At 68.0% G+C, this 112717-nt stretch carries 109 protein-coding genes, 1 pseudogene and 1 riboswitch; of the genes and pseudogenes, 56 read left to right on the top strand and 54 right to left on the bottom strand.

Features of this window, described 5'->3' with window-relative positions; all coding sequences use genetic code 11:
• On the top strand, nt 1-328 hold a 328-nt coding region (locus C447_RS10045), incomplete at its 5' end, for an NUDIX hydrolase (RefSeq protein ID WP_007693497.1).
• Between the two features lie 230 nt (nt 329-558).
• Here the strand turns inward: C447_RS10045 and C447_RS10050 are convergent.
• From C447_RS10050 to C447_RS10080, 7 genes are all read right to left on the bottom strand, one after another.
• Nucleotides 559-1386 (bottom strand): hypothetical protein, encoded by an 828-nt coding sequence (locus tag C447_RS10050; protein WP_007693500.1) that lies wholly within the window; start codon nt 1384-1386, stop codon nt 559-561.
• Between the two features lie 41 nt (nt 1387-1427).
• On the bottom strand, nt 1428-1634 hold the full coding sequence (locus C447_RS10055; protein ID WP_007693503.1) for a hypothetical protein: 207 nt from the start codon (nt 1632-1634) through the stop codon (nt 1428-1430).
• A gap of 58 nt (nt 1635-1692) precedes the next feature.
• Nucleotides 1693-2223, bottom strand: a complete 531-nt coding sequence (pyrI, locus tag C447_RS10060) for an aspartate carbamoyltransferase regulatory subunit (RefSeq protein ID WP_007693505.1) — start codon at nt 2221-2223, stop codon at nt 1693-1695.
• Nucleotides 2220-3152, bottom strand: coding sequence for an aspartate carbamoyltransferase (gene pyrB, locus C447_RS10065; protein WP_007693507.1), 933 nt, complete (start codon nt 3150-3152; stop codon nt 2220-2222). Before pyrB ends, pyrI begins: the two co-directional genes overlap by 4 nt.
• Before the next feature lie 108 nt (nt 3153-3260).
• Nucleotides 3261-3752, bottom strand: coding sequence for a hypothetical protein (locus tag C447_RS10070; RefSeq protein ID WP_007693509.1), 492 nt, complete (start codon nt 3750-3752; stop codon nt 3261-3263).
• Nucleotides 3753-3819: 67 nt separating this feature from the next.
• Nucleotides 3820-4221 (bottom strand): YlbF family regulator, encoded by a 402-nt coding sequence (locus tag C447_RS10075; RefSeq protein ID WP_007693511.1) that lies wholly within the window; start codon nt 4219-4221, stop codon nt 3820-3822.
• 50 nt (nt 4222-4271) lie between these two features.
• Nucleotides 4272-4928: an alpha/beta hydrolase gene (locus C447_RS10080; RefSeq protein ID WP_007693513.1), complete on the bottom strand. Its 657-nt coding sequence runs from the start codon at nt 4926-4928 to the stop codon at nt 4272-4274.
• A 114-nt stretch (nt 4929-5042) separates the two neighbouring features.
• On the opposite strand from C447_RS10080, the gene dph2 reads away from it, so the two are divergent.
• On the top strand, nt 5043-6077 hold the full coding sequence (dph2, locus tag C447_RS10085; RefSeq protein ID WP_007693516.1) for a diphthamide biosynthesis enzyme Dph2: 1035 nt from the start codon (nt 5043-5045) through the stop codon (nt 6075-6077).
• A 30-nt stretch (nt 6078-6107) separates the two neighbouring features.
• Here dph2 and C447_RS10090 read toward each other — a convergent pair whose 3' ends face one another.
• On the bottom strand, nt 6108-6860 hold the full coding sequence (locus tag C447_RS10090; protein WP_007693518.1) for a zinc ribbon domain-containing protein: 753 nt from the start codon (nt 6858-6860) through the stop codon (nt 6108-6110).
• 163 nt (nt 6861-7023) lie between these two features.
• Between C447_RS10090 and C447_RS10095 the strand changes: the two genes are divergently transcribed.
• Nucleotides 7024-7572 (top strand): GNAT family N-acetyltransferase, encoded by a 549-nt coding sequence (locus tag C447_RS10095; protein WP_007693519.1) that lies wholly within the window; start codon nt 7024-7026, stop codon nt 7570-7572.
• Nucleotides 7573-7880: 308 nt separating this feature from the next.
• On the opposite strand, the gene C447_RS10100 is transcribed toward C447_RS10095, so the two are convergent.
• On the bottom strand, nt 7881-8717 hold the full coding sequence (locus C447_RS10100; protein ID WP_007693521.1) for an aldo/keto reductase: 837 nt from the start codon (nt 8715-8717) through the stop codon (nt 7881-7883).
• 60 nt (nt 8718-8777) lie between these two features.
• Nucleotides 8778-9878 carry an NADH:flavin oxidoreductase/NADH oxidase gene (locus C447_RS10105; protein WP_007693523.1) on the bottom strand — a complete coding sequence of 367 codons (1101 nt, stop codon included), beginning with the start codon at nt 9876-9878 and terminating at the stop codon, nt 8778-8780.
• Nucleotides 9879-10053: 175 nt separating this feature from the next.
• Between C447_RS10105 and ggt the strand changes: the two genes are divergently transcribed.
• A complete protein-coding gene (gene ggt / locus C447_RS10110; protein ID WP_152416145.1) occupies nt 10054-11934 on the top strand; it encodes a gamma-glutamyltransferase in 1881 nt (626 codons plus the stop codon).
• A 14-nt stretch (nt 11935-11948) separates the two neighbouring features.
• Here the strand turns inward: ggt and C447_RS10115 are convergent, their stop codons facing one another.
• Complete coding sequence (locus tag C447_RS10115) at nt 11949-12893, bottom strand: alpha/beta hydrolase (RefSeq protein ID WP_007693527.1); 945 nt, start codon at nt 12891-12893, stop codon at nt 11949-11951.
• A 97-nt stretch (nt 12894-12990) separates the two neighbouring features.
• On the opposite strand from C447_RS10115, the gene C447_RS10120 reads away from it, so the two are divergent.
• Nucleotides 12991-13614 carry an METTL5 family protein gene (locus C447_RS10120; RefSeq protein ID WP_007693529.1) on the top strand — a complete coding sequence of 208 codons (624 nt, stop codon included), beginning with the start codon at nt 12991-12993 and terminating at the stop codon, nt 13612-13614.
• 36 nt (nt 13615-13650) lie between these two features.
• Here the strand turns inward: C447_RS10120 and C447_RS10125 are convergent, their stop codons facing one another.
• On the bottom strand, nt 13651-13935 hold the full coding sequence (locus tag C447_RS10125; protein ID WP_007693531.1) for a hypothetical protein: 285 nt from the start codon (nt 13933-13935) through the stop codon (nt 13651-13653).
• Between the two features lie 90 nt (nt 13936-14025).
• Nucleotides 14026-15726 (bottom strand): rhomboid family intramembrane serine protease, encoded by a 1701-nt coding sequence (locus C447_RS10130; protein WP_007693534.1) that lies wholly within the window; start codon nt 15724-15726, stop codon nt 14026-14028.
• Between the two features lie 81 nt (nt 15727-15807).
• Between C447_RS10130 and C447_RS10135 the strand changes: the two genes are divergently transcribed.
• Nucleotides 15808-16101, top strand: a complete 294-nt coding sequence (locus C447_RS10135; RefSeq protein WP_007693536.1) for a DNA-directed RNA polymerase subunit L — start codon at nt 15808-15810, stop codon at nt 16099-16101.
• A 384-nt stretch (nt 16102-16485) separates the two neighbouring features.
• On the opposite strand, the gene C447_RS10140 is transcribed toward C447_RS10135, so the two are convergent.
• Nucleotides 16486-17631: a cobalamin-independent methionine synthase II family protein gene (locus C447_RS10140; protein WP_007693538.1), complete on the bottom strand. Its 1146-nt coding sequence runs from the start codon at nt 17629-17631 to the stop codon at nt 16486-16488.
• A gap of 86 nt (nt 17632-17717) precedes the next feature.
• Nucleotides 17718-18302, bottom strand: a complete 585-nt coding sequence (locus tag C447_RS10145; protein WP_007693540.1) for an LOG family protein — start codon at nt 18300-18302, stop codon at nt 17718-17720.
• A gap of 96 nt (nt 18303-18398) precedes the next feature.
• On the opposite strand from C447_RS10145, the gene C447_RS18195 reads away from it, so the two are divergent.
• Both C447_RS18195 and C447_RS10150 read left to right on the top strand, forming a co-directional pair.
• A complete protein-coding gene (locus C447_RS18195) occupies nt 18399-18569 on the top strand; it encodes a hypothetical protein (RefSeq protein ID WP_007693541.1) in 171 nt (56 codons plus the stop codon).
• 67 nt (nt 18570-18636) lie between these two features.
• Complete coding sequence (locus C447_RS10150; protein ID WP_007693543.1) at nt 18637-19407, top strand: SDR family oxidoreductase; 771 nt, start codon at nt 18637-18639, stop codon at nt 19405-19407.
• 56 nt (nt 19408-19463) lie between these two features.
• Here C447_RS10150 and C447_RS10155 read toward each other — a convergent pair whose 3' ends face one another.
• On the bottom strand, nt 19464-21113 hold the full coding sequence (locus C447_RS10155) for a BCCT family transporter (protein WP_007693545.1): 1650 nt from the start codon (nt 21111-21113) through the stop codon (nt 19464-19466).
• 277 nt (nt 21114-21390) lie between these two features.
• On the opposite strand from C447_RS10155, the gene C447_RS10160 reads away from it, so the two are divergent.
• The 5 genes from C447_RS10160 to C447_RS10180 all read left to right on the top strand — a co-directional run bounded on the left by C447_RS10160 (nt 21391) and on the right by C447_RS10180 (nt 27745).
• Complete coding sequence (locus C447_RS10160; RefSeq protein ID WP_007693547.1) at nt 21391-22566, top strand: M24 family metallopeptidase; 1176 nt, start codon at nt 21391-21393, stop codon at nt 22564-22566.
• A gap of 220 nt (nt 22567-22786) precedes the next feature.
• Nucleotides 22787-23947, top strand: a complete 1161-nt coding sequence (locus C447_RS10165; protein ID WP_029601754.1) for a trans-sulfuration enzyme family protein — start codon at nt 22787-22789, stop codon at nt 23945-23947.
• A gap of 205 nt (nt 23948-24152) precedes the next feature.
• A complete protein-coding gene (locus C447_RS10170) occupies nt 24153-25184 on the top strand; it encodes a zinc-dependent alcohol dehydrogenase family protein (RefSeq protein ID WP_029601753.1) in 1032 nt (343 codons plus the stop codon).
• Nucleotides 25185-25290: 106 nt separating this feature from the next.
• Entirely contained in the window at nt 25291-26061 is a 771-nt protein-coding gene (locus C447_RS10175) for a sulfite exporter TauE/SafE family protein (protein WP_010612086.1), read from the top strand.
• 415 nt (nt 26062-26476) lie between these two features.
• On the top strand, nt 26477-27745 hold the full coding sequence (locus C447_RS10180) for an Nramp family divalent metal transporter (protein WP_007693553.1): 1269 nt from the start codon (nt 26477-26479) through the stop codon (nt 27743-27745).
• Nucleotides 27746-27798: 53 nt separating this feature from the next.
• On the opposite strand, the gene C447_RS10185 is transcribed toward C447_RS10180, so the two are convergent.
• Both C447_RS10185 and C447_RS10190 read right to left on the bottom strand, forming a co-directional pair.
• Nucleotides 27799-28191 (bottom strand): SWIM zinc finger family protein, encoded by a 393-nt coding sequence (locus tag C447_RS10185; RefSeq protein WP_007693554.1) that lies wholly within the window; start codon nt 28189-28191, stop codon nt 27799-27801.
• Between the two features lie 584 nt (nt 28192-28775).
• Entirely contained in the window at nt 28776-29012 is a 237-nt protein-coding gene (locus tag C447_RS10190; protein ID WP_007693555.1) for a hypothetical protein, read from the bottom strand.
• 86 nt (nt 29013-29098) lie between these two features.
• On the opposite strand from C447_RS10190, the gene C447_RS10195 reads away from it, so the two are divergent.
• Nucleotides 29099-29326: a DUF7860 family protein gene (locus C447_RS10195; protein ID WP_007693556.1), complete on the top strand. Its 228-nt coding sequence runs from the start codon at nt 29099-29101 to the stop codon at nt 29324-29326.
• Nucleotides 29327-29371: 45 nt separating this feature from the next.
• Here the strand turns inward: C447_RS10195 and hisF are convergent, their stop codons facing one another.
• On the bottom strand, nt 29372-30184 hold the full coding sequence (gene hisF, locus C447_RS10200) for an imidazole glycerol phosphate synthase subunit HisF (protein WP_007693558.1): 813 nt from the start codon (nt 30182-30184) through the stop codon (nt 29372-29374).
• Nucleotides 30185-30267: 83 nt separating this feature from the next.
• Between hisF and C447_RS18200 the strand changes: the two genes are divergently transcribed.
• Entirely contained in the window at nt 30268-30438 is a 171-nt protein-coding gene (locus tag C447_RS18200) for a DUF7550 family protein (RefSeq protein ID WP_007693559.1), read from the top strand.
• Nucleotides 30439-30455: 17 nt separating this feature from the next.
• On the opposite strand, the gene tbsP (C447_RS10205) is transcribed toward C447_RS18200, so the two are convergent.
• From tbsP (C447_RS10205) to C447_RS10215, 3 genes are all read right to left on the bottom strand, one after another.
• Nucleotides 30456-31292 carry a transcriptional regulator TbsP gene (tbsP, locus tag C447_RS10205; RefSeq protein ID WP_007693560.1) on the bottom strand — a complete coding sequence of 279 codons (837 nt, stop codon included), beginning with the start codon at nt 31290-31292 and terminating at the stop codon, nt 30456-30458.
• A gap of 304 nt (nt 31293-31596) precedes the next feature.
• A complete protein-coding gene (locus C447_RS18565) occupies nt 31597-32667 on the bottom strand; it encodes a hypothetical protein (RefSeq protein WP_239639168.1) in 1071 nt (356 codons plus the stop codon).
• Between the two features lie 1554 nt (nt 32668-34221).
• The gene (locus tag C447_RS10215) at nt 34222-34587 is read right to left on the bottom strand and encodes a hypothetical protein (protein WP_007693562.1); all 366 of its coding nucleotides are present in this window, start codon (nt 34585-34587) and stop codon (nt 34222-34224) included.
• Between the two features lie 115 nt (nt 34588-34702).
• Here C447_RS10215 and C447_RS10220 point away from each other — a divergent pair, with 115 nt between their 5' ends.
• Both C447_RS10220 and C447_RS10225 read left to right on the top strand, forming a co-directional pair.
• Nucleotides 34703-35437: an alanyl-tRNA editing protein gene (locus C447_RS10220; RefSeq protein ID WP_007693563.1), complete on the top strand. Its 735-nt coding sequence runs from the start codon at nt 34703-34705 to the stop codon at nt 35435-35437.
• Nucleotides 35438-35515: 78 nt separating this feature from the next.
• A complete protein-coding gene (locus C447_RS10225) occupies nt 35516-35728 on the top strand; it encodes a hypothetical protein (protein WP_007693564.1) in 213 nt (70 codons plus the stop codon).
• A gap of 24 nt (nt 35729-35752) precedes the next feature.
• Here C447_RS10225 and nikR read toward each other — a convergent pair whose 3' ends face one another.
• Nucleotides 35753-36169, bottom strand: a complete 417-nt coding sequence (gene nikR, locus C447_RS10230; RefSeq protein WP_007693565.1) for a nickel-responsive transcriptional regulator NikR — start codon at nt 36167-36169, stop codon at nt 35753-35755.
• Between the two features lie 127 nt (nt 36170-36296).
• On the opposite strand from nikR, the pseudogene C447_RS18950 reads away from it, so the two are divergent.
• The 5 genes and pseudogenes from C447_RS18950 to C447_RS10255 all read left to right on the top strand — a co-directional run bounded on the left by C447_RS18950 (nt 36297) and on the right by C447_RS10255 (nt 40458).
• Nucleotides 36297-36957 (top strand): annotated as a pseudogene (locus tag C447_RS18950) (energy-coupling factor ABC transporter permease).
• A complete protein-coding gene (locus C447_RS18955) occupies nt 36954-37253 on the top strand; it encodes a PDGLE domain-containing protein (RefSeq protein WP_007693575.1) in 300 nt (99 codons plus the stop codon). Before C447_RS18950 ends, C447_RS18955 begins: the two are co-directional and overlap by 4 nt.
• The gene (cbiQ, locus tag C447_RS10245; RefSeq protein ID WP_007693577.1) at nt 37250-38062 is read left to right on the top strand and encodes a cobalt ECF transporter T component CbiQ; all 813 of its coding nucleotides are present in this window, start codon (nt 37250-37252) and stop codon (nt 38060-38062) included. Before C447_RS18955 ends, cbiQ begins: the two co-directional genes overlap by 4 nt.
• A complete protein-coding gene (locus C447_RS10250) occupies nt 38050-38850 on the top strand; it encodes an energy-coupling factor ABC transporter ATP-binding protein (RefSeq protein WP_007693579.1) in 801 nt (266 codons plus the stop codon). Before cbiQ ends, C447_RS10250 begins: the two co-directional genes overlap by 13 nt.
• Nucleotides 38851-39054: 204 nt before the next feature.
• Nucleotides 39055-40458, top strand: a complete 1404-nt coding sequence (locus C447_RS10255; RefSeq protein ID WP_007693581.1) for a GntP family permease — start codon at nt 39055-39057, stop codon at nt 40456-40458.
• 35 nt (nt 40459-40493) lie between these two features.
• Here C447_RS10255 and C447_RS10260 read toward each other — a convergent pair whose 3' ends face one another.
• Entirely contained in the window at nt 40494-40826 is a 333-nt protein-coding gene (locus tag C447_RS10260) for a hypothetical protein (protein ID WP_007693582.1), read from the bottom strand.
• Nucleotides 40823-41851, bottom strand: a complete 1029-nt coding sequence (locus C447_RS10265; RefSeq protein WP_007693583.1) for an SDR family oxidoreductase — start codon at nt 41849-41851, stop codon at nt 40823-40825. Before C447_RS10265 ends, C447_RS10260 begins: the two co-directional genes overlap by 4 nt.
• Before the next feature lie 229 nt (nt 41852-42080).
• Between C447_RS10265 and C447_RS10270 the strand changes: the two genes are divergently transcribed.
• The 4 genes from C447_RS10270 to C447_RS10285 all read left to right on the top strand — a co-directional run bounded on the left by C447_RS10270 (nt 42081) and on the right by C447_RS10285 (nt 47026).
• Nucleotides 42081-43910 carry a glycoside hydrolase family 15 protein gene (locus C447_RS10270; protein ID WP_007693584.1) on the top strand — a complete coding sequence of 610 codons (1830 nt, stop codon included), beginning with the start codon at nt 42081-42083 and terminating at the stop codon, nt 43908-43910.
• Nucleotides 43911-44125: 215 nt separating this feature from the next.
• The gene (locus C447_RS10275; protein WP_007693585.1) at nt 44126-45934 is read left to right on the top strand and encodes a cytochrome c oxidase subunit I; all 1809 of its coding nucleotides are present in this window, start codon (nt 44126-44128) and stop codon (nt 45932-45934) included.
• Nucleotides 45931-46500: a hypothetical protein gene (locus C447_RS10280; RefSeq protein WP_007693586.1), complete on the top strand. Its 570-nt coding sequence runs from the start codon at nt 45931-45933 to the stop codon at nt 46498-46500. The genes C447_RS10275 and C447_RS10280 overlap by 4 nt, the downstream gene beginning before the upstream one ends.
• Nucleotides 46501-46504: 4 nt before the next feature.
• Complete coding sequence (locus C447_RS10285; protein WP_007693591.1) at nt 46505-47026, top strand: hypothetical protein; 522 nt, start codon at nt 46505-46507, stop codon at nt 47024-47026.
• A gap of 16 nt (nt 47027-47042) precedes the next feature.
• On the opposite strand, the gene C447_RS10290 is transcribed toward C447_RS10285, so the two are convergent.
• Nucleotides 47043-47576, bottom strand: coding sequence for a DUF6789 family protein (locus C447_RS10290; protein ID WP_007693593.1), 534 nt, complete (start codon nt 47574-47576; stop codon nt 47043-47045).
• A 110-nt stretch (nt 47577-47686) separates the two neighbouring features.
• On the opposite strand from C447_RS10290, the gene coxB reads away from it, so the two are divergent.
• Complete coding sequence (gene coxB, locus C447_RS10295; RefSeq protein WP_007693595.1) at nt 47687-48502, top strand: cytochrome c oxidase subunit II; 816 nt, start codon at nt 47687-47689, stop codon at nt 48500-48502.
• A 701-nt stretch (nt 48503-49203) separates the two neighbouring features.
• Here the strand turns inward: coxB and C447_RS10300 are convergent.
• Nucleotides 49204-50061: a cytochrome c oxidase subunit 3 gene (locus tag C447_RS10300; protein ID WP_007693597.1), complete on the bottom strand. Its 858-nt coding sequence runs from the start codon at nt 50059-50061 to the stop codon at nt 49204-49206.
• Nucleotides 50062-50171: 110 nt separating this feature from the next.
• Here C447_RS10300 and C447_RS10305 point away from each other — a divergent pair, with 110 nt between their 5' ends.
• Entirely contained in the window at nt 50172-50393 is a 222-nt protein-coding gene (locus tag C447_RS10305; protein WP_007693598.1) for a hypothetical protein, read from the top strand.
• Here C447_RS10305 and C447_RS10310 read toward each other — a convergent pair whose 3' ends face one another.
• Nucleotides 50394-50693, bottom strand: coding sequence for a DUF6684 family protein (locus C447_RS10310; RefSeq protein ID WP_007693599.1), 300 nt, complete (start codon nt 50691-50693; stop codon nt 50394-50396).
• Nucleotides 50694-50963: 270 nt separating this feature from the next.
• Here C447_RS10310 and C447_RS10315 point away from each other — a divergent pair, with 270 nt between their 5' ends.
• From C447_RS10315 to C447_RS10330, 4 genes are read left to right on the top strand one after another with little or no spacing between them, the layout of a single operon-like run.
• Nucleotides 50964-52733 (top strand): nitrite/sulfite reductase, encoded by a 1770-nt coding sequence (locus C447_RS10315; protein ID WP_007693600.1) that lies wholly within the window; start codon nt 50964-50966, stop codon nt 52731-52733.
• 1 nt (nt 52734) lies between these two features.
• Complete coding sequence (locus C447_RS10320; protein WP_007693616.1) at nt 52735-53028, top strand: DUF6360 family protein; 294 nt, start codon at nt 52735-52737, stop codon at nt 53026-53028.
• A gap of 1 nt (nt 53029) precedes the next feature.
• The gene (gene nasA / locus C447_RS10325) at nt 53030-55171 is read left to right on the top strand and encodes an assimilatory nitrate reductase NasA (protein ID WP_237713333.1); all 2142 of its coding nucleotides are present in this window, start codon (nt 53030-53032) and stop codon (nt 55169-55171) included.
• 11 nt (nt 55172-55182) lie between these two features.
• Nucleotides 55183-56487, top strand: coding sequence for an MFS transporter (locus C447_RS10330; RefSeq protein ID WP_029601752.1), 1305 nt, complete (start codon nt 55183-55185; stop codon nt 56485-56487).
• A 187-nt stretch (nt 56488-56674) separates the two neighbouring features.
• Here the strand turns inward: C447_RS10330 and nasA (C447_RS10335) are convergent, their stop codons facing one another.
• Together nasA (C447_RS10335) and C447_RS10340 are read right to left on the bottom strand one after the other, a co-directional pair.
• Nucleotides 56675-58753, bottom strand: a complete 2079-nt coding sequence (nasA, locus tag C447_RS10335; protein WP_007693622.1) for an assimilatory nitrate reductase NasA — start codon at nt 58751-58753, stop codon at nt 56675-56677.
• 230 nt (nt 58754-58983) lie between these two features.
• On the bottom strand, nt 58984-59949 hold the full coding sequence (locus C447_RS10340; protein WP_007693624.1) for a nucleoside hydrolase: 966 nt from the start codon (nt 59947-59949) through the stop codon (nt 58984-58986).
• A 131-nt stretch (nt 59950-60080) separates the two neighbouring features.
• Between C447_RS10340 and gfo6 the strand changes: the two genes are divergently transcribed.
• The 8 genes from gfo6 (at nt 60081) to C447_RS10380 (ending at nt 68302) form a co-directional block, all read left to right on the top strand.
• Complete coding sequence (gfo6, locus tag C447_RS10345) at nt 60081-61169, top strand: D-xylose 1-dehydrogenase Gfo6 (RefSeq protein WP_007693626.1); 1089 nt, start codon at nt 60081-60083, stop codon at nt 61167-61169.
• 65 nt (nt 61170-61234) lie between these two features.
• Nucleotides 61235-62347 carry a Gfo/Idh/MocA family protein gene (locus C447_RS10350; RefSeq protein WP_007693628.1) on the top strand — a complete coding sequence of 371 codons (1113 nt, stop codon included), beginning with the start codon at nt 61235-61237 and terminating at the stop codon, nt 62345-62347.
• Nucleotides 62348-62433: 86 nt separating this feature from the next.
• Nucleotides 62434-63891 (top strand): substrate-binding domain-containing protein, encoded by a 1458-nt coding sequence (locus tag C447_RS10355; protein ID WP_010612079.1) that lies wholly within the window; start codon nt 62434-62436, stop codon nt 63889-63891.
• Between the two features lie 3 nt (nt 63892-63894).
• Nucleotides 63895-64878, top strand: a complete 984-nt coding sequence (locus C447_RS10360; RefSeq protein ID WP_007693632.1) for a carbohydrate ABC transporter permease — start codon at nt 63895-63897, stop codon at nt 64876-64878.
• A 1-nt stretch (nt 64879) separates the two neighbouring features.
• Complete coding sequence (locus tag C447_RS10365) at nt 64880-65815, top strand: carbohydrate ABC transporter permease (protein WP_007693634.1); 936 nt, start codon at nt 64880-64882, stop codon at nt 65813-65815.
• A 4-nt stretch (nt 65816-65819) separates the two neighbouring features.
• Nucleotides 65820-67007, top strand: a complete 1188-nt coding sequence (locus C447_RS10370) for an ABC transporter ATP-binding protein (protein ID WP_007693636.1) — start codon at nt 65820-65822, stop codon at nt 67005-67007.
• Between the two features lie 2 nt (nt 67008-67009).
• A complete protein-coding gene (locus tag C447_RS10375; protein ID WP_007693638.1) occupies nt 67010-67213 on the top strand; it encodes a hypothetical protein in 204 nt (67 codons plus the stop codon).
• 81 nt (nt 67214-67294) lie between these two features.
• Entirely contained in the window at nt 67295-68302 is a 1008-nt protein-coding gene (locus tag C447_RS10380; RefSeq protein WP_029601749.1) for a Gfo/Idh/MocA family protein, read from the top strand.
• A 38-nt stretch (nt 68303-68340) separates the two neighbouring features.
• On the opposite strand, the gene C447_RS10385 is transcribed toward C447_RS10380, so the two are convergent.
• On the bottom strand, nt 68341-68658 hold the full coding sequence (locus tag C447_RS10385; RefSeq protein WP_007693641.1) for a hypothetical protein: 318 nt from the start codon (nt 68656-68658) through the stop codon (nt 68341-68343).
• Nucleotides 68659-68763: 105 nt separating this feature from the next.
• Between C447_RS10385 and tmcA the strand changes: the two genes are divergently transcribed.
• The gene (gene tmcA, locus C447_RS10390) at nt 68764-71007 is read left to right on the top strand and encodes a tRNA(Met) cytidine acetyltransferase TmcA (protein ID WP_007693643.1); all 2244 of its coding nucleotides are present in this window, start codon (nt 68764-68766) and stop codon (nt 71005-71007) included.
• Nucleotides 71008-71017: 10 nt separating this feature from the next.
• Here the strand turns inward: tmcA and crcB (C447_RS10395) are convergent, their stop codons facing one another.
• Nucleotides 71018-71377, bottom strand: coding sequence for a fluoride efflux transporter CrcB (crcB, locus tag C447_RS10395; protein ID WP_007693645.1), 360 nt, complete (start codon nt 71375-71377; stop codon nt 71018-71020).
• Nucleotides 71374-71775, bottom strand: a complete 402-nt coding sequence (gene crcB / locus C447_RS10400; protein ID WP_007693647.1) for a fluoride efflux transporter CrcB — start codon at nt 71773-71775, stop codon at nt 71374-71376. The genes crcB (C447_RS10395) and crcB (C447_RS10400) overlap by 4 nt, the downstream gene beginning before the upstream one ends.
• A gap of 5 nt (nt 71776-71780) precedes the next feature.
• Nucleotides 71781-71848: riboswitch (Fluoride riboswitch) on the bottom strand.
• An 83-nt stretch (nt 71849-71931) separates the two neighbouring features.
• Between crcB (C447_RS10400) and C447_RS10405 the strand changes: the two genes are divergently transcribed.
• Nucleotides 71932-72414 carry a DUF456 domain-containing protein gene (locus C447_RS10405; protein ID WP_007693649.1) on the top strand — a complete coding sequence of 161 codons (483 nt, stop codon included), beginning with the start codon at nt 71932-71934 and terminating at the stop codon, nt 72412-72414.
• A gap of 38 nt (nt 72415-72452) precedes the next feature.
• On the opposite strand, the gene C447_RS10410 is transcribed toward C447_RS10405, so the two are convergent.
• Both C447_RS10410 and C447_RS10415 read right to left on the bottom strand, forming a co-directional pair.
• The gene (locus C447_RS10410; protein ID WP_007693652.1) at nt 72453-73700 is read right to left on the bottom strand and encodes a Zn-dependent hydrolase; all 1248 of its coding nucleotides are present in this window, start codon (nt 73698-73700) and stop codon (nt 72453-72455) included.
• 128 nt (nt 73701-73828) lie between these two features.
• On the bottom strand, nt 73829-75091 hold the full coding sequence (locus C447_RS10415; protein WP_007693654.1) for an amidohydrolase: 1263 nt from the start codon (nt 75089-75091) through the stop codon (nt 73829-73831).
• Between the two features lie 107 nt (nt 75092-75198).
• On the opposite strand from C447_RS10415, the gene C447_RS10420 reads away from it, so the two are divergent.
• Nucleotides 75199-76014 carry a creatininase family protein gene (locus tag C447_RS10420; protein ID WP_007693655.1) on the top strand — a complete coding sequence of 272 codons (816 nt, stop codon included), beginning with the start codon at nt 75199-75201 and terminating at the stop codon, nt 76012-76014.
• Nucleotides 76015-76083: 69 nt separating this feature from the next.
• On the opposite strand, the gene C447_RS10425 is transcribed toward C447_RS10420, so the two are convergent.
• Nucleotides 76084-77253 (bottom strand): mandelate racemase/muconate lactonizing enzyme family protein, encoded by a 1170-nt coding sequence (locus tag C447_RS10425; RefSeq protein ID WP_007693657.1) that lies wholly within the window; start codon nt 77251-77253, stop codon nt 76084-76086.
• Nucleotides 77254-77399: 146 nt separating this feature from the next.
• On the opposite strand from C447_RS10425, the gene C447_RS10430 reads away from it, so the two are divergent.
• Both C447_RS10430 and C447_RS10435 read left to right on the top strand, forming a co-directional pair.
• Nucleotides 77400-78776: a CapA family protein gene (locus tag C447_RS10430; RefSeq protein ID WP_007693659.1), complete on the top strand. Its 1377-nt coding sequence runs from the start codon at nt 77400-77402 to the stop codon at nt 78774-78776.
• A gap of 247 nt (nt 78777-79023) precedes the next feature.
• Complete coding sequence (locus C447_RS10435; protein ID WP_007693661.1) at nt 79024-80532, top strand: sodium:solute symporter family protein; 1509 nt, start codon at nt 79024-79026, stop codon at nt 80530-80532.
• Between the two features lie 51 nt (nt 80533-80583).
• Here the strand turns inward: C447_RS10435 and C447_RS10440 are convergent, their stop codons facing one another.
• From C447_RS10440 to C447_RS10460, 5 genes are all read right to left on the bottom strand, one after another.
• On the bottom strand, nt 80584-81486 hold the full coding sequence (locus C447_RS10440; protein ID WP_007693663.1) for an energy-coupling factor ABC transporter ATP-binding protein: 903 nt from the start codon (nt 81484-81486) through the stop codon (nt 80584-80586).
• Nucleotides 81483-82298, bottom strand: a complete 816-nt coding sequence (locus C447_RS10445) for an energy-coupling factor transporter transmembrane component T family protein (protein WP_007693665.1) — start codon at nt 82296-82298, stop codon at nt 81483-81485. Before C447_RS10445 ends, C447_RS10440 begins: the two co-directional genes overlap by 4 nt.
• 4 nt (nt 82299-82302) lie before the next feature.
• The gene (locus C447_RS10450; RefSeq protein WP_007693667.1) at nt 82303-82638 is read right to left on the bottom strand and encodes a hypothetical protein; all 336 of its coding nucleotides are present in this window, start codon (nt 82636-82638) and stop codon (nt 82303-82305) included.
• Nucleotides 82638-83318 (bottom strand): energy-coupling factor ABC transporter permease, encoded by a 681-nt coding sequence (locus tag C447_RS10455; RefSeq protein WP_007693668.1) that lies wholly within the window; start codon nt 83316-83318, stop codon nt 82638-82640. The genes C447_RS10450 and C447_RS10455 overlap by 1 nt, the downstream gene beginning before the upstream one ends.
• A 207-nt stretch (nt 83319-83525) precedes the next feature.
• On the bottom strand, nt 83526-83720 hold the full coding sequence (locus C447_RS10460; protein WP_007693669.1) for a hypothetical protein: 195 nt from the start codon (nt 83718-83720) through the stop codon (nt 83526-83528).
• 200 nt (nt 83721-83920) lie between these two features.
• On the opposite strand from C447_RS10460, the gene C447_RS10465 reads away from it, so the two are divergent.
• Nucleotides 83921-84223, top strand: coding sequence for a hypothetical protein (locus C447_RS10465; RefSeq protein ID WP_007693670.1), 303 nt, complete (start codon nt 83921-83923; stop codon nt 84221-84223).
• Between the two features lie 61 nt (nt 84224-84284).
• Here C447_RS10465 and C447_RS10470 read toward each other — a convergent pair whose 3' ends face one another.
• Both C447_RS10470 and C447_RS10475 read right to left on the bottom strand, forming a co-directional pair.
• Complete coding sequence (locus C447_RS10470) at nt 84285-85049, bottom strand: hypothetical protein (protein ID WP_007693671.1); 765 nt, start codon at nt 85047-85049, stop codon at nt 84285-84287.
• 208 nt (nt 85050-85257) lie between these two features.
• Nucleotides 85258-85686, bottom strand: a complete 429-nt coding sequence (locus tag C447_RS10475; protein WP_007693672.1) for a DoxX family protein — start codon at nt 85684-85686, stop codon at nt 85258-85260.
• 146 nt (nt 85687-85832) lie between these two features.
• Here C447_RS10475 and C447_RS10480 point away from each other — a divergent pair, with 146 nt between their 5' ends.
• The 4 genes from C447_RS10480 (at nt 85833) to C447_RS10495 (ending at nt 91512) form a co-directional block, all read left to right on the top strand.
• Nucleotides 85833-87284: an amidase gene (locus tag C447_RS10480; RefSeq protein ID WP_007693673.1), complete on the top strand. Its 1452-nt coding sequence runs from the start codon at nt 85833-85835 to the stop codon at nt 87282-87284.
• 120 nt (nt 87285-87404) lie between these two features.
• Nucleotides 87405-89075, top strand: coding sequence for an ATP-dependent DNA ligase (locus tag C447_RS10485; RefSeq protein WP_007693674.1), 1671 nt, complete (start codon nt 87405-87407; stop codon nt 89073-89075).
• A 61-nt stretch (nt 89076-89136) separates the two neighbouring features.
• Complete coding sequence (locus C447_RS10490; RefSeq protein ID WP_007693675.1) at nt 89137-90144, top strand: hypothetical protein; 1008 nt, start codon at nt 89137-89139, stop codon at nt 90142-90144.
• Between the two features lie 192 nt (nt 90145-90336).
• Nucleotides 90337-91512 (top strand): ferritin-like domain-containing protein, encoded by a 1176-nt coding sequence (locus C447_RS10495; protein WP_007693676.1) that lies wholly within the window; start codon nt 90337-90339, stop codon nt 91510-91512.
• A 79-nt stretch (nt 91513-91591) separates the two neighbouring features.
• On the opposite strand, the gene C447_RS10500 is transcribed toward C447_RS10495, so the two are convergent.
• Entirely contained in the window at nt 91592-92530 is a 939-nt protein-coding gene (locus C447_RS10500) for a nucleoside hydrolase (RefSeq protein WP_007693677.1), read from the bottom strand.
• 145 nt (nt 92531-92675) lie between these two features.
• On the opposite strand from C447_RS10500, the gene C447_RS10505 reads away from it, so the two are divergent.
• Nucleotides 92676-93533 (top strand): aldo/keto reductase, encoded by an 858-nt coding sequence (locus C447_RS10505; protein ID WP_007693678.1) that lies wholly within the window; start codon nt 92676-92678, stop codon nt 93531-93533.
• 28 nt (nt 93534-93561) lie between these two features.
• On the opposite strand, the gene C447_RS10510 is transcribed toward C447_RS10505, so the two are convergent.
• Nucleotides 93562-93741 (bottom strand): hypothetical protein, encoded by a 180-nt coding sequence (locus C447_RS10510; RefSeq protein WP_007693679.1) that lies wholly within the window; start codon nt 93739-93741, stop codon nt 93562-93564.
• A 335-nt stretch (nt 93742-94076) separates the two neighbouring features.
• Between C447_RS10510 and tbsP (C447_RS10515) the strand changes: the two genes are divergently transcribed.
• Together tbsP (C447_RS10515) and C447_RS10520 are read left to right on the top strand one after the other, a co-directional pair.
• The gene (gene tbsP / locus C447_RS10515) at nt 94077-94892 is read left to right on the top strand and encodes a transcriptional regulator TbsP (RefSeq protein ID WP_007693680.1); all 816 of its coding nucleotides are present in this window, start codon (nt 94077-94079) and stop codon (nt 94890-94892) included.
• Nucleotides 94893-95009: 117 nt separating this feature from the next.
• The gene (locus C447_RS10520) at nt 95010-97121 is read left to right on the top strand and encodes a PQQ-dependent sugar dehydrogenase (RefSeq protein ID WP_007693682.1); all 2112 of its coding nucleotides are present in this window, start codon (nt 95010-95012) and stop codon (nt 97119-97121) included.
• A gap of 10 nt (nt 97122-97131) precedes the next feature.
• Here C447_RS10520 and C447_RS10525 read toward each other — a convergent pair whose 3' ends face one another.
• On the bottom strand, nt 97132-98880 hold the full coding sequence (locus C447_RS10525; protein ID WP_007693683.1) for an acyl-CoA dehydrogenase family protein: 1749 nt from the start codon (nt 98878-98880) through the stop codon (nt 97132-97134).
• Between the two features lie 156 nt (nt 98881-99036).
• Here C447_RS10525 and C447_RS10530 point away from each other — a divergent pair, with 156 nt between their 5' ends.
• Nucleotides 99037-101193, top strand: coding sequence for a hypothetical protein (locus C447_RS10530; RefSeq protein ID WP_010612239.1), 2157 nt, complete (start codon nt 99037-99039; stop codon nt 101191-101193).
• Nucleotides 101194-101325: 132 nt separating this feature from the next.
• A complete protein-coding gene (locus C447_RS10535; protein ID WP_007693685.1) occupies nt 101326-102762 on the top strand; it encodes a DUF58 domain-containing protein in 1437 nt (478 codons plus the stop codon).
• A gap of 135 nt (nt 102763-102897) precedes the next feature.
• On the opposite strand, the gene C447_RS10540 is transcribed toward C447_RS10535, so the two are convergent.
• Nucleotides 102898-103536 carry a TetR/AcrR family transcriptional regulator gene (locus C447_RS10540; protein ID WP_007693686.1) on the bottom strand — a complete coding sequence of 213 codons (639 nt, stop codon included), beginning with the start codon at nt 103534-103536 and terminating at the stop codon, nt 102898-102900.
• Between the two features lie 172 nt (nt 103537-103708).
• Between C447_RS10540 and C447_RS10545 the strand changes: the two genes are divergently transcribed.
• Complete coding sequence (locus tag C447_RS10545) at nt 103709-104440, top strand: CPBP family intramembrane glutamic endopeptidase (protein ID WP_007693687.1); 732 nt, start codon at nt 103709-103711, stop codon at nt 104438-104440.
• 154 nt (nt 104441-104594) lie between these two features.
• Here the strand turns inward: C447_RS10545 and C447_RS10550 are convergent, their stop codons facing one another.
• The 7 genes from C447_RS10550 to C447_RS10580 all read right to left on the bottom strand — a co-directional run bounded on the left by C447_RS10550 (nt 104595) and on the right by C447_RS10580 (nt 112571).
• Nucleotides 104595-105731, bottom strand: a complete 1137-nt coding sequence (locus C447_RS10550) for an XdhC family protein (protein WP_007693688.1) — start codon at nt 105729-105731, stop codon at nt 104595-104597.
• On the bottom strand, nt 105728-107053 hold the full coding sequence (locus C447_RS10555; RefSeq protein WP_007693689.1) for a VWA domain-containing protein: 1326 nt from the start codon (nt 107051-107053) through the stop codon (nt 105728-105730). Before C447_RS10555 ends, C447_RS10550 begins: the two co-directional genes overlap by 4 nt.
• Entirely contained in the window at nt 107050-108003 is a 954-nt protein-coding gene (locus C447_RS10560) for an AAA family ATPase (protein ID WP_007693690.1), read from the bottom strand. The genes C447_RS10555 and C447_RS10560 overlap by 4 nt, the downstream gene beginning before the upstream one ends.
• Before the next feature lie 72 nt (nt 108004-108075).
• Nucleotides 108076-108963: an FAD binding domain-containing protein gene (locus tag C447_RS10565; protein WP_007693691.1), complete on the bottom strand. Its 888-nt coding sequence runs from the start codon at nt 108961-108963 to the stop codon at nt 108076-108078.
• Nucleotides 108963-111398: a xanthine dehydrogenase family protein molybdopterin-binding subunit gene (locus tag C447_RS10570; RefSeq protein WP_007693693.1), complete on the bottom strand. Its 2436-nt coding sequence runs from the start codon at nt 111396-111398 to the stop codon at nt 108963-108965. The genes C447_RS10565 and C447_RS10570 overlap by 1 nt, the downstream gene beginning before the upstream one ends.
• A 1-nt stretch (nt 111399) precedes the next feature.
• The gene (locus tag C447_RS10575) at nt 111400-111915 is read right to left on the bottom strand and encodes a (2Fe-2S)-binding protein (protein ID WP_007693695.1); all 516 of its coding nucleotides are present in this window, start codon (nt 111913-111915) and stop codon (nt 111400-111402) included.
• A 2-nt stretch (nt 111916-111917) separates the two neighbouring features.
• Complete coding sequence (locus C447_RS10580) at nt 111918-112571, bottom strand: CoxG family protein (RefSeq protein WP_007693696.1); 654 nt, start codon at nt 112569-112571, stop codon at nt 111918-111920.
• Nucleotides 112572-112717 lie beyond the last annotated feature (146 nt).

Here is a 112717-nt window from a genome sequence, read left to right on the forward strand (position 1 = left end):
GCACGAGGGCGTCGGGCTCTGGGTACTTCCCGGCGGCGGGGTCGACCCTGGCGAGAGCTTCCGCGAGACCGCCGAGCGCGAACTCGCCGAGGAGGCTGGCGTCGAGGCGCGGTACGAGGGGCTCGCGCTCACCACCCGGGTCGAGGTCCGGTGTGACGACCACGCGACCTGGGGCGTGCTCCCCATCTTCGCGGCCGCCGCCGAGACCACCGACCCCACCGTCTCGGACCCCGACGAGGAGATCTCGGCCGCCGAGTGGTTCGCCGACCTCCCCGCCGACACCCGCGACCGCCAGGACCTGCTCGCCTGGCGCGAGCACGCGCTGTGAGTTCTGAAAGCCCTCTATTCCACCCCGAAACCGACGTCAGCCGACCGGTTCGATCGAATGGGTACCGCTCGACAGTGTGAGACCCCACTCCCTCGAACCACGAATCCCCGGTCGACCTCGGTGGACCGCTCTCGGACGAAGTCACGGACTCCATCAGAACGGCGTGTAGACCTCCCGTACCGCCGACGCATCGTCCTCGGTCGCGAGCCTGGTCGTCCGGGCTTCACCGGTCATTCCGGACCGTAGACGTCGCCCTCGTTTCGTTCGGCGTTCATCCGTCGGACCGCCGCGCGGGCGTTGCTCGAATCGTAGCCGAAGAGGACGTCCTTCGCGTAGGCGTCGGCCACGTCGGCGGCGTGGATCAGGTCGTCGATCTCGATGTCGGGCGCGTAGAGTTCGACCGAGAAGGGGGTCGCGAGCGCGTCGAGGAAGCCGCTGGCGATGACCTCGACCCAGTAGGTCGTCGAGTAGGCCATGTCGTAGAGCGGCACGACGAACTCGTCGACGTACTCGGCGAGCGCGTCGAGGTCGATCCCCGAGCGCTCGACGAGGTGGCCGGGGTAGGGGTCGGGATGGACCGTGAGGTAGGTCCGCCCGGGGATCCGCTCGGTGGCCTCCGCGACGAACTCGGTGATCACGCTCTCACGCCACGCGAACCGGTCGTCGAACCCGCTCTCCTCGAACAGTCGGTTGCAGCGCTCGCAGAAACAGTACTCGGGTCGGGGAAAGCCCACGTCGTCGAGGCGGACGTCGCCGCTCACCGCGCCGGCATCCGCGATGGTTTCGAGCAGCCCCTCGCGGTAGCCGGGATGGGTGGGGCAGACGTACGACCAATCGAAGTAGCGCCGGTCGCGGGTGGCGGGTTCGCCCGCGTCGCTGACCGGCACCACGTCGGGGTTCGCGTTCGCGATGGCGTTGTCGGCGTGACACGAGACCATGCTCACCGCCTCGGCGACGGGTTCGTTGGTCCGGCCGCTCACCGACTTGACTTCGAGGAACTGGCGGTCGAACTCCGGCCACTCGACCTCCTCCGGGTTGCGTGTGACGACCCCGAACATAGGTGTCGTGGGTGGTCGAGGCTGGTAAGCGGTTCGTTCGACTACTTCAGGCCGGCGGCGACGACGACCAACCCGAGGAGGAGCCCGCCGACGAGCAGGACGCCGCCCCCGATCGCGTAGAGCTGGGTGGCGGTCCACTGGAGTTGCTCTCCGTAGCGCATGATCCCCGCCGAGACCAGAAGCGTGAGGCCGGACCCAACGAGCGTCGTCACGAAGTCGAAGCCGAACCGGTTGCCTGAGTTGGCCATGGACGACCCAACCTCGGGGCGGCCTTCGGGGTTGAGCAGGCTGACGCAGGCAGCCGTCTCAGACGGAGATGTGATCGGCGAGCTGTTCGCGGACGATGGTCTCACAGTAGGCACACCGCACGCCGTCGTCGAGCACCGCAAAGCGCGAGGCGACGGGTTCGCCCTCGGTGGAGATGCAGTTGCGGTTCGGACACGACAGCACGCCCTCGACGAACTCGGGCCGTTCGACCCGGTTCTTCTCGGCGACCGCGAACCCGCGGATGATGTTGATGCTCGCCGCGGGCGCGATCAGCGAGATCACGTCGACCTCGTCCTGGCTGAGTTCGCGCCCCTCGATCTTCACGACGTCCTTGCGACCCAGCCGGTCGGAGGGGACGTTCATCCCGACGCTCACGACCTCGTCGGTCGAGCTACCGATGCCGAGGATCGCGAGCACGTCGGGCGCGTGGCCGCCCGCGATGTGGTCGATCACGGTGCCGCTCTCGATCTTGCTGATCCGGAGTTCGTGGGGCGGGTGGCTACTGCCACCGTTTTCCGGCCGGTCGGCCTCGTGGTCGTCGCCCCGACCGCCGTCCGTGGGGTCGCTCACGACCGCCCTCCATCGAGGAGGAGGTCGAGCAGCGCCATCCGAACGGGCACCCCGTTGTGGGCCTGCTCGAAGTAGTGGGCGTGCTGGCTCCCGTCGACGTCCGGGGCGATCTCGTCGACCCGCGGCAGCGGGTGCATCAGGGTGAGGTCGTCGCGCGCGGCGTCGAGACCCGCGGCGTCGATCCGGTACTCGCCCGCGACCTGGCGGTACTCGTTCTCGTCGGGGAAGCGCTCGCGCTGGATCCGGGTGACGTAGAGCACGTCGAGTTCCGGGAGAACGGCATCGAGGTCGGTGTGTTCCTTGACGTTCGCACCCGCCTCGTGGAGGTCGTAGCGCACCGAGCGGGGAAGGCGAAGACTCTCCGGGCTGATGAAGTGCTGGCGGGCGTCGAACTTCGTGAGCGCGTAGGCCAGCGAGTGGACGGTCCGCCCGTACTTCAGGTCGCCCATGATCCCCACCGTGAGGTCCGAGAGGCCGTCGGTGTTCTCGCGCATCGTATAGAGGTCGAGGAGGGTCTGGGTGGGATGCTGGCCCGCGCCGTCGCCCGCGTTGATGAGCGGGACGTCGACGAACTCCGCGGCCATCGTCGCCGCACCCTCGCTCGGGTGCCGGAGCACCAGCGCGTCGGCATAGCCCTCGGTCACGCGCACCGTGTCGGCGAGGCTCTCGCCCTTGGCCGCGCTGGAGGACTCGACCGACCCCATCCCGAGCGCGTCGCCGCCGAGGCGCTTGATCGCGGACTCGAAGCTCATCCGCGTGCGCGTGCTCGGCTCGAAGAAGAGGAGGCCGAGCAGGGTCCCGGCGTGGCGCGCGGGGTCCGGCGGCGAGCGCTCGATCTCGGCCGCACGGTCACAGACCGTCTCGATGTCCGCGCGCGAGAGGTCCTTCGCGCTGACGACCTGGTCGGTGTCGCCGTCCGCGAGGCTCACGACCGACCACCGTCGCGCCGCTCGGGCTCTTCCATCGTTACCAGCAGTCGGTGGGCCGGACGACTTGTATCTATTGGGCTGACCCGCTCGGTGCCACTACGACCACTGCTAGGACGGTTCGACCGGAAGGTCGTGCCCTCGAAAGAGGGATTTGGCCTCCCCGAACTCCTCGCCTGTATAAGAGAGATATCGCGACGGTAACATCACGTACCGTCTTTTCACTGTACCTGCCTCGGAGTAGGAGACGACGAATCGCGGCCGTGTCACCGGCGAACCCTCGATCGGCTCGATGGCGACGACCGAATCGAGCGGAATTCGGTGGGCACTCGTGAACCCGCGGACGTAGTTGGAAAGTCGGCCGCCAACGAGCAGGACCAACAGCAAACCCAGCCCCACGAGCAGTGTCCGGCGCTCCAACGAAATGAGTACTACCGGGAGGTATCCCAAGACCAGTACCATCCCTACGAAGACGAGCGTGTTTCCTTCGTAGTACCGCCTGAACTGTCCGCGCCAACTCGACGTCAATCGTAGCTCGCCGGCCTCGTTATCGAGCACGCATCGGCCGCGCTTCGTTCGGAAGCTCGTCACCTCCTCGTCCATTCACAGTACCCGCACGCGGGTCCGATTTGTATCCTTCGGCGTCCAAAGACGCCTTGTGCTTTAAAAATCAGTCCTGACAGCAGCTCCCGATGCGGTCGCCGAAGTCCACGTCGAGGTCGGTCCCGATGGCGGTGTCGAGGCGTTCGAGCCTCGCGTCGAGTTCCTGCTGGGCCGCGAGATAATCGGCCATCTCGGGGAGGGCGTGGAGTTCCCGCTGGGCGTTCTTGAGGGTGTCGCGATCTTCTTCGGTGGCCTCGCCGACCTCTCGGGCCTGGACGAACGCGTCGCGGAGGCGCTCGAACTCCCGGACTTTCTCCTGGGCCTCCCGGCTCTCCTCGACGGCGGTCTTCGTCTCGACGTATCGTTCGTACTCGTCGGTCGCCGCGATCGCCGCGCCGAGCTCCTCGGCGACGGCTTCCGGGGTCCGCGCGGGGTCGACGCCGGTCTCGACGTCGGGTTCGGTGCTCATCGTTCGATCACGGGCCGTCCGTCGCTTCAATCTGGCGGTGGCGGGGGTGACTAGCTCATCCTGGTCTCGACCCACGCCACGATATCGGCCAGTTCGTCCCGCCCGATCCCGTGGGCGGACTCGTACTGGTTGGATTCGACGTCGGCCCCCAGCTCCCGGAGGCGCTCGGCGGCGGCCTCGGCGCGCTCGGTGGGGATCACCTGGTCCATCGTCCCCGACCCGACGAACACGGGTTTACCCTCGATGGCCTCCGGCTCCATGTCGGCGTGTGAATCCGCGAGGTAGCCGTGGAGCGCCACCACCCACGCGAACCGCTCGGGCTGTTCACAGAGGAGCGCCAGGCTCGTGATCGAGCCCTGACTGAAACCGAGTAATCCGATTCGGTCGGGGTCGAGGCCGTAGGTCTCGACCGCGGCATCGATGCTTTCGGAGACCAAATCGAGGCTCCGCCGGAACTCCTCCCGGTTCGGCTGGCTTCGATGGAGGTCGCCGTCGGGCATCTCGAGTTCGTACCAGGTGTACCCACCCATCAGTCGGTCGGGCGCGCGGAGGCTGACGACGGCGAGTTCGTCGGGGAGGTGCTGGGCGACGGGCAGCAGGTCCTGTTCGTCGGCCCCGCGGCCGTGGAGGACGAACACCGCGGGTGCGGGACCGTTGGTGGGGTGGTCGGGTTCGGCGTGGACGTGTTCGAGCGGGAGGTCTGCCATAGCGGGTGTAGACGGGCAGGCGGTTTCAATCCCCGAGTGACGTCGACGTCACGGCCCGACGGATCTGCCCGTCGAAACACCGAGATTAAACGTCACGACGACCAATCCAGTCCAATGAGTCACACCGAGCCATCGGAGGGCGACCTCACCCGAACCGGGATGTCGCTCAAACACGACCGTGAGTGGGACTACGAACTCGATCGGATCGTCGAGGCCGTCGCGGAGCGTGACGCGAAGAAGGTCGGCCTCCAGTTCCCCGAGGGACTGAAGCGCCGCGGCCCCGCCGTCACCGACGACCTCCGGGACCTCCTCCCGGACGACGTGCGCGTGATGCTCTCGGGCCAGCCGTGCTATGGAGCCTGCGACCTCGACACCTTCCTGATGCGCCGGACCGACGTCTTCGTCCACTTCGGCCACTCCCCGATGAAGGAGTCGGACAAGATCATCTACGTCCCGCTCTTCTCGAACGTCGACGTCGAGCCGATCATGACGGACGCGCTCGACGAACTTCCCGACGAGGACGTCGGCCTCGTCACCACCGCCCAGCACATGAACAAGTTCGAGGAGATGCGCGAGTGGCTCGAAGCCCGCGACTTCACCGTGCACACCCGCCGCGGCGACGACCGCCTGACCCACGAGGGCCAGGTGCTCGGCTGTAACTACGCCTCGGCGGACATCGACGCCGACCAGATCCTCTACGTCGGCGGCGGGAAGTTCCACCCGCTGGGGCTGGCGATGGAACATCCCGAGAAGAAGGTCGTCATCGCCGACCCGGTGAACAACGCCGTCTCGGTCGCGGATACAGAGAAGTTCCTGAAACAGCGCTACGGCGCGGTCCACCGTGCGATGGACGCCGAGAAGTGGGGCGTGATCTTCTGTACCAAGATCGGGCAGGGCCGCTGGGACCAGGCCGAACAGATCGTCGAGGAGAACGAGAACGCCTACCTCATCACGATGGACGAGGTCACGCCCGATAGGCTGCGCAACTTCGACATGGACGCGTTCGTCAACACCGGCTGTCCGCGGATCACCACCGACGACGGCCCGCGCTTCCACAAGCCGATGCTCACGCCCGGCGAGTACGAGATCGCCGTCGGCAACGAACCGCTCGAAAACCTCGAATTCGATACGTTCCACGGCACCTGGTAGCGCTCGAATCGACCGACGGACGACCGCCGGTCAGTGCTCGATCGCCGGCTCCCGTGATGCCCGTCGGTCGGGTTCGGTCGTCCGTTCGACTTTCAGCGGTCGTTCACACGACGGACAGGTCCGGTCGTTCGGTGAGACCTGCGACTCGCATCGTTCACAGAACACCACCCCGTTCCGTATCTCGTAGTGATACTCGGTCTCGGTCTCGGTCTCGTTTTCGTCCTCGGGGCTGTCGACAGTTACGTGAATTCCACGTGTTCGGAGGGCCGTCCGCGCCGCCCGAACGTCGTCGTCAGTGAGGAGCGTGAGGGTGGTTTCGGTTGCCGTACCGTCCGTCGCCGAGAATCCCCTGGCGGAGAGCCACCGTCGGACCCGGACATCCAGTCGAGCGAGACGACCGGCCCTGTCGTGTGTGACCCGTAGCTCTCGGCCGGTTTCGTCGAGCGCGACACGCTCGATGGTCGAGAGTTCGATCCGCGTACTCCGGGTCCGCTTCCACAATCGGTGGAGCGGATCGAGCGCGACGAGGGCGAGCGAGAGCGCCGCCACCGTCCCGATCGTCGTATCGAGCATCGCCGAAGCCTGATAGATCGCGAACAGGAGTGGTAACAGGAACCCGAGCAGTTTCCCGACCGCGACGAGCTGCCGCTTGCGCCCACCGTCGTGCCATCGCGTCCGCTGGCCGCGGAGGAACTTCCGTGGCGAGCGCTCGATCCGGAGCGCGTCGTCGCCGACCGATGCGCTCCCATCGATGGTTCGAAACGATCCCCAGCCGCCGTCCATAGATCCATTAGTATCCAGTAACAATTAAATTTAGCGCTCGGTTGTATGATTCGTTCGTTCGTTCGCTGGTCGACGTGATCGCCAGGTTCCCGCCCACTCAGCACACCGGACCCCGGCTCCCTTCGGGCGAAAACGTATTGCGGCGGTCGTGCTCGGTATCTCAATGCCCGGCGCACGCGTCGCGAGCGGCGACCGAGTCACGCTGCGAACCCAGGAATCCGAGGACGTCCCGTTCCTCCAGCGTGCGGCCGCGAACCCCGAACTCCGATACCCGCTCGGTAACTCGCCCAGGAATCGCGAGCAGTTCGAGATCCCCGACGAAGACGACGGCACGAACCGGTTCCTCGTCTGCCTCAACGGCGACGACGCGGGGCCGGGGTCACCGGACGAGGACGACGTCCAGCGGATCGGCGGGATGACGGTCAGGGACGCCGACTGGCGACGTCCCGAACTCGGTTACTGGTTGATTCCCGAGGTACACGGCGAGGGCTACGCGACGGAGATGCTCTCCCTGGCGATCGACTACGTGTTTCGGACCTACGACCATCCCGCGGTGGGTGCGGGCGTCTACGCGTTCAACGAGTCCTCCCGGGGGCTGTTGGAGTCGCTCGGTTTCGAGCAGGAAGGACGGATCCGCCGCGACCGATTCATCGACGGCGAGTACGTCGACAACGTTCGCTACGGGCTGCTTCGAGAGGACTGGCGCGAGTGAACCGAATGATCTGTTTTCTTACTGAGCTACGAAATTCACGGGGTGATGACCACCGATCTGCCTACGGCGAATCGCGACGCAACTGAGAGACCGCACAGCACCGCCCCGCAACCGCCACATGCCTCCCCAGCCGACTGCGCTCCTCGCTCGCGTCGCTCCGCTCGCTCTCTGCGGTGCTCATCCCTCGCACGCCGATTCGCGGTCGCGGGTTCACCTTCGTTCACCCACGACCGCGAGCGCGCGCCACCGCACTCGGGTCATGGGTGAGTTCGGGAAAAAGTCGATGAGGTCGGGGTCCGTCGGTCGTCTCAGTTCTCGATCGTCTCGATCTCCTCGTCGGTGAGGTCGATATCCGCGGCGGCGACGTTCTCTTCGAGGTGGTCGATGCTGCTCGTTCCCGGGATCGGGAGCATCACGGGCGAGTGCTGGAGCAGCCACGCCAGTCCCACCTGATACTCCGTCGCGTCGTGGTCGTCGGCCACCTCGTCGAGGCCGTCGAGGTCACCCGAACCGAGCGGGGCCCACGGGATGAAGCCGATGTCGTTCTCCTCGCAGTATTCGAGCACCTCCTCGTCCTCACGGTCGCCGATGTTGTACTGGTTCTGGACGGTGGCGATCTCGACCACGTCGCGGGCCTCCTCGATCTGCTCGACGGAGGCGTTCGAGACGCCGACGTGTTTGACCTTGCCCTCGTCCTTGAAGTCCGCGAACGTCCCGATGGCGTCGGCGTAGTCCACGTCGGGGTCCGGACGGTGGTACTGATAGAGGTCGATCTGGTCGACCTTGAGTCGGTCGAGGCTCCCGAGGATGGCGTTCCGGAGGTAGCCCGGCTGCCCGCACTTCGGCCACGAGCCGTCGCGGTCGTCACGCCAGAGGCCACCCTTGGTCGCCACGAAGACGTCCTCGTAGGGCGCGAGCGCCTCGCCGATCAGGCGTTCGGAGACCGCGGGTCCGTACGAATCGGCGGTGTCGATGAAGTCCACCCCGAGGTCGGTCGCGCGGTGGAGGACGTCCCTCGCCTCCTCCTCGTCCTCCGGCGGCCCGATGATGTCCTCGCCGGTGAGTCGCATCGCGCCGAAGCCGAGCCGGTGGACGGTGTCCTCGCCGCCGATGTCGAACGTATCGCTCTGGTTGTTCGTTGCCACGTCCCTTTCGATGGCCGTAACACAATAGCGTCTTTCGGCACCGGCAGTCGAGACGCGAGGTCAGAACCCGCGGAGGTACTGGTCCGGCACCGGGGCCTCCTCGGACTGGTCGAGCGCGTCGGCGGCGTGGAGCGAGAAGTAGGGGTCCCGGAGGTGTTCACGCGCGAGGATCGCGAGGTCCGCGCGGTCGTTTCGGACCACCGCGTCGGCCTGCTCGGCGGTCTCGATCCCGCCGACCGCCCCGATCGCGATGGCGCTCTCCTTCCGCTCGGTGATGTGCTCGGCGTAGGGAACCTGATAGTTCGGGCCCGAGTGCGGGACTTCCTGGGCCGGGTCGGCCCCGCCGGCGCTCACGTCGAGCAGGTCCGCGCCGGCCTCGAAGAGCACGTCCGCGAGCCGCGCCGACTGGTCGGGGTCCCACGACTCCTGCCCCTCGATCCAGTCGGTCGCCGAGATCCGAACGAAGACGGGTTTGTCCTCGGGCCAGACCTCCCGCACTGCCTCGGTGACCTCCCGAACCAGGCGCGCGCGGTTCTCGAAGCTCCCCCCGTAGTCGTCCTCGCGGTGGTTCGTCACGGGCGAGAGGAACTCGTGGAGGAGGTAGCCGTGGGCCGCGTGGACCTCCGCGACCTCGAAGCCGGCGTCGAGCGCGCGCTCGGCGCTCTCGCGGAAGGACTCGATCACGCCCTCGATGTCGTCCTGGTCGGCCTTTTTGAGCGGCGGGGAGTCCTGGTCGCCGTAGTCCCACGCGTAGTCGCTCGGCGCGAGCACCTCCCAGCCGCCCTCGTCGGGCTGGAGCGGGTCGTGACCCTCCCACGGTCGGCTCGTCGCGGCCTTCCGACCGGCGTGGGCGAGCTGGATCGCCGGGACCGACCCCTGGTCGGCGATGAACTCGGCGGTCGGGGCGAGCGCCTCCCCGTGTTCGTCGCTCCAGATGCCGAGGTCCTCGGGCGAGATCCGTCCGCGAGGCTCGACGGCGGTGGCTTCGGTCATCACGATGCCGGCCCCGCCGACCGCGCGACTCCCGAGGTGGACGAGATGCCAGTTCGAGGCCATCCCGTCACGGTCCTCACACGAGTACTGACACATCGGCGAGACCATCACCCGATTCCGGGCTTCGGTTTCGCGCAACGAGAGCGGCGTAAACAGGTCCTCTGTCATCGCCGTGAGTACTCGCCGACCGCGAAAAACGGTGACGAAACCGGTGGAAATCCAGGCTGTTCTGGGGTACCGGTAATCCAGCCGCGAGAACCGTTGGCCCGCCGTCGTCACGACGGTTCGAGGAGACCGATCGCACGGTGGGATTTAAGACGACAGCCCGAGACGTTCGTACGGTATGTCACAACACAGCGATGACGAAACATGGACGGCGGCGGATTCACCCGTGAACGAACCGGAGGAGGGCGGGGAAGATCGGGAACTGGAGACCAGAGCGGGAAGCGACCGCCGAACGTTTCTGAAGGGATCCGCCGTCGCGCTCGGGGCGGGGGCGCTGTCGGTGAGCGCCGGTCGCGCGTCCGCGTGGGACGACGAACGCGAGCGGATCGACCGGGTCGATACGGCCACCAGCAGCGACGGGATGGTCGCCGCGAGCGACCCGCGAGCGGTCACGGCCGGCACCGACGTGCTCGACGCGGGCGGCAACGCGGTCGACGCGGCGGTCGCGGTCCAGTTCGCGCTCAACGCCGTCCAGCCACACACCTCGGGCCTCGGCGGTGGCGGTTTCATGGTGGTCTACGACGCCGAGGAGGACGAGCTCTACGCGATCGACAACCGCGAACGCGCGCCCTTCGGCGCGACACCCGACATGTTCCTCGACGATGGCGAACCCATCCCGTTCGAGACGCGCATCACGCTCGGCCAGGCGGTCGGGGTTCCCGGGACGTTCAAGGCGTGCGACGTCGCGCTGAAGCGCTTCGGCACCCACGAGGTCGAGGAGCTGATCCAGCCCGCCATCGACCTCGCCAACGGAGCCCGGGTCGACGACTACCTCGCTCGCACGATCGAGGAGGAACACGGGAAGTTCAACGACGCCGCCCGCGCGGTGTTCGCACCCGGCGGCGAACCGCTCGGCGTCGGCGACGAACTCGTCCAGCCCGACCTCGCGTCGACGTTCGAGACGGTCGCCGAGGAGGGCGTCGGGGCCGTCTACAAGGGGGAGGTCGGCGAGGCGCTCGCCGAGACCGTCCAGGAGAACGGCGGGAGCATGACCCCCGCCGACCTCGGGGCGTACAACGTCACGATCGACATCCCGGAGTACGTCGAGTACGGCGACGTCACGGTGCGAACCCAGCCGCTGCCGAGCTCCGGCGGGCTGACGATCGCGGGGATCCTCGCGCTGCTCGAACCGCTGGACCTCGGCCAGTACGACCGCCAGTCGATCGAGGTCTACCAGCGGCTCGCCGAAGTCTTCAAACTCGCCTACGCCGACCGCGGCGAGTACATGGGCGACAAGCAGTTCGTGGACGCCCCGTGGCAGGGGCTGCTGGACCCGGACTACCTCGACGAACGCCGCGGGATGATCAGCTACGAGCGGGCGACGACCGGGACACAGGAGCCCGGCGACCCGTGGAGCTATCAGCCCGGGTCGCCCTACGCGATCGACCCGCTCACTCCCGACGACGTGGGCGCGATTCAGGACGCACCGCGCCCGTCGATAGCGAACCCGCTCGGCAGCACGACCCACTTCACCACCGCCGACGCGGAGGGAAACTTGGTCTCGTGGACGAGCACCATCGAACAGCTGTTCGGGAGCGGGCTGATGGTACCCGACTACGGGTTCATGCTCAACAACGAGCTCACCGACTTCGACGCCCAGCCCGGCGGGCCGAACGAGGTCCAGCCGTTGAAACGCCCGCTCAGTTCGACGAGCCCCACCATCGTCTTCCGCGACGGCGAGCCGTTCCTCACCGTCGGGTCGCCCGGCGGCACGACCATCATCACGACCGTCGCGGAAGTGATCTTGAACCTCGTGGAGTTCGACATGGACCTCGCAGAGGCGGTCGCCGAACCGCGCTTCTACGGCAACTCCGGTCCGACGGTCTACCCCGAAGCCTCCGTTCCCGAAGGGATACAGAGCGGGCTTCGCGAGCGGGGATACGACGTCTCACCCTTCACGACGCTCGGCAACGTCATGGCGATCCAGATCGATCAGCAGACGGGCGAGTACACCGGGGCGGCGGACTTCCGGAACGGCGGGGTTGCGTACGGTCCCTGAAGCCACACGTCGAGTTACGCCTCGAATGAGTCCCGGAGCCCGTCGGCGACCACCTCGATCGCGTCGCGGCTCCGGTCGACGACGTCGGTCATGCTGATGAAGCCGTGGATCATCCCCTCGAAGTGCTCGTGGTCGACCGCCACACCCGCTTCGCGGAGGCGGTCGGCGTAGGCATAGCCCTCGTCGCGGAGCGGGTCGAACCCGCCGGTGATGAGCGTCGCCGGCGGGAGACCCGAGAGGTCGCGGGCGAGCAGCGGTGCGGCGTACTCGTTGCGGGCGTCGGTCGCGCGCGGGATGTAGCGCTCGTAGAACCACGCCATGTCGTCGCGTTCGAGGAAGTAGCCCTCGCCGTTCTCCGCGTAGGAGTCGAACTCGTGGAGCGGGGGCGAAGCGACCGCCGGGTAGACCAGTGATTGATGACACAGGTCGGGGCCGTCTCGGTCGCGCGCCATGAGGGTGACGGCGGCGGTGAGGTTGCCGCCGGCGCTGTCGCCGCCGACCGCGATCCGGTCGGGGTCGCCGCCGATCTCGGGCGCGAACTCGGCGGCCCACTCGGTGGTGGCATAGCAGTCCTCGACCGCCGCCGGGAACGGGTGTTCGGGCGCGAGCCGGTAGTCCACCGAGAGCACGAGGCAGTCGGCCTCGTTGGCGATCCCGCGACACACCGCGTCGTGAGTGTCGAGACTTCCGATGACCCAGCCGCCGCCGTGGAAAGTCACGAACACCGGGAGCGGGCCGTCGGCAGCCTCGGGGGCGTAGAGCCGCACCGGGAGCGAGCCCGCCGGACCCTGGATATTGAAGTTTCGAACCTCGCCGACGGGTTCGGGGTCCGCCGCGGAGAACAGCTCTTCGAGCTGGGCGCGTGCGGTGCCGACCGAGACGCCGTAGGTCGGCGGCGCGCGCTGTTCGTCCAGGGTATCGAGCAGGGCACGGACTTGTGGGTCGAGTTCCGAGGACATCGTTCGTTTCGAACGGCGACCAGCGACTTAATCCCCGGCGACGGCCCACGGCGGATCTCCAAACGCTTTCCTCGTCGCGGTCGGTAGGTCGTACTCGATGAGCTCCGTGAGCGCGCTGGCCCAGCAACTCGCCGTGGTCGCCGGCTTCGAGAACCCGCGGGTCTCGCTCGAACAGTACCGGACCCCGCCGGAGCTGGCCGCCCGCCTCGTCCACGACGCCGACCTCCAAGGCGACATCGAGGACCGGCTGGTGGTCGACCTCGGTACGGGAACGGGAATGCTCGCGCTCGCGGCCGCGCTCCGGGGCCCGACGGGCGTCGTCGGGCTCGACATCGACCGCGACCCGCTCCGGACCGCGGTCGAGAACCGCCGTCGGGTCGGCACCGCGGCGGACGTCTCGTGGGTCCGGGCCGACGCCACCGACGCGCCGCTCGCCCCGTCCGACCGTACGACCGTCGTGATGAACCCGCCGTTCGGCGCACAGGACGACAACGCCCACGCCGACCGCGCGTTCCTCGCGGCCGCCGCCCGCCTCGGCGAGGTGTCCTACTCGGTCCACAACGCCGGCAGTCAGGAGTTCGTCGAGTCGTTCGCCGCCGACAACGGCGGGAGGGTCACCCGGAAGTTCCGCGCCGAGCTCGACCTCCCGAACCGGTTCGCGTTCCACGACGAGGAGACGCGCACCATCGACGCCGAGCTGTTCCGTATCGAGTGGGACTGAACGGACGTTTCGGTTCGCCGCTCTCGCGTCGAGGGGTCAGCGGTCGTACAGCAGGTCGAGCGCACACCGGAGCTGATCGCCCCGGTCGGCGTCGGTTTCGAGGACCTCGCTCGACCAGTCGCCACCGTCGTACTCGAGCGCGGAGACCGTCCGCCCGGTCAGGAGGACCAGCCGTTTCGTCGCGTCCGGTTCTCGGGACGAGCGCCCGTCGAGCGGAGCCGTCCCGAGCGAGATAACCGACTCGACGTCGGGCCGGGCGCGTATCCGGTCGACGTCCGGCCGTTCGAGCGGTCTGGCGGGGATCGAGGTGCGGTCGTACACGGTCGTTCCTCTCAATAGAGTCAGACCGTTCTATCCCTTTGGGTTGCCTGCGCAACGAGTACAGGTCGGTAACGGGTTCGAGACGATATCTCACCGATACGTTTCGCGGCTGGCCACCCGCACCCTCGTTCCGTCGGCGGCGACGAACAGGTCGCCGCCGGTCCGGTTGAAGCGCAGGCCGCCCGCGCTGGCCGTCGTCCCGTTCGCGGGAAGTTTCACGCGGTCGACGGTCTCGTTCGCACGGGAGACCACGACTCCGAAACCCGCGCGGCGCGGGACGACGGAGACGTTCCGATTCTCGACCGTGGCGTCGGCGGTGGCTGGACCCGAGAGATAGGCGAATCGGCTCCCGTTACCCTGCCCGAATCGGACTTTGTAGGCGTGGCCACCGCCGATGGCCTTCCAGCCGGTTCGGGAGACGTGGACCGACTCCCGCCAGCCGAGGCCGCCGACGCCGACCGTTGCACAGCCGGCGAAGGCGAGCCGCGATTCCTCGACCCCGGTGGTCCAGAGGCTCCGCTGCCCGCTCTCGACTATCACCCCGCTCGCGTTCACCGTCGTCGACTCGCCGAACGCCGACACGTCGACCACCGAGACCACCCGGTTCGTGACGTTCTCGGCGTAGTATATCGTGTAATCCCGGACGTGGATCCGGTCCATCGTGCCGACGGCGGACCCGTCGTCCTGGGCGAGCGCCGTCCCGGTCGCGGCGGTCGTCGTGAGGTTCACGGGGACCGCGGGTGCGGCGAGCACCGCGAGCGCGAGCAGGAGCACCATCGTCGCCCCCGCACGGCGTTCGATGCCGACGACTCGACGAACGCGCCGGACACCCCGGACCCGACCGGGGGTCGCGACGCTCGCCGCGACGAGGAAGGCGAGCGCGAACACCAGCGCCACCCCGAGCGCTCGAAAGAGGACGAACTGGCCGTTCCCCCGGAACCAGTAGACCGCCCAGAGCGACTGCCCGATGGCGAACACCAGCGTGCCGAGCCAGAGCCGCCCCGCCGACGGCAGCCGTTCGCGCCGGTAGAACACCGCGATCCCGACGACGACCCCCGTCAGCAACCCGAGGGCGTGGGCCTGTATCGCGACCGTCGCCCACCACGGGAGGCCGTAGCCGCCACCGCTCGCGCCCGCCTCGACCACCGGGTTCCGGAGCGCGACGTAGACCTGCTGGATCACCCCGCTCGCCGCGAACGCCACCACGGTGGCGAGCGGGTACCGAACCAGCGTGAACCCCGCGAACGCGAACACCACCCCCGAGAAGCCGATGATCGGGCCGACCGAGAAGACCGCCGTGAACAGCCCCACCGCGACCACGGCGGCGGGCACCGCGAGGATTCGAGCGAGGGGACGTTCTAGCCGCGAGTCGTGGGAATGGGCGCTCGCCACGGCCGAGCCTCGACCACGGTCGCGCGTCGGCGGGTAGTGGCCCCACGCGTACTCCGCGAGCGGCGCGAGCGCGAGCGTGCCGACGAGGTTGCCCACGAGGTGGCTCGGCCCGACGTGGGCGAACGGCGCGACGACCATCCCCAGCGGGTAGCGATACGACCACGCACGGAACGGGAGCGAGACGGGGTTCCCCCACGACGTGAGGCCACCCTGAACGACCAGATAGACCGCGAGGACGAATCCAACAGTCAAAAACGACCCCCACGGCAGACCGTAGACGAACCGGGCGCGGAGGTGCTCGCCCCAGCGCTCGTCGTCGAGACGCGCGATAGCGACCACCGACCCCACGACCGCGAGCACCAGGACGACCCGTGCGAGCACCGCCCACGGCGAGGTCATACCGACGAGTCGACAGCGAGGGGTTTCACTCTGTCGCGCCGGGAGTCGTCAGGTTGAAGCGCGCGACGACGAAGAGTCCCTATGGATCTCCGTGTCATCGAAAACGACGACACCGAACTCTCGATCGAGATCGCGGGCGAGGACCACACGTTCATGAACGTCCTCAAGGGCGCGCTCCTCGAAGTCGAGGGCGTCTCCGCCGCGACCTACGACATGAACCCCGAGCAGTCGGGTGGCCAGACCGACCCGATCCTCGTGATCCGAACCGAGGGCGGGACCCGCCCGCTCGACGCGCTCGAAGCCGGCACCGAGCGGGTCAACGATATGACGACGGCCTTCCACGAGGCCTTCGAGTCCGCAGCCCCCGCGGCCTGAACACGGCACTGGTCTCTCGTCCCACCGTTCCGAGAGCGATCGCCATGTCCCAGCCCGATTTTCGGACCCGTCAGCCGCCGAGCGGTGCGGTCGGCGGGAGGTAGGGTGCGGTTAGGGTGGATGGGGTTGCGGTCGGTGGCGGTTGCGGTGGCGGACGGTTGGCGCGCGCTCGCGGTCGTGCGTGAGTGAAGCGAACGCCGACCGCGAACATTGTGCGAGGGATGAGCACCACAGCGACCAACGGGAGCGAGGAGCGCAGTCGGCTGGGGAGGCTCGTGGCTGATACGGGGCGGTAGCGGTGCGGTCCCTCATTTGCAACGGGTTACTCGTGATGTTCTCGATCACACTCACCGCCGCTCAGAGGACGAAAGTTCCCCAAAGCCGTCAGTAGAGTCGTTCGGTCGCGATCCCCGCACCCTCGACCAACGCACCGAGTTTCGCCCACGCGATCTCGGGGTTGACCATCCCCAATCCCGCTTGCGTCCCGAAGCCACAGTCGGGGGCGGCGACGAGCGGGGTGTCGTCGTCGACCGCGTTCGCGACGCGCTCTAAGCGGTCGGCGATCGTCTCCGGGTGGTCGATGATGTTCGTCTTCACGTCCACCACGCCGGGCAGCAGCGTCCAGCCGTCCGGGACCGGGTGTTCGGCGAACGCGCGGTACTCGTGCTGGTGGCGGGGGTTGGCCTGCTCGATACTCAGCCCCGTGATGTCGGCCTCGTAGATGACCGGCAGCATCTCGGCGAGGTCGGCGTCGAGGTGGCCGGGACCCTCGTAGCTTCCCCAGCAGGTGTGGAGTCGGACCTGCTCGGCGGGAACGTTTTCGAGCGCGCCGTTGAGCGCCTCGACGTTCCGGCGCGTGACCTGTTTGACGTCCTCGATCGGCGCGTCCGCGAGGGCCTCGGTCTGTCCGGCGGTGAGGAGTTCGGGCGCGTCGATCTGGAGGGTGAGCCCGGCGTCGGCGACGGTCTCGTACTCCTCGGCCATCGCGTCGGCGGCGGCAGTGAGATACGCCTCGTGGGAGTCGTAGTAGTCGTTGACGTGGGTCGCGGTGACGACGCTCGGCGAGGCCGAGGTCATGAACGTGTCCTCGAAGTCGGTGTCGTCGAGGGCGGCCCGGAAGCCCTCGATCTCGGCTTCGGCCTCCTCGTGACCGGTGTACTCGATCGCGTCGGCGACGACCGGCTGCATCGCGAGGTCGATCACGTCGGTCCGGAAGGTCTGGTCGGCGTAGTCGGGGTAGTCCTGGAGGTCCGCCCAGAGCTCCTGCTCGCGCGTCCCCTCGATACCGCTGAGGCGGTCCTTGACGTACCAGTTGAACGAGACCCGGGACTGCTCGCCGTTGTTGGCGATGTCGAGACCCGTTTCGGCCTGGCGCTCGACGACGTCGCGCGTGGCGTCCGCGACGGTCGTCTCCCACTCCGTCTCGTCCACCGCGTCGCCGTCCTGGCGCTTGGTGAGGAGGTCGAGCAGCTCCGGGGGCCGCGGCAGGCTCCCGACGTGCGTCGTCCGGATCCGGCGTTCGTCTCCCATGTATTCACTCGGGTTATCGGAACCCGCGTTGATATAACCAGCGGTACTTGTCGAGGGCGGGTCACCGTTCCGTTTCCGCGTCGATGCTACGTTTCGTCGGCGCTCTCGAGGACGTCCTTCAGCGGCGGGGCCTCGTACGCGGCGAACCGGTCGAGGAGCGCCTCGGGGTCGTCCTCGACGATGACCATCGCCCGGTGGTCCTGGCTCACGAACTCCTCGGTCACCTGATGGTCGAAGAACGCCGCGAGATCGGCGTAGTAGTCCTCGACGTTCAACAGTCCACACGGGTGGTCGTGGAGCCCGAGCTGGGTCCAAGTGAGGACCTCGGTGAGCTCTTCGAGGGTCCCGAAACCGCCGGGAAGCGCGACGAATCCGTCGGCGAGGTCGACCATCCGTTGTTTGCGCGCGTGCATCGAATCGACGACGTCGAGCGCCGTGAGCCCGTCGTGGGCGACCTCGGCGTCGACGAGCGACTCCGGGATCACGCCGTGGACCTCGCCGCCCGTGTCGAGCGTCGCGTCCGCGACCGCGCCCATCAGCCCGACGTCGCCGCCGCCGTAGACGAGCCCGATCCCCCGGTCGGCGAGCGTTCGGCCGAGCCGCTCGGCGGCCCGTCGATACGCCGGTCGCGCTCCCGGACTCGACCCGCAGTAGACACAGAGACGGTCCATGGCCGGTGTTTTCGCTGGCAGACGAAGTGCTGTCCGGTCCGTCGCTCCCCGTTCCGAGCGGGAAGGTTTACCCCGCCGGAGCGAATTGGGTTCCCCATGGCAGGACTCATTCAGCGAACCGCGGAAGCGATCGACGACATGTGGCAATCGATCTGGGGCGGTTCGAGCCGTCTCGAGAAGGTGGTCATCGCGGTCTTCCTCGTCGTGACCGGGCTCGCGATCCCGGTGGTCCCGATCGTCTGGCTGGCACGCATCGTCGCGAACTGAGCCCCGAGGAGCCGCGGCCGGCACGGGCAACCCGGTATCTTTTCGAGGGAACGGACTGCAGTGTAGTATGACCGAACTCCTAGCGGACCGAACGGCCGTCGTGACCGGCGCTGCGAGCGGGATCGGTCGCGGGATCGCGCTCTCGCTCGCCCGTCACGGCGCGGCCGTCGTCGTCGCCGACATTCGGGACACACCCCGTGGAGGCGGCGCGCCGACCCACGAGCGGATCGAGGACGAAACCGAGGCTCGTGCGACGTCCGTCCACTGTGACGTGACCGAACGAGAGGGGATAGTCGACGCCATCGAGGCCGCCGGGACCTTCGGCGGGATCGACGTCATGGTCAACAACGCCGGCTACAGCCGGAACGAGGCGTTCACCGAGGTCGATACGGCGGCGTACGACGACATGATGGACGTGAACGCGAAGGGGACGTTCATGGGGGCCCAGGTCGCCGCGGAGCGAATGGGCGAGACCGACGGTGGAAGCATCATCAACGTCTCCAGCGCCGAGGGGCTCCAGGGGATCGGCGAGCATCCGACCTACGGGACGTCGAAGGGTGCCGTCCGGACGCTCACGTACTCGCTCGCCGACGCGCTCGCGCCCGAGATCCGCGTCAACGCGATCCATCCGGGACTGATCGAGACGAAGATGACGACCGAGGACACCCCGATGATCGGCACCGACGACGAGGACGAGTTCCGGGAGAAGATCGCGCTCGACCGCGTCGGCCAACCCGACGACATCGGCCGGGCAGCGGTGTTCCTCGCGAGCGACCTCGCGGGCTACGTCACCGGCGAATCGCTCGTCGTCGACGGCGGAATGACGAGCACCATCTGACCGGTCACGGACTCGGTTCGTAGAACGAGGGCGATCGGCGACCGCGGGCGACGCGCTCAGTCGTCGTCCTCCGTGGTCCCCTGGTCGCCCGTCGTTCCGTCCGCGGACCGGTCGCGACCGAAGATGACCGTCTCCTCCTGGAAGAGGAGGTTGCCGTACTGCTCGCGGAACGACTTCGCGAGCCCGAGGACCGCGAGGAGGCAGACGATGGCGAACGGGCCGCCCGTGATGATCGCGGCGGACTGGAGCGCGTCGACGCCGCCGATGACCATCAGCACCGACGCGACGGCACCCAACATCAGTCCCCAGAACACCCGGATCACCGTCGAGGGGTGCTCCTCGCCGCCGGTGGTCATCATCGAGACGGCGAGCGTCGAGGAGTCGGCCGACGTGATGAAGAAGGTCGTCACGAGCACGAGAAAGCCCGCCAGCAGGAACATCCCGCCGGGCAGCGCGCCGTAGAGCACGTAGCCCGAGACCGACTCGCCGAGCCGGTTGATCGGTCCGAGGAGGTTCGCGCCACCCGAGTGCTGGAGCCAGACGCCGGTGCCGCCGAGCACGATGAACCACGGGGTGGTCGCGATCCCGGTCGCGCCGATGCCGGTGAAGGCGACCTCGCGGACGGAGCGCCCCCGCGATATCCGCGCGATGAACAGCCCCGCGAACGGCGACCACGCGAGCGGCCAGGCCCAGTAGAAGACCGTCCAGGCGTTCGCCCACTGGCCGTTGTTGGCGGTGTCGATGAAGAGGCTCATCGCGACGAAATCGGTGACGAACCCGCCGAGGGCGTCGGTTCCGAGCTGGAGGACGAACCAGGTCGGCCCGACGACGAGCGTGGCGACAAGCAACACGGCGAACAGCCCCATATTGAAGTTCGAGAGCCGGCGGATGCCCTTGTCGACGCCGAGCACCACCGATATCGTGAAGACGAGGGTCATCCCGGTGATCACGAGGAACGTGCCGACGTCGCCGAACTGGATCCCCCACTGGAACCGGAGACCGGTGAGGAACTGGCTCCCGATGAACCCGAGCGAGGTCGAGACGCCGCCGAGCGTCGCGAACACCGCGACGATGTCGATGAGCTTCGCCCAGTAGCTGTCGGCGACGTTCTCCGCTCCGATGAACGGCGTCAGAACCGAGGAGACGCGCAACGGCGCGCCGTGGTTGTAGACGTAGTAGCCGATGCCGAGCCCCATCACCGTGAAACACGACCACTGGGTGAGCGCCCAGTGAAACATCGAGTACTGGACCGCGATCGGCATCGCGGCGGCCGAGCTATCCGCCACACCGCCGTAGAGCGGCGGGACGGTCGCGTAGTGGAGCAACGCCTCGGCGGGGCCCCAGAAGACGATGCCCGCGGCGAGCCCCGCCGAGTACATCATCGTGAAGTAGGAGACGAAACTGTACTCCGGCGGGTCGTCGCCGAACCGGAGGTTCCCCCACGGGCCGAGGATGAGGAAGAAGAGGAACGCGACGAAGAACAGCATTACGATGAGGAAGGCCCAGTTGAAGTGCGCGAGCACGAACCCGTTCGCGCCCGAAACGAGGTCGGCGGCGGTCTGAGGAGCGAGCGCGAACACCACGACGAACAGCAGGGTGAGCCCCGCCCCGAAGGCGAAGACGATCGGGTCGATCTCGTCGACGAACGCCGCAAGCGGCCCGGAGCCGTCGGCCCGACTCATCGCGACCGTCCCTCCGTCCTCCATCCCGTTCGTCCACGGTGCGGCGATGGGCCATCGAGAGAACGGGTACGGTGAGGAGAGAGGTGAGAGATACGTGTCATCTGTTGACTACCACCGTACGAACCGGAGCGATCAGGTTAACTGTTGTGGAGATCGGGGTTTCGGTCGGTGGATCGTGTGAATTCGAACCAAAGCGTCGCACGGGCCGTAGACCGGACGGAAGGAAGCGGGTGGACGGAGCGGTCGGGTGAGGGGACACGAGATACTATGTACCCGCTGACCGAAACGGGAGGGAGACAGCATGCCAGGGGACGTCTTCGAGGCTGCCGAGTACGACCGACGGATCGCACGGACGAGGGAACGTCTGGCCGAGGCGGGGCTGGACGCGGTGTTCGTCACCGACCCGTCGAACATGAACTACCTCACCGGCTACGACGGCTGGTCGTTCTACGTCCACCAGGGCGTGGTCGTCACGCGGGACCACGACCCGGTCTGGGTGGGGCGGCAGATGGACGCCATCGGCGCGCGAGCGACGACGTCCCTCCCCGAGGCGGACATCCGCGCGTACAGTGACGACCACGTCCACTCGCCCCACGACCGCCACCCGATGGACGTCGTCGCCGACGTTCTCGCAGATCTCGGGGTCGACGACGGTCGGATCGGGCTCGAGATGGACGCCTACTACTTCACCGCGAAGTCCTACACCCGTCTCCAGGAACGACTCCCCGAAACCGAGTTCGCCGACGCCACGCTGCTGGTCAACTGGGTTCGGGTGAAGAAATCCGAACAGGAGTTGGAGTACATGCGCCAGGCCGCCCGGATCTCCGAGAACGCGATGGCAGCGGGCCTCGACGCCATCGAGGAGGGCGTGCCGGAGTACGAGGCGGTCGAAGCCATCTACTCGGCGCTCATCGAGGGCACCGAGGACTACGGCGGCGACTATCCCTCGATCGTGCCGCTGTTGCCCTCCGGTGACTACACCGGCGCACCCCACCTGACCTGGACCGACGAGCCGTTTTCCGCAGGTGATCCCGTGGTCATCGAACTCGCGGGCTGTCGCCACCGCTATCACTCGCCGCTCGCCCGAACGACGTTCGTCGGCGATCCACCCGACGAGATCGCCGAAACCGCGTCGGTCGTCGTCGACGGTCTGGAGGCCGCGCTCGATACGGTCAAGCCGGGCGTCACCTGCGAGACCGTCGAGGAGGCCTGGCGCGAGGAGGTCGCGAAACACGGTATCGAGAAGGCCGACCGCATCGGCTACTCGGTGGGCCTCGGCTACCCGCCGGACTGGGGCGAACACACCGCCAGCCTCCGACCGGGCGACGAGACGGTGCTGGAGGAGGACATGACCTTCCACACGATCCCCGCCCTCTGGTTCGACGAGTTCGGCGTCGAACTCAGCGAGACGTTCCGGGTGACCGCGACGGGCGTCGAGACCTTAGCGGAGTTCCCCCGTCGGCTGTTCACCACGTAAACGGCCCGAAGAGGGCCGACCGGACGACGACACGACCGGTCCGCCGGGTTCGAGTGTCGAGCCCGCGCCGAACACAACGATTTTAGCGGATGCCGAATACGTCGCCGTGTATGGGCAGGAAAACGATGCAACGACCGACGACCGTCCGATCCGCGACCGCCCGGCGAGCGAGGGTGGGGACGGGGAAGGAACGAACCGGGCCGGAGGCCGAGTCGGACGAATGACGTCGAACGACGACGACCGACTCGATACGGTCTCGATCCACGCGGGCGAGCGCGAGACGAACGACGCGCTGGTGACGCCGATCTACGCCAACGCGACCTACCGGTACGACTCGCCAAGCGAGCGCGGCGAGTACCGCTACTCCCGGATGGCCGCTCCGACGCGGGCCGACCTCGAAGCGGTAGTGGCGGACCTCGAAGGCGCGGCCCACGCGAAGGTGTTCGCGAGCGGTATGGCGGCGATCGACGCGGTCTTTTCCCTGCTCTCGGCGGGCGACCACGTCGTCGCGGGCGACAGCCTCTACGCCGAGACCTACGACCTGCTCGCCGAGTTCTACCCGCGATACGGGATCGAGGTGAGCTACGTCGACGTCACGGACCCCGAGGCGGTTCGCGAGGCGGTCGGGGAGGACACCGCGCTCGTCTACGCCGAGAGTCCGACGAACCCGCTCCTCCGGATCACCGACCTGGAGACGACGGCGGCTATCGCCCACGAGGCCGACGCCCTCCTCGCCGTGGACAACACGTTCGCGTCGCCCGCGCTCCAGCGCCCGGTCGAACGCGGCGCGGACCTCGTCGTCGAGTCGCTCACGAAGTATCTCGGTGGCCACTCCGACGCCATCGCCGGATCCGTGGCGACCGACGACGACGCCCTCGCCGAGCGGATCTGGCGTATCCAGTACACTCGCGGGGCGGTCGTCGGCCCGTTCGAGGCGTTCCTCGTTCGGCGGGGGATCAAGACGCTGGGCGCGCGGATGGACCGCCACTGTCACAACGCGGCGCTCCTCGCCGACCTGCTCGACGGCCACGACGCCGTCGAGCGGGTTCACTATCCGGGGCTCGCCTCCCACCCCGGCCACGAGGTCGCCGCCGAACAGATGGCCGACTTCGGCGGGATGCTGTCGTTCGAGCTCGCGGGCGGGGTCGAGGACGCGGTCGCGTTCGTCGCGGCGCTGGAGACGATCACGATCGCCGAGAGCCTCGGCGGGGTCGAGAGCCTCATCGAGGTCCCCGCCGCGATGACCCACCAGAACCTCGCACCGACCGAACTCGACGCCGCCGGGATCGACCCCGGACTCGTCCGCCTCAGCGTCGGCATCGAACGGAGCGAGGACCTGGTGGCGGACGTCGAACGGGGGCTGGACGCCGTTACGCGATGATGCGGCACTCACGTCACCGGTAGAGCGCCCGGTCACGACCGTCGCGCCGTCGGATCGCTCGGTCGGCCACGGGCGACGAACACGGATGGCCACTGCCGCCACGTCGTTCGATGATGACGGGTAGCGAAAGTCCGAAGTCGCTCGTGGCTGTGATGGTCGCATGAACGACGTCGACACCGATTCGGACGACGGAGGATCGGAGCGGATGCGTGCCTCGGTACTCACGGCGGTCGGCGAGGTCGAGGTCCAGGACCGCCCGCGCCCGACCGTCGCCGACGACGACGTGCTGATCCGGGTCGGCGCGTGCGGCGTCTGTATGACCGACTACCACATGTACCACGGGTCGTTCGAGGCCCCGACGCCGCTCGTGCTCGGCCACGAGACCGCGGGCGAGGTCGTCGAGGTGGGCGAGAACGTCACGAACGTGACCGTCGGGGACCGCGTCACGCTCAACCCGACGGTCCCCTGCAACGCCTGTCCGGCCTGCAAGCGCGGCGAGACGAACCTCTGTGCGGACAACACCTCGATCGGCGGGGCCGGGAACACCATCCGGGACGGCTCGTTCGCCGAGTACGTCGCCGCCCCGGCGTCGGTCGTCGTCGACTGCGGCGACCTCCCGGTCCGGACGGCCGCGCTCGCCGAACCGCTCGCCTGCTGTGTCCACGCCGTCGACCGGGCCGACGTGACGACCGGCGACACGGTGGCCGTCATCGGTGCGGGCCCGATCGGACTCCTCATGGTCCAGAGCTTCCGGGTCGCCGGTGCCGGGGAGGTCATCGTCTCGGAACTCGACGCCGACCGCCGCGAACTCGCGCTCGAACTCGGGGCCGACCACGCGGTCGACCCCGCCGACGGCGACGCGGTCGAACAGGTCACGGCGGTCGACGGGCCGGTCGACGTCGCGGCGGAGGTGGTGGGGCAGACGGCCACGATCGAACAGGCCCGCGCGATGACCGGCAAGGGCGGGCGCACGCTGGTCGCTGGCGTCCCGCCCCAGGACGCCACGATGGAGTTCTCGCCGTTCGACCTCTACTTCGACGAGGTCAGCATGGTCGGCACGTTCGCGCTGACCCAGGAGTCCTTCGAGCGGGCGGTGACGCTCCTCCGGAACGACCGGATCGACGTCGACCCGCTCGTCACCGAGGAGATCGGGCTCGACGGGCTGGAGGGCGCGTTCGAGCGGATGGGCAACACCGAGGGGCTCAAGAAACTCGTCGTTCCCGGCGGGACGGCCTGATGGGTGTCGAGCGCCGACCGACCGGCGGTCACGGCGGGCCTGCGTCACCGGATCCGGCCCTTCATCCGCGTCGAGACCGGTCCTCGAACCGACCGTGATTAGTTCGGTGGTGTCGCTCGGGCTCGGGCTGACCGTCGCGCTCGTCGTCGTCTCGTTCGCCTCGGGCGTCGGTATCACGGCGATCGGGCCCGGCGGGATCTTCCTGACGATCGCGCTCTATACGCTCACCGACATCGGTTCGGACGTCATCGCCGGCACCGTTCAGGTCGCGTTCATCGCCACCGGGGTGGTCGGGACCGCCGCCTACGTTCGCTCCGGCGAGCTCTCTAGGGAGCGCCTCTCGCTGACCGGACTGCTCTGTGGCGGGAGCATCGGCGGGGCCGTGGTCGGCGCATGGCTGAACGGGTCGGTCTCCCGCGACCTGTTCGGCGTGCTGCTCGGGTTGCTCACCGGGATCGCGGGGCTCGTCATCGTCTACCGGGAGCTCCGGGGGCTGAGCGCGGTCTACTCGTTGGACCTCGAAACGACCGCCGGCCGGACGGGCTACTTCGTGGTCGGCGCGGTTCTCGGTGGGTTCAGCGGCCTCCTCGGCGTCGGTGGCCCGGTGATCGCCGTCCCGGCGCTCGTGTTGCTCGGCGTGCCGATGCTGAGCGCCGTCGCGGTCGCCCAGGCCCAGGGCGTGTTCATCGCGATGTTCGCCGCGCTCGGCTACCTCGCCCAGGGGGCCGTCTCGAGCTCGCTCGCCCTTCTGGTCGGTGTTCCGCTACTCGCGGGCGTGCTCGTCGGGTGGAAGGTCGCCCACTTCGTCGACCCCGCCCGGTTGAAGGTGGTCCTCGGCGGCGTTCTGATCCTCGTCGCACCCACGCTCGTGCTGTAGACCCGGCGGCGATCCGAACCGTCGTCCGGGAGTCGCCAAAACATCCAAGTACCAGGACGAACTCGCATCGTGCGCGGAAACTGAACCCATGACCCGGCTCCGAAACCACCTGGCCGAACTGAACAGCGACACGAAACATCGGATCGTCGACCGCCTCCGCGAACGCTACCGAGAGCCCATGGTAGCCACACCGTATCGGCTCGCGAAGACCGGGGTTCGTCCGCGAAAGTAGCCGTTCGTTCGCCGAAAATCGGCATACGCCGTCTCCGTACCGCTGAGCGCCCTCGTCCGCAAACCGTGCGCTTATCAGTACTCTCCTACTTCATCGGATATCCGTTGTCCATATCTCGTCGAGGACCGATCACCAGCAGTATCGCTCGCCAGGAAATGACAGGGAAAAATCAATATACGTAGAATGAGTGAAAGCACAGGGGCCGGGCTCGATGGGGTTCCCGGCGAGGATTTCTTCGACAAATACGGTCTCGCGTTCGTCATGGTCGCGAGCTACTTCGGCTCGGGCTCGGTCTTCATCGCGAGTTCGGCCGGGGTCCAGTACGGCTACGCACTGCTCTGGGCGGTCGTGGGAGCGGTGGTCCTCGGCTTCATCGCCCAGTACATCAGCGCGCGCCTCGGGATCTTCGGCAAGCCGCTGATGACGTTCATCCACGACCGGGTCGGCGCGCCGATAGCGACGACGCTCGCGCTCGTGCTCTCGGTCGGCTGTATCGCGTGGGGGCTCGCGCTCACGGCCGCCGTCGGCGAGGGGATCTCCGTACTGCTCGGCGGGGCCATCCAGTGGCAGCCGATCGCGGTCGCCTGCGGGCTCCTCGCGGTCGTCGTCGGGATTCTCGGCTACGACTTCGTCGAGAAGGTCATGATCACGCTGATGTTCGGTCTCCTGATCGCCTACGTCGTCGTCGCGGTCGGGAGCGGTCCCTCCATCAGCGGCGTCGCCGGCGGGTTCGTCCCGGGGATCCCCGATATCGGCGCGCTCACGCTCGTCGCGAGCATCCTCGGGACGACCGCGCTCTGGCCCAACTTCTTCCTCGAATCCATCCTCGTTCGGGAGAAGGGCTGGACCGACGAGTCCGCGATCCCGACGATGCGTCTCGACCTCGGCGTCGGCTACGCCATCGGCGGGATCGTCACCATCGCGATCGTCGTCGCGACGGCGGCGGTGCTCCGGCCGGCGGGGATCACGGAGATAGCGACGTTCATCACACCCGGGCGGGCGCTGGCCGACGTCCTCGGCGACTGGGCGCTGGTCCTCTTCCTCGTCGGAGCGATCGTCGCGGCCTTCAACAGCATCGTTCCCATCATGTGGACGCCCGCGTACATCATCCCGCAGGCCACCGGGCGGGACGTGGACAGCGACGACCGACTCTTCCGGATCGTCTACGTCGTCGGTATCGGGATCAGCGCGCTCTCGCCACTGGTGGCGGCCTTCTTCGGGCTGGGCGTCGTGGACATGATCGTGTTGTTCCCGGCGCTCAACGGGGTGATCGGGCTCCCGATCACCGCGGTCTGCCTCGTCTGGGCGGCGAACAACACGGGCTTGCTAGGCGAGCACACGAACGGGCCGGCGCTGAACGCCGTCGGTGCCGTGCTCGTGGTTCTCTCGGTCGTGCTCGGTGTCTCCTCGGCCCAGAGCGTGATCGGGGCGATCACCGGCGGCGGTCTGTAACCGGACACCGGCTATCGCCGTCGAACCGGTGGTGAAAGTCCAGGAGAAGGGTTTCAGGCGTCGTCGCCGAATCGATCGATGTCGCGCTGGAGGCGCACGAGCTCGGCACGCTGTGCGGCGAGGTTCGCGATGTGGTCGTCGAGCTTCTCGATGGTTCCGTCGACCGTCGCGGCGAGCGAATCGAGGTCGTGCTCGCCGGCCTCGATGCGGGCGCGGCGGATGTGTTTGCAGTCCGCATCCCGATACATGAAGTCCGGGCAGGTGCACGACGGGGTTCGGATGTCCACGAGGTACTCGGTGCCGTCCTCGCTGTAGACCCGGTAGACGTCCGGCCCGTGTTCGAGGACGACCAGCCGCTCGGAGAGCGCTCGCCGGTCGCGCCTGTCGATCGCGTGCTTGAACGGCCGCGTCGCGAGCGCGTCGTCGTACGATGTGGTCGTGCTCATTGTATCACGAAACGGGATTCGGCGGGATAAGCCGGCGGCAACGCCGGAGTGAAAGTGAACATCGTCTCGCTGAGAGTAGCGATATCGGAACGGAGAGCGGCTGTCAGGGTGATCGGGATCACATTCGCGCCGCCTCTACGCGGCGAACGGCACCGCTCGCGGGACGACCGCTGCCGTCGTTTCGGGCGTGACGGTCATCCGGCAGGCTCGTTCGTGTCGTCCCCGTCCCCTCCGACACTTCCACTTTCGGGACGGGGATGGCTCGTCCCCTTAGTACCGAACCGCGTGTATCGGGTATGAGACGAGACCTGATGCAGTGTTTCGACTGTGGTGAGTTCTGTATCACCGCGCTCGACGACAGTGGGAACCGGTATCGAGTCGGCGCGAGCGGCTGTCCGAGCTGCGGCGAATCGAGGCTTCGCTCCGTCATGGACACCCGAACGGGGCCGCCACCCGCATGAACGAACTCGTCTTCTTCGCCGGTGTCGTCGCCGGTCTCGGGTTGGGTGCGGTCGTCTACGCACGGCTCCGGCGATTCCCGGACGTATCGCTGTGAGCCGACCACCGACCCCGGGACGGCTGTTTTAGCTCGCCGAGCCGCCGACGCCACGAACCAGGTCGCGCGCGAGAACGGCACAGACCACGAGCAACAGACAGCCGACGGCCGCCATCCAGACCCCGGCGACCTGGTCGCCGGTGCCGAGGGTCCGGAGGCCGTTCAGCTCGACGACCACGCCCGCGAGCGCCGCGACGACGGCGACGACCGCCCGCACCGCGACGGTCCCCGCGTCGGCGGCGGTGCCGATGAGGGCTTCGAACATGACCACTCCCTATCCAACCCCGTGGCAAAGCCGTTGTGTTTCGGGACGAAACGACTATAGTCGACTGCGGTCGTGATTCCCCCACGATGGCGCGCTACGGCGACCTCGACTACGCACGGCTCACGAAACGCGGGTTCGGCCTCGGCGTCGGGCTGTTCGCGCTCGGCGTTCTCGGGCTGGTCCTCTTCCAACCGCTCGTCGGTCCGTTCCCCGGCTGGGAGGAACAGCTACTGGTCGACAGCGAGGCGCTCGGGATCGTCGTCGCCTTCCTCTCGGTGCTGCTGTTCGGGGTCGTCCTCCCGTTGACCGAGTGACTCCGGCTCGATCCGACTCAATCCTCGACGGAACGGGACGGGATCTCAGCGCCGGACCGGAACGTCGTGGTCGGCGAGGTACTCCTTGACCTCCCCGATGGAGTACTCGCCGAAGTGGAAGATCGAGGCCGCGAGCGCGGCGTCCGCGCCCGCCTCGGTGAACACCTCGTCCATGTCGGCGGGGCCGCCACAGCCCGAGGAGGCGATCACCGGTGTCGAGACGGTCTCACAGACCGCGCCCGTGAGCGGGATGTCGTAGCCGTCCTTCGTGCCGTCGGCGTCGATCGAGTTGACGAACAGCTCGCCGGCCCCTCGGTCCTCGGCCTCGCGCGCCCACGCCACGACGTCGACGCCCGTTCCCTCGCGTCCGCCTTTGACCGTGCACTCGAACCAACACGATTCGCCGTCGACGGTGGTGTAATACTCGCCTTCGCCGTCGAACCGCCGGCGGGCGTCGACCGAGATCACGATACACTGGTTCCCGAAGGCCGCCGCGCTCTCCGTGATGAGTTCGGGTCTGTCGAGCGCCGCCGTGTTGATCGAGACCTTGTCCGCCCCCGCCCGGAGGGTTTCCTTTACGTCCTCGCGGGTGCGGATGCCGCCGCCCACGGTCAGGGGGATGAACACCTCGTCGGCCACCCGTGACACGACGTCGAGCATCGTCGTGCGGCCGTCGGCCGAGGCGGTGATGTCGAGGAAGACGAACTCGTCCGCGCCGGCGGCGTTGTACTCCCGAGCCATCTCGACCGGGTCGCCGGAGTAGGTCAGGTCCTCGAAGTTCACGCCGGTGTAGACCGCGGGCTCGCCGTCGTCGTCGAGGTCGACGTCGATACAGGGAATGATGCGCTTTGTCAGCATTCGATATCGGATGGTCGGCGACCGGCGGTAAAAGCCCTGCCGTCACCGCGAAACACTTACTCCCCCCGTTCGTTCGCCCCCGCATGGACGACAACTTGACGACGACGACCGGCGGCGGACTGGCCTCGAACGCGGCGGACGACCGGGAGACCGCCCCGATGAGCCCGTTCTCGGCGCGGGCGGCGGGGATCGGGTTCGCCGTGCTGGTGGTCGGGCTGGTGGTCGTCTTCGGGATCCCGGTCGTCCTCGGGTAACGGGTCGAAGACGGTGTTCAGGCGGCCGTGCCGTTCGCCGAGAGGAGTCCCCCGGCGACCGACGCGAGCTCGTCGGCATCGGCGTCGGCGAGGCGCTCGTCGCCGAGCAGAAGCCGGAGGCGTGGTCGACCGACGTCGATCGGGACCTTCGTGGTGTGGATCAGGTCCATCTCTTCGAGTCGGGTCTTGGTACGCGAGAACGTCGCCTTGCTCGCCACGCCGGTGTCCTCGCCCCACTTCGAGATGTCGTAGAGGAGTTCCTCGTTCTTCGCCGCGACGAGCAGGCTGATCGTGACCTCGTCGAGCCCGTCGTCGCCGCCGCGTGCGGTGTCGAGCGAGGCCAGCACCCCGTCGAAGTCGGTCACCATCTCGGGGCCGAACGACTCCTCCATCGTCGCTCGCACGCGCGAGAGCGGCGGGGTCCGGAGCGTGTAGGGTGCGGCGTCCGCCCACGCGTCCGCGTACTCCTCGCGGGCGGTCTCGCCGAACGTCTCGTCGTCGGTGGCGAGCCCGGCGACCCGCCCACCCGCGGTGACGACCGAGAACACCGTCCCCTCGGTGATGACCAGCGGGCTCATGCCGTCGCCGTCGGCGATACGGAGCGAGAGGGTCTCGTCCTCGATGAGGTCGGCGGCGGTGCTGGCCACGATGAAGTCGTCCATCACCGTCTTCAGCGTGTCCTCGCGTGCGAACAGCCGGACCGCCGGCGGGTCGTCGAGGTCGTCGAGCACCGCCACCAGGCGTTCGACCGACGTCGCCGACGCCGCGACCACGAACGACTCGCCGGCCGCGTCGGCGAGCGCGGCCCGATAGACGTTCGCGACGTCCGTCTCGATCAGATTCTGGGAACTCATGCGACTGGCTACTAGGTGTTCGCGGTATTTAATTTCACTGGCCACCACGGCCTGAAATGCCCGAATTTCCCGGAACCGTAACCCGAAACGTGCATAAATTTCAGGTAAATACCGCCCGTTCCTCCTTCGGGAACCACGGGGGATCCTGTCCGAAAGGATCGACAACGCTTATGCATCCGTTGGTCGTCGCTCCGCCCATCATGTCGGACGAACGAGGATCGAGTTCGGGGACACACCGCTGGCACGTCGCTGAACTCGACCCGGTGCTCGCACGACGATACCCCTCGGCGACCAACAGCTGTACCTACTCGGGGCCGTAGTCGGCCGCCACGAACCGGCCGTCCCAGTGGAGGTCGCCGTCGACCTTCGCCGGGACCCCCTCGGCCGCCAGCAGCCGTTCGAGGTCGGCGACCGAGCACTCGAACGTCCTGACCGTCCCCGACGAGAGGTGGTACTCGCTCTCGCCGTCGACGCAGGGGACGAAGAGGCTCCCCATCCCGCGTTCGGCCGTCGGGTAGGTCCGGTGTTCGACCCGAAGTCCGTCGTCCGTCCGCTCGGCCACGTAGAGGTTCGGCGTCCCGCTCTCGGCGTGAGCGATGGTGAACCCGCCGTCGCCGACGACGAGATACTGGCCGCCGACGATGATCTCGTCGCGGGCGATCTCGAGGGCGGCCCGCAGCGGGAAGCCGGCGTTGAGCAAGCCCGCGAACGCCCGGCCCATCGCCACCGCGTTCCGGTTCAGTACGTCCGAGAGGGTGACGATGCCGCCGATGGAACCCTTCCGGATCAGGCTCATGCCCTGCTCGTAGGATTGACAGGCGTTGAGTAGGAAGGCGTTGACCCCGACCGAGTCCAGCGTCGCGGCGTCGAGCGTCCCGTCGAGACACTCGAAGCCGGCACCGTCGATGTGGCCGATGTAGTGGAGGAGGTCGGTCCGCTTTTCGAGGGTCGCACGGAGTTCGTCGACGGTGAGGTCGCGCTCGACGGCGACGTCGAACGGGAGGTCCTGGTCGCCGTAGATCGTATCGACCAGCCCCTCTTCCTCGCCCATCTCGGCATCGTTGCAGACCACCCGAACGGTGATGTCGCCCTCCGTCGGCGTGCGGTCGAGGCGGTTCCGATGTGCTTCGGTCGTGGCCTTGCTCGCCCCCAGCGGCGTCCCGTCCCCGACCCACGCCTGTTCGAGCGAGTCCGCCGCCGCGAGCCGGACGAACTGCGGGGGCTCGCTGGAACGGGCGGCGACGCCCCGGCTGGTCTCGGGACCGCTTCCCCGGAGGAACTCGTCGAGCGTGGCGGCCCAGACGTTCGAGACCGCGACCTCGTGAGTGTGCGGCGACCGGACGACGGCGAGGTCGTCGACGAGGAAGGGGAGCATCTCGACGCTGTCGGGGGTGGGCTCGACGTGGGCGGTGAGCTTCCACTGGGNAGGTCGTCGACGAGGAAGGGGAGCATCTCGACGCTGTCGGGGGTGGGCTCGACGTGGGCGGTGAGCTTCCACTGGGGGAGGTGCGGTTCGATCGTCCCGAAGGGAACGTCGAGGGCGGCTTCGAGCCGGGCCGCCAGCGAGCGGTCGTAGAGTTCGGCGAGATCCAGTCCCAACCTCGATTCCAGTGCCGAGTGCTCGTGGAGGTCGACCGGCGAGCGGCCCTCGGACCGACAGAGACAGTCGAGGAAGAAGGCGCGCTTGAGGGTGCGCTCGACGGTGGCCTCGAAGCCGGCAGGGCCGTCCAGGGAGTATTCGAGTCCCGNGAGACAGTCGAGGAAGAAGGCGCGCTTGAGGGTGCGCTCGACGGTGGCCTCGAAGCCGGCAGGGCCGTCCAGGGAGTATTCGAGTCCCGTCTCGGTCCGGATCCGTGGGGTTTCGCCGGGAACCACCCGCGCACCGAGGTAGTACGCCAGCGGCGCGACCACGAACACCGACCGGAAGTCCGTGGGAACCTCGATCGTTACGCCGGTGTCGGGCGGTTCGAGCCCCCCGAGGTCGAGTTCCTCGCCGAGTTCGACCGTCGGCGGGTGCCCTCGAAGGGTCGGATACGAGCGCTCGGGNGTGTCGGGCGGTTCGAGCCCCCCGAGGTCGAGTTCCTCGCCGAGTTCGACCGTCGGCGGGTGCCCTCGAAGGGTCGGATACGAGCGCTCGGGACTGGTGGTCTTGAGCGCCGAGCCGAACGTCGAAATCGCCTGCATCATCTTCTCCGGGTCGGCCGGCGTCCGCACCGTCGCCGCCGGCCGGTCGTGGTGCGAGCGCGCGCCCACCAGTACGTCGACCTCCTCGCCGAACTCGATCGACATNGCCGGTCGTGGTGCGAGCGCGCGCCCACCAGTACGTCGACCTCCTCGCCGAACTCGATCGACATCCGTTCGGCGTCGGCGGCGAGGTTGACCGAACTCTCGACCGCGAGGTAGAGCTTCACGGGCGTGCTCAGTTCGATGCTGTAGGTTCCCTCCGGAAGACGTTCGTCCGCGAAGTGTTCGGCGTGAGCGACCACGTCGTTCCCGTCGCGGACGGTGGCGAGCACGATGTTCGGTAGCGAGAACGAACTGGTGCGAACCGAGACGGCGGCCTCGACCGGGAACCGGAACGAGTCCGTTCCGGCGGGTTCGGGCGTGACCGGATCCGGCGTCGAGAGCACGTATCGATGGCGCTCTATCGGGTCTACGATCGCGATTCCGGTGTCGACGGGTTCGAAGGAGACGTTTCCCATCGTTTACCAGCACATCGTCGTGTCGTCAGTCGTCGGTCCCGCCGGCTTCACTGGCGTCGAGATACGCCGCACCGTTAAAAATCCACGGGTTTCGATGGCGGGTCCGACGGCTGGGACTACGACCGTCGCGAGCGTAGGTGACGACTGCGAACGGGAGCATCCCGAACGGGAGTCGTCGAGCGAACGAACCGACGACCGGACGGGACCGGAGAACGGAGCGTGAGCGTCTAGAGGACGGTGCCGAGCACGACGCCGGTGAGCAGCGAGAGCAACAGCACGCCGCCGGCGGTCGTGAGCGGGATCCGTTCGACGGGCGACCGACCGGGCCCCACCCGGTCGCCGGTTCGTTCGCTCGACGCCAGCACCACGACGCCGGCGGTGGCGAACCCGAGGCCGATGACCAGCCCCCAGAGGAACGTCAGCCCCGACCCGCCGGCGACGACCATGGCGACCGCACGGCTCAGCACGAATCCCGTGCCGGCGATCACCGGTGCGCTGCCGACGACGCTGGCTCGATCGACCGAATCAGTGCGTCCGAGGGCCCCGACGACGGGGACCCGCGACGACCCCGTACCCGGGTAACGACGCGACATACTCCCGTGTGGAAAGATGGGTATATAAAACCCCGTCAGACGGTCGTCAGACCCCCTGACCCGAGCGCCTCGTTCGATGGCGAACACCCATACTTATCCGGTACGGATCGGGGTCATGACCGAGGAGCTCTACCTCCCGGCCGGGGAGTACCAGCGCACGTTCGACGCCGAGGTCGTCGCCGCCGACGAAGCTGGCCCGAGCGTGGTGCTCGACCGAACGCTGTTCTACAAGGAGGGCGGCGGCCAGCCGCCCGACCACGGCACGCTCTCGTGGGACGACGGCGAGGCGCGCGTCGTCGACGTCCGCAAGGACCACGGCGAGATCCGACACGAGCTGGACGGGGACGTCCCCGAGGCGGGAACCACGGTTCGCGGCGACCTCGACTGGGAGCGCCGCCACGCTCACATGCGATACCACACCGCCCAGCACGTCGTCTCGAAGGTCGTGCTCGACGAGTACGGCGCGAGCACGGCGGGCAATCAGGTCTACCCCGACCACGCCCGTATCGACTTCGAACCCGCGGACTTCGACGAGGCGGACCTCCGGGCGATCGAGGAGCACGCGAACGACCTCATCGTGCGCGACCTCCCAGTTCGAAAGGAGAACCGATCCCGGTCGGCGCTCGAAGACGAGACCCCCGAGGGCCGGACCAACCTCGACCTGATCCCCGAGAGCGTCGACCCACTGCGGGCGGTCTCGATCGGCGACATCGACGTCTGTCCCTGCGGCGGCACCCACGTCGACTCGCTGGCCGAACTCGGCGAACTCGAGGTCACCGATCGGACCTCGAAGGGCGCGAACGTCGACCGGATCGAGTTCGTCCTCCACGACCCCGCGACGGCCGACTGACCGAACGGCGCGTCGAACACGGCGAGCGGGGTCTCGGGACCAGTATGTTAAAGACCCTGACACCGATAGAGGGTTCCAATGCAACCCTTCGACAGCGAGAATACCGAACTCGTGGACACGGTAGAGACGCTCGAAACCCTCGAACCGGGCAAATTCAAGGCCTACGACGCCGGCGGGGAGTACACCATCGACCTCACCGACGACCACTACTTCCTCAGACCCGGGTCGCGGACGCCCGTCGGGAAACGGAGCGGGATCAGGATCTACCGTATCATCGACGACGACGAGTAGTCGTTCGTCCCCGACGCCCCGCCCCTATCGGTCCGCCTCGACGACGGTGAGCTTGACCTGGTGGACGCCCTTCAGGGGACGGATGCGGGAGAGTAACGCCTCGATCCGCTCCCCGGTTCCGTCGACGGCGATCGACTCCAGACAGAGGTGGTCGCTGAGGTGGACGTGGTGGACCGCGATGATCGTCTCGGTGAAGTCGTGCTGGAGTTCGGTCATCGCGTCGCTCACGCCGCTGTGGTCGTGTTCGTAGAGCACGACCACCGTCCCGCTGAGGGCCCCGGCGAGGTCGGTCTGCTGGTTGAACTCCGTGACGAACGCGCGGATGGCGTCCCTCGTCGCCTCGGACCGGCTGTCGTACTCGCCGACGTCGACGACGGCGTCGAACTCGTCGAGGAGGCCTGGCGGGAGCGTGACGCTCATCCGTTCGATCTCCCGGCTCATGACCTGCCGTCCCCCGAGCAGCCGTTCAGTCGCCGGTCGCTGCGATGTCGAAGCGGTGTCACACCATCCAGTATTACGACACGGACCAAAAGTATTATCGACGTGCTGCGGGTGGGTGCGGGTACGAATGCACATTCCGGATGGGTTTCTCGACCCCTGGGTTGCGGGCCTGCTCTGGCTCGGCTCGGGGCTGGCGATCGGTGTCGCGGTCGCCCGTGCTCGCGGCGAACTGGGTGACGAGCGGACCCCGCTGCTCGGGGTCGTGGCGGCCGGCATCTTCGCCGCACAGATGTTGAACTGGCCGATCCCCGGCGGGACCAGCGCCCACTTCGTCGGCGGCGCGTTCGCCGGCATCCTCCTGGGGCCGTATCTCGGTGTCCTCGCCATGACCGCCGTCGTCACGATCCAGGCGCTCGTCTTCGGCGACGGTGGCATCATCGCGCTCGGCGCGAACCTCTTCACGATGGCCGTGGTCGACGTGCTCGTTGGTTACGCGCTCTTCCGGCTCCTGCGAGGGATTCACGAGAGCGGCGCGGCGTTCGTGGCGGGNGGGCTGGGCGGCGATCACGGTCTCGGCGCTCGTGGTCGGGGTCGCCGTCGGTGCCTCGTCGGCGTTCGCCTACGAACTCGGGGTGACCGTTCCGGTCATGGTCGTCGGCCACGCGTTACTGGGGCTGGTCGAGGGGGCGATCACGGCCGCCGTCTACGGCTCCGTCGTGAACGCCCGACCGGACCTCGTCCTCGGGCGGTTCGCGGACGACCCGGTCTCGCCGGAGGTGGACCTGTGAGCACTGTCCGGACGAACCCGTGGGTCCGCCGGGCGTGTCTCGGCGTGCTGGTCCTCGTCGTCCTGGCTCCCGTGTTCGGCTGGGCGTCGGGGGCCGTCGGCTACGCCGAACCGCTCGAGAACGCCGCCGAGATGACGGGGGCTGCCGATGCCGCCGTCACGGTCCACGCCGGGGTCCTCCCCGACTACGCGGTCCCCGGTCTTGGCGCGCCGCTCGGCACGCTGGTCTCGGCGCTCGTCGGTGCGGCGCTGACGCTCGGTGTCGCCGTCGGGGTCGGCCGGCTCCTCGAACGGTGACCGGGGTCATCGCGGCGTCCGTCGAAACGATCACGACCGCGCTTCGAGCCGTCTTCGCCGCCGAACGGGTCGCGACCAGTGACGGTTTCTTACAACGGCGTGACCCTCGCGCCTCGCTCCTCTCGATCTCGGGGCTCGCGCTGGCCACGATGCTCACACGGACGCTCGCGGTCGTGGTCGCGCTCGGTCTCGTGACGGTCGCGCTCGCGTGGCTGTCCGCCGTCCCGCTGCGCCGACTCCTCGCGCGCTCGGCGGTCGTCCCGCTCGCGTCCGCGTTCGTCGTCCTCCCGCAGGTCGTACTGTTCCCGGGCGATCCGCTCGTGGAGGTGGTCGGCGTGACCGTCACCGAGGCGGGCGTCGCGTACGTCGTCCTGTTCACGTTGCGTGTCGGCGTCGGTGTCGCCTTCCTCTCGCTGATCGTGATGACGACGCCGTTCTCGGCCGTGGTCGCGGCGATGCGGGAACTCCGGATCCCGGTCGCGCTCGTCTGGACCATCGCCGTGACCTATCGGTACCTGTTCCTGTTCTTCGACGAGCTACAGCGGCTGATCCTGGCGCGGAACAGCCGAACGACCGGGGACTCGGGTATCCGTGGCGGCTGGCGCGACGCGAAGGGGATCGCGGGCACGTTTCTGTTGCGAACCCTCGACCGTGGCGAACGCGTCGGCCGCGGGATGCGGGCCCGTGGCGGTGCGCGGCCGCCATCACCGTACGGCCGCTCGCGAACCCTCGACGCCACCGACTACGCGCTGGTCGCGCTGGCCGTCGTCGCCGTCGTCGGGTCGGGGGTGGTCCGATGGGGCCCGTGATCGAGGCACGGGAGCTGACACACGAGTATCCGGACGGAACGACGGCGGTCCGGGACGTGACCCTCGCCATCGAGGCGGGCGAACGGGTCGCGGTCGTCGGCGCGAACGGGTCGGGCAAGAGCACGCTCCAGCTCGTCCTCGGGGGGCTCGTCGAGCCGTCGGCCGGGACGGTGGAGTACTTCGGCGAGACGACCGACGCCGAAGCGGTCAGGGACCGGCTCGGCGTGCTGCTCCAGGACCCGAACGACTACCTCTTCAACACCACCGTCCGCGAGGACCTCGAATACGGCCCGGCACAGCTCGGGATGTCACGGGAGACGGCGGACCGACGGGTGGCGGCGCTCGCCGACGAACTCGGGCTTCGTGGGCTGCTGGAACGACCGCCGTTTCGGCTTTCGGGCGGCGAGAAGCAGCGGGCGGCGCTCGCGAGCGTTCTCGCGTTCGACCCCGACGTCCTCCTGCTCGACGAACCGTTCGGTGCCGTCGATGCCCACTATCGAGAGCGGATTCGAAAGCTGGTGACCGACCACGAGGGGACCGTGGTGCTGTTCACGCCGTCGCTCGACGCCGTCCCCGAGGTCGCCGAGCGCGTCGTCGTCGTCGGGCAGGACGGCACCGTCGTCGCGGACGGCTCCGTTCGGGACGTCCTGACGGACGGCTCGCTGTTGACCGAAAACGGGCTCCGACCGCCGGCGACGGTGCGGCTCTTCGAGGGGATCCTCGACGCGGCCGAGCTTCCCCTGACCGTCGCGGCGGCACGACGGCGTCTCCTCCGTGAGGAGCGGTAGCGGACGCCCCGGGGTTCGGCGGCGGATCCGGTTGCACGCGCTCGATTACCGCCCTCCACGGAGCGGTCGCGACGGAAGCTCTCTCGTTCCGTCACAGTGGTTCGACGAATCGGGTGTTGTATTCGACACGAAAATCACATGGATTTTATGGTATCCCGGACGTCGATCACAGATTTAAATAGGGGTTGTGTAGAATCGTCGTTGATGGGTATTAACGAGGTAGGATCCGGACTGCTCCAAACGGGTATCGTTCCAGCGCCGCTCCTGGCGCTGGTCGTCGGCACGGTCATCGTCATCCTCCTATTGGCGTGGCTAGACGTTCCGGCGTTTCTCGGGCTGATAATCGCCGCGTTCGCCGTCGGGTTGGTCGCGCCACAGGTCGCGCTCGGGAACGTGCCGACGCGGATCGCGGAGGCGTTCGGTGAGAACATGGTCGGTATCGGGATCCCGATCCTGATGGCGGCGATAATCGGGAAATCGATGACCGACAGCGGTGCCGCCCAGCGGATCGTCCGAGGATTCGAGTCGCTCACCGGGCGGGACCGCGCCGAATACTCGCTGTTCGGGAGCAGTTTCGTGATCGCGATCCCGGTCTTCTTCGACAACGTCCTCTACTTGCTGACGCCGCTCGCGCGTACCGCGGCGGCGCGGATGGAGGACAACTACACGCTCTATCTCATCGCCGTCGCCGGCGCGGGGGTCGTCACCCACGGGTTCGTGCCGCCGACGCCCGGCCCGCTCGCGGCCGCGGACCAGCTCAGCGCGAACCTCGGCACGACCATCGTGGTCGGGCTGATGGTGGGGCTCCCGACCGCCGCGCTCGTCAGCATCGGCTTCGGGAAGTGGATCAACAGCCGCATGGACATCCCGCTCCGGGACTCGATGGGGATGACGACCGACGAGCTCGAGACGATGAGCACGATGTCGACCGACCGGCTGCCGGGGATCGTCGAGTCCCTCCTGCCGATCGTCATCGCCGTCGGCTTCATCGGCGCGAACACCACCGCGAGCAACATCTTCGGCGTCGGTGGCCAGCTCGGCGCGGTCATGAGCTTCGTCGGCGACGTGAACTTCTCGCTGACGCTCGCGGCGGTCGTGGCGGCGATCACCTTCTACCGCGAGAGTTCCCTCGACCGGACCGACTGGGGTGAGGAGCTCACGCAGGCGCTCCAGAGCGGTGGGAACATCGCGGCGATCACCGCCGCGGGTGGCGCGTTCGGGGCGATGCTCGCCGCCGCGGGCATCGGCGAGTACATCGCGGGCATCCTCAGCGGCTTCGGGCTCGGGATCCTCGTCACGGCGTGGGTGATCGCGACCGCGGTCCGCATCGTCCAGGGGTCGGCGACCGTCGCGATCCTCACGACCGCCGGGATCGTCGCTCCGCTCGCCGGCGGGTTCGAGCCGAACGCCGCCTACCTCGTGATGGCGATCGGCGCGGGTGCGACGACCTTCTCGTGGTACAACGACAGCGGCTTCTGGATCATCAAGGAGCTCGGCGGGCTCACCCAGGTCGAGACCCTCAAGACCTGGAGCGTCGCCACGACGCTCGTCTCGGTGTTCGGGTTCGCCTTCACCGTCCTGTTCTCGACGTTCCTCCCCCTGAGCTGAGGCGGGAGTCGGGTATTTCTGGAGTGGGACTGGCGCTACGAGCGTCGCTGTGAGAGCCAGCCGCTCGCCGCCCACGCGCTCGCCATGACCGCATCGAACGTCGCGAGGCGACGAGAGGTCGCGCTGTAGCCGGCGAGAAACACCATGCTGAGGGCGTGGAGCGCGTCGATACACGTCCCCGCCGTCCGCCATCCGTCGGTGTGCGTTCGACCCACCGTGAGCGCCTGGAGAACGTGTCTCGCGCCCAGGAGACGGCCGACGGCCACGGCTCGCGACGACCGCTCGCCGGTGACGCGTTCGACGATGGGTCCCGACGCGACGACCAGCAACGCGCCGTAGACGCAGCGGGCGACGGCGAGCCGTCTCATTCGGTCTCGGTCGGCTCGGCCCCGTCGTCGCTCCCGCCGACCCAGAGACGTGCGAACAACGTGACGAGCAGCGCCGCGACGACGCCGATCGACCGGCGGTGCTTCGCGAGCTGGAGCTGGCGGCTGGTCGGGATCGCGCGCTCGTCGAACGGCCCGTGCGCGCCCGCGTCGCCCTCGACGGGGTCGAAGAGGTTGTCGGGGCGGTCGGGGTCGTAGTCGAGGTCCGAGAACTGGCCGCCGTAGGCGGTCCGTGCGAGGTAGCGGTCGACGAACCACGGCACGAGCTTGTTCCCCCAGATGGTCTTCAGCGACGCGCGGCCGACGTAGAGCTCCCGACGGCGGTTGTAGGAGACCCAGTGGATCGCGTCGGCGGCGACCTCGGGCTGGTAGATCGGAGGAACGGGTTGGGGATACTCGTCGACGTGGCCCCGGCAGTGCTCGAACTGGGGGGTGTTGAGCCCCGGGAGCTGGACCATCGAGATATCGACGTCGGAGTCGTCGTGGATGAGTTCGGTCCTGAGGGACTCGGTCATCCCGCGGATCGCGAACTTCGAGCCGCTGTAGGCCGACTGGAGCGGGATCCCGCGATACGACATCGCCGACCCGACCTGGACGAGCTTCCCCTCGTCGCGCGGTACCATCCGTGAGAGCGCGGCCCGCGAACCGTTGACGGCCCCGAGGTACGTGACCGCCGTGACGCGGTTGTACTCCTCGGGGTCGACGTCGAGGAACTCCGCGAAGACGGTCGTCATCGCGTCGTTGATCCAGACGTCGATCGGGCCGAACTCCTCCTCGACCGCGTCGGCGGCGTTCTCGACCTCCTCGTGTTCGGTGACGTCGGTCTGCACCGCGAGCGCCTCGCCGCCCGCCTCCTCGACGTCCTCCTTCGTGGCGTCGAGGCCGTCCTCGCCCCGCGCGAGCAGGCCGACGTGCGCGCCGTCCTCGCCGAACTTCCGGGCGGTCGCCCGTCCGATACCCGAGGTCGCGCCGGTGATGACGACCACGTCGGCGTCGTCCGACGTCACGGTTCGACCCTCGCAGTTCGTGGTGTGGGTTCGGCCATACGACTGTCCGACCGTCCGCCCGTCGCGAGTTTATCCGGACGGCTTGCGAATACACATCGGCTAAGACCCTGCGAAAACGGGGATAGAAGGTTATACCCGTCGCACGGTCGATGGATCGACCAATGAGTTCGACTGTCCGCTCGGTCGACGTATCGCCCGACGAACGACGGATGCCGGTGCCGCGAGACCGATGAGCGGGTACAAACCGCTCGCCGACTACGGGCTGATCGGCAACCTCGAGACCTGCGCGCTCGTCGGTCGCGACGGCGCGATCGACTGGTGTTGTCTCCCGCGGCTCAACTCCTCGTCGGTCTTCGCCGCGGTCCTCGACGCCGAGCGCGGCGGCCGGTTCACCATCCAGCCGACGAACGAGTTCGAGGCCGAACAGCAGTACATGGAGCGCACCAACGTGCTCCAGACCACCTTCCACACCGACTCCGGGACCGCGACGGTGACGGACTTCATGCCGCTCTCGGCGGGCAACGACGGCAACCAGCCCAAGGTCCGGGGGCTCTACCGCGAGGTGGCCTGCACCGACGGCAGCGTGGACCTCGAGGTCGCGTTCGAGCCGCGATTCGACTACGCCCGCTCCGAGACCGAAGTCGAGTCGATCGACGGCGGCGTGGTGGCGACCGGCGAAGCTCGACGGATCGCGCTGTCGAGCCCGGTCGACCTCGACGCCGACGGCGACTCCGCCTCCGCGTCGTACTCGCTCGACGCCCACGATTCGGGCTGGTTCGTGCTCGAATACGGTACCCGGGCTCCACGGGAGCCCGAGGCGTGTGAACGGCTGCTCGACGATACCGTCGAGTTCTGGCGCGATTGGACCCACTCCTGTGACGGCGAGGACTGTCCGTTCGCGGGCTACAACCACGACGCCGTGGTGCGTTCGGAGCTCGCGCTCAAACTCCTCACGTACCAGGGAACCAGCGGCATCACCGCCGCCCCCACGACGTCGCTCCCCGAGGTGGTCGGCGGGGTCAGGAACTGGGACTACCGCTACAACTGGATCCGTGACGGCGCGTTCACCGTGCGAGCGTTCGCCAACCTCGGCGACATCCAGGAGGCCGTCGACTACCTCGACGACTTCCTCCGGCTGAGCCGCGAGGTCGACCCGAGCGAGATGCAGCCGCTCTACGGCCTCCAGCACGACTCGACCTACGAGGAGACCGAACTCGACCACCTCGAAGGCTATCGGGAGTCGTCCCCCGTCCGGATCGGTAACGGCGCGGCCGACCAGCTCCAGCTCGGGATGTACGGCGAGCTCGTGCTCGCGATCCACCAGCTCTCGTGGTCCGACCGGGAGATCGCGGGCGACGACTGGACCGCGATCCGGGAGATCGTGGAGTTCGTTCGCGAGGCGTGGGAGCGCCCCGACGCGGGCATCTGGGAGATGCGGAGCGGACCGAAACAGTTCGTCCACTCGAAGGCGATGTGCTGGGTCGCGATCGACCGCGCGATCGAGATGGCCGACGAACACGGCTTCGACGCGCCGCTCGACGACTGGCGCGCCGACAGGGAGGAGATAAAGGAGACGGTCATCGAACGCGGCTTCGACGAGGAGCGCAACACCTTCACCCAGGCGTTCGACGACGACCAGCTCGACGGCTCCCTCCTCCTGCTCCCGCTCTCGGGCTTTCTCGACTTCGACGACCCGCGGATCCAGGGCACCATCGAGTCGGTCCGCGAGGAGCTCACGACCGACGACGGGCTGGTCTATCGCTACGAGGACGACGACCTGCCGGGACAGGAGGGAACCTTCGTGCTCTGTTCGTTCTGGCTCGTCGACTGCCTCGCGCTGATGGGCGAGGTCGAGCGCGCACACGAGGTCTACGACACCCTCTGTGGGTACACCAGCCCGCTCGGGCTCGTCTCCGAGGAGATCGATCCCGACTCGGGCGAACTGCTCGGGAACTACCCGCAGGCGTTCAGCCACATCGGCCTCGTCAACAGCGCGCTCTACCTCCACGAGGCCGAAACCGGCGGGGCCGTCGAGCCGTTCCAGACGCAGTCGCCGTGACTCGAGGGTGGGTGCGGCGCGTGGATACGTCCTCAGGATCCGGCTCGGGTCGGTCGGTTACCGGAAACGAGGTCGGGACTCCGCTGGGTATTTACCCCCACCGCTCCAGTTCCGGGTATGCATCGTTCCGCGTTCGCACCGAGACGGCAGACGCGATCGCTTGAACCGGCAAGCGAAACGATCGAGCGGGCGGCCGTTCTCGATACGACCGTGCCATGCTGAACGCGACGATCCTCGTCGCCGCCGTGCTCGGCCTCGCGCTCGCGGGCTTCGTCTGGCGTTCGTACACCGCCCAGACCACGGCCGGTACGCCGGCGACCGACGGGGGATTCCTGCCCGAGAGCGCCGGCACCGAGACGGGGGCCGAAACCGAGGCGAAGGTCGGCGGCATCACGCGCTGGCTCACCACCACCGACCACCGCGACATCGGGATCATGTACATCGTCTTCGGGACGATCGCCGCGATCTGGGGCGGCGTCGACGCGATGATGATCCGGACCGAACTCCTCACCCCGCAGGCCGACGTCTGGACCGCGGGCACCTACGACGCCCTCTTCACCACCCACGGGCTGACGATGTTGATCCTGTTCGTCACCCCCGTCTTCTTCGGGATCGCGAACTACTTCCTCCCCCTCCTCATCGGGGCCGACGACCTCGCCTTCCCCCGGATCAACCTGCTCGGCTTCTGGATGCTGCCGCCCGCGCTCGTGTTGATCCGCGGCGGGCTCATCGTCAGCATGACGGCGAAGTTCCTCGGGCTGTTCGTCCCGCTCGACGCGATCGACTTCCTGTTCGCGATCCAGCCGCCCGAGATCGGCTGGTACATGTACGCGCCGCTGTCGCTCCAATCGGCCAACCCGCAGGTCGACTTCATGCTGCTCGGCCTCCACCTCTCGGGGATCGCGACGGTGCTCGCGTCGGTCAACTTCATCATCACGGTGTTCACCGAGAAGAGCGACGAGGTGTCGTGGGCCGACCTCGACCTGTTCACCTGGACGCTCGTCACCACCGCCGGGATCGCCCTGCTCGCGTTCTCGGTGCTCGGGAGCGCGCTCATCATGCTCCTCCTCGACCGGAACTTCGGGACGACCTTCTTCGCGCTCGAACAGGGCGGCGCGATCCTCTGGCAACACATCTTCTGGTTCTGGGGCCATCCGGAGGTCTACATCATCGTGTTGCCGGGCTTCGGGCTGATGAGCCTCATCCTCCCGAAGTTCTCGGGCCGAACCCTGTTCGGTCGCCGATTCGTGATCTACTCGACGTTCGCGATCGGTGTGCTCTCGTTCGGCGTGTGGGCCCACCACATGTTCACGACGGGTATCGACCCCCGGATCCGTGCGAGCTTCATGGCGGTCTCGCTCGCGATCGCCATCCCCAGTGCGATCAAGGAGTTCAACTGGATCACCACGATCTGGAAGGGGCGGGTCAGGCTGACCGCCCCCATGCTGTTCTGCGTCGGCGGCCTGAGCACGTTCGTGATCGGCGGCATCACGGGCGTGTTCCTCGCGGCGATCCCCATCGACATCCTCTATCACGACACCTACTACGTCGTGGGTCACTTCCACATGATCCTGATGGGCGTGATCCCGTTCATGATGATGGCCGCGAGCTACTACTGGTTCCCGATCATCACGGGCAAGATGTACAACCAGCCGCTCGCGCGCTTTCAGGCGGTCACGATGGTCATCGGGGTGCTCGTGACGTTCGGCGCGATGCTCATCACCGGCGCGCTCGGGCTTCCCCGACGGTACGCGACCTACCCCGCCGAGTTCACGGGGCTGATGGAGGTCACCACCATCGGTGCCTACGTCATCGGTATCAGCGTGCTGCTCTGGCTCTACAACATGCTCCGCTCGTACTGGGCGGGCGAGCGCGTCACCGAGGCCGACGTCTGGGACCTGAAGGAGACCGGGCAGTTCACCCGCGAGTGGCAGTGGTTCGAGAAACAGCTCGCCGAGCGCTACGCCACCGACGGCGGTTCGGCCGAAACTGACACGGACGAAGCCCCGAGGACCGACGGATGAGCGACGACACGGACCTCCAGGGCGAGGACCAGGGGGACTTCGAGGAGCACTTCGCGCCCGTCATCCGGAGCGTCTGGCGAACGATGACCAGCCGGTCGGTCCAGACCTACACGATATCGTTCGTCGGGATGATCGTTCTCTCGGCCAGCATCGGCGGCGTCATCCTCGGGCCCTACGCCGCGATCCAGCCGACCTACGGGCTCTGTGACAGACCGATCGTCGAGGTCTACTCGCCGACGGACACCGCGGAGCTCACGGCCGGCGACGACCCGCCGAACTTCAGGCAGTTCTCGTACGACGAACTCACGTCGGCGGAGCAGGAGACCTTCGATGAGGCCCGGACGAGCGCGCTCCAGGAGGCCGAACTCGACGGACGAACGGCGCACTTCGAGGAGCTTCGCAACGGCTCCGTCGTGACCTACGAGGGTGAGTCGTACTACACCGTCGTCGCGTCGCTCGACGACTGTGTCGACGAGACCGCGTTCAACGTGCCGCTCAGCATCGTCGGGGTCGTCGTGGGGCTCGGCCTCTCGGCCGCCCCCGGGCTCCGGCGATGGTTCAACTAACCCCATGACCGAGTACTCGATCCACCGACCACGATTCACGGGAACCACCAGGAACGACTGGGTGTTCCCGACCGAACAGGACTTCGATACGAGCGACCTCTCGGCCGCCGCCGACCGGTTTCTGGTGTCGGCCTCGGGCTTCGAAGAACCAGACTCGCTCGACGACCTCTACCTCCCGGTCGTCGACCGCCGGAACGAGCTCAGCCTCAACGCGCTCTTCGCGGCGCGGGAGGGCCCCTACGATGCCGACCAGATCCCGGACCTCGATGCGGACACGCGGGCGGAGCTCGACGCCCTCATCGACGACCTCGGCACCGAACACTTCGAGGAGTACCAAGAGGTCGTCGTGAGCAATGCCGACTGGGCGGCCGCGACGAGCGGCACACCCGCGAACCCGGCCGGCGGCGTGGTCGGCAACGCCATCACGCCCGCCGAGGCCTCTTACTCCTCGACGGGTGCGACGATCGGACTGGTCTTTCTCGCGGTGGCGACGGTCGCGGTGAACTGGCTTCGTAGCCGCCGGTAGACCCGGGACCGAACGATTACTGAAACGTCGTTCCGACGAAGGCGATGTCGGTACGCGGTTCGGCGTACTCGAAGGCCAGCCCCATGACGAGCCCGTAGAGACACTGCCCGATGAAGGTGAGCACGAGGAACAGCGGGAGGCTCACGTTGGGGCTGTAGAAGGCGATCGCGAAGCCCGCCCAGCCGATCGCCGCGAACGTTATCCCGGAGACCGCCATCCGCCAGCCGGGGAGGTACTCGTGGAGCGCCGCGAACAGGAACGGCCACGTCGTCATCCCGCCGCCGACGAAGATGAGGTAGCCGAGCACCGGGTCGCCCTCGCCCGCGAGCGGGTCGCTCAGCCCGGCCATGACGGCCATCTCGCCGAACTGGACGGGGTCGAACGCGTCGAGAAAGAGGGCGAGGGCCAGCACCGCCGAGAAGGCCAGCGTACCGAGCCCGCCGGCGATCCCGCCGACGAGTCCACCGACCACGATACGTCGGAGGTCGCCCCGCGCCTTGCTTTCGGATTCGCCGGTAACCTCTTCGACGAGTGAGCCCGTGTCGGCCATGCGAGCGTTTACGGCCGGGGTAGCAAAAGCCCCTCGCCCGGGGAACCACGGGCCGACGGTTCTGGCCGACGACAGCAGATACTTGTGCGGGCCCCTCCGATCGTAGCTCGATGAACCGCAGACAGGCGACGGCCGGGGTGGTGCTGGCGGCGTTTCTGACGATCGCTGTCGAGCCGGTCGCCGCGCAGTCGGTCAACAAGACCCTGATCGAGAGCCTGAACCGACAGCTCCTCTACGTCGCCGTGCCCCTCGCGATACTCGTCGAGGTGATCCTGTTCTACGCCGTCTGGAAACACAAGGACAACGACGACCCCTCGCCGACGAAGGAGAACCGCTCGCTCGAGATCACGTGGACGATCGCCACCGCGATCATCCTGCTGTTCGTCGGGTTCGCGTCGTACAACATCCTCACGGACCCGTACATCTCGCCCTCGCTGACCGAACAGGAGCAGGCCCTCGGCGGCGACCAGAACCTCGAAGGGGCCGTCATGCCCGCGAGCGACGACGACGCGGTCATCGTTCGGACGATCGCCTACCAGTGGGGCTGGGACTTCGTCTACCCCGAGGAGAACGTCACGACCGACAACGTAACCGTGGTTCCAGCGAACACGGACGTCTACTATCATCTGACGTCGCGTGACGTGTTACACGCCTTCCACGCGCCCGAGCTCGGGCTGAAGATGGACACCATCCCCGGTCAGTACAACACCATCCGGACCAACATCACCGAACCGGGCACCTACCGGGTCTACTGTTCGGAGTTCTGTGGCGCGGGCCACTCCCGGATGTACGCCAACCTCACGGTCGTGAGCCAGGACCGGTACCAGGCGTGGCTGTCGAATCAGAACCGGACCGACGTCCCGACGCGGGTGAGCGCGGAGAACGCGACCAACGTCACCGCGTCGGTCGCCGCTCCGCCGGCCTGAACTTTTACGTGAAGAATCAGGCGCTAAAGCCTCACCGTTCACGGCGGGGATACAGCGTCCCCAGAACGCTTCGCGTCTCGTCAACGGCCGTCCGCTCTGTTCGTGACCTTCCGAAACTGCCGGAGCTGCGATAATTAGCCTTTCTGAGTGCCCATCAGCTGTCGGTAATACGATTTCTGTATTCAGTGTGAAGTGTGCAACGAGTCCGCTCCGTACATAGTTACGGTGCTGGGACTGAATACAACTTCTGCGCTACCAACTACTGTTTTCATAGCTGGGAGAGCGCAGGCTCAACGAGTGACGGACGGGCTGCGAAGGAGAACGGCACCATGCTACACTTCCCGTGAACAAAATAGCCGTATTCACACCAACTGCTATCGTGCGGTATCGAGCGCGGCACGTCCGCGCCCATACCGGGACGATCGGACGATCTTCGACAACCCACCACACTCAGCGAACGACCGTCGCCGGAGGTGGTGAGCGATGCGACAGAAGTACCGCCGAGTCGAGTCGGGGATCGACGACCGCCCGGACGCCCCGCCGAAAGACGGTGTGTCCGGGTATGGCGTCCCGAACGAGTGGAGTACCGGGGGCGTGGCACTCGCTCTGGACGAACGAACCTCCGTCCACGAACCTGAAACTCCCAACCCAACGTTGCGGTGCGGCCGTGGGAATCCTCGCCCTTCAGCGCGGGGAGGACGTCAAAGCGAGAACTCGGCTCCGAAGTAGAGCAGCGCGATGATGAAGATCCAGACGACGTCGACGAAGTGCCAGTAGTACGACACCGTCACCATCGAGGTGTCCCGCCCGTCCGAGAGCTGGCCGAGCAGGCCGCGGGCGAACAGGATGCCGAGGAAGATCGTTCCGGCGAGAACGTGGAGGCCGTGGAGCCCCGTGAGACCGAAGAACGCGCTCCCGAAGATCCCGGTCGTGAAGGTGAAGCCCTCGTGGACGACCAGGGTGTAGTACTCGTATATCTGGCCCGAGACGAAGATCACGCCGAGCAGTATCGTGACGCCGAGCAGGCCGAGAAAGCCCCGCCGGTTGCCCTCTTCGAGCCCCTGGTGGGCGTAGTGGAGGGTGAAGCTGCTCGCCACCAGCGCGACCGTGTTGACGATCAACACCGGCGTGAGGAGTTCGGGGAGTTCGCCCGGGGGCCACTGGTCGACCCGGATGAAGGCGTAGTAGACGAACCCCGCCGAGAACGTCGCGATGTCGGTCAGGATGAACAGGATCATCGCGCCGCGAAGCGCCCCGGGCTCGCGACCCTCGGTGCTCCGGGTCCAGAAGTCGACGAGGAAGCCCTGGTAGAACCAGCCGAACGCGCCCGCGATGAATCCCAGCGATCCGAGGGCGAACACCACCGGCCCGATCGTCGGCGGTATCGGCGCGTTCTCGCCGGTCCCGAAGAAGTAGAGCCCGGCTCCGAAGTAGAGCCCGATCAGCCCGATCGTACAGGCGACGGGCCACCACGTCGCTTCCTCGTGCCCGGTGGGGAAGTCGCGCCACAGGGCCTCGTCCTCGCCGGTTTCCTCGGCCGTCTCGCTCGTCGTCCCCATACCCCCCGATTGCGTCGAGACGGATAAAAACACCCCGCCTGCGGCCGTCGACGGGTACGGCTTCACAAACTAAATGACGCCGGTGCCCGTGGAGGGAAACGAACCTCCTCATGTCGTCGCCCGAATCCCCGCCGGTGCTGGAGCCCACCTGGAGAACTGCCTTCGGACTGGCCGCGGTCACCACCGGCTATCTCGTCGCGCTCGTGGGTATCGCCGTGTACGCGTGGGCCGAGGTCCACGCCATCGCGTTCGTCCCGACGCTCGCGGTCTCGGTCGTCGGCTTCCTCGTGATGGTCGCCGGCGGCGGGTTGGTCTGGCGCGAACGGACCTGATTACTCCGCGTCGTCCGCTTCGCCGTCAATCCCCGTGGCGACACTGCTGATCTTGGCCGCCGTCCCCGAGCTGCCGGTCTGGTCGGCCTCGGCGATGATCCGGCCCGTGACGTAGGTGGTGACCGCGAGCACCACGAACGGGATCACCAGCAGGCCGAGGCTGGTCCCGACCGCCATCGCGTCGGCCGGAAACGGGTCGGCTAGGATGAACAGCGCGAAGAAGAAGATGATCATCCCCATCGGAATGAAGTTGACCGTGAGGTCGAGCAGGGTCTCCCGGTTGAACACTCGGTCGGCCATGTGGAGGTCGGTACGCGCTCGGGGGTTATGTAGGTTGAGATACCGACGGCGACCGTCGGGCGTTCGATTTGTGTACGAATACCTTATACACTGCTGTACAAACCTCCATTCATTGTGTATTGGACGGTCGACTCCGAAAATAGAGAATAAATTCAGATTGTTTGCGGACACGTTTATGTACCCACTCCGCTGTGGGTCGAAGCGTGACGACGACCATGTCAGGACGAACGCTTCGCGAGAAACCACCGGTATCGACGGAATAACCCCACGATGGTTCACAAAAAGGAGGAGTGGAAGGAGGGATTGTACGGCGACGAGGTGCGCGAGAGACTGATCGAGTTCGCCGAATCGGGCTGGGAGTCGATCCCGGAGGACGAACGCGAGGTGTGGTTCTCGCGATTCAAGTTCTGGGGGGTCTTCCACCACCGGTCGGGCCAGGAGAGCTACTTCATGATGCGGCTCACCAACTGCGGCGGGCTCCTCGAACCCGGCCAGCTCCGCGCCATCGCCGAGGTCGCCCGGGAGTACGCGACCGGGCCCGTGGACAACCCCGAGTTCGGCAACGGCTGGCTTGACTTCACCACCCGCCAGTCGGTCCAGCTCCACTGGATCAAGCTCGAAGACGTCCCCGAGATCTGGGAGAAACTCGAAGCGGTCGGGGTCTCCAGTCGCTCGTCGGGTGGGGACACCATGCGGAACGTCTCGGGCTGTCCGGTCGCGGGCAAGGACGCCAACGAGTACGTCGAGACCCGGCCGTTGCTCGACGAGATTCAAGCGGACCTCCGGGGCGACAACGCGCTCGCGAACATGCCCCGGAAGTTCAACATCTCGGTCACGGGCTGTCGGGAGGGCTGTGCCCAGGACTCGATCAACGGCGTGGCGCTCGAACCCGCGCGAAAGCTCGTCGATGATGGTGAAACAGTTCGAGGCTTCAACATGCGTGTCGGCGGGGGCCTCGGCGGACGCGAACCTCGGCGGGCGCGCTCGCTCGACGTCTTCGTCGAACCCGAACACGCCTACGAGGCAGTCCGGGCGTTCGTCGAGCTCTACCACGCCGAGGGCAACCGGGAGAACCGGCGCAAAAACAGGTCTAGATTCTTCGTCGACGACTGGGGAACCGAGAAGATCCGGGAGGAAATGGCCGAGAAGGTGGACTTCGACCTCGCGTACGGCGGGACGGACCTCCGGAAGGAGTACACCTACAACGCCGGCCGGGCCGACGAGGCGGGCCGACACGACCACGTCGGCGTCCACGAACAGCCCGACGGACGGTACTACGTCGGCCTGAACACGCCCGTCGGACGGGTGCCGGCCGACGAGGCGCTCGAACTCGCCGACCTCGCCGACGAGTACGGCAGTGGTGAAGTCAGACTCACCCGGCGGCAGAACCCACTCTTGATGGACGTCCCCGAGGAGCGACTCGACGACCTGCTCGCCGAACCGCTGCTCGACGTCCACTCGACGGACCCCGACGTGTTCGTGCGCGGGGCGATGGCGTGTACGGGAACCGAGTTCTGCTCGCTGGCGCTCACCGAGACCAAAGCCCGGATGGCGGCGACGCTCCGGTGGCTCCAGACGAACGTCGACATGCCTGAGAATGTCTCCCAGGTCAAGATGCACTTCTCGGGCTGTACCGCCGACTGCGGGCAGGCGCTGACCGCCGACATCGGGCTCCAGGGGATGCGCGCCCGGAAGGACGGCGAGATGGTCGAGGCGATGGACGTCGGCGTGGGTGGTGGCATCGGTCCGGACCCCGCGTTCATCGACTGGGTCCACCAGCGCGTCCCGGCCGACGAGGTTCCGGGGATGATCAAGAACCTCCTCGACGGGTTCGTGGCGCTCCGGGAGGACGGACAGACGTTCCGGGAGTGGGTCGAATCCACGGGCGAAGGAACCATCGCCGAGCTCGCCCAGCCCGAGGAGACCGACTACGTGGACCCCTGCCTCACCGACGCGAAGCAGTCGTGGTATCCGTTCGAGGACGGCGATGGTCCGGCCCCGACCGCCGCCGACGGGACCCCAATGGAGGCCGACGATTGAGATGAACCGGCGCTCCCTCGACGTCACCTCGCGAACCACGTTCGACCACCTCCCGGCGCGCGCCGAGGGCGACGGCTGGCGTCACGAGTCGATCGCCGTCCTCGACGTCGAATCGCCGCGCGGCGAGGACCGGGTCGAGCTCGGGTTCGAGCTCGACGGAGGTACGGAAATCCTCCCGCATCACGTCGACCGCGTGCCGCTCGCGCCCGACCAGGCGCGGAGCCTCGCGGCCGACCTCGAAGCCGCCGCGGCGGCCGCCGAACGGGGCGAGGCGATGGTCAGCAGGAGGGGGTGAGATGGGCGAGCCGGTACCGACGACCTGTATGCGGTGTGCGGTCGGCTGTGGCCACGTTCACGAGGGGGTTGACGTCGGCCACGGCATCGCGTCGGTCCAGGGCGACGTCGCCCATCCCGTCAACAAGGGGCTCGCGTGCCCGCGTGGCATTCGCGAGAGCGCGAACCCGAGCGGCGAGTGGCTAACTCGGCCGAAGGTCCGCCGCGACGGCGACCTCGTCTCGACGACGTGGGACGTGGCGCTCGACCGGGTGGCCACGGCGTTCGAGACGGTTCTCGAAACCGATCCGGACGGTCTCGCGGTACTGGGCAGTGGCCAGCAGACGAACGAGGCGGCGTACGCACTGGGGAAACTGGCCCGCGGCGGCTTTGGAACCCGGTTCTACGACGCGAACACGACCCTGTGCATGGCGAGCGCGGTGACGGCCTACTACGACGCCTTCGGGAGCGACGCCCCACCACCCACGTACGACGATATTCCCGACGCCCGAACCCACCTCGTGTGGGGGGCGAATCCCGCCGTCGCTCATCCCGTGATGTTCCGGTGGATCGCGGGGAGCGCCCGCGATGACGACAGCCGGCTCGTCGTCGTGGACCCGGTCGAGACGGCGACGGCCGAGCGGGCGGACATCCATGTGAACCTCGCGCCGGGTGGCGACCTCGCGCTCGCGCGGGCCGTTCTCGCGCGCGTTCTCGACCGGGACCTCGTGGATCGCGACTTCATCGAGAGCGCGACCGACGGGTTCGGAGCGCTCCGCGACGGGCTTCCAGCGGCCGAATCGGCGGCCGCGACCGCCAGTGTGTCGCTCGACGAACTGGACGCGCTCGTCGAGGCGCTCGCCGACCCGACGCTGCTCTACTGGGGCATGGGGATCAATCAGAGCAGCCGTGGGACGGCGGCTGCGCGGGCGCTGATCGACCTCTGTATGGCGACCGGCAACATGGGTCCGGGTTCCGGTCCGTTCTCGCTCACCGGCCAGGCCAACTCGATGGGGGCCCGGGTCTGCTCCTCGAAGGGAACCTGGCCGGGCCACCGCGACTTCGCCGACCCCGACGAACGCGCCGCTGTTGCGGACGTGTGGGGGATCCCGGAAGAACGACTCCCGGCGGACACCGGTCCCGGTCCCGTGGGGATCGTCGAGGCCATCGACGACGGTCCGGTCGAGGCGGTCTGGGCGGTGGCGACGAACCCGGTCGCGGGACTCCCCGACGCGACGACGGCCCAGGATCGACTCGACGACGCCTTTCTGGTCGTCCAGGACGCCTTCCGGAGCGAGACCGCCGACCTCGCGGACGTGGTGTTGCCGGCGGCGACCTGGGGCGAGTCGTCGGGGACCACGACGAACATGGAACGAACCGTCTCGCGCGTCCGCGCCGCGACCGCGCCGCCCTCCGGGGTCAGAACCGATCTCGACATCGTCACGACCGTCGGGGACCGACTCGTTCCCGACCTGTTCGACGCTCACGACCCGGAGGGGGTCTTCGAGGAGTTCGTCGGACTCACGAGCGGAACCGACGCCGATTGCTCGGGCATCAGCTACGACCGTCTGGAGCGCGAGCGAGCGGTGCGCTGGCCAGCGCCCGATCCGGACTCGTCGGGCGGCTACCGCTACTACGACCCCGATTCGGGGTCGGATGCCTGGGAGTTTCCGACCGCGACGGGTCGCGCGCGGTTCTCGACCGGGTTCGGCGGCGACGATCCCGAACCGACGACCGATGCGTACCCGCTCACCCTGACGACGGCCCGCGAGGCCGACGCCTACAACACCGGCGTCAGAACCCGTGACTCGGTCGACGAACCTGGCGAACCCGCCGCGCGCGTCAACCCGACGACCCTCGACCGGTTCGCCGGGTCCGGCGACGACCGACTGACCGTCGAATCGAGACGGGCCTCGATCCCGGTGTCGACGGTTCCCGATCCGGCGATCCCGGAGGGGATGGTCTGGCTGCCGGTCCACCACCCCGCGACCAACCGGCTCACGATCCCTGCCACCGACCCCGAATCGAACGAACCCAACTACAAGCAGTGTGCGGTCCGCCTCGTCGCCGCCGATCGCTCGGTCGGCACCAGTGTCGCTCCTGCGGTGCTTCAGGACGGCGGGGTAGCGCGTCCACTCGGTAGCGAGAGCGGGGTGGGTGAATGAGCCTCGTCAGGATGACGAAGTGGCGGACGTTGCTGCTCGCGACCGTGAGCTTCAACTTCTCCTTTCTGATCTGGTTCTCGTTCGCGCCCTTTACCGGCCCGATGGCCGCGGAGTTCGGGCTCTCGCTCGCCGAGATCGGGATCCTCGCGAGCGCGAACATCTGGCTCGCGCCGTTCGGCCGGATCCTGACCGGGTGGCTCTCCGATAAGTACGGCGCACCCGTCGTGTTCGCGATCGTGCTCGGCTACGTCGGCGTCTTCTCTATCGTCAGTGCGTTCGCCCAGAGCTACGCGCTCTTCTTCGTCGTGCGCCTGATCGTCGCCACCGCGGGGATCACGTTCGTGATCGGCATCCAACACGTCTCGGAGTGGTTCGAGGAGGAACGTCTCGGCACCGCCGAGGGCGTCTACGCGGGGATCGGTAACGCCGGGGCGGCGGCGGGTGCGCTGTTGCTTCCGCGGATCTTCGGCGCGAACTGGAGCGGCCCGTTGTTCGAGACCAACTGGCGGGCGGCCTTCTTCTACACCGGTGTGGTCTCGATCCTGCTCGCGGTCGTCTACTACGCGATCGGCGAGGCGGCGTCGAGCGAGGAGCGCCGGCAGGCTACCGCCGACAACGCCAGCCTCAAGCAGTGGATCTACACCGCCACGCGGTACGGTACCGTGGTGCTCGCGCTCGGCTACGTCATGAGTTTTGGGCTCGAACTCTCGATGAACGGGTGGCTCGCGACCTACTACCGCGAGGGCTTCGGGACGAGCAACCTCGTGCTCGCGAGCACGTTCGCGGCGACGTTCTCGCTCGCGGCGGGCCTGCTCCGGCCGTTCGGCGGCTACATCAGCGACGTGCTCGCCCGGCGAGAGCGGGACATTCTCCCTTTCTTCGAGGGTCGCTACCGCGAACAGTGGACGTTCGTCTCGCTCGCGCTCATCGTCGTCACGATGATAGGGATGACGCTGGCGGGGCTCTCGGGCGTGCTGTTGCTCGCGGTCGGTGCGGGCTTCCTCGTCGGGGCGGCGTGTGCGTTCGCCGAGGGTGCGATCTTCGCGCAGGTCCCGGCGATGTTCCCGAACAGTTCGGGGACGGTCTCGGGCGTCGTCGGCGGGATCGGTACCGTCGGCGGGATCGCCTTCCCGCTGGTCTACTCCTCGACGCTCATGCCGAACCTCCACCTCGGCTACGCGCTCGTCGCCCTCGTCGTGATGGTGCCGATCGTGGCGATCAACGCGTGGGTCTACCGGCCCCACCTCGCTCGCCGCGCGAACGTCGATGGGTTCTTCGACCGGAGCGGCGACGGCCAGCCAGCTACCGACGACTGACCGAGCGCCACGGCTCACGTTCGAAACTCGACGATCCTCGTTTTCGGACGCCCGGACGATTCGATGGCGAAATCGAACTCGTCCACATCTGAACGAGAGATAGTTCTCACCCACCAGACCATCCGCCCTACCCAAACCCACCTAATCCACCTACTCAACCCACCTGACCCACCCAATACTGGCCGACTCAGGCGGGTTTCGACGCCCACTGTTCGGCGACGACGAGTCGCACCGCGCACTGTTTGTAGTTCGGTTCCTTCGATTCGGGGTCGAGTGCCGGGATCGTCAACTCGTTCGTTACGGGGTGATGGACCGGCAACCAGACCAGTCCCTCGGGGACGGCGGGGTCCGGATCGAGGGTCACGGGCACCGACCCGCGGCGCGATTCGACCCGCGTATCCGGACTCGGGTCCGAGCCGATACCGTCGCCGAACGCCGCCACCGTCTCGGGGTTGACGCGGGCGACCGGCCTCGACGAATCGGATCCCTGCGAGCGGACGCCCGTGTTGTAGCGATCCGGCCGTCGTCCGGTCGTCAGCGTGAGCGGGTACGTCTCGGTGAGCGGCTCGGCGAGGTCGCCGGCGACACCCCACGAGAACCGCGCCCGGCCGGTCGGCATCGGGAACCGCCACTCGATTCCGTCCGCCGTTTCGCAGCAGTACCGGTAGCCGCCCGCCGAGTCGGTGTCGGGCGCAGGCCAGCGCACCGCGTGTTCGCGCTCCAGACGGTCGTAGCTGATCCCCGAGCAGTCGGCTGCCGTTCCCGCCGTGAGGTCGACGCACTCGTCGAACACCGCCGGTGGCGTGGTGGCCTCGAACAGCCCCGGCGAGAGCCGCTCGCCCACCGTCGTTATCAGCGCGAGGTCGGTCGGGACCCCGCCCGGGGCGTCGGTCGCGGCGCGAACCCGCGAGATCCGACGGTCCATGTTCGTCGTGGTCCCCTCGACCTCACCCCAGGTCGCCGCCGGCAACACCACGTCTGCGAACTCGACCGTCTCGTTCCGAAAGGCGTCTTGAACCACCAAGAACACGTCCTCGAACCGCTCGCGAACGGCGCGTTTGTCGGGCAGCGCCGTGACGGGGTTCGACGCGACCGTCCAGAGGGCGTCGACGTCCGTGCCGGCTCCCTCGACGACCCCGACGGGGCCAGGCCCGGACGTGTCCGGCAGGCGCTCGACGGGGATCCCCCAGTGGTCGGCGACGGTGGCGCGCTCGTCGGGGTCCGTGAAGTCACGGTGGCCCGGCCAGGTCCCCTTCGAGGAGAACGACCGCGCGCCGAGGGAGTTGGCCTGCCCGGCGAGCGAGAACGGGCCGCTTCCCGGTCTGAGATTCCCCGTCGCGAGACAGAGGTCGATCAGCGCTCCCGCCGTCTCGGTTCCCTGGACGCTCTGGTTGACGCCCATCCCCCAGTAGAGCAGGGTTCGCTGCGTGAGGGCGGCGGCGAGGGTCTCGACCGCATCGAGGGTGACGCCGGCTGCCGCGGCGGCGGTCGCCGGATCGGGAAGATCGCGAACGAGCTTCCCGAACCGCGTGGTCGCCCGTTCGATGAACGGCGCGTCGATCCGGTCGGTGTCGACGACCTGGGCGAGGACGGCACGCGCGAGCGCGAGGTCGCCGCCTGGGGCGGGACTGATGTGAGCCTCCGCCCGCTCGGCCGTCTCCGTCTCGACCGGATCCACCACGACCAGCTCGCTGCCGGGTCGATTCGCGCTGTCGTGAACCCAATCGAACAGTACCGGATGAGCGACGGCGGGATTCGCCCCCCACACGAGGTGGGTCTCCGCCTCGGGGATGTCGTCGTAGGTGCAGGGTGGCGCGTCGCTCCCGAACGCGTTGCGATAAGCGACGACGGCGCTCGCCATGCACAGGGTCGTGTTCGCGTCGTAGTTCTCGGTCCCGAACCCGCCGCGGGCGAGCTTTCCAAGCGCGTACGCCGCCTCGTTCGTCTGCTGGCCGCTTCCGAGGACGGCGAGTCGGTTCGGGTCGACCTCCAAAATCCTCTCGAACTCGTCGACGACCCGACCCATCGCCACGTCCCACGACGTCGGAACCAGTTCGTCGCCGTTCCTGACGAGGGGACGGGTCAACCGATCGCCACACGGGGCCTGCGTCTCGCCGGTACCGCGATGGCAGACGGCACCCTCGTTGACCGGATGGCCGGCGTCGCCGCGGACGGTGTCGAGACCCCGACCGGACGTGACGCCACGCTCGACGAACCCACAGCCGACCGCACACCGCATACAGGTCGTCGAGACGGGTCGGCTCACGCTACGGTCCCGTTCCCCCGCGTCGACTCCTTCGGGTTTGGCCCATCGTGAGATCCACGGAACGATCGGAACCGTCCAAACACGGTGTGCCATCCAACCATTTTGAGCGCGATACCGGCGAGATAGATATAAGAATGCCGGTGAAAATACGAAATATTACGTCGTGTATTCTCACCACACGTTCAATACATCGTTCCTTGGGATATCCTAATATTCCCGCCGCCGTCCGGTCATTCGAGCGCGGATTCCGGCGCGTCGCCGCGCAGCATCGCGCGGAACATCGCCTCGAAGCGCTCGCCGTCGAACGATTCGATCACCCTCGTTCGGGGTTCCTCCTCCGTCAGCCCGTTCTCGTCGACGGCCGAGTAGCCCCGCGTGAGTCCTTCGCGGTCGTCGACGGCGACGTGGTACGTTCCGGCTTCCTCCACCAGCGACGGCGCGACGACGGCCGCCATCGTGGCGGGGTCGGGCTGGGTCGCCACGTCCTCGCCGTGGGTCTCGCGGTTGAACGCCCGGCCCGCGTTCGCTATCTCGCCGAACAGCTCCCCGAACTCGGTCCCGATCCCCGCGAACTCGTCGAGGGTGTCGCCGTCGAAGGTGGCGTCGCGGACCGAGACGCCCCAGTCGAACAGCGTGACGTCGAGTTCGCGGACCACCTTCCGGGCGGCGTGGGGGTCGACCCAGAAGTTGTACTCGGCGGCCGGGGTGACGTTGCCGGGACAGTTCGCGTTCCCGCCCATCACCCAGACCGAATCGAGGAGCTCCCCGAGGTCGGGCTCCCGCCGGAGCGCGAGCGCGACGTTCGTCAGCGGCGCGAGGCAGACCAGGGTGAGCTCGCCGGGGTTCTCGCGCGCCCGCTCGACGATGAAGTCGGGGCCGTAGGCGTCGCCCGAGGGGATGTCGGTCTCGGGGAACCGTTCGCCGCCCAGCCCACCCTCGCCGTGGATGTGGTCGGCGTGCTCGAAGGGGACGAGCAACGGCCCCCTCGCCCCCTCGAAGACGGTCACGTCGTCCACCCCCGCGAGGTCGAGGGTGTACTTCGCGTTCTCGACCTGCCGGTCGAACGCGACGTTGCCCGCGCCGATCGTGACCCCCTCGATCGTGACCCGGTCGGTGGCGGCGGCGAGCAGGAGGGCCTGGCTGTCGTCGCCGGCGGTGTCGGTATCGACGATGACCTGGCGTGGTCGGTCGGACATGGCGGTGGTACCGTCGTCCGGGTGAAATACGTGCGCTTTCCCGACTCGCTGTCGATGGGTTCCCGGTCCCACGTCGGGACCCGCTCGGCCGGCTTCCGGTGGTATATTATGGGGACTCTCGTGGATGCCGTATGGAGCTTCAGCGGTACTTCGAGGGATTCAACGACCGCGACTGGGAACCCGAGGTCGAACCGGCGGACGGACCGCTCCGGCTCGCCATCGTCGGCCTCGGCGGCTACGCCCGCGACCGCGCGCTGCCGGCGATCGAACGGACGGCCCGGTGTGAGACGACGGTCGCCGTGAGCGGGTCGCCCGAAAAGGTCGAGACCGTCGCCTCGCGGTTCGACGTCGACCGCACGCTCGATTACGAGGCGTTCCACGCCGGCGAGGCCGCCGACGCCTACGACGCGGTCTACGTCTCGACGCCGCCGGCACACCACCTCGCGGCCGCCGAGACGGCCGCCGAGCACGGCAAGCACGTTCTGTGCGAGAAACCCATGGACGTGAACACGGAACGCGCCGAGCGGATGGTCGAGGTCTGTGACGACGCCGGCGTGGCGTTGATGGTCGCCTACCGGCTCCACGCCGAACCGGCCTACCGACGGCTCCGGGAGCTGATCGGGGACGGGTTCATCGGCGACCCGGTCCAGGTCCACGGCGCGTTCTCGCTCGACCTCCTCGGCCGAACGGAGGTCTCGGCGGCCGACGTCTGGCGGATCGACCCCGAGGTCGCCGGCGGCGGCGCGCTGATGGACCTCGGGATCTATCCCCTGAACACCGCCCGATTCCTGCTCGACGCCGACCCGGTCGCGGTCCAGGCGACGACGGCCGCCCCGGACGAGGCGTTCGACGGCGTCGACGAACACGTCGCGTTCCAGGTCTCCTTCCCGGACGACGCGGTGGGTTCGTTCTCGGCGAGCTTCAACGCCCACCGGGACAGCCAGCTGAAGGTCGTCGGAACCGAGGGGCGGGTGACCGTCGATTCGGCGTTCGGCGGGCTGGTCGACCGCGAGGTCGTCGTCGAGCGCGGCGAGATGCACGCCGCGTTCACGGGGCCGTACGTCGACGAGATCGAAGAGCAGTTCGAGTACTTCGGGACGCGGGTGCTGCACGGCGAACCGATCGAACCCGACGGCGTGCACGGACTGGTCGACATCGCGGTCGCCGACGCCGTCTACGAGTCGGCGGCGACCGGGGGTCGGGTCGGTCTCGACGGGTAGTTGGTGAAAACACGAGCCGGTGGCGGGACCCCGAAACCTAAGACGGCCTCGGCTGTAGCCCCGATATGGGACTCAAGATCGGCGTCCTCGGCTACCGGTTCATGGGCAAGGCTCACTCGAACGCGTTCGCGCGGCTCCCGCTGTTCTTCCCCGACGCGCCCGACGTCGAGCGCCACACCCTCGTCGGCCGCGACGAGGAGGCGCTCGCCGACGCCGCCGACCGGTTCGGCTTCGCACACACCGCGACGGACTGGGAGACCGCCATCGACGACGTCGACGTCTTCTACAACCTCGGCCCGAACCACGTCCACCCCGAACCGTCGATCGCGGCGCTCGAAGCCGACGTCCCAACCTTCTGCGAGAAACCGCTCGCACCGACGGTCGAGGACGCGGGACGGATGGCCGAGGCGGCGGCGGCGAGCGACGCGGTCGCGGGCTGTGCGTTCAACTACCGGTTCGTGCCGGCGATCCAGTACGCGAAGAACCTGATCGACGCGGGCGAGATCGGCGAGATACGACAGGTCCGCGGGAGCTACCTCCAGGACTGGGGGGCGGACCCCGAGGACCCCTGGACGTGGCGGATGGACGCGGACCTCGCGGGCGCGGGCGCGCTCGGCGACCTCGGGGCGCACACGGTTGACCTCGCGCGATTCCTCGTGAGCGATCAGGCAGGCGACATCGAGCGGGTGAGTGGGCACCTCGAAACGTTCGTCGAGGAGCGCCCGACGGGTGAGGGCGAGACCAAGCCCGTCACTGTCGACGACGCCTACACCGCACAAGCCGCGTTCGAGAACGGCGCGACGGGTACCTTCGAGGCCTCGCGGGTCGCGATGGGCCACAAGAACGACCACTCGATCGCGGTCCACGGGTCGGAGGGGAGCCTCGCGTTCTCGCTCGAACGCCTCAACGAACTCGAGGTGCTTCGGGGCGACGGGCGGGGGTACGAGACGGTGCTCGTGACCGACGAGAGCGACCCCTACGTCGAACACTGGTGGCCGCCGGGCCACGTCCTCGGCTGGGAGCACACGTTCGTCCACGAGGACTACGAGTTCCTCTCGGCGGTGCGCGACGGCGGGTCGTTCGAACCCTCCTTCGAGTCCGCCTTCGGCGTCCAGCGCGTGCTCGACGCGATCGAGCGGAGCGACACGGCCGGCGAGTGGGTCGACGTCGATGCGTAGTCGTCGGGCCCCCGTCCCTCGAAATGCCCCCACCTTCCCCTGGGCTTGCTGCCACTAGGTATAAGTAGGCGTATGCAGTCCTAACAATGATGAGAGATGAAGGCGATCCACAACGGATCCCGTCCGACCGGGACGTCTCCCGTCGGGCGTTCGTGAAGACGGCCGGTGTGGCGGGAGCCGCGGTCAGTCTCGCGGGTTGTACCGTCGGCGGAACGGAGACGAGTTCGAACTCCATCCGCTGGATAAGCAGCAACGATATGGCCGGCGAGAGCGACGCGGTCAAGCAGGCGCTCCGCAACGCGGGGATGTCGAACGACGTCGACCTCGAGATCGTGGCGGGACCGGCGAACACCGACCAGCGCCAGTCCCAGTACACCCGGTGGCTCTCCGCCGACCTCGAAGAGCCCGCCCTCCTCGATATGGACAGCGGCTGGGCGCTCAACTTCATCAACCGCGACCAGCTCCTCAACCTCAGCGACGAACTCCCCGAGAACCTCCTGAATCGGATCGAGAACAAGTACTTCTCGGCCAGCGTCAACACCGCGCGGGGCGACAACAACGACCTCTACGCGGTACCGATGTACCCCGACTTCGCCACCATGCTCTACCGAAAGGACCTGGTGCAGCAGGCGGGCTACAACCCCGAACAGGAGAACTGGGCGACCGAGTCGATGCGCTGGAAGAAGTTCTCGAAGGTCGTCGCGGACACCAAACGACAGTCGGGGGTCAACTACGGCTTCGGTTTCCAGGGCAACCTCTACGAGGGGCTCTCGTGCTGTGATTTCAACGAGTTCATGACGAGCTGGGGCGGGGCGTACTTCGGCGGTCGGGACACCCTGTTGGGCCCCGTCGGCGAGCGGCCCGTGACGGTGAACCAGGAGCCCGTTATCAACGCGATCAAGATGCTGAAGACGTTCGTCTTCGGCTCGAACGCGCCCGACACCCTGAACGGCTACGAACAGATCTCGCCGAACGCGGTGTTGAGCTGGATCGAGGACTCCTCGCTCTCGCCCTTCACCGCCGGGAACATGGTCGCGCTCCGCAACTGGCCCTACGCCATCGCGGCGGCCGGGGCCGAGGACGCGCTCGGGGACAGGCTCGGCGTGATGCCGATCCCCTACGCCGTCACCGAGCAACAATCGAACTTCAAGGACATCGGCGGACCGACGGCGGCGCTCGGTGGCTGGCACATCGGCGTGAACCCGAACACCCCCCAGCGGGAACAGGCGATGGAGGTGATCGAAGCGCTGACCCAGCCCTCCTTCCAGCTCGAACTGTTCGAGCTCCTCGGGCTCCTCCCGCCGAATCAGGAGCTCCTCAACACGCGGCGGGCGCGACAGATCCCGGTCGTCGGGAACTACATCGAGACGCTCCAGGTCGCGGGCCGGAACGCGATCCCGCGACCGGTGAGCGTGGTCTGGCCCCAGCAATCGGGCAAGATCGCCCAGCAGGTCCACGCGGGGATGGACGGCTCGACCCCGCCACAGCAGGCGATGGACACGCTCCAGAGCCAGCTCACCGCGATCGAAAACTACAACGGATAACCCATGGCAACGGAACAATCAACCGAACGAGGTGCACAGAGCGGCGGCGCGTACACCCGCCTGGTTCGCTGGGTGGAGGGCCTGAGCGAGGCGGCGTTCGCCTATCTCCTCCTGGTCCCCGCGTTTCTCGTGCTCGCGGTGATCGCCTTCTGGCCGCTGGTGAGCACGTTCAACATGTCGCTGCACGCCGACAGCATCAGCGGTGCGGCCCAGATCGGCGAGTTCGTCGGTTTCGAGAACTACGTCAACCTCCTCACCGGGAAGCTCGACACCGTCGCGCTGCCCCAGCCCTTCCTCGACCCCACACAGCCGTTCCAGAGCGCGCTCGTGGTCACCCTGATTTTCACCATCGCCAGCGTCTTCTTCGAGACGATCATCGGCTTCGGACAGGCGCTGGTGCTCGACCAGGACTTCCGCGGCCGGCGCTGGGTCCGGGTCGCGATCATCATCCCGTGGGCGGTCCCCATCGTGATCCAGGGGATGATCTTCTTCCTGCTCTTCCAACCCGGTATCGGCTTCGGCGTCGACATCGTCCAGGCGCTCGGGATGTCCGGCACCCCGCTGGTCGACAGCGCCGAGGCGCTTCCCATCCTGATCCTCGCCGACGTCTGGAAGACCAGCGCGTTCATGGCGCTGTTGATCCTCGCGGGGCTCCAGAGCGTCGACCGCAGCCTCTACGACGTCGCGAAGGTCGCCGGGGCCTCGCGGTGGCAGCAGTTCAAGATGATCACCTTCCCGCTGGTGCTGCCGACGGTGATCGTCGCGGTGCTCTTCCGGACGATCGACGCGATGCGGATCTACGGCCTGATCGAGACCACGTCGAGCTGTACCACGGTGCCCTCGCTGTCGTGCCTCGTGGTCTCGACGTTCAGCACGCGGCGGTACGGGACCGCTTCGGCGGTGGCGTTCGTGACGGCGGCGATCATCGGCATCGTGGTCTCGTTCTACATCGTCAAGTACTGGCGCGACTCCCAGGAGGGGATCTGAGATGGCGAGCGCACAGTCCGGGGACGCCCAGACCGACGACGACGCCGGACCGCTCACCCGGTGGGTCCAGGGGTCGATCAGCAACCCCGACCGGACCTACCGCGCGATGTTCTACGTCGTGACGATCTTCTTCCTCGTCACGACGCTGTTCCCGTTCTACTGGCTGATCGTGCTCGCGCTCACGCCCGAGAGCGCCATCGTGAACATGGGGCTGCTCCCGAAGGGATTCAACCCCGGGGCGTTCGTCACCATCTTCGAGCGTCTCCCGTTCCACATCTACCTCTTCAACAGCTTCGTGCTCGCGCTCGGGACGACGGTCATCGTCCTCGCGCTGGCGAGCCTCGCGGGCTACGTCTTCGGCCGGCTCTCCTTCCCCGGTCGGGGGCTGTTGATGATCCTCGTGCTCGCGATCTCGTACTTCCCGCCGGCGGCGTTCTTGCTCCCGCTGTTCCGGCTGTTCACCGGGAACGTCGAGATATTTGGCCTCAGCAGTCCGATGCTGTTCAACACGCCGGGCGCGATGGTGCTGCCGTTCAGCGCGCTGTTCCTCCCGCTGTCGATCTTCATCCTCACCACGTTCTACGGCCAGATCCCCGACGGGCTGGAGGACGCCGCGCGGGTCGAGGGCACCACCCGACTCGGCGCGCTCTTCCGGGTGATCATCCCGCTTTCGGCACCGGGCGTGGCCACCGCGGGCGTGCTCACCTTCATCAGCGTCTACAACGAGTTCTTCTTCTCCTTCCTGATGACCGACGGGCAAGCCCAGAACTGGGCCCCGCTCGTCTGGGGCATCCTGGGCTATCAGACCCAGTACACCGCATCGTACAACCTGATGGCGGCGGCGAGCATCGTCGGCGTCCTCCCGGTGGCGATCCTCGTGGTCGTCGCCCAGGAACGAATCGTCAGCGGTCTCACCAGCGGCGCGCTCAAGGAGTAACACCATGGCACAAGTCACCCTCAACAACGTCACGAAACGCTACGACGACATCGTTGCCGTCGACGACATGAACCTCGAGATCCCCGACGGCGAGTTCGTCACGCTCGTCGGCCCGTCGGGCTGTGGGAAGTCCACCACGATGGAGACCGTCGCCGGGCTCACGATCCCCACCGAGGGCGAGATCTACATCGGCGACCGGGAGGTCACGAACCTCCCGCCGAAGGACCGCGGCATCGCGATGGTCTTCCAGAACATCGCACTCTTCCCCCACATGGACGTCTACGACAACATCTCCTTCGGGCTCCGGCTCCGGAACTTCGACAAGGACGAGACCGACCGCCGGGTCGACCGCGCGGCCGAGACCGTCCAGATGGAGGGGATGCTCGACCGGATGCCGAGCGAGATGTCGGGCGGCCAGCGCCAGCGGGTCGCGATCGCCCGCGCGCTGGTGCGCGAACCCGACGTCTTCCTGATGGACGAACCGCTCGCCAACCTCGACGCCAAACTCAGAGTTCACATGCGGACCGAGCTCCAGCGGATCCACCGCGAGCTCGGGACCACCATCATCTACGTGACCCACGACCAGGCCGAGGCGATGACGATGTCGGATCGGATCGCGGTGATCAACGACGGCAAGCTCCAGCAGATCGCCCCGCCGCTGACCTGCTACAACGAGCCCGCGAACCAGTTCGTGGCGGGCTTCATCGGCTCGCCGAGCATGAACTTCCTGCGCGGGACGGTCGGGGGGAACGGCTTCGAATCCGAGTTCGTCGACGTCCAGTTCGACCCCGGAGCGATGAACGTGAGCCAGGACGAGCCGGTCACGATGGGGATCCGACCCGAGGACGTCTACCCAACCGATACGGCCGGATCGGTCGCGAACCCCACCACCGAGGTCGAGGTCACGACCGACGTGCTGGAGCCGATGGGCGATGAGATCTTCGTCTACCTCCTGCTCGCCGACGAGGCCGCCGACACGGACCTGGAGGACCCCGGAGCGGGCGGGAACCAGCTCCTGATGAGCGTCGACCCCGCCTCCGACATCAGCGAGGACCAGACGATGCGGGTGGTGCTCGATCGCGAGAAGGTCCACCTGTTCGACGCCGAGACGGGCGACGCGCTCGAACACGGGCTGGTGAAACCAACAGGGACCGAGAGCCCGACCGGCACCGAAGCCGAGGGCGACGACTGACGATGGTGACGGAGATCGGGCTGGTCTACGTCGTCGGGATGTCGTTGCTGTTCGTCTTCTGGGCCTACGGCCTCGTCTCGTTCGTGCTCGACGTCAAGCACAAGTTCGTCCCGCTCGCGCGCCAGTACGTCCGGGGGCGGCGCAACGAGAAGGAAGAGGCGGCGCGCGAGGCGGAACGAGAGGAGCGCGAACAGCAGCTCTACTGAAGGGAGTCGGGGAATCGACCTTCGCGGGCGATATCGCCACGATTCGCCACGCTTATGCGGTGTTCGCTCCCGTTCTCACGGGTGACAGACGACACTCGACTTCGAGTCGGTCTCATCGGAACGGGCTACATCGGAACCTTCGTCGGCGGCCAGTTCGACCGCCACCGCGACGCGACGGTGAGCGCCATCACCGAGATCGACGAGGAGCGCCGCGAGCGAACCGCGGAGTCGTTCTCGGTTCCGGAGGACACGCTCTACGACGACTACCGGGAGATGCTCGACGACGCCGCGCTCGACGCGATCCTCATCGGCACGCCCCACACCCTCCACTACGAGCAGGTGCTCGCGGGGCTCGACCACGGGCTCCACGTGTTCTGTGACAAACCGCTCGCGACGGACTTAGAGCACGCGACGGAGATCACCGAACGGTTCGAGGACTCGGATCGGACCCTGATGGTGGGCTATCAGCGCCACCTCAACCCCTCCTTCATCGCGGCCCGCGACCGGTTCGCGGAGTCGCCACCCCGATGGATCACGGCCGAAATCACCCAGAACTGGCTGCCGCGGTTCGTCGACGCCTGGCGGACCGACCCCGACCTCTCGGGCGGCGGGATGCTCTACGACACGGGCAGCCACCTCCTCGACGCGGTGCTCTGGACCAGCGGCCTCGACCCCGTGCGGGTCTCCTCGAAGATGACGTTCGTCGACGACGCGGAGCGCGTCGACAGCGAGGCCACGGTCCTGATCGAGTTCGCGAACGGCGCGACCGCGAACGTCACGGTTTCGGGCGATCTGCCCTGCGTCCGCGAGCACGTCCACCTCTGGGACGACGACGGCGCGGTCTCGCTCGACGGCCGCCAGTGGGAGCCCCGACAGGTCACCGAGATCGACGACGAGAACACCGAGTCCATCCCGTACATCGACCACGACAACCAGACCACCAAGGCCGAAGCGTTCATCACCGCGATCGAGAACGGCTCGGAACCGCCCGCGACGGCACGCGACGCGCTCGCCGTCACGGCAGTCACCGAGGCCGCCTACGAGTCCGCGCGCGCCGACGGCGACTGGGTCGACGTCGACCTCGACTGAGCCGGGCCCGTCGGAAGTTTCCGATCCTCAACTCCGCGCTACACGTTTCTGATGCCGAGCACGACCACGACGACACAGACGACCACCGCGACCAGCGTGACGCCGAGCAGGACCGGCCAGAGGGCGTCGAGCAGCGCCGGGCCGCCGGAGCGGACGACCCGCGACCCCGAATCGAGCGCGGTCGAGGCGGTGCTCGCGATGGCACCGCCGAACGCCGCCGCGACCACGACCGCCATCTGTACCAGTGAGCCGTACCGTCGCCAGGGCGACGTCTCGGTCTCCTCGTCGTCGGTATCGCCGCGAAAGCGCTCCCGGAGGCGGTGGAGTCGTTCCCGTACGGCATCCGCAGGGCTCATCTCGTCCCGAGTTCGTGACGGATCGACTAAAATTTTCGGTCGCTGTCAGAAGCCCGACGGCCCGGCGAACGACGCACCCATGTCGGTCCGTTCCCAGACGGTGGTATGACCGCCGACCTCGCGGCCGCGCTCCGCGACGAGGCACGCCGGGCGAACCAGCGTCGGCTCCTCGTGCTCGCGGGTGCGCACGAGGCGTGTCGCTCGGCGGCCCGCGAGGCCCTCGCCGGTGCCGGGATCGACGACGCCGCGACGACGCTGGTCGCCACTCGTGAGGGCGCAGCGCTCGGCTGCGAACGGGTCGCGCCGAAGAACGCCGACGCGCTCCTCGGGACCACCCGCGAGTGCGTGGTGCTCGACTGTCACGACGAGTGCCGCCCGAACGCGCTCGGTCGCGCGGTGGGTGCGGTCGACGGCGGCGGGCTGTTCGTCCTCCTCACCCCGCCGCTCGACGACTGGCCGGACCGACGGGACGGCTTCGACGCCACGCTCGCGGTGACGCCGTTCGACGCCGACGACGTGGCGGGGAACTTCAGAAGCCGCCTCGTGGAGACGCTCCGCACCCACCGCGGTATCGCCATCGTGGACGTCGATACCGGAACCGTCGAACGCGACGGCCGCACCGACCCGTCGCCACAATCTCCCGGATCCGCACCGTCGGTCCCCGTCGACAGCGAGTTCCCGCGCGCCGCCTACGAGGCGTGTCTGACCGCCGACCAGGCCGACTGTCTCGACGCGTTCGAGCGCCTCCGAACCCCCGGCAACGCGCTGGTGGTCGAGGCCGACCGGGGTCGCGGGAAGTCGAGCGCCGCCGGACTCGCGGCCGGCGCGTTCGCCGCCGCCGGGCAGCGGGTCGTCGTGACCGCACCGGGCTTCGAGAGCGCCGGTGCGGTCTTCGAGCGTGCACGAAGTCTCCTCGGTTCGATCGATGCGCTCGCGGGGTCGGACCGCGACGACCGACCGCACCGGGTCGACGCCGTGAGCGGCGGCCAGGTACGTTTCGAATCGCCGAGTGTCGCTGTCGAGAGCGCCGCCTCGGCCGACCTCGTCGTGGTCGACGAGGCCGCCGCCCTCCCCGTCGATCTCCTCGAGGGTTTCCTCGACACCCCGGCCGTCGCGTTCGTCACCACCGTCCACGGCTACGAGGGCGCGGGCCGCGGCTTCTCGGTCCGTTTTCGCGGCCGACTCGACGATTCCACCCTCGACGTCGCCGAGTCTCGGCTCGACGAGCCGATCAGGTACGCCGCGGGCGACCCGGTCGAGGTCTGGGCGTTCCGGGCGCTGTGTCTCGACGCGCGACCCCCGGTCGACCCGCTCGTCACCGACGCCACCCCGGGGACCGTGACGTACGAACGGCTGGATCCGAGGGGCCTGCTCGCGGACGAACACCGGCTCCGGGAGGCGTTCGGGCTGCTCGTCGCGGCCCACTACCGCACCGAACCGAACGACCTCGCGCGCCTGCTCGACGCGCCGAACGTCTCGGTGCACGTCCTGCTCCAGGAGGGCCACGTCGTCTCGGTCGCGTTGCTCGCACGCGAGGGCGGTCTCCCCGCCGACCGCCGCCGCGCGGTCTACGAGGGCAGCCGGATCAAAGGCCACCTCCTCCCGGACGTGCTCACGAGCCAGCTCCGCGACGAGGGGGCGGGGGTCACGGTGGGCCAGCGCGTGCTCCGGATCGCCACCCACGACGCGGCCCGCTCGCGCGGGCTCGGGTCGTGCCTCCTCGATTCGGTCCGCGAACGCATCGAGACCGACTGGCTCGGCGTTGGCTACGGCGCGACGCCGGAGCTGGTCGACTTCTGGCGGCGAAACGGCTTCTCGACGGTCTACCTCGCCACCACGCGCAACGAACGAAGCGGCGAACACTCCGTCCTGATGCTCGACCCGCTCACCGACGACGGGGAGGCCCTCCGCGACCGCCACGCGCAGTGGTTCGTCGAGCGGGTCGGCGGCACGCTCTCAGACTCGCTTCGGGAACTCGACCCCGACATCGTCCGGGCCGTTCTCGCCGCTACCCCCACTACCGCCGACCACGACTGCTCGCCCTACGAGTGGCGGGTCGTCGCGAGCGCGGCCCACGGCCCCGGGCTCGCGAAGACCCATCCCCACGTCTTCCGGCGGGTCGCGCTCGCCCACCTCACCGACCCCGGGAGCACCGCGCTGTCGGCCCGCGAGGAGCGGCTGCTGGTGATGCGCGTCCTCCAGTCACGACCCACTTCGGTGATCGCCGCCGAACTCGGCTACGACTCCCAGCGGGAGTGCCTCCGCGGGCTCGGGGACGCCTACGAATCCCTGATCGAACGCTACGGCGACGAGGCGGCACGGGCCGAACGCGCCCGCTACGTCGACTGAGTCGTTCCGCTCAGCCGACGAGCTGGAGGAGGAGCCACGCCAGCCCGATCGCCCCGAGCGAGCCGACGAGGTTCGCGGCGGCGTTCGCGACGGCCCGGTCCCAGTCGTCGGCCTCGGCCAGCTGGAAGGTCTCGACCGAGAACGACGAGAAGGTCGTGAACGAGCCGCAGGCCCCGGTACCGACGAGGAGCGCGACGTCGCCGCCCACGCCGGCGAACGTCACCAGTCCGAGCACGAAGCTCCCGACGACGTTGACCGTGAGCGTCCCAAGCGGGTAGTTCGCGTTCAGCCGCTGGCCGACGTAGCTCCGACAGAGCGCACCGATGGCCCCGCCGGTACCGACGAGGTGTGCGGGGTGGATGTCGATCACGCGCTCGCCCCCCGTTGGCCCGTCTCGACACGGCGGGCGAGCGCGCGGCCCGCGAACACGCCCGCGAAGCCGAGAACGTAGGTCGCGACGACGTTGCCGACCATCAGGAGCGGCGCGTCGAGGAGAACGGTTTGAACGCCGAACGTGCTGTAGGTCGTGAGCGAGGAGAGAAAGCCCGTGGTGAGGACCAATTGCGTCCGTTCGGCGAGGATCCCCGTGTAGATGGCCTCGTAGAGGACGAACCCGAGCACGAAACTCCCGAGGACGTTGACCGCGAGCGTCCCTACCGGTCCCGGGACCAGCGTGGCGACGAAGTATCTGCAGTTCGCGCCGGAGAAGCCGCCGATGGCGATCAGGACGACCGATTCGAGCGTTCGGAGCGGGTGGGTGTCGGGCATGGCTGGCTGGAGAAGGAGTCATCAGCTGGAAACCCAGCGGTTGGGGCAGGCGGACTCCATCGCCCGATGAAGCCCCTGGGCGGCTGGCGCATTTAGGCGTTGAGGAACGTCGCGAGAGGTCGGTGGAGTTTACTCCCGTCGCCCGGGAGACCGAACATGGTCGAACCCCTCGCGCTGGTCGCCCTCGGGGTCCTCGTGCTCGCCGTCGTCGGCAGCCTCTTTCCCCTGATACCGGGCGCGCTCCTCTCGCTCGTCGGCGTCTACGGCTACTGGTACGCCACGGGCTACACCCAGCCCGGGCTCGCGCTGCTCGCCGCGCTCACCGTCATCGGCGTGCTCGCGTTCGTCGCCGACTACTTCTCGGGGGCCATCTCGGCTGCCGCCGGTGGCGGGTCGCTGGTGACGAGCGCCCTCGCCGGGGTCGTGGGGCTCGTCCTCTTCTTCCTCACCGGCCCGCTCGGACTCGTGGTCGGGGTCGTCGTCACCGTCTTCGCCGCCGAGTTCTACCGCCACGGCGACCCGATCCGGGGTGCCCGAACCGCCGCCTACACCGTGGTCGGGATGCTCACCTCGACGGTCGTCCAGTTCCTGTTGACCCTCACGATACTCGTGGCGATGCTCGCCGTGGCGTTTCTCTGAACGGAATTGGAGCACTCGGCGACCGAGATCGACAGGAGTTACGACGTCGCCAGCACGCGAACGACGTCGGCGAGAACGTGGGTCGCGGTCGCGCAGTCCGACCAGTCCGTCCACTCCTGTGGCGAGTGCGAGACGCCGCCGACGGACGGGGCGAACAGGAGGCCGGCGTCGGTCACGCGTGCGACGTTCGCGGTGTCGTGCATCGCGGCCGAATGGAGCCCGATCGCGGAGACGTCACAGTCCCCCGCGGCCATCTCGACGGCGGCGATACAGTTCGGGCTCAGCGGTGTCGGCGGGACGTCGCGATACCGGTCGAGTTCGGTGACGACGCCGCGTTCGCGTTCGAGCCGTGCGAGGCTCGAACGACAGCCGGAGACGACGTCGTTCATGCGGTCGTGGTCGACGTCCCGGATGTCGAGTTCGAGACGTGCCTCGCCCGGGACGATGTTGCGGGCGTTCGGCTCGACCGTGAGCTCCCCGGCCGTTCCGACCGTCGTTCCGCTCTCGCGTGCGTGCTCGGTCGCGACGCGTTCGAGGTCGAGGACGAACTCCGCGGCGGCGCAGAACGCGTCCGTGCGGTCCCGCATCGCGGTCGATCCGGCGTGGTTCGCCTCGCCGTCGATCGTCACGGTGGCGTTCGCAATCCCAGTGATCGAGTCGACGACCCCGACCGTCGCGTTCGCCTCGACCAGTCGAGTGTCCTGCTCGATGTGGAGCTCCAGCCAGCCGTCCCACCCGCTCGCGTCGATCGTGTCCTCGCCGGCGAAGCCGATATCGCGAAGCCGATCCGCGAGCGAGATCCCGTCGTCGTCGACGAGTTCGAGTGCGTCCGTGGGGCTACAGCGGCCCGTCGCGACCGACGACCCGAGCGTTCCTCTCCCGAATCGTCCACCCTCTTCCTCGGTGAAGCAGACGACTTCGAGCGGCCGTCCCACGTCGGCGTCGCTCTCGCGGATCGAACGAACGGCTTCCAGCGCCCCATAGACGCCGAGCGGGCCGTCGAAGATCCCGCCGGTGTCGACCGAGTCGAGGTGGCTCCCGGCCGCTATCGGCGGGGTCGCGGGGTCACAGCCGACCGGCGTCCACTGACCGGCGATGTTGCCGACGCGGTCGACCCGGACATCGAGACCGGTGGCCTCCAGCCGTTCGACGAAGTACTCCCGTGCCCGCCGGTCGCTCTCGGTGCCGGTGAACAGCGTTCGTCCCCGGCCTTCCACCCCTGAGACGGCCCCGAACGAACCGTTCGTTTCGAGATCCGCTCGGAGACGCTCCTGGTCGACGTTCATGGACGGTCTCGGATTGCGGGGGAGATAACCCTGTACCTGCGATTCGAGCCACAGTCGTTTCCCGAACGAACCCGGATGATCTCGGACGAACCCGAATCCGAGAATCGGGGGCAGCGGCGGTGTCGAGCTCAGCAGTCGCGGATGGCCGCCGCGACGGTGTCGATACCGATCCCGAGGGAGGCCTCGTCGATGTCGAAGCGTGCGGTGTGATGGCCGTAGGGGTTGCTCGCTCCGATGCCGACGTAGGTCGCGTTCCCGCCCAGTTCCTGAACGCGTTCGATGAGATACGAGGCGTCCTCGCTCGCCCCGATGTCCTCCCGACGGGCGACCTCCGTCACGCCCTCGACCGACCGCGCGGCGTCCGCGACGATGTCGACCGCCGCCTCGTCCGCCGTGAACGTCGTCGTCTTCCCGTACAACGACGTCTCGACGGAGACCTCGTGCATTCCGGCGGCGTGTTCGACTATCCGTTCGACCTCCTCGAGCATGTACTCGTTTATCGCCGCCGTCTTCCCGCGGACCTCGACGCGCATCCGCGCCAGCTCGGAGATGACGTTCTGTGCGTTCGGCGAGTGGACCTGCCCGACGTTGACCCTGGTCGCGCCGTCCTCGTGGCGCGGGATCGCGTAGACGTTCTGGATGGCCGTCGTCGCGGCCTGCAACGCGTTCCTGCCCGCCTGTGGGGCCTTCCCCGCGTGGGACGACTCCCCGGTGAACACGACGTCCACCTTCGCGTTGGAGAGGGGCCGTTCGTAGCCGGCGACGACCCGACCGGTCTCGTTGTCCAGCCCGAGGTGGAGGGCGAACAGATAGTCGATACCGGTCAGATGCTCGGTTTCGCTCATCGGCAGCCCGCCGCGTCCGCCCTCCTCGGCGGGCTGGAAGAACACGCGGAGCGTTCCATCGAACGCGTCGCCGTCGTCGATCTCGCGGGCGACGCCGACCCCGATCGCGGTGTGGCCGTCGTGTCCACACGCGTGCATCTCGTCGGGGTGGCGGCTGGCGAATCCCTCGCTGACCGGGTAGTGTGACTCGTCGCTCGCCTCCGGGCGTTCGAGCGCGTCCATATCGACGCGGAGGCCGACGACGGGGCCGTCACCGAACGCCTTCTCGGCGACCAGTCCGGTGACGCCGTCCATTCGTTCGAGATAGGCCTCGGGTGCATCCTCGTCGCGGGCCCGCTGTTCGGCGGCTTCGACCTCGTCCGCGGAGGGCACACCGAGTCGTTGGTCGACGTCGATAGCGTCGCCACCGAGCGAGACCGTGTAGCCACGGTCCGCGAGTTCCTCGGCGACGAGCGCGGTCGTTCGGAACTCCTTCCAGCCCGCTTCGGGGTAGGTGTGGAGGTCACGACGGAGTTCGGTCGGGGTCAGGTCGCTGATCGCTGCCATATCCTCTCCCCCCGTGCAGCGTGTATAAACCTGCCCACTGTCGGCCGAGTCGCTGGATACCGTGTTCGTTGTGGAAGAGTGATATGGTCTCCCGGTGATGGTGGTGGATGGAGCATCACTGGGTCGGTGAACCGGCGGTGTCGTGGGCCGCGATGACCTACGCCAACGTTCTGGACGTCGCCGAGAGGGACGGCTCGATACTGGTCGTCCCCACTGGAAGCCTCGAACAGCACGGGTTCCACCTCCCGACCGCGACGGACTCGATCCTGGTGAACGCGGTCGCGCAGGAAGGCGCGACCCGGACCTCCGAGACGGTGCCGGTCGTCGTCACACCGCCGATCTGGACCGGTCGGTCGCCGCACCACCTCTCGCTCGGCGGCACCGTCTCGCTCGATACGCGGGGTTTGCTGGAAACGCTGCGTCAGGTCGCCGAGACGGCGCTTCGAAACGGATTCGACGCGCTGGTGTTCCTCAACGGCCACGGCGGGAACGCCTCCGTCGTCACCGACGCCGTCAGCGAGGTGGGGACCGCTCACCCATCCGTGGAAGTCCTTGGGCTCACGTACTTCTCGCTGGCCGCGGACGTCGTCGACGGGATCCGCGACAGCCCCACCGGCGGGGTCTCACACGGGGGCGAGTTCGAGACCTCCCTGATGCTACACGTCTGCCCGGAGCTGGTTCGCGAGGACCGGATCACCGGCACTCGCCGCGACGAACCTTACGACGCGGCTCGACAGGACCTGTTCGTCGACGGCCCGCTAGCGGTCCATCGCGAGTTCGACGAGTACAGCGACTCCGGGGCCGTCGGCGACCCGGAGCAGGCCAGCGACTCCAAGGGACGCGAGCTCTACGACCACATCGCGGCCAATCTCGGGGACCTGCTCACGGTGATTCACGACCAAAACGAGGCGCGTTCGAACTGACCCCTCGACGAGCGGTTCGGATGGTCGGCCCGCTCATCGAATCACGCTTTCAACCGCGTGTCGGGTGTTTCACTCGGGGTCGGCAGTCGGTTCGGACCGATACTCCTCGACTCGGTGTCGCTCGATCGCCTCGGTGTCGACGGTCACGCCCAGCCCGGGGTCGTCGGGCACGCTCAGCCGTCCGTCATCGAACTCGAACGGCGATTCGATGACGGCGTCCGCCCACGCGTAGTAGACCGTATCCGGCGGGAGGGCGATCGCCGGCGTCGTCGCGACCGTCTGCAGGATCGCCGCCGTCTTGATGCCCAGGTCGCGCCCCGAGTGGTGGGAGAGCGAGATGCCGAGCGCGGACGCGACACCGACCTGGCGTTTGAGTCGCAGGATGCCACCCATCGAGAGGAGTTCGACGACACCCACGTCGACCGCGTCCTCCCTGGCGAGGTGGAGCATGTTGTGTGGGTAGTAGAGGTCCTCGTTCACGGCGATCGGGGTCGTCAGCCGCTGTCGGAGCCGCTTGAGGGTGCCGAAACTGTCGACGCGGACCGGTTGTTCGAGATACTGGAGATAGATCTCGGCGTCCTCCAACCGTGCCCCCACTCGCACCGCGTCCTCGAAGCTGTAGCCCTGGTTCGGGTCCAGGCGGAACTCCAGTTCGCCGTCGACCGCGTCGTGCATGGCCCGGATACGCTCGACGTCGAAGCGCCAGTCCCGACCCGCCTTCGTCTTCAGCACCTCGAACCCGTTCTCGGCGGCCTGTCGCGCGATCCGTCGTGACTCCTCGATATCGACGACCCCGAGCGCGAACGCGAACGGCACCTCGTCGATGTACTTCCCGCCCAGGAGTCTGTGGACCGGCTCGCCGAGATGCTTCCCCCAGGCGTCCCACATCGCCATCTCCACGCCGGCGACGAAGGTCTGGACGTTCGCGTTGTAGTAGGCGAGCGTGAACGAGTTCCGGTCGATGGCCTGGAGGAAGGCTTCTATCTCCCAGACCTCCCGGCCGACGACGTACGGCGCGATCAGTTTCTCGAACACGGACCGGACCACGTCGACCGACCCCATCGTCGGGAGCATCTCACCCCAACCGGTGACCCCGTCGTCGGTCTCCAGCCGGAGGAGGACGCGTGGCTGCACCGACCGGCTGCTGTCCTGTCGTGCGTAGGAGCCGAGCCCCCCGTCCTCGCTTCGTGGGCTGAAGCGCACTTCGATGGGTATCGCCTCTAGGTCGGTGATCGTCATCTACCCTGCCCGCTCACCCCGCGGGGCTAAAAGTCATCGGTGAGCCGCGACGGCCGTCCGCAGCCCCTCTATTCCGCCGGGACGAGAACGGGTCGTGGCGATTTTTCACCGAATCGGTTTAACTACCGCTTCGCCGTAGGGGACGTATGTCAGGATCCGAACGGTCGACGTTCTCGATCGCGCTCGGCGGCGATGCGATCCTCGTCCAACGGTGGTCCGCGCTGGAACGGCCGGGGCTCGAACGGTTGGTGGAGCCGATCCGGGACGCCGACGCGGCCGTGGTCAACCTCGAAACCCTCCTCCACGACTTCGAGGCCCCACCCAGCGCCGCCAGCGGGGGAACCTATATGCGGGCCCCGCCGTGGGTGGCGGACGAACTCGTGTGGGCCGGCTTCGACCTCTTCAGCGCAGCCACGAACCACACGGGGGACTACGGTGTCGGTGGGGTCCAAACCACGATGCGCGCCCTCGACGAGCGGGGCATCGCCTCCGCCGGTCTGGGGGAGAACCTGGCGCTCGCCCGAGCCCCTGCCTATCGGGATACCGCCGCCGGTCGGATCGGGCTCGTCTCGGCCTGCTCGACGATGACCCCTGGAAGCGCGGCCGGCGAACAGCGACCCGACGTGGGCGGTCGGCCGGGGCTCAACCCGCTCCGGCTGGAGACGACCTTCGGCGTGAGCCCCGAGCAGTTCGACCGGGTGAAGGCGCTGAGCGCTCACCTCGGTCTCGATGCGGTCAAGGAGAGTCTACGACGGTTCAATCCGGAGGCGTACTTCTCGAACGAGAACGACTCGACGTTCTCCTTTTTCAACCCCGGCGGGGCACACGTCGGAACATCGCTCACGTTCGCGGTCAGCGACGACCCGGGCGTTTGTCAGACCCCACAGGCGCGGGACCGCGACGCAAACCTGAACCAGATCCGCCGTGCGGCCCGGCAGTCGGACTGGGTCGTCGCCAGCCTCCACAGCCATGAGGGGGAGAACGGGGCGGTCAACGACGCCTCGGTGCCGGCGTTCGTCGAACGGTACGCCCGCTCGTGCATCGACGCCGGGGCGGACGTGTTCGTCACCCACGGTTCGCACGTGCTCGGCCCGATCGAGGTCTACGACGGCCGCCCGATATTCTACGGCCTGGGTAACCTCGTCTTCCAGAGTGAGCTGGTCGAGCGCCTCCCGGCGGAGATCTACCACCGATACGGGCTGGACCACTCGGCGCTCCCGCCGGACGTCTACGACGCCCGTACCCTGGACGAGGACGGCGAGTTCGTCGGGGCGCTCGGGAATCGGGCGTACTACGAGAGCGTGGTGCCGCGCTGTCGGTTCGAGGACGGTACGCTCGACGGCATCGAACTCTACCCGATCTCCCTACAGCTCGATAGCTCGCCCCCCGAACGGGGGCTGCCCGTTCGAGCGACCGGCACCGTCGGAACGCGGATCCTAGAGCGGCTGCAGGAGCTATCGACGAAGTACGACACGACGATCGAGACCGACGGTAACGTCGGCGAGATCAGAGCCGAGGAGTAGCCCGCCCGCCGTAGTCCAGCCCACCGCGAACCGTCGCGAGGTTTCCCTCGAACGTGTCACTCGGCGGGATTTCGCGCGATGCACCAGCCTCTCGGCGCATCGGTGGGCGACGTATCCCGCCCGGAACTGATGGTATTCGACGTTTTTCCGGTGGGATGGGAACTCGATGGCAGCGACCGCACTATTGTCGAGGAGACGTCCAACGGTGGAACAAAGTATTTATATAGTGTACAGTCGCCGGAGGTGTATGGTACAGACGGTCATACTAGCAACGGTCGTCATCTACCTCCTCGGGATGCTGGCGGTCGGGTTCTACTTCCAGCAGAAGGGGATGGAGGACATCACGGACTTCTTCCTGGCGGGGAAGGGCGCACCGTGGTACCTGGTCGCCCTCTCGTTCTTCGCGACGGCGATCGGGGCGGGGGGGACCATCGGGCTCGTCGCGGGGACGTTCGAGTCCGAGAGCATCACCGAGTTCTGGAGCTACGGTATCACGCTCGCGAGTTCGTTCGTCGTCGCGTTCCTGCTGGGTCGGAAGCTCCCGAACACGAAGAACATCACCATCCCATCGCTGCTCGAGGACCGCTACGACGAGCGGACGCGGGTCATCGCGGTACCGTTCTACATCCTCCGGTTCGTGAGCACGCTCGCGGCCCAGTGGCTGGCGGCGGGGACCATCATCAGTTTCATCTTCGCCGACACGTTGACCGTCACGCAGGGGGCCATCATCGGTGCGGTCATCATCACGATATACACGGCGGCGGGCGGGATGAGCGCGGTGATGTGGACCGACTTTATCCAGGGCGTGCTGTTGTTCGTCGGGCTGTGGGTCGTCGCGATAGTGGCGATCGGCGACTTCGGCGGTTTCTCCGCCATGACGACCCAGGTCACGGCCGTCGCGCCGCAGGCATTCGACCTGTTCGCGCTGAACTGGACGCTCATCGCGGCGTACATCGTGACGCTCGTCCCCTCGCTGCTGGTTCGCCAGGGCTACCTCCAGCGGATCATGTCGGCTCGAAGCCCGAGGGACGGGTTCATCGGCGCGAACCTGAACGGTATCATCGGCTTCGCGTACATCCCGGTGCCGCTGCTCATCGGTGCGATGGGTCTGGTGATGTACGCCGACATCGATAACCCGCAGTTCATCCTTCCACAGATGATGCGGGACCTCCTGCCGACGTGGTTGGCCGCGATCCTCCTCGCGGCGCTGGTGGCCGCGATCATGAGCAGCGGCGATAGCTTCCTGCTCTCCGGCGCGTCGAACTTCGTCGACGACATCTACCTACGCTACCTCAACCCCGACGCCAGCAACAGACGACAGCGGCGGGTCTCCCGGATCGCCGTCGTCGGGCTGATGGTCGGCTCGTTGTTCCTCTCGATCATCCTCCCGAACATCATCGACCTGATCGTCTTCGGCGCGCTCGCGCTCACCGGCGGCGTCCTCGTCCCCTGGCTCGCTGCGTTCTACTGGCCCCGCGGGACGACGGACGGGGCGTTCTGGAGCCTCGCTATCGGTGCCAGCGCGACGGTGGCGTGGTGGTGGATCGGCTACTTCGCGGACACCAGCGAGTATCTGGGACTCCACCCGATATTCATCGGGCTCCCGCTGTCGATCGTCCTCTTCTTCGCCATCTCTCTGCTTCAGGAGCCGGAGTACGAGAACGCGCTCCGGACGGCGCGAAAGCACGAACTCACGTCGCTTGAAGAACGCACACTCAGGGCGATGGACGAGTCCGCCGAAACGTACGACGAGTAGGTCGGTTTTCGGTTTTCGAGCGTCTGCGGCGGTCGCTGTCGACCGAGCGCGTCAGTCGGTCGGTTCCGTACCCGTGTGAGCGACCGCTCCGCCGTCCGTCCCCGCCGACCCTTCGTCGAGCAACGCGACGAGTTCGGTCTCGGTGACGGGCCGTGCGTCGGTCTCCAGCCCCGCATCACGCGCGATCCGAACCGTGCTCGGTGGGTGGAGATTCGCCCGCTCCAGCAGGTCGTCGTCGTAGAAGACCTCCTGCGGGGTGGCGCTGCTGACGACGCCCCCGTCGGCCATCACACAGACCCGGTCGGCGATCGCGGCCGCGGTGTCGAGGTCGTGTGTCGAGAGGACGACGCTGATCCCCTCGGCGTCGATCCGGCGGATCCGGTCGGCGACCAGCCGCGAGCGCTCGGGGTCGAGCCCGGCGAACGGCTCGTCGAGCACGATCACGCTCGGTTCGAGCACCAGCACGCCGGCGAGCCCGACGAGCCGTTTCTCGCCGCCGCTCAGGTAGTGCGGGATACGGTCTTCGAGGTGGCTCGCGTCCACGGTCGCGAGCGCCTCGCGGGCCCGCCGCTCCGCCTCGTCGGCGGGCACGCCGTAGTTGTGGAGCCCGAACAGCACGTCGTCCAGGACCGTGGGGGCGACGATCTGCGTGTCGGCGTCCTGGAAGACGAAGCCGACCTCCCGACGGGCGTGGGCCTTGTTCTCGTTCGTGACCGCCTGGCCGGTCACGCGGAGTTCGCCCTCGTCGGGCACGAGCGTCGCGTTGAGGTGTTCGAGCAGCGTCGACTTCCCCGAACCGTTGCCGCCGACCAGCGCGACGACCTCGTCGGGGTGGACCGCGAACTCGACGTCGTGCATTCCGACGGTTCCGTCGGGGTAGGTGTGGGCTTCACAGCGGAGGGCGACCAGTGGCTCGGCTTCGTTCACACCGTCGGTCGTCGTGCGCTCGCTCATATCGTCACCACCCCGTAGGAGACCACGAGCGCGTAGGCGACGACGAGGGCGAACAGCCCAACGACCACGGCGACCTCCCTCGCTGGCGGTCGTTGGACGTCGCTGTAGAGGGTGATGTCGCCCTCGTAGCCGCGCGCCTCCATCGACTTGACGAGCCGTTCGGAGCGCTCGATGGCGGTCAGCATCGTCATCCCGAGGATACGTGCGTAGAGCCGCCTGTTCGCCCAGAACTCCCCGAGGTTCGCCCCGCGTGCGAGCGCGCTCTTCACCAGGTCTTCGAGGGTTTCGAGCATGACGAAGGTGAACCGGTAGGTCAACAGCGCGACCTGGTCGATCGGCGCGGGGAGCACCCGCCCGAGGAGGTAGGCGACGTCGGTGTACGTCGTCGTCATCGACGCCGTGAGCGTGAACGTCACGACCGTCAGCGACCGGCAGGTCAGCTCGGCGAACAGCGCGGCCCCCGCCCACGTCACCGAGAGGTCGCCGAGCGGGGTCGCGAGCGCACCGAGGATCGGCGTTCCGGGTTCGAGGAAGGCGAGCGGCCCGGCCACCGAGACGATGAACAGCATCGGCAGCGTGTACCACCGAACCAGCCGTCGGTACGGCAGGTCGGCGATCCCGTAGACGAGGAGGGTTGCGGCGTAGAGACCGACGAGAACCGCGAGCGAGTCCACGACGGTGACGGCGAGAACGAGCACGGCGACGACGCCGAGCTTGGTCCAGGGGTTCACCCGGTGGAGCGGGCTGTCGCGGTGTTCGGCGTACGCGGTGATCAGTCGCGGGTCGGGGACGTGATTCGAGAGCGTCGCCATTCGCTCAGACCGCGTCCTGGCCGTCGTCGTGGTCCCCGTCGCTCCCGCTCCGATACCGGACGGCGTAGAGGTAGAGTCCAACCCCGATAACGACGAGGACGAGGACGATCGCGACGTACTCCGTGACGAGTCCACCCTTGCTGATCGGCCCGGCGATGACGACACCGCGTCCGAGGTCGACGAGCGGCCCGCCGCCCTCCCGTGCACCCTGCTGGAGCGCCTGTCCGAACCGTTCGGCGTAGGGGAGCGCGCCCCCGGTCGACGTGAAGCCGTAGAGTCCGGCGACCAGACAGACCGCGAGCAACCCGGCGAGTCCGCCGTACTGCTTCCAGCGCCGCATCAGGCGCTCACCCCGTCGGCCGTCTCGCGTTCCGTGCGGGTCACACCGGGAACGAGGTCGGGCCGGATCGAGGCGAGGAACTGGACGATGAAGCCGGTCAGCAGCCCCTCGACGACGGCCACGCCGAGGTTGAGCCCGACCATGCCGGCGACGGCGATGGCGAGGTCCGAACGGGGGAGGGCGCTGCCGTTGACCCCGGAGACCACGATGATGACCCCCATCAGGACCGCGCCCGCGGAGAGCCCGAGCGTGGCGGCGCTCGCGCTCGCCGGGAAGACGTCCCAGTCCGTCCTCATCAACGTTCGGAAGGCGTAGTAGGCGATGATGGCCTCGGTCGCGTTGACGAGCACGTTCGCGCCGAGCAGCCCGACCGCGCCGTGGCCGAGCGCCGCGGAGAAGACGTTGACCACGAGCGCGATGACCGCCCCGAGCAGCGGCCCGGCGAGGATGCCGACGAGCCCGGTGAGGTTCATGTGGATCCCGCCCCAGACCGGGAGGTTGAGCTGGAAGACCGCGAAGCTCGCCGCGGCACCGATGCCCGCGAGCGCGACCTGGCTGGTTTTGATCCCGTTCTTTCGAACACGGTACGTGGCGACCCCGAGGAGTCCGATGCCAAGAACGCTCCAGAGGACGAGCGCCCACAGCGGGAACGACCCCTCGCCGAGGTGGATGTGTGCCATATCGATTGCTAATCGATACTAGTAAGATAATAACCTTACGCATAGCGAGGGTGCTGTTTGTAAAAATTTGTAAAAACCGTTGGTCGTGTTGATAGTGTAGTTTCGAGTAGGCGCGCCCGTTCGAACGTGTCGCGAGTTCGGGAGCAGCCTCCTCGCAGGTCGAGAGGGATGCTGCGAGGGGTTTCGAGGGGGTTCGGAAGGACGGTCTCAGTCGTACATCGCCGTCGGGTCGTCCGGGAAGTCGAGCTGGTGTTCCTCCGTCGCCTTCAGCTGCCAGTGGCGAACTCGGGTCTGGTAGAGCTGCATCGCCATCTCGTTGACCGCGTCCATCTCGCTCTCGCGGGCGATCTCCTCCGCGTCCTCGATGCTCATCTTCATGAGCTTCTTGTAGAAATCCTTCATCGACGTCCTCGGCGTTCGATGCGGGGCCGACCCTTTTGAGGGGCTCGACATGGCCCGGCTCGACGGCACCCGTTCGCGGGGGAACGACCATCGTCCGGCGTGTGAGGCCGGTCGATCCGTCGCGGGGTGAACCGACGGGTTCGATGCGGGCGGAACGTTCATTGTCGATCGGTGCAAATCCCCGTTCAGGAGTGGTAAATGTGTACGCACACCACGGCATCGACGAGGAGGAGGGCTCATCCGAGACCGAGCACGAACCGAACCCGGTGACGACCGTCGGCTGGACCGAACACCACACGTGTGCCGTCGGGAGTCTCGTGCTCGCCATCGCGCTCTCGGGGCTGCTCTATCCGGTGCTAGTCGGGCTCACCGAATCCTTCGGGGTCCTCTCCACGACCGCGCTCGTCGCGACGGTCATCGTCGTCTGGAGCCTGGGGTGGATCGGGCTCGAACTCCTCTGGGAGTGGCGGGCCGGTCGGTGGCAGGCGGCTCGCGACCGATAGCTCGCAGAAACCCCGACCCCGACTCACACCGCTCGGTCGACCCCCGACCCCGGTCCGCCGGTCAGGAAACCGTCCCGAGTTTGCCGACCTGTCGGCGCGCGAGTCGGGTCAGTCGCCGAAGGACCGGGTTTCGGTTGCCGGTTCCGCCGGTGGCTACCGCGCTCGGGCCGGGGGTGGTGTACGTCATCCGGAACACGTGGTCGTTCGCGACGACCTCGATGTCGGTCGCCGCGCCAGCCCACCACGCGAACGCGGTCTCGCCGACCGTCGGCGTCGCGGTCTCGATACCGTCCATCGCCCGATAGCGTTCGGGGAGGTTGCCGAGCGAACACGTCCCCCCGAGGTTGGCCAGCGATTCGCCCTCGCAAGGCCAGAGCCGCGTCCGAAGCTTCGCCGAGGGTTCTCGGACCATCCCGTAGACCGCGGTGATGGTCCCGTTCCCGCGCTCGGTCGGTGCGTCCCTGTAGCGCCACCGCTCGCCCACTTCCTCCGCCAGTAGTAATCGATTCGCGGGTGGGTCCGGCGTCGCCCGCGCCGTCTCGGTTCGTGGTGCTGCCGTCGTCGTGGGTCGCGCCGTCGGTCGTCGCGTTGGCGTCGAGCGCGCCGTCGGATCCACGCTGGGGCGCTCGGTGGTCTGAGGGGTCGACGTCCCGTCGGTTTGTGCGCCGGGGTCGGGACGCTGCGTGCTCGCCTCGGTCGCGGACGACCCCGAGTCGCCGGCGCTCCCGCTGGAGAGCTCGTCCGGGATCGCGACCGACCCACAGCCCGCGACGGCGACGGCACCGAGGACCGCGCCGGCACGTTCGAGGAGCGCGCGCCTATCCATGGTCGGAGCCACGGTCGGCGGAACCGGCCGGATACGCGTCGGTCACCGTGTTACCGTTCCCGAGTCGCCGCAGACGGTCGTATCCGGTTCCGGTCCATGTTCGTGACCGGATCCTCCGCCTCCCGAACACCTGAGGCTGTCGGTCGGACGACGTTTCGGGCGGCCCGGCGGGCGGCATCGGTTCGTCGGAGTCGGGTTTCCTAACCACTCACTCGGTCGTGGACCGCCCCGAGCGCGTGTACCGCCAAGCCCAGAGGACCAGCACGCCCTGGAGCGGGAGCCGTGCCCAGAGCCCCGCTTCGGCGAGCCCGCGAGCACGGTCGGGGACCGACTCGGGGACCATCCCGCTGGTCGCCATGTGGACGTTCGCCGGGAACACCGCGACCAGCAGCGCCACGATCCCCCAGGCCGAGAGCGAGCGCGTTCGCCGGATCGTGACCCCGACCCCGAAAACGACCTCGGCGAGCCCGGAGAGGTAGACGAGCGCCACCGGACGGGGGAGGGACGGTGGAACGATCCGGGCGAACGCCTTCGGGACGAGGAAGTGGAGCACGCCCGCGACCACGTAGACGAACCCCATCACGATGCACAGCGGACGTTCGAACCCGATCCTCGCACCGTCGGTGTCGGTAGCCATGGGACACGTATCGAGCGGAACGGGATAGCCTTTGGCTCGGCTCACACCGGGTCTTCGAGGACCTCGAATCCGGAACGGTCGGGTGGTCGCCGACGACGGTGACCGGCCGCAGGAACCCTTTTGGTGCCGACGCGGGATGACGATCCATGTCGGATATTCCGTTCGCCACCGCGACGTCGCTCGCACGGCGGGTCCGCGCGGGCGACCTGTCGCCGGTCGACGTCGTCGAGGCGTACCTCGACCGGACCGCCGCCCGCAACGACGTCACGAACGCCTACGTCACGCTCATCGAGGACGATGCCCGCGAGCGTGCCCACGAGGTCGGAGCGGCGGTCGAGCGCGGCGAGGACCCGGGCCCGCTCGCCGGGGTGCCGGTCGCGCTCAAGGACCTCTTCGGCTACAAGGCGGGCGTCCCGGCGACGATGGGGTCGGCGGCGGTCGGGGAGTTCGTCCCCGAGGAGAGCGCCGTCGTCACCGAACGCCTCGAAGCCGCTGGCGCGGTCGTCATCGGCACGACGAACGCCCCGGAGTTCGGCCACAAACTCGTCACGGAGAACCCGCTCCACGGCCGGACGGGAACCCCCTTCGACCCCGAGCGGGTTTCCGGCGGGTCGTCGGGCGGCAGCGCGGCCGCCGTGGCCGACGGCCTCGCGGCGTTCGCCCAGGGTTCGGACATGGGGGGCTCGATACGCGTTCCCGCCACCTTCTGTGGCGTCTACGGGATCAAGCCCTCCTTCGGCCGGGTGCCGACCGCCACCCGGCCCGACGGGTTCGCTCTGTCGACCCCCTTCACGAGCATCGGCCCGCTCGCGCGCACCGTCGAGGACGCCGCGCTCGCGCTCGACGTCCTCTCGGGGCCACACCCCCGCGACCCGTACAGTCTCCCCGAGTCGACGGGCTCCTACCGTGACGCGCTCGACCGCGACACGCAGGATCTCAGCGTGGCGTACAGCCCCGACCTCGGGATCTTCGACGTCGCCGAGCGCGTCGCCGACGTCACCGACGACGCGCTCTCCGACCTCGCGGGGGTCGTGGACGGGGTCGACCGAACCGATCCGCCCTACGACGGGACGCTCTCGAACCTCCGATACGCGTTCACGGGGATCTCGACCGTCGTGTTCGCGTCGATGGTCGACGGTTTCGAGGCCGAGGGCCTCATCGGCGACGGCGACCGCGAGCGGCTCTCGTCCTCGGTGCGGACGATGGTCCGGATCGGCGAGGACTCCGACGCGGTCTCGTACAAGCGCGCCGACCGCCCACGAACCGACTTCTACGACGCCGTCGAGACGATTTTCGACGAGTACGACCTATTGGTGACCCCGACGACGGCGGTGCCCCCGTTCGAACACGGGCAGGACGGTCCCCAAGAGATCGACGGCCGGTCGGTCGCGAACCCGGTCGTGGACTGGTGTCTCACCTGGCCGTTCAACCTCACCGGGCACCCGGTCGCGTCGGTACCGGCGGGGTTCGTCGACGGGCTGCCGGTCGGGCTGCAAGTCGTCGGTCGGCGACACGCCGACGAGACGGTGCTCGCGGCGAGCGCCGCGCTCGAACGTGTCCGGCCCTGGCAGGACACCTATCCCGGACGGAGCTCGTAGCTCGTTTCGAATCCATTCACCGCCGCCGACGACGAACGACCGGTCCCCTTCGTCCGCCGTTCGATCGGGCGTTGCGTCCGCAACCCGCGGCTTTTTGCGTTTTCGTGCCCTCGATCGCTCGTGGAATATTCGCAGCTCGTCGAGTGTTACGACCGTCTCGACGCCACCCCGTCGACGCTCGAGAAGACGGCCATCCTCGCCGAGCTGTTCGCCGACGCCGGCGACCTCCTGCCGGAGCTCACCGGGCTCGCCCGCGGGCGGGTCTTCGCCTCGTGGGAGCCCGACGACCTCGGCGTCTCGTCGTCGCTGACGGTTCGCGCCCTGAGCGACGCCACGGGCGTCGACGCCGACCGGATCGGTGACTGGCGACGCGAGACGGGCGATCTCGGCGACGCCGCGGCGAAAGCGGTCGAGAACCGCGTCCAGACGACGCTGTTCTCGGGAAGCCTCTCGGTTCGGCGGGTCTACGACACGCTTCGCGGCCTCGCCACGTACGAGGGACCGGGCAGCCAGACCCGGGCGACCGACGATATCGCCGATCTGCTCGGGGACGCGAGCTCCGACGAGGCCCGGTACGTCGTCCGGACCATCGTGGGGACGATGCGACTGGGCGTCGGGGAGGGCACCATCCGCGACGCGCTCGCGAGGGCGTTCCTCGACGACGCCGACGACGCGGTCCGGGCGGTCGAACGCGCCTACGAGGTCACGAATGACTTTCGAGTGGTCGGCGAGACGGCCCGTGACCGGGGTCGTGAGGGACTCGACGAGCTCGAAGCCGAGCTCTTCCGACCGGTGAAGGCCATGCTGGCGCGGAAAGCGGAAGGTCTCGAGGACGCGCTGGAGTCGATCGAACGACCGCTGCTCGAATACAAGTACGACGGGATGCGGGTGAAGATCCACGTCGACGGCGACGAGATCCGGGTGTTCACCCGCCGGCTCGAAGACGTCACCGAACAGTTCCCGGACGTCGTCGAGGCGGTTCGGGACGAGGTGACCGCGGAAACGGCGGTCGTCGAAGCCGAGGTGGTGGGCTACGACCCCGAGACCGGCCGGCCGATACCGTTTCAGGAGTTCTCGAAGCGCATCAAGCGCAAGACCGACATCGACGAACTCGCGGCCGCGCACCCGGTCACGGTCCACGCCTTCGACCTGCTCTATCACGACGACGACCCGCTCGTCGAAGCGGCGCTCTCGGACCGACTCTCACGCCTCGAAGCGGTCATCGACCCCGGAAGCGAGACGGTCGTGCGCGCCGAACACGTTCGCACCGACGCGCTCGAAACGGCAGAGGAGTTCTACGGGGACGCGCTCGACGCCGGCCAGGAGGGCCTGATGGTGAAGAACCTCGATGCGGGCTACCAGCCGGGCTCGCGGGTCGGCTACATGCTGAAGGTCAAACCCACGATGGAGCCGCTCGACCTCGTCGTGGTCCAGGCCAAGTGGAGCGCGGGCCGCAAGAGCGAGTGGCTGGGACGACTACGACTGGCCTGCTGGGACGCCGACTGCGAGGAACTCCGCGAGGTCGGGCGGATGTTCTCCGGGCTCACGGACGCCGAGCTCCGCGAGATAACCGAGAAGCTCGAACCCCTCATCGAGTCCGTGGAGGGTCGGACGGCGAAACTCCGCCCGGAGGTGGTCGTCGAGGTCGAGTACGAGGCGATACAGGAGTCCACGAAATACGATTCGGGCTACGCACTCCGCTTCCCCCGGTTCGGCGGCTTTCGCGACGACCTCGGCCCCGAGGACGCCGACCGGTTCGAACGGGTGAAACGGCTCTACGAGGACCAATGACCAGCCGAAAGACACGAACGAGTCGTCCCGTGCGACCCGCGTGTTTGGAGGAACCGCCCCGATGAGCGGTGCCGTCAGCCTCCGGGACGGCGTTCGAATCGAACTCTCGACGGGCGAGACGTTCGTCGCGGACGCCACCGAGCCCGCGGCGGACATCGTGGGACTGAGCCACGCCCACGGCGACCACCTCTACACGCGCGCTCCCGAGGCGGTGGTCTGCTCCGACGTCACGGCCCGGCTGGCGAACGCCCGCCGTGAGGACGAGGGACCGCTCACTCGAACCACCCATCCGCGAGTCGATCAGGTCCCGGCGGGCCACGTTCCGGGCTCCCGAGCGACGATCGTCGACGACCCGGACGGGACGACCTACCTCTACACGGGTGACTTCTCGCCGCGCTCGCGGTTCGTGCTCGACGGGTTCGACGCCGCCGCCGTCGCGGACGAGTACGACGTGGACGTCCTGATCACCGAGACGACCTACGGAGAACCCAAGTACGTCTTCGACGACCAGGACGTGCTCGAAGCGCGTATCGTCGACTGGTTGGACGAGACCCACGAAACGCCCGTCCTGCTCTTCGGCTACACCCTGGGTCGCGCCCAGGAACTCGAACTCCTGGTCGGGCGCTCGGACCGCGAGCGGCTGTTCGTCACCGATGCCACGGCGCGACTGAACGCGATCATCGAGGACGCCTGTGACGTCGACTTCGGGGCCGAACGCTACGAGGAGGCGACCACGCTTGGGGCGGGCGACGCGTTGCTCCTCCCGGCACAGACGAACCGGCTCTCGTTCGTCGACTCGATCGCCGAGTCGACCGGGGCGCTGAAAGCGGGCTTTTCGGGGTGGGCCATCGAGGAGTCGTTCAAGTATCGGGGGAGCTACGACGAGACGTTCGTGCTCTCGGACCACAGCGACTTCTCGGAGCTGGTCGACACCGTCGAGACGCTGGAGCCCGAGCGAGTCTACACCCAGCACGGCTTCGCCGACGCGTTCGCGACCCACCTCGAAACCGAGTTCGACCTCACGGCGCGGTCGCTGAAGAACAACCAGACCGCGCTGAGCGACTTCTGAGGGGCGTGTTCGCCCGTTCACCACGCGAACGGACGGCCGTCTCTCCCGTACTCGCTTCCGGCTATCGTTCGACGAGGGCGATGCTCGTCTCCCGACCCCTCCCGAGCCACGAAAGCGGATAGAACCCAGGACGACGATAGTTTTTTCATCACGGAACGCGGTGTACGATTACGTGCGTCGGCACGCAAAACTATGACAGACGATACCACCAACTCCGAGGAGGGGGTCCTCGAACTCGTCGGGCGAGTCGAAGGTCAGGTTCGCTCACGACGGGAAATGATGGGCGACGCGCTCAAAGTCGGGGCCGGTGTGACCGCGCTCTCGGCGCTCGGTGCCGGGACCGTCGCCGCAAACGACGACTCGAGTTCGGGTTCGGGTTCGGACGACGACCCCAGCGACGTCGACATCCTGAACTACGCGCTCGCGCTCGAACACCTCGAATACGCCTTCTACGACGAGTTCCTCGCCGACCACTCCGAGCGGGAGGTCGAGAGCTCGGCGGTCGCGAACTACTTCGCGCGACCGACGCTCCAGTACTCGGTCTACCAGCAGATCGAGGACGTCAGGGACCACGAGAAGGCCCACGTCGACGCGCTCACCGAGACCATCGAGCAGCTCGGTGGGACGCCCGTCGAACCCGCCGACTACGAGTTCCCGTACGACTCGATGGAGGAGTTCGTCGCCGTCGCCGACCGCCTCGAAACCGTCGGGGTCTCGGCCTACGCCGGCGCGGCACCCATGATCGACAGCGAGGAGGTCCTCAAGGCCGCACTCTCGATCCACAGCGTCGAGGCCAACCACTCGACGTACTTCCAGCTCCTCCACCTCCAGCGTCCCGCGCCGAACGCGTTCAACCCGGCGCGGACGATGGACCAGGTGCTCCCGATCGCCAAGCAGTTCATCGTCGGTGCCGAGGGCGGCAGCGGCGACGACTCCGAGGGTGACGACGCCGACGTGATCCGCCAGACCACCGTCCAGCTCTCGGGCGACAAGGAAGTCCCGCCGGTCGACACCGACGCCAGCGGCGAGGCGGGGCTCACGCTCGTCAGGCGACAGGACGGCAGCTACGCGGTGCGATACGACCTCTCGGTGATGAACATCGAGGACGTCACGGCGGCCCACTTCCATCTCGGCGGGTCCGAGGAGAACGGCCCGGTCGTCGCCTTCCTCTACGGTCCGAACGAGGACGGCACCAGCGAGGACGGCCAGATCGCGAGCGGCACGATCACGGAGTCAGACCTCGTGGGGCCGCTCGAAGGCAAGACCGTCGCCGACCTGCAGTCGATGGCCGACGAGGGGCTCTACGTGAACGTTCACACCAAAGCCAACCCCGACGGCGAGCTCCGCGGCCAGGTCCCGCTCGAATAGCTGCCCAGTCGATAACGCCGATTCACACCTAACGGGTCGCGACCCGTCCGACCCTTCTTTCGCGTAATGATTTCGTCCGCTAGTACGTTTCGAGCGCCTCCAGAAACGTCTCGACGAACGCCTCGGTATCGATGTCGAGCGCGACGTGGGTGTTCGGAGCCTCGACGTTCGGCCACTCGTCGTTCACCCCACGAACGTCGGCGACCGTTCGACCGTAGGTCGACTCGCCCCTCGTCTCCACGGTCGCGAAGGTGTACTCGGTGTCGAGGATCCCCGGGTCGACGACCTCGGCGACGGCACACGCGTCGTGGATCGGGACGCCGTCTCGCTCGAACGAGGCCTCGTGGACGTCGAGGAAGTAGGTCAACAGGTCCGCGACGACCGTCGTGACCTCGGTGTTCAGTTCGCGGATCCGTGTCACGTGGTCACGGTCGAGGCGGGCCTTGCGGGTGACGTTCAGCCCGACCATCGTGACGTCGACGTCGGCTTCGAAGACCACCTTCGCCGCCTCCGGGTCGGCGAAGACGTTGAACTCCGCGGCCGGCGTGACGTTCCCGTCCCCGGTGGTGCCACCCATCAGCACTATCCGCTCGATATCGTCGACGACGTCCGGATGCTTCCGGAGCGCGACGGCGACGTTCGTGAGCGGCCCGACGGGCCCGATGTGGAGCGCCCCGCTCTCGGCGGCGGTTTCGACGATCGTCTCGACGGCGTGTCGTTCGATCGGTTCCGTTCCCGGCTCGGGGAGATCCGCCCCGTCGAGGCCGCTCTCGCCGTGGACCCAGCCGGCGGTGACCTGGTCGCGAACCAGCGGGGCTCCCATACCGCGGGCGACGGGGACGTCGGTGCGGTCGGCCAGGGTCAGCACGCGGCAGGCGTTTCGAGTCGTCTTTTCGATCGTCTGGTTGCCGGCGACCGTCGTGACGGCCGTGAGGTCGACCCGGTCGGACGCGAGCGCGAGTAAGAGCGCCATCGCGTCGTCGTGGCCCGGGTCGCAGTCGACGAGGAGGTCCTTCATGGCCCCGTTGGAAGCCACGCCGATAAATAGCCGTCCACTCCGGGGGTCCGAGAGCGACGGTCTACGGAACGACTAATACCCTCCCCCGAGTTCGGCGGCTGTGGCTATCCCATCCGTCTCCCTCCCGAACGGCGACGAGCTACCGATGGTCGGGCTCGGCACCGGCGGGCTCGGCACCGAGGCCGTCCGAACCGCCCTCGACATCGGCTACACCCGCCTCGACACGGCCGAAGCCTACGGCAACGAGGCCGAGATCGGCGAGGCGATCGCCGACGAGGACCGCGAGGAGCTCTTTCTCACTTCGAAGGTCCGTCCCGCGAACCTCCACTACGAGTCGGTGATCGAGGCTTGCGAGGCCTCGATCGACCGGCTCGGCACCGACTACCTCGACCTCTATTTGATCCACTGGCCGAACCCCGCCATCTCGCTGCGCGAGACCCTCGACGCGATGGAGACGCTCCACGACGAGGGCAAGGTCCGGAACGTGGGCGTCTCGAACTTCAGCGCCTACCAGCTCAGCAACGCCCTCCACATCGCGGACGTGCCGATCGCCCTCAACCAGGTCGAGTTCCNCTTCAGCGCCTACCAGCTCAGCAACGCCCTCCACATCGCGGACGTGCCGATCGCCCTCAACCAGGTCGAGTTCCACCCCTGGTTCCAGCGACCCGACCTCGTCGAGTACTGCGAGGAAACCGACGTCGTCGTGGAGGCCTCCGCGCCGCTCGCCCGAACGGAGGTGTTCGACGAGGAGCTCGTCGGGGAGCTCGCCGAGACGTACGACAAGACGCCCGCACAGGTCGTCCTCCGGTGGGCGTTCGAACGTGACGTCGCGACCATCCCCGGGTCCGGCTCGGCGGACCACCTCGAAGCCAACCTCGCGGTCTTCGACTGGGAGCTAGAGGAGGCCGACCAGCAGCGTCTCACCGACCTGGATCGGAATCAGGCGGTCTACGAACCGACGCCACCCGACTGGATGGGCGGGATCTTCGACATACCCTCCTGAGGGCGGTCCCCGTCGGTCGAACCCGTGTTCAGGCCATGTTCCGACAGGTCTCCGCACACCGGGGCAGGACCTCGGCGCAGGCCAGACAGTGGTCGTGGTCGTGCTGCTCGCACTCCTCGGCACACGCCTCACAGACCTCCGCGGCCTCGATACAGGTGTCGACGCACGTTTCCATCTCGTCGCTCAGACCGATCTGCTGGACTGCCATCGCACGTCGTTCGAGGGGCCGACGGTTTTCCTGCGTTGTGGGTAACGACCTTCGAACGACGGGCGTCCCCGACCGAACGATCCGGAAACGTGCCACGGCTATTCTTTGGGGAGAACGAGGCTTCACCCTCGATGTCGACGGGTCGAGGCTCGTCACGGGACCGACGGGTTAGGTGAACCCGACGCCTCGGCGACGAGGTGTGGGGAAGTACGGTGTATTCCGATGGATCGTGAACGACGAATGGCGTCGATACGACCGGATAGCGACCGTTCGAAGCCAAAAGGTTCCTATGCTATGGGAACGTATGTTTCGGCATGACCCCAACCTCAAATAGTGTGGTGGCGTCGAAAACTGAGCTCTTCGAACGTATCCTCGATGACGAGTCGGGAGAGGTCTTCGTCGTCGGCATCGACAACGACACGACCGAAGCGCTTCTCGACGTACTCGGAGACCTGGACGACTCGCCGACGGTACGGTTGCTCGCGGCGGAGTCGGTTCTGAAGGGGGTACGCAGCGACTTCGTTCTCGCGAGCACGGCGGCGGAGCTCGTCGAGGCCGACACGCTCGAACTCCGGACGAGCGACGAGCCCGCCGGGACGGGACTGGTCGTCACCGACGACCAGCTCGTCTCCCTGGTCCCGGCGGGCCGGTACACCGCGGGGCTGGCGACCGACGACACGACGTTCGTCGACGAGGCGAACGAACACTGGCAGGGGAGCTGGGAGCGCAGCGACGAGTTCGCCCTCCGGACGCCGGCGCGCTCGCAGGTCGAGGAGTCGCTGACCGAGACGTTCGGCCCGGACGTCGAGACCGACTTCCGGACGATGGTCAACGCGCTCCGGACCGCCCGCGGCAGCGGGAACGACGGGCTCGACGAGGTCGGCGCGAGCCTGCTCGTGGCGGCCAAACACGAGGCGTTGCTCTACGACATCTCGAAGTGGGGCGAGGACGTCGGCGTCGCGAGCAAGGCGACGTTCTCGCGGATGAAGACCACGCTCGAACAGCAGGGCCTGATCACGACCGAGAAGGTCCCGATCGACGTCGGCCGGCCGCGGCTCCGGCTCCTGCTCGCGGACGACCGCTTCGAGGGCGCGAGCGCCGAGGAGATCGCGAGCGCGGCCCACGGCTCGCTCTCGCGAACGCAGACGTAATCCCGGCCGCCCCATTCACCGACCGATTTCTCCCTCCATCCGACGACGGGAACCACGCGACTCGCTTCGGTACGACTTTGAGTGAACGTCCACTCGCATCGGATAGAACGATCACTAATGACACGAGGGAACACGAACGACCGGGACGACGGCGTGTGGCTCTCCCGACGCCGGCTGCTCGGCGCGACCGGCGCGCTCGCGGGGGCGGGCTATCTCGCGAGCGCGGGCGGGCGGGCACAGACCACATCGACCATCGAGCTCGGTGGGGAGATCGCCGGCTGGCAGGGGCGGGCCCCCGAGGCGATCGCCGACGAGACCAATCCGACCCTCCGGCTCGAAGCGGGCCAGGAGTACCGGATCGCGTGGACGAACCTCGACGGCTTCGGCCACAACATCGCGCTGCTCGACGACGACGGCGGCGTCCTCGAACGCACGTCCGTGATGAGCGAGGAGGGCGAGAGCCAGCGCCTCACGTTCACCGCCCGCGAGGCGATGGCCGAGTACGTCTGTGAACCACACGAGGGGTCGATGCGGGGGTCGATAAGCTTCGGAAACGGGACCGCGACCGAGACCACCACCGAGACCGACGGCGAACCCGTGGTCCCCGAGGGACCGACAGTAGCCCTCGACCGGATCGCCGGCGGGTTCGAGGTACCGACGGCTTTCGCCGCCCCGCCGGGCGACGGGCGGCGGTTCGTCGTCGACCTCCCGGGCCAGATCTACGTCCACACCGACGACGGACTGCGCGAGGAGCCGTTCCTCGACGTGGGCGACCGGCTGGCCGAGCTCACGGCCGAGCGGGGGCTGCTCGGCATCGCCTTTCATCCCGACTTCGGGACGAACCGCCGGTTCTTCCTGCGCTACAGCGCGCCGCTCGCCGACGACGCGCCGGACGAGTTCTCCCACACGGAGGTCCTCGCCGAGTTCACCATGGACGAGGACGGCGAACAGGCGGACCCCGACTCCGAACGCGTACTGCTCGCCATCGACGAACCCACGCCGTACCACAACGGCGGCGCGATAACCTTCGGCCCCGACGGCTACCTCTACGCCTCCTACGGCGACGGCGGCAGCCCGAGGGACATGGGACCGGGCCACGCCGAGGACTGGTACGACGCGAATGGGGGCGGCAACGGCCAGGACGTCACCGAGAACCTCCTCGGGAGCGTCCTCCGGCTCGACGTCGACTCCCGTGACGGCGAGAAGGCCTACGGGATCCCCGAGAACAACCCCCTCGTGGGCGAGGAGGGCCTCGACGAGCACTACGCCTGGGGCTTTCGCAACCCCTGGCGGATGGGCTTTTCCGACGGCGAGCTCTACGTCGCCGACGTCGGCCAGAGCCGGTACGAGGAGGTCGACAGGGTGGTGAAGGGCGGCAACTACGGCTGGAACGTCCGCGAGGGCACCCACTGCTTCGGAACCGAAAACGTGAGCGACGTTCCGGAGGAGTGCCCCGATTCGACGCCGCCCGACGTCCGCGGGGGCGAGCCCCTCCGGGACCCGGTCGTCGAGTACCCCCACCAGCGCGACGGCGAGTTCGTCGGCATCTCGGTGGTCGGCGGCTACCTCTACGAGAACGACGCGATTCCCGAACTCCAGGGCAAGTACGTCTTCGGCGATTACAGTCGGAAGGGGAATCCACGCGGGTCGCTGTTCGCCGCGATCCCGACCGAGGACGGCCAGTGGGACTTCTCGGAGCTCCAGGTCGAGGGTGCCGAGGGCGGCGCGGTGGAGGGCTATCTCATCGCCATCGGCCGCGACGAGACCGGCGAGCTCTACGCGCTGACCTCCGCCGGCGACCTCGGCGGGGCGGTCCACCGGATCACGGCCGCCGGGGGCGAGGCCGCATCCGGCACGACGGCGGGAGCACGGAACGCGACGGCCGCGACGGAGTCGGCCACGACGGCGACCGGGTCGGCACCGACGGGTAGTCCGACGGCCGGAACGGCATCGACGACCGCCTCGACGACCGGACCGGGAACGACGGACGCACCCACGGACGGGCGAACGAGCGCCGCGACCGGCACGTCCCGAACGGCCACCGGTGGGGGAACGGGCACGGGGGCCACCGCGTCGAGCCCTCGAACGGATGCTTCCGGGGGAGACGCGAACGGAAGCGGCGGGAACGCGACCGGCGACACGACCGCGACCGACGGCCCCGGCTTCGGTGTCCTCGCCGCGCTCGCCGGAGTCGCGGGACTCGCCGCGCGGCGACTCGGTCGGGATTAGCGCTTGGCCGTCACTCGGCGGGAGCCATCCCGTCGAGCAGCGCCGCCGGTTCGACGGAGCCGTACTCGACGACCGCGGTGAACTGCTCGTCGGCCATCCCGAAGCGCTCGTCGGCGGCGAACCGGGTCTCGACGAATCGGCGGGCGACGAGCGCCTTCCGACCGTCCTGCTCGGCATCGATCCCCCACTGCGCTTCGTCGAGCAACAGTGCCCCCGTCACCACGTCGAAGACGAGGTCCGCGAGCCGCTTTGCGTGGTACTGGGCGAACGCCTCGTCCTCGGTCGCGAGCGTTCCCAGCGCGTCCTGCAGTTCCCCGTACCTCGATTCGACCGTCTCGACCGCCGACTCCAGCGCCGGGTGGTCGACGGCGTCGAGTTTTTCCTCGACGTAGGGCAGGAGCGCCTCGTGGGCGTTCTCGCGGTTCAGCGCGCGGAGGACGTCAAGCCCGAGGACGTTCGAGGGCCCCTCCCAGATCGGGAGGACCTGTGCGTCGCGCAGGAGCCGTTCGGTGGTGTGCTCGCGAACGTAGCCGTTCCCGCCGAGGACCTCCATGGCGTAGGACGTGGTCTCGACCGCCATCCGGGCGGTCCTGTACTTCGCGACCGGGACGAACAGCCGCAGGAGCTTGTAGGCCGCCGAGTCGTCGCCCGCGCGCTCGCGTTCGTCGAGCAGCCGGACCGCCTCGAACGAGAACGCGGCGGCCGCCTCGTAGTCGACGGCCATCCCCACGAGGTCGCGGCGCATCAGCGGGTACTCGTCGATCGGGTTGCCGAACGCTTCGCGCCGTGCCGCACGGACCTTCGCCTCCAGCAGCGCCCGCCCCATCACGCCGACCGCGCCCATCGCGTTCGTGAGGCGCTCGTAGTTCATCATCTCGGAGATGTATTTGAACCCGCGCCCCGCCTCGCTGACGAGGAAGGCTTCGGCCCCTTGGAACTCGATCTCGCCGGTCGGCACGGAGACCGTGCCCAGTTTGTCCTTGAGCCGCCGGAAGTGCGAGTCGTTGACCTCGCCGCCGGGTTTGGTGCGCGGCACCAGAAAGAGCGAGAGCCCCGCGACCCCGTCGGGCGCGTCGGGCGTTCGTGCGAGCGCGCCCTCGGCGTCGATGTTCGAACAGAACCACTTCTCGCCGTGGAGCTCGTAGACGCCTTCCTCGTCGGTCGGCTCGGCGCGTACCTCGTTCGCGCCGACGTCGGAGCCGCCCTGTTCCTCGGTGAGGAACATCGCGCCCTCGATGTGGTCGTCGAGGGTCGCGGCCGTCAGCCCGGCGAAGTACTCGTCGAGTCGGCCGTCGTCGAATCGATCGAGCACGATGGCGACGCCCGTCGTCATCGAGACGGGACAGCAAAAGCCGATGTCGACGTACGAGAGCAACGCCTGCATCGCCAGCGGGTGGCACAGTCCAACGGGCGAGTCCCGACCGGGTGGCGCGTGGAACGCGTCGTGTGTCATCCGGAACTCCTCGTAGGCGATCCGCTCCTGGTCGCGGAGCGAGGGGTGGTACTCGACCTCGTTCAGCCGGTCGCCGTACTTGTCGAACGACCGGAGTTCGTGACCCGCCCCGTCGATCCGGTCGGCGGTGTCGGCCATCTCGTGCCCCAGGCGCTCACCGAACGCCGAGAGGAGCGCCTCGGCCCACTCGAACTCGTCGTCCGGGTAGACCCGCCGCGCCTCGAACCGGAGGGTGCGGTCGAGTTCCCAGTAGTTGCACTCCCGTCCCTCGTCGAGACGGGCGTAGTCGATCGGGTCCGACGTCATCCACGATAGTCGGTGATCGTGCGTGATAAACGTCGCCCTCCACCCCCGGCGGTCGAAACCCGTTCGTGGACCGCTCTCTTGCCACCCGGCGGCATTTCGTCCTCTTTTTTCGAAACGAAGGAAAGCAGTTTTATCCGGGCATTGAGACTCGTCGGTGTGGCCTTCACACACCGTCGTGCCGGGGTGCTGGTCTGGGTCGGCGTGCTCCTGGTCGCGGCTGTGGGCGTTCCGGTCGCGGGTGCCGTTCCGTCGGTATCGTCGGGGGACGCGAACGGGATAGTTCCCCAGCGCGGTGGCACGTCGCCGGCGAACAACACGAGCATCCAGCAGGAGGACCCCGAAGCGGTGGATGCCTCGGGCAACGTCTCGGAGCTCCAGAACTGGTTCTCGGGCCGACTGACCCGGACCGTCGTCAACTGTTCGGAGGGGCTCACCGTCGGCGAGTACGACGCCTGCAATCGGTCGGACGGGGACTATCCGGAGTGGCTGGACGGCTACGTCAACGTCACCCGCGAGAGCGACTCGGGGAACAACCGGACGGAAGCGTTCGAGCGTACCAGGGAAAACCAGACCGAGTACGCCTCGAAGGTTCGGCGGTTCCGGAACACCGTCGAGGCGTACAACGACGCCCGGAACGAAAGCGATACCCAGCGGGCGCGTCGGCTGGCCCGCCGGGCACAGACCCTGGCGACGGGCGTCAACCGGACGAGCGGCAACCTGACGCGGAACTACGGGGCTATCGCCAACGGGACGGGACGCGACCTCACCCCGGCGACGCGGACGACGCGGACCGTGAGCCACAACGTCACCACGACCGCCGCATCGCTCTCGATCGAGCAGTTCCGCAACACGACGATCACCGCACGGGGGGCGGACCGCGTGATATCATTCAGCGACCCGCTTCGCGTGACCGGCCGCGTCGCCGCCGTGAACGGCACCGGACTCGCGGACCGAACCGTCGGGGTTCGGGTCGACGGGCGGCTCCGCGGGACCACGACGACGAACGCGACGGGCGCGTATCGGCTCACGTACCGCCCGACACGGGCCCCGCTCGATACCGACCGCGCGACGCTCCAGTATCTGCCGCGGAACCGTTCGGTCTACAGCGGCAACGAGACCACGGTGCCCATCGATATCCGGCAGGTCGAGCCGACGCTGCGGGCGACCGGCGGTTCGAACGCGGTGAGCTACGACGGGCTCGTGACGGTCGACGGGAGTCTCGCCGTCGGCGGCATCGGTGCGGCGGGGATGCCGGTCGCGGTTTCGGTCGACGGCGAGGAACTCCGGTTCGAGGACGGGACCCGCGCCCGAACGGCGTCGAACGGCGGGTTCCGGCTCTCGGCCCGGCTGCCGAAGGGGGTGAACGACGGACGGCGAAGCGTTCGGGTGTCGCTGCCGCTCGACGACCGGGCGCTCGCCCGCGACAACGTCTCGATACCGATCACGGTTCGGTCGACGCCGACGGCGCTCTCGGTCGACGCCACACAGACCTCCGTCAACGGGTCGAACGTGAGCGGGCCGGTGGTTCGCGTTACGGGCCGTCTCACGACGGACGGTGGCCAGGCCGTCCGTAACGAGTCCGTGGCGCTCGCGGTCAACGACACCACGACGACGACGGTGACGACCGACGGGAACGGGAGCTACGACGCGAACGTCTCGGTTCCGGAGTCGGCGTTCGCCGGGAGCACGGGCACGGTCCCGGTCACGGTCGGCGCGCGCTACGCCGGTGTCGACACCAGCCTCGAGGCCTCGATTGTACGGACGACGCTCCGGATCGACGTCCCCGCCCAGCCCACGCCGACGGTCCTCGCGGAGTTCCTGGCGTTCCTCGCCGAGCACCCGTGGTACGTCGGCGTTCCGGTGGTCGTCCTCGTGCTGGGGCTCGGTTACGCCGTCGCCCGAATGTGGGGCGGCTCCGGGTCCGAAGAGGAGGCGACGACTACCGGCCCTGCCGCGGAGGACGGCTCGTCCACGGGCGAGACCGCGGCGGACTGGGGTTCGCTGTTGGACGCCGCGAACCACCAGCTGTTCACTGGGGACCGGGCGGGTGCGGTCGCCACCGCCTACGCGGCCACCCGGCGGAAGCTCCGGGACGACCTCGGGCTCGGCGGGTCGTACACCCACTGGGAGTTCCTCGACGCCGCCCGGAACGCGGTCGACGACCGTCGGGGTGCCGCCCTCGGTCGCCTCACCGAACTCTACGAGCGCGCGGCGTTCTCGCCCTACGACCTCCCGGAGGGGACGGCGAGCACCGCGCTCGACGACGCCGAGGCGGTCACCGGGGACGGATCGGACGAGCACACCGGGGAGTGAGCACCTCGCCACGGCTCGGCGCACGACCCTCTTTACGACGATGCGCGTCACATCGGTCGCCGGACCCGTCGAACCGCCCGGATCCGTTCGGACGACCAGTACCTTGAACTATCGGGCTGTCGAGGTAGGCGCATGCGACTCACGCGCCGTGGCTGGGGGTTCGTCGGTGCGGGCGGGGTCCTCGTCGGACTCGCCGTCGCCTTCGCCGACCCGCGCCTGCTGGTCGGCGCGGCCGCGCTCGGCGCGTGGCTGGCGGTCGAGCAGTACCGGTTCGTCCGGGCGGCGAGGCGGACCGCCGATACGATCGTCGTCGAGCAGGTGCTCGCCCAGGAGCGCGTCGTCGCCGAGCGCGAGACGTCGGTCACGCTCGCCGTGCGGCTGCCCGAGCCGTCGTCGCTCGACGTCACCGTCGAGCTCGCGCCGCCGGTGAGTGCGACCGGCACGAACCGCGAGGGCCGCCGCGTCCGGCTCGAACCGGGCGAGACGACCGCGAGCACGGCGGTCTTCCTCGAATGGGCGGTCGCCGGGACCTACGAGTTCGCCACCCCGACGATCGAGATACGCGGTCCGGCCGGGTGCTTCACCGAGCGCTTCACGCGTGGGTCCACGCCGACGATGGTGGTCGAACCGCGCGGTCCGCACGACATCCACGTCGGCCAGGGTGGCGACCCGCTGATGGCCGCCTACGGCGAGCGCGAGAGCGGCCGCCGCGACGCCGGGCTCGACCCCGGCGAGCTCCGGGAGTACGTCACCGGCGACGCCGCGGGCCGGATCGACTGGAAGGCGACCGCCCGGATGGGCGAGCCCTACGTCCGCGAGTACGAGATCGAGACCGACATCGTCACCGCGATGCTCGTCGACCACCGCGCGACGATGGCCGATGGGCCGACGAACGAGTCGAAGCTCGATTACGCGATCCAGGTCGCGTTGCTGTTCGTCGACAGCGTCCGTTCGTTCGGCGACCCGCTCGGCTACTACGCGGTCGGCGACGAGGGGCTCACCGACCGGCGCAACCCCGCGGTCGGACAGTACTCGCTCATCGAGGGGCGACTGCGCGACCTCACGACGACCGACCCCGTCGCCACGACCGCCGACGACTCCGGGAGCCACAGTCCGGCGACGTCGCGGCGCGCCGCCGTCCGCCTCTCCGGCGACGACGCGTTCGGGCGCACGCTTCGGCCGTACTTCGAGACGGGCGACACCTACGCCGAACGCATCAGGGGCGACCCGCTGTTCGAGACCGCCCGCGCCCACCTCGCCCGGCTGAGCGGCACCGTCTGGACCGTGATCTTCACCGACGACGCCAACCGGGCCGAACTCCGCGAGACGGTCAGGCTGGCCCGCCGCGGCGACGGTCGCGTGCTCGTCTTCCTCACCCCGTCGGCGCTGTTCGAGCCGGGTGGCCTCACCGACCTCGAAGCCAGTTACGAGCGCTACCGCGAGTTCGAGTCCTTCCGGGTCGAACTCGCGCGGCTGCAGCGGGTCTCGGCGTTCGAGGTCGGCCCGCGCGACCGGATCGACGCCATCCTGTCGAGCGCACGCCGGCGGGCGACGTCACGGAACGCATAGGAAAAGCGGTTCTGTCGAAATACTATTATTTCTACGACATTTGCTGGAACACCCGTTCGGTAGCTGTTCGAGTGTCACATCCGCGAGCAAAGCGAGCGATTGGGAGACGAGGACTCAGAAGGTTGAATCGCGGTATCATCCCTCGGTCGTCAGTCCACGTGCGAGCGTGGAGATCAGCACGTCCTGCATCCGGTCATAGTATCCGTGCTCGAGCCCCGCTATTTGTCCCTCGTATCGTTCGAGTTCGTCCTGATGGAGCGCCAAGAGTGCGACTGAGGAACCCATGAGCCCCAGCACTGTGGTTGGTTCCATCTCCGCGAGCGGGCCATCGCTCCGACGTTGGATATCTTCGATAATGGGAATGGATTGCGCCATCTCCGCCTCTACGAGCTCATCATATCGCTCCTTAGAGCCACTTCCGACGATTTCCTGGTAGTTGCCCTGAACGACTGTCTGCTGGATAAGCGGATTTCCTTCGACGAACTCGGCGTAACACCGGAACAATCGTTCCAGTGCTTCCTGTGGGTCGTCTACCCCTGCGAGCTCTGCACGCACGTTCTGTAGATACTCCTCGAGTTCGCGCCGGAGAATTTCGATGTAGAGGTCCGATTTCGCGTCGAAAAACTGGTAGAACGTCGGTTTCGCGATTCCAACGGGGTCTGTAACGTCCTTCACGGTCGTTTTCTTCGGCCCGTACGTGAGCAAGCGCTCGCGCCCGCTCTCGATGAGTTGTTCCCTGATTCGCTCCCGCTCCTCGTCGCTAAAGCCGGGCATATCGGTTGTTCATCTTAGAATCCTATAACCAGATTGGTTATCAGTTATGACTCTATAACCGAAAAACGTATCTGGTTATAGAGTAAGCAAGCAGCTATGAGCACGGTAGAAAGAGGCCGTCTTCCCCCCGAACTGGACGTAGACGAATGATTGCGCACGACCCGGGCCAGCTATGAACTCGCCCGTCGACACCGAGGCGGACACATCGACCGACCGGTCACACCTGCGGACCGTGGCCGTCGCCATCGGCTTGCTGCTGGCCGGCATGGCCGTCAACAACGGTGTCGGCTTGTTCGCCGTCCTCGTGTTCGGTGTCGAGTCGGTCACAACCGGCGGGACGGGCTTTCTGGTCGGGGCCGTCTTCGGCCAGGGACTGGTGTTCGTCGTCGCGCTCGCGTACGTCCGCTGGCGCTCGCTCCGCATCCCATTCACTCTTCCCTCATGGAAGCAATCACTCCTCGTCGGCGTCGGCGTGGTCGTCTCCGTCGTCGCCGCCAGCGTGCTGAATTTGCTCCGTCAGAGCCTCAGCCCACCAAACACGATCAGCGGCCTTGGCGAAGTCTTCGCGGCCGACCCAACGCTCATGCTCGTCGTTGGCGTGCTGTCCGTGGTGCTGTTCGCGCCCGCCGAGGAACTGCTCTTTCGTGGAGCGATCCAGGGCCGCCTCCGGGAGGCATTCGGGTCTCGATGGGCCGTCGTCGGCGCGAGCACGCTGTTTGGTGCTTGGCACCTCCTCAATTTCGCTGGGTCGCTGCTCGGCACGATACTCGCCGCCGCCGTCCTCGGCGTCGTGTCCCTTCTCTGGGGATACGCGTACGAACGAACCGACAACCTCGCAGTCCCTATCCTCATTCACGGCCTCTACAACCTCACATTCCTGCTCGTCTCGTACGCGATCCTCTGATACGGAGCTTAGCGACCCGAGAGTCCGAGCGTGAGTCTTCCATTCCAGATATCGTGACTTTCGGAGGCTACATCCGGTCACACCATCGAAGGAAATCACGAATTTCCAACTACTTCAACGGCGATGAAGATTCGAAAGTACGGCGGCGACGAACCTACTCGGGGGCGGGCCCGGCGTCGAGGTCGCGGCGGTCGTGGATCGGCCCCGCACGCACCGAGAGGTGTCCCGAGGACCGACCGTTGGCGACCGCGAGCACCTCGCCGACGATGCTGTAGGCGACCTCGTAGGGCGAGTCGCCGCCGAGGTCGAGGCCGATCGGCGTGTGGACCCGCTCGACGTCCTCGCCCGTCATCGAGACCTCGTCGTCGAACTCCTCGCGGAGCTCCTCGAAGCGCTCGCGTGGCCCCATCAATCCGACGTAGGGAACCCGGGTGTCGAGGAGGGTTTCGAGCGCGAGGCCGTCGTCGACGAAGTTGTGGGTCATCACCACGACGTAGGTCTCGTCGTCGAACGAGAGGTCATTCCCGAGGTCGGCCGGCGAACTCGACAGGACGGCGTCGGCCCCGGGGAACCGATCCCGGCTCGCGCGCGCCCCGCGGAAGCTCACGACGCTGACCCGGAAGTCGACGCGCTTGGCGAGATCGACGACCGGGACGACGTCCGGACCCGACCCCAGCACTACGAGATGTGGCGGGACGTCGATCCCGTCGACGAACACCTCGACCGGTCCGTCGTCCGTTTCGACCTCGACGACGTCCGCCCCGCCGTCGCCGAGGAGTTCGGCGGCCGGTTCGGCGAGTGCCTCCCGAACCCGGTCGTCGAGTTCGCCCGTGAAGCCCCCGTCGGGACGGTACCACGCCCGCTCGCCGATCGTTCCCGCACCGCCGACGACCGTGGCGACGGCGACCGGCTCGTGGGCCGCGACCGCCTCGACGACCGGACGGTAGCGCTCGTCGACGGGTTCGAGCAGCACCGTGATGACCCCGTTACAACCCATGCCGTGCCCCCAGAGCGCGTCGTCGCCGCCGGTGAGGTCGTAGGTCTCGATACGTGGCTCGCCCGACTCGCGGACCGCCGCGCCGACCCGCGCCACCTCGTCTTCGAGACAGCCCGCGGTGATCGAGCCGGCCGTGTCGTCGGGCCGGATCAGCATCTTCGCGCCCGGCCGTCGGTAGGCGCTCCCCTCGACATCGATCACCGTCGCGAGCACGTCGTTGCGGCCGTCGTCGAGCGCGTCGCCGACGCGGGACAGTACTTCGGTTGCCGAGAGGCTCCAGTCGGTCGTGCTCATGATGTGTTCCTCCGTTCGTCGGTTGCCTCGACCCGCCGTGGGTCGTACTCGTAGCCGATCCGGCCGTGGCGACCCTGCCGGTCGAGCTGGCGCGCCAGCTCCGCGAGGTCGTCGGGGCCGGCGAACGCGAACAGCCCGTCGAGGTAGGGCAGCGCGGCGGCCATCCCGCGCGCCGTCGGTTCGAACTCCGGCGAGGCCGCGAGCGGGTTCAACCAGAACACCGCCCGTGCCCGCCGCGACAGCCACGCCGCCTCGCGTTCGAGGGTTTCGACGTCGCCCATCTCCAGGCCGTCGCTGACCACGAAGACGACGGAGTCGCGCGAGACGGCGTCCGATGCACGTTCGTGGAGCCGGGCGAACGAGCCGCCGATCCGGGTGCCGCCGCCCCACTCGGTCTCGGCCCGCGAGAGCGCGTCGAGCGCGCGTTCGTCGGGCGCGTCGAACGCCGACGTGACCTCGCGGAGGTCGTCGTCGAAGAAGAACACCCGTGCCTCGCGCCACGCCTCGTGGGCGTGGCGAAGGAATTCGAGCAGGAACGAGCGGTCCACCACGTCGAGCACCGACCGGCTGACGTCGACCAGCAGACAGGCACGAAGCTCGCTTCGCGTGCGTCGTCGTCGCGGTAGCTCGGCCACCGTGCCGCCGGTGGCGACACTGGCCCGGAGCGCGCGCCGGACGTCGGGGCGCTCGTCGCCGCCCGCCCGCCACCGCCGGCCCGACAGCGTCGCGAGGCTTTTGGTGAGCGCGTCGAACGCCGTCCCGAACTCGTGGTCGGCGCGGGCTGCCGACACCGCCGTCCGCCGCCCGTTCGGGCTGTACCGCGCGGTCGTCGCGCCGTCGCCGTCGGCGGCCGCGGTCTCGCGACCGACGACCGCCCCGACGTGGCGCTCGGCGAGCGTTTCGTCGCGTTCGTCCTCGTCCCCTTCCCCGCCCTCCCCGGACTCGCTGGCGGCGGGTTCGGCCCCGAACGATGCGAGCCCGCCGTCGGGCCCGTCGTCGGTCCACCCTGCGGCGTCCGCGGCGTCGGGACCCGCACCGAGCCGCCGCCAGAACGCCTCGAACAGCCGTTCGAACGTCGGACGGTCCCTCGCGTCGGCGACGAGGCTCGCCCGGAGCGCGACCCGGACGCGGTCGGGGTCGTCGAGCCCCACGTCGGCGAGCCCCCGTCCAGCCGTGACGCCCGCGTTCGCCGGCACCTCCACGCCCGCCCGCCGGAGCGCCCGGACGAACCGCACGAGTTCGTCGCGAACGTGGTCGCTGGCGGCGGCGAGCGGGGCTCCGTTCCCGTCGGATCCATCGAACCCGTTCCGACCGGGGCTCACGCGTCGACCTCCGTCGCGGCGGCGAGCAACGACCCGAGCAGGTCGTCGTCGACGCGTTCGACGTCCTCGACCTCCTTTAAGAGACAGCCGAGCGTGGTCCGAACGGTCTCGGGGTCGAGGGGCTCGTCCGACCCGTCGCGGAGCACGGCCACCGCACGCGCCCAGTCGATGGTCTCGGCCGCGCCCGGCGGTTTCAACAGGGGTTCCTCGCGGAGCCGCCCGACCGCCGCACAGAGCTCGGCGGCCACCGCGGTGTCGAGCTCCGGCACCCGCCGTTCGAGGATCGCGCGTTCCTTCTCGAACGACGGCGGCTCGACGTGGAGGAAGAGACATCGGCGCTTCAGCGCGTCCGAGAGGCCGCGCGTCCGGTTCGAGGTGATGACCACCGCCGGCGGGGTCGACGCCCGGACCGTCCCGAGTTCGGGTATCGTGACCTGGAACTCGGAGAGGACTTCGAGCAACAGCGCCTCGAACTCCTCGTCGGCGCGGTCGACCTCGTCGATCAACAGTACCGGCGGACGGTCGCCGTCGGCCCGGAGCGCCCGGAGCAGCGGGCGTTCAAGCAGGTACTCCTCGGTGAAGACCGACGGGTCCGCTCCACCGGCCGACCCGGGACCGTCGACGCCCTCGCCGGGCCCACCACCGGTGTCGGCGGTCTGAACCGACAGGAGCTGTTTCGTGTAGTTCCACTCGTAGAGCGCGCTCTCGGCGGTCAGTCCCTCGTAACACTGGAGTCGGACGAGGTCGGTGTCGAAGCCGTTGGCGAGCACCTTCGCGAGTTCGGTCTTTCCCGCCCCCGGCTCGCCCTCGACGAGCAGCGGCTTGCCGAGCCGAAGCGACAGCGCCGTCGTCGTCACGATCTCGTCGTCGGCGACGTATCCCGTGGCGTCGAACGCGGCCCTGACTTCAGCCTCGGTCGTCTCGGTGAACCCCGTCGGCCGTTCGCTCATAGTGAACCTTCGTCGTCGAGGAATGTAGCTCCCTCGCTCGCCCGGTCCGCGGTGAACCGGGGTCCCACCGAGTCAGTCGGCCGCCGTCCGGTCGGCGGCGTCGTGGACGCCGGTCAGCGCGCGCTTGGTGTAGACTTCGAGGAGCTGGGCGCGGAACTCGTTCGAGGCCTGGAGGTCCGACATCATCAGGTCCACGTCGAGGTCGTCGCCCGCGTGGTCGGCGGCGGCCTCGATGGTGTCGGCGTCGAACGTGCCGTCGACGAGCGCCTCCTCGACGGGTTCGAGGCGGACCCCGTGGTCCATCACGCCGTTGGCGGCGACGCGAGCGGACTCGATCGTGTCGCCGTCGATGTCGAGCAGCGCGGCCACGCCGACCATCGCGTAGCCCGAGGACGGACTCGCCTTCTTCGCGTACGCGCCGACCGCGCCGTCGGCCACCGGGATCTCCACGCGCGTGAGGAGCTCGTCGGGCCCGACGTCGGTGGCGAACATCCCGAAGAAGAACTCGTCGGCCGGCACCTTCCGCTCGCCGTCCGGTCCCTCGACCACGAGGGTGGCGTTCGAGGCGAGCGCCGCCCCGGGGAGGTCCGCCGCGGGGTCGCCGTGCGCGAGGTTGCCGCCGATGGTCCCGCGATTTCTGACCTGCACGTCGCCGACCCACGCCACCGCCTCTTCGAGCGCGGGGGCGTGCTCGGCTACCTCCTCGGATTCGAGGATCGCGCCGTAGGTGGTCATCCCGCCGATCGAGAGCGTGTCGCCGTCGACCGTGACGCCCGTCATCCCCTCGATGCCGCTGATGTCGATCAGGACATCGGGGCTCGACAGCCCCGTCTTCATCGCCGGCAGCAGGCTGTGACCGCCCGCGAGGAGTTCGGTCTCCTCGTCGGCGTGCTCGTCGAGCAGCTCGATCGCCTCGGCGACGCTCTCGGCCTCGTAGTAATCGAACTCGTCGGGGAACATCAGTTCTCACCTCCGTCGCTGGCCGCATCCTCGTGCGCCTCGTCGGTCGTCCCGCCGTCCGCGACGGCGCTCTCGTTCACCGCCTGCCAGACCGACTCGTTCGTGAGCGGCATGTCGATGTGGTCGACGCCGAACGGTTCGAGCGCGTCCACGACCGCGTTCACCACGGCCTGCGGGGCCGCGATGGTGCCCGCCTCGCCGACGCCCTTCACGCCGAGCGGGTTGTGCGGCGACGGCGTCTCCGTGCTGTCGGTCTCCATGTGGGGGATGTGCTCGGCCTTCGGCACCGTGTAGTCCTGCATCGACCCCGTCACGAGGCTGCCGTTGTCGTCGTACTCGGCGACCTCGTAGAGCGCCTGACCCACGCCCTGGGCGATGCCGCCGTGGACCTGGCCCTCGACGATCTTGGGGTTGATCTGGGGGCCGACGTCGTCGACGGCGACGTAGTTCTCGAACTCGATTTCGCCCGATTCGGGGTCGACCTCGACCACGGCGGCGTGGGTGCCGAACGGGAAGACGAAGTTCTCCGGGTCGTAGAAGGCGGTCTCCTCGAGCCCCGGCTCCATCCCCTCGGGGAGGTCCTGGGCGAGGTAGGCCTGCTGGGTGACCTCCTGGATGGTCATCGAGCGCTCGGGTGCGCCCGAGACGCTGAACTCGCCGCCCTCGAAGTCGATGTCGGCCTCGTCGGCCTCCAGCTGGTGGGCGGCGATCTTGCGTGCCTTCTCGACGACCTTCCCCGCGCTCGTCGAGAGCGCGCTCCCGCCGACCGCCGCCGACCGCGAGCCGTAGGTCCCCCGACCTTCGGGCACCTCGTCGGTGTCGCTTTCGACGATCTCGACGTCGTCGTAAGGAACCCCGAGCTCGTCGGCTACGATCTGGGCGTAGGTCGTCTTGTGGCCCTGGCCGTGCCCGGAGGTGCCACAGAACGCCGTGACCTTCCCGCCGGGATGCATCCGGACCAGACCGTTCTCCCAGAGGCCCGCCTGTGCGCCGAGCGAACCCGCGATCTTCGATGGGGCGAGCCCGCAGGCCTCGATGTAGCTCGAGAAGCCGACGCCGATGTACCGGCCCTCGTCGCGGAGCTCTTCCTGGCGTTCGCGGAGGTCGTCGTAATCGAGCATTTCGAGCGCCCGGTCGAGCGCGGGTTCGTAGTCACCGCTGTCGTAGGTGACGGCCACCGGCGTCTCGTAGGGGAACTCGTCGGGGCCGATGAAGTTGTGCCGCCGGAACTCGGCGGGGTCCATGTCGACCTCGCGCGCCCCGAGGTCGATCAGCCGCTCGACCACGTAGAGCGCCTCCGGCCGGCCCGCGCCGCGATAGAGGTCCACGGGAACCGTGTTCGTGAACGAACCGACCACGTTGCAGTAGATCGAGGGGATCTCGTACTGACCCGAGAGCAGCGGTGCGTACAACACCGTGGGGATCGCCGCGGCGAAGATCGAGAGGTACGCGCCGATGTTGGCGATCGTGTTCACCCGTACCGCCTGGATGGTGCCGTCCTCGTCCATCGCGATCTCGGCGGTCGTCTGGTGGGCGCGCGCCTGCGCGTCGGTCTGGTAGGTCTCCGAACGCGTGGCGGTCCACTTCACCGGTCGTCCGAGCTGCATCGAACACCACGACGCGAGCGCCTCGTCCGGGTAGAGCGGCGACTTGCTCCCGAACCCGCCGCCGACCTCGGGCGCGCGGACGTGGATCTTGTGCTCCGGCACGTCGAGGACGCTCGGGAGCAACAGCCGATGGAGGTGGGGGTTCTGGGTGGTGAGGTCGAGTTCGAGGTCGCCCGAGCTGGGTTTGTACTCCGCGAGCGCGGCCCGCGGCTCCATCGCGTTCGGGATGACTCGCTGGTTCTCGAGGTCGACCTCGGCGGTGTGGGCCGCGCTCTCGAAGGCGTCGTTCGTGGCGCTCTCGTCCCCGAGTTCGAAGTCGAAGGCGACGTTGTCGTCGAGCTCCTCGTGGACCCGCGGCGCGTCGTCGTCGAGCGCGTCGCTCTGGTCGACGGTCGCGTCCTGTCGGTCGTAGTCAACGTCGACGAGGTCGACGCCGTCCTTCGCGGTGTAGCGGTCCTCCGCGACCACGACGGCGACCGCCTCGCCGACGTGTCGCACCCGGTCGGTCGCGAGCATCGGCCGGTCCGGGTTCTTCAGGCTCGGGAGCTGCCAGCCGGTCGGGATCATCCCCGGCACGTCGACGTCCTCGCCGGTGTAGACGGCCAACACGCCGTCGAGCTCCTCGGCCGCGCTCGTGTCGACGCCCTCGATCGTCGCGTGGCCGTACTGGCTCCGCACCACCGCCATGTGGGTCATGTTCGGCCGCTGGATGTCGTCTGTGTACTCGGCCTCGCCGGTTATCAGCGCGGGGTCCTCGCGGCGCTCGACCGCCGACCCGAGCACGGCCTCGGCGTCGATGTCCTTCGATTCGATGGTATCGATACCCATCTCACTCACCCTCCACGGTCTCGCTACCGCCGTCGGCCGCGACCTCCTGGTCCATGTGGTCGGCGGCGTACTCGACCGCGTTGACGATGTTCTGATAGCCGGTACACCGACAGAGGTTGCCCTCGATCGCCTCCCGGATCTCCTCCTCGCTCGGGTCCGGATTTCGCGCGAGGAGGTCGTTCGCCGCGAGCATCATCCCGGGCGTACAGAACCCACACTGGAGGCCGTGTTCCTTCTGGAAGCCCTCCTGGATCGGGGCGTAGGTGCCGTCCTCGGCGAGCCCTTCGACGGTCGTGACCTTGCGGCCGTCGGCCTGGACCGCGAGCAGGGTGCAGGACTTCACCGCCTCGCCGTCGAGGTGGATCGTACAGGCTCCGCAGGTCGAGCTCTCGCAGCCGACGTTCGTGCCCGTATAGCCGAGTTCGTCGCGTAGCGCGTGGACCAGCAACGTTCGCGAGTCCACGCTGAGTTCGTGTGCCGTGCCGTTGACGCTGAGTTCGATGTCGTGTTCTGCCATTGTTAGTTGCTCCGAGACCGCCCGAGAATCCGGTCGACGATGCCGCCGTCGTTCGATTCCTCCGTCTCCGCCGTTCCGTCACCCTCCGCGTCCATCGCCTCGCTGTCGGCGATCTCGCGGTCGCGGATCTCGCTCTGGACCGAGGAGAAAAAGCGCTTGACGACCTGGTTCGCGGCGGGGTTGATGACGCGCTGGCCCATCGACGCGATCCGGCCGAACACCTCGGCCTCGGCGCGCCAGTCGACCTCGACACCGTCGTCGGTTTCGTCGAGGTCCATCCAGGCGTTCATCTCGAACGAGCTATCGCCCGCCGAGCCCTCGCCCGAGGCCTTCATCTCGGGCTGCTCGCGGTGGTCGATGGTCACCACCGTCTCGAAGGTGGGGTTCACCGGACCGATGCTGATGCCGATCACCGTGGCGTAGGTCTGGCCCTCCTCGAACGCGCGGTTCGCGATCACCTCCGGGTCAGAGGTCGGGTCGACGTCCCTGTCGCCGTGCTCCTCGCGGAGCGCGTCGAAGTCGACGTCCTCGTCCTCGACCGGTACGAGGAACTGACAGCCCGGAAGCGCGTTCTCGATCATCACCGGGTCCGAGAGCGCGAGCCAGACCTCGTCGACCGTGGTGTCCTCCAGTTCGAACGTCCCATTGAATTCCATGTCGGGTATCCTCGGCAGGCACGCGCTGCCTTCGTGCTACTGCGGCCTTCGAAGACAAAAAGATTAGTGTCGATCCTGATAGTTTAGGCGCGCCTTATTCTCACGACCGACGGACGGCGGAGTCGTCCCCGGGGGTCGAACACCGA

Source organism: Halococcus hamelinensis 100A6 (genome assembly GCF_000336675.1).
Lineage (GTDB): Archaea > Halobacteriota > Halobacteria > Halobacteriales > Halococcaceae > Halococcus > Halococcus hamelinensis.

What these genes read in the sequence shown, in the direction of transcription:
- tmcA (WP_007693643.1), top strand. Translation starts at nt 68,764, where the DNA reads ATGACCGCCGACCTCGCGGCCGCGCTCCGCGACGAGGCACGCCGGGCG.
- C447_RS10430 (WP_007693659.1), top strand. Translation starts at nt 77,400, where the DNA reads ATGTCAGGATCCGAACGGTCGACGTTCTCGATCGCGCTCGGCGGCGAT.
- C447_RS10080 (WP_007693513.1), bottom strand. Translation starts at nt 4,928, where the DNA reads ATGGCAGACCTCCCGCTCGAACACGTCCACGCCGAACCCGACCACCCC.
- C447_RS10340 (WP_007693624.1), bottom strand. Translation starts at nt 59,949, where the DNA reads ATGTCCGACCGACCACGCCAGGTCATCGTCGATACCGACACCGCCGGC.
- C447_RS10520 (WP_007693682.1), top strand. Translation starts at nt 95,010, where the DNA reads ATGACACGAGGGAACACGAACGACCGGGACGACGGCGTGTGGCTCTCC.
- C447_RS10470 (WP_007693671.1), bottom strand. Translation starts at nt 85,049, where the DNA reads ATGGATAGGCGCGCGCTCCTCGAACGTGCCGGCGCGGTCCTCGGTGCC.
- C447_RS10130 (WP_007693534.1), bottom strand. Translation starts at nt 15,726, where the DNA reads ATGACCTCGCCGTGGGCGGTGCTCGCACGGGTCGTCCTGGTGCTCGCG.
- C447_RS10300 (WP_007693597.1), bottom strand. Translation starts at nt 50,061, where the DNA reads ATGGGGACGACGAGCGAGACGGCCGAGGAAACCGGCGAGGACGAGGCC.
- C447_RS10180 (WP_007693553.1), top strand. Translation starts at nt 26,477, where the DNA reads ATGAGTGAAAGCACAGGGGCCGGGCTCGATGGGGTTCCCGGCGAGGAT.
- C447_RS10070 (WP_007693509.1), bottom strand. Translation starts at nt 3,752, where the DNA reads ATGGACGAGGAGGTGACGAGCTTCCGAACGAAGCGCGGCCGATGCGTG.
- C447_RS10570 (WP_007693693.1), bottom strand. Translation starts at nt 111,398, where the DNA reads ATGGGTATCGATACCATCGAATCGAAGGACATCGACGCCGAGGCCGTG.
- C447_RS10435 (WP_007693661.1), top strand. Translation starts at nt 79,024, where the DNA reads ATGGTACAGACGGTCATACTAGCAACGGTCGTCATCTACCTCCTCGGG.
- C447_RS10450 (WP_007693667.1), bottom strand. Translation starts at nt 82,638, where the DNA reads ATGCGGCGCTGGAAGCAGTACGGCGGACTCGCCGGGTTGCTCGCGGTC.
- C447_RS10415 (WP_007693654.1), bottom strand. Translation starts at nt 75,091, where the DNA reads ATGGCAGCGATCAGCGACCTGACCCCGACCGAACTCCGTCGTGACCTC.
- C447_RS10120 (WP_007693529.1), top strand. Translation starts at nt 12,991, where the DNA reads ATGAGCTCCGTGAGCGCGCTGGCCCAGCAACTCGCCGTGGTCGCCGGC.
- C447_RS10510 (WP_007693679.1), bottom strand. Translation starts at nt 93,741, where the DNA reads ATGGCAGTCCAGCAGATCGGTCTGAGCGACGAGATGGAAACGTGCGTC.
- C447_RS10160 (WP_007693547.1), top strand. Translation starts at nt 21,391, where the DNA reads ATGCCAGGGGACGTCTTCGAGGCTGCCGAGTACGACCGACGGATCGCA.
- C447_RS10215 (WP_007693562.1), bottom strand. Translation starts at nt 34,587, where the DNA reads ATGTCGCGTCGTTACCCGGGTACGGGGTCGTCGCGGGTCCCCGTCGTC.
- C447_RS10580 (WP_007693696.1), bottom strand. Translation starts at nt 112,571, where the DNA reads ATGGAATTCAATGGGACGTTCGAACTGGAGGACACCACGGTCGACGAG.
- C447_RS10260 (WP_007693582.1), bottom strand. Translation starts at nt 40,826, where the DNA reads ATGAGACGGCTCGCCGTCGCCCGCTGCGTCTACGGCGCGTTGCTGGTC.
- C447_RS10460 (WP_007693669.1), bottom strand. Translation starts at nt 83,720, where the DNA reads ATGAAGGATTTCTACAAGAAGCTCATGAAGATGAGCATCGAGGACGCG.
- C447_RS10425 (WP_007693657.1), bottom strand. Translation starts at nt 77,253, where the DNA reads ATGACGATCACCGACCTAGAGGCGATACCCATCGAAGTGCGCTTCAGC.
- C447_RS10545 (WP_007693687.1), top strand. Translation starts at nt 103,709, where the DNA reads ATGAACTCGCCCGTCGACACCGAGGCGGACACATCGACCGACCGGTCA.
- C447_RS10330 (WP_029601752.1), top strand. Translation starts at nt 55,183, where the DNA reads ATGACGAAGTGGCGGACGTTGCTGCTCGCGACCGTGAGCTTCAACTTC.
- C447_RS10090 (WP_007693518.1), bottom strand. Translation starts at nt 6,860, where the DNA reads ATGGACGGCGGCTGGGGATCGTTTCGAACCATCGATGGGAGCGCATCG.
- C447_RS10410 (WP_007693652.1), bottom strand. Translation starts at nt 73,700, where the DNA reads ATGAACGTCGACCAGGAGCGTCTCCGAGCGGATCTCGAAACGAACGGT.
- C447_RS10225 (WP_007693564.1), top strand. Translation starts at nt 35,516, where the DNA reads ATGCAACCCTTCGACAGCGAGAATACCGAACTCGTGGACACGGTAGAG.
- C447_RS10145 (WP_007693540.1), bottom strand. Translation starts at nt 18,302, where the DNA reads ATGGACCGTCTCTGTGTCTACTGCGGGTCGAGTCCGGGAGCGCGACCG.
- C447_RS10475 (WP_007693672.1), bottom strand. Translation starts at nt 85,686, where the DNA reads ATGGCTACCGACACCGACGGTGCGAGGATCGGGTTCGAACGTCCGCTG.
- C447_RS10170 (WP_029601753.1), top strand. Translation starts at nt 24,153, where the DNA reads ATGCGTGCCTCGGTACTCACGGCGGTCGGCGAGGTCGAGGTCCAGGAC.
- nasA (WP_237713333.1), top strand. Translation starts at nt 53,030, where the DNA reads ATGGGCGAGCCGGTACCGACGACCTGTATGCGGTGTGCGGTCGGCTGT.
- coxB (WP_007693595.1), top strand. Translation starts at nt 47,687, where the DNA reads ATGAACCGCAGACAGGCGACGGCCGGGGTGGTGCTGGCGGCGTTTCTG.
- C447_RS10440 (WP_007693663.1), bottom strand. Translation starts at nt 81,486, where the DNA reads ATGAGCGAGCGCACGACGACCGACGGTGTGAACGAAGCCGAGCCACTG.
- nikR (WP_007693565.1), bottom strand. Translation starts at nt 36,169, where the DNA reads ATGAGCCGGGAGATCGAACGGATGAGCGTCACGCTCCCGCCAGGCCTC.
- C447_RS10165 (WP_029601754.1), top strand. Translation starts at nt 22,787, where the DNA reads ATGACGTCGAACGACGACGACCGACTCGATACGGTCTCGATCCACGCG.
- C447_RS10275 (WP_007693585.1), top strand. Translation starts at nt 44,126, where the DNA reads ATGCTGAACGCGACGATCCTCGTCGCCGCCGTGCTCGGCCTCGCGCTC.
- C447_RS18200 (WP_007693559.1), top strand. Translation starts at nt 30,268, where the DNA reads ATGGACGACAACTTGACGACGACGACCGGCGGCGGACTGGCCTCGAAC.
- ggt (WP_152416145.1), top strand. Translation starts at nt 10,054, where the DNA reads ATGTCACAACACAGCGATGACGAAACATGGACGGCGGCGGATTCACCC.
- C447_RS10155 (WP_007693545.1), bottom strand. Translation starts at nt 21,113, where the DNA reads ATGGAGGACGGAGGGACGGTCGCGATGAGTCGGGCCGACGGCTCCGGG.
- C447_RS10370 (WP_007693636.1), top strand. Translation starts at nt 65,820, where the DNA reads ATGGCACAAGTCACCCTCAACAACGTCACGAAACGCTACGACGACATC.
- C447_RS10315 (WP_007693600.1), top strand. Translation starts at nt 50,964, where the DNA reads ATGGTTCACAAAAAGGAGGAGTGGAAGGAGGGATTGTACGGCGACGAG.
- C447_RS10525 (WP_007693683.1), bottom strand. Translation starts at nt 98,880, where the DNA reads ATGACGTCGGACCCGATCGACTACGCCCGTCTCGACGAGGGACGGGAG.
- C447_RS10310 (WP_007693599.1), bottom strand. Translation starts at nt 50,693, where the DNA reads ATGGCCGACCGAGTGTTCAACCGGGAGACCCTGCTCGACCTCACGGTC.
- C447_RS10055 (WP_007693503.1), bottom strand. Translation starts at nt 1,634, where the DNA reads ATGGCCAACTCAGGCAACCGGTTCGGCTTCGACTTCGTGACGACGCTC.
- C447_RS10140 (WP_007693538.1), bottom strand. Translation starts at nt 17,631, where the DNA reads ATGGGAGACGAACGCCGGATCCGGACGACGCACGTCGGGAGCCTGCCG.
- C447_RS10075 (WP_007693511.1), bottom strand. Translation starts at nt 4,221, where the DNA reads ATGAGCACCGAACCCGACGTCGAGACCGGCGTCGACCCCGCGCGGACC.
- C447_RS10455 (WP_007693668.1), bottom strand. Translation starts at nt 83,318, where the DNA reads ATGGCACACATCCACCTCGGCGAGGGGTCGTTCCCGCTGTGGGCGCTC.
- C447_RS10185 (WP_007693554.1), bottom strand. Translation starts at nt 28,191, where the DNA reads ATGAGCACGACCACATCGTACGACGACGCGCTCGCGACGCGGCCGTTC.
- dph2 (WP_007693516.1), top strand. Translation starts at nt 5,043, where the DNA reads ATGAGTCACACCGAGCCATCGGAGGGCGACCTCACCCGAACCGGGATG.
- gfo6 (WP_007693626.1), top strand. Translation starts at nt 60,081, where the DNA reads ATGGAGCTTCAGCGGTACTTCGAGGGATTCAACGACCGCGACTGGGAA.
- C447_RS10490 (WP_007693675.1), top strand. Translation starts at nt 89,137, where the DNA reads ATGAGCGGTGCCGTCAGCCTCCGGGACGGCGTTCGAATCGAACTCTCG.
- hisF (WP_007693558.1), bottom strand. Translation starts at nt 30,184, where the DNA reads ATGCTGACAAAGCGCATCATTCCCTGTATCGACGTCGACCTCGACGAC.
- C447_RS10495 (WP_007693676.1), top strand. Translation starts at nt 90,337, where the DNA reads ATGACAGACGATACCACCAACTCCGAGGAGGGGGTCCTCGAACTCGTC.
- C447_RS10220 (WP_007693563.1), top strand. Translation starts at nt 34,703, where the DNA reads ATGACCGAGGAGCTCTACCTCCCGGCCGGGGAGTACCAGCGCACGTTC.
- C447_RS10560 (WP_007693690.1), bottom strand. Translation starts at nt 108,003, where the DNA reads ATGAGCGAACGGCCGACGGGGTTCACCGAGACGACCGAGGCTGAAGTC.
- C447_RS10105 (WP_007693523.1), bottom strand. Translation starts at nt 9,878, where the DNA reads ATGACAGAGGACCTGTTTACGCCGCTCTCGTTGCGCGAAACCGAAGCC.
- C447_RS10500 (WP_007693677.1), bottom strand. Translation starts at nt 92,530, where the DNA reads ATGAAGGACCTCCTCGTCGACTGCGACCCGGGCCACGACGACGCGATG.
- C447_RS10420 (WP_007693655.1), top strand. Translation starts at nt 75,199, where the DNA reads ATGGAGCATCACTGGGTCGGTGAACCGGCGGTGTCGTGGGCCGCGATG.
- C447_RS10115 (WP_007693527.1), bottom strand. Translation starts at nt 12,893, where the DNA reads ATGTCCTCGGAACTCGACCCACAAGTCCGTGCCCTGCTCGATACCCTG.
- C447_RS10405 (WP_007693649.1), top strand. Translation starts at nt 71,932, where the DNA reads ATGGTCGAACCCCTCGCGCTGGTCGCCCTCGGGGTCCTCGTGCTCGCC.
- C447_RS10350 (WP_007693628.1), top strand. Translation starts at nt 61,235, where the DNA reads ATGGGACTCAAGATCGGCGTCCTCGGCTACCGGTTCATGGGCAAGGCT.
- C447_RS18565 (WP_239639168.1), bottom strand. Translation starts at nt 32,667, where the DNA reads ATGCTCCCCTTCCTCGTCGACGACCTCGCCGTCGTCCGGTCGCCGCAC.
- C447_RS10290 (WP_007693593.1), bottom strand. Translation starts at nt 47,576, where the DNA reads ATGGCCGACACGGGCTCACTCGTCGAAGAGGTTACCGGCGAATCCGAA.
- C447_RS10150 (WP_007693543.1), top strand. Translation starts at nt 18,637, where the DNA reads ATGACCGAACTCCTAGCGGACCGAACGGCCGTCGTGACCGGCGCTGCG.
- C447_RS10255 (WP_007693581.1), top strand. Translation starts at nt 39,055, where the DNA reads ATGGGTATTAACGAGGTAGGATCCGGACTGCTCCAAACGGGTATCGTT.
- C447_RS10135 (WP_007693536.1), top strand. Translation starts at nt 15,808, where the DNA reads ATGGATCTCCGTGTCATCGAAAACGACGACACCGAACTCTCGATCGAG.
- tbsP (WP_007693560.1), bottom strand. Translation starts at nt 31,292, where the DNA reads ATGAGTTCCCAGAATCTGATCGAGACGGACGTCGCGAACGTCTATCGG.
- C447_RS10280 (WP_007693586.1), top strand. Translation starts at nt 45,931, where the DNA reads ATGAGCGACGACACGGACCTCCAGGGCGAGGACCAGGGGGACTTCGAG.
- C447_RS10540 (WP_007693686.1), bottom strand. Translation starts at nt 103,536, where the DNA reads ATGCCCGGCTTTAGCGACGAGGAGCGGGAGCGAATCAGGGAACAACTC.
- C447_RS10095 (WP_007693519.1), top strand. Translation starts at nt 7,024, where the DNA reads ATGCCCGGCGCACGCGTCGCGAGCGGCGACCGAGTCACGCTGCGAACC.
- C447_RS10190 (WP_007693555.1), bottom strand. Translation starts at nt 29,012, where the DNA reads ATGTTCGAAGCCCTCATCGGCACCGCCGCCGACGCGGGGACCGTCGCG.
- C447_RS10445 (WP_007693665.1), bottom strand. Translation starts at nt 82,298, where the DNA reads ATGGCGACGCTCTCGAATCACGTCCCCGACCCGCGACTGATCACCGCG.
- C447_RS10320 (WP_007693616.1), top strand. Translation starts at nt 52,735, where the DNA reads ATGAACCGGCGCTCCCTCGACGTCACCTCGCGAACCACGTTCGACCAC.
- C447_RS10385 (WP_007693641.1), bottom strand. Translation starts at nt 68,658, where the DNA reads ATGAGCCCTGCGGATGCCGTACGGGAACGACTCCACCGCCTCCGGGAG.
- C447_RS10365 (WP_007693634.1), top strand. Translation starts at nt 64,880, where the DNA reads ATGGCGAGCGCACAGTCCGGGGACGCCCAGACCGACGACGACGCCGGA.
- C447_RS18195 (WP_007693541.1), top strand. Translation starts at nt 18,399, where the DNA reads ATGGCAGGACTCATTCAGCGAACCGCGGAAGCGATCGACGACATGTGG.
- C447_RS10565 (WP_007693691.1), bottom strand. Translation starts at nt 108,963, where the DNA reads ATGTTCCCCGACGAGTTCGATTACTACGAGGCCGAGAGCGTCGCCGAG.
- crcB (WP_007693647.1), bottom strand. Translation starts at nt 71,775, where the DNA reads ATGCCCGACACCCACCCGCTCCGAACGCTCGAATCGGTCGTCCTGATC.
- C447_RS10550 (WP_007693688.1), bottom strand. Translation starts at nt 105,731, where the DNA reads ATGAGCACGACCGACTGGAGCCTCTCGGCAACCGAAGTACTGTCCCGC.
- C447_RS10535 (WP_007693685.1), top strand. Translation starts at nt 101,326, where the DNA reads ATGCGACTCACGCGCCGTGGCTGGGGGTTCGTCGGTGCGGGCGGGGTC.
- C447_RS10360 (WP_007693632.1), top strand. Translation starts at nt 63,895, where the DNA reads ATGGCAACGGAACAATCAACCGAACGAGGTGCACAGAGCGGCGGCGCG.
- C447_RS10575 (WP_007693695.1), bottom strand. Translation starts at nt 111,915, where the DNA reads ATGGCAGAACACGACATCGAACTCAGCGTCAACGGCACGGCACACGAA.
- C447_RS10195 (WP_007693556.1), top strand. Translation starts at nt 29,099, where the DNA reads ATGGCGCGCTACGGCGACCTCGACTACGCACGGCTCACGAAACGCGGG.
- C447_RS10270 (WP_007693584.1), top strand. Translation starts at nt 42,081, where the DNA reads ATGAGCGGGTACAAACCGCTCGCCGACTACGGGCTGATCGGCAACCTC.
- C447_RS10250 (WP_007693579.1), top strand. Translation starts at nt 38,050, where the DNA reads ATGGGGCCCGTGATCGAGGCACGGGAGCTGACACACGAGTATCCGGAC.
- C447_RS10355 (WP_010612079.1), top strand. Translation starts at nt 62,434, where the DNA reads ATGATGAGAGATGAAGGCGATCCACAACGGATCCCGTCCGACCGGGAC.
- C447_RS10305 (WP_007693598.1), top strand. Translation starts at nt 50,172, where the DNA reads ATGTCGTCGCCCGAATCCCCGCCGGTGCTGGAGCCCACCTGGAGAACT.
- C447_RS10375 (WP_007693638.1), top strand. Translation starts at nt 67,010, where the DNA reads ATGGTGACGGAGATCGGGCTGGTCTACGTCGTCGGGATGTCGTTGCTG.
- C447_RS10050 (WP_007693500.1), bottom strand. Translation starts at nt 1,386, where the DNA reads ATGTTCGGGGTCGTCACACGCAACCCGGAGGAGGTCGAGTGGCCGGAG.
- C447_RS10285 (WP_007693591.1), top strand. Translation starts at nt 46,505, where the DNA reads ATGACCGAGTACTCGATCCACCGACCACGATTCACGGGAACCACCAGG.
- C447_RS10480 (WP_007693673.1), top strand. Translation starts at nt 85,833, where the DNA reads ATGTCGGATATTCCGTTCGCCACCGCGACGTCGCTCGCACGGCGGGTC.